We start from the raw sequence: 84,728 nt of genomic DNA, 5'->3' as shown, positions 1-84,728 counted from the left end.
GGTGCGGAGGTAATGCGTGGAGCGGAAGTACGTCGGGCGGAAGTACGGCCGTACGGGCCCGCGGCCCCTGGAGCGGGCCTCGGGCGGGCCCGCCCCGGGGGCATGACTAGCCGGTAACCTTACTGCGCGGTAAGGCTCAACGGGGAGACCAGCGCTCGTTTTTCATGAGATTCCCGAGCCCGGACCAGGCGAAGTTCATCAGCGTGGCCGCCGCCTCCCGGGCCGTCACCCCGGGCGTCTCGTTGGCCCAGGTCGCCAGCGACTCGGCGGAGCCCACCAGGGCCTGCGCCAGCGCCGCCACGTCCCGGTCACCGATCTCGACCGGCCCGTGCGCCGCCCGCGCCGCCTCCCCGATCAGTCCGGTCACGAAGTCGGCGATCTCCTCCCGCATCCGCGCCGCCTCGGTCGCGAAGGGTTCGCCCTGGGTCCGGGCGTGCCGGCTGAGCACCGCCCACGCGTCGGGGTGGTCGGCGGCGTGCCCGAAGAACGCCAGGAGCCCCGCCCACAGCCGCTCGTCCGGCGGCACGGACACGTCGGTGACGACCTCGGCCACGGCCGCGAGCAGCGCCTGCGCCTCGCGCCGGATGCAGGCGGTGAAGAGTTCTTCCTTGGAGTTCAGGTACAGATAGACGAGCGGCTTGGACACCCCCGCCAGCTCGGCGATCTCGTCCATCGAGGCCGCCTGGTAGCCGTGCCGCGCGAAGCACGCCACGGCGGCGTCCATCATCTGCCGCTCCCGCACGGCCCGCGGCAGCCTCTTGGTCCCCGCCACGCCCATCTCCGCCCTGCGTCCGTCTCGTTTCCATGATCGTCCGAACGCTCCGCAAAGCCTACGTGCCCCCCGCCCGGACGGGGGCGAGGGGCACGGAGGTGTGCGGGGCGTACGGGAGGGGGTCAGGCCGCGGCCACGACCGCCTTCTCCGGCGCGGCCTCGCGGGCGTCCTCGGGGCCGTCGATCGGGGACGCCGAGGCGTTCTCGTACGCGGTGTGGTCGAGGATCTTCTCGCGGGCGGAGACGATCACCGGGACGAGCGCCTGGCCGGCCACGTTGGTGGCGGTGCGGATCATGTCCAGGATCGGGTCGATCGCCATGAGCAGGCCGACGCCCTCCAGGGGGAGGCCCAGGGTGGAGAGGGTGAGGGTCAGCATGACCGTCGCGCCGGTCAGACCGGCGGTGGCCGCCGAGCCGATGACCGAGACGAAGGCGATGAGCAGGTACTCCTTGACGCCGAGCTGGACGTCGAAGATCTGCGCGATGAAGATCGCGGCGAGCGCCGGGTAGATCGCGGCGCAGCCGTCCATCTTGGTGGTGGCGCCGAACGGGACGGCGAAGGAGGCGTACTCCTTCGGGACGCCGAGGCGCTCGGTGACCTTCTGGGTGACCGGCATGGTGCCGACCGAGGAGCGGGAGACGAAGGCCAGCTGGATCGCGGGCCAGGCGCCCTTGAAGAACTGGAGCGGGTTCACCTTGGCGACGGTCGCGAGCAGCAGCGGGTAGACGCCGAAGAGGACCAGGGCGCAGCCGATGTAGACGTCGGCGGTGAAGGTCGCGTACTTGCCGAGGAGGTCCCAGCCGTAGTTGACGATGGCCTTGCCGATGAGGCCGGCGGTGCCGATCGGGGCGAGGCGGATGACCCACCACAGGGCCTTCTGGAGCAGCTCCAGGATCGACTCGGAGAGGGAGAGGATCGGCTGGGCCTTCTCGCCGAGCTGGAGGGCGGCGATGCCGGCGACGGCGGCCATGAAGACGATCTGGAGGACGTTCAGCTCGGTGAAGGGCGTGATGACGTCCGTCGGGATGATGCCGGTGAGGAAGTCGATCCAGCTGCCCTGGCCCTCGGGGGCCTTGCCGTCGGCCGGGGTGAGGCCGGTGCCGGCGCCGGGGTTGGTGAGCAGGCCGATCGTGATGCCGATGGCGACCGCGACGAGCGAGGTGATCATGAACCAGAGGAGGGTCTGCGCGGCGAGGCGGGCCGCGTTGTTGACCTTCCGGAGGTTGGTGATCGAGACGAGGATCGCGAAGAAGACGAGCGGGGCGACGGCCAGCTTCAGGAGCTGGACGAAGATGCCGCCGACCTGGATCAGGGTCTCCTTCAGCCAGTCGACGTCCTGGCTGCGGGCGATCCAGCCGAGCAGCACGCCGAGGACGAGACCGGCGACGATCTGGGCCCAGAACGGGACCTTGGGTATCCGGGACGAGGGCTTGGCCTCGGTGGCGGACGCGGACGCGGACACGGACACACTCCACAGATGCGTATCGGGGAATACGGGACGGGGGGTGCGGCACTCTCCCGCGCTCTCGCACGGGGGGCCGCTGCATGCTGCCGGGGAGGCCGGGGCCTCAGGACTCGCGGCGACAACAGGCCGCGGACATACAGCGGCAGAGATCGACGTGCAGGCGCGCCACGAGCGGGATGCCCGGGGCGTGAAGGAGGCGCACTGCTGTCGTCATGGCCGATACGTTAACACTTGAACTTTGAGAACCTCAAAGCTGTTCTTTGAGATCAAAAACCGGCCACCGCTGTCCCGAAACGAGAAAGCCCCTGATGGGAGCGGTAACGCTCACATCAGGGGCTCACGATCTGTGAGGAACCTTACGCTCCTCCTACACGACTCCCCCGCACCTACACCGAGGGAAGCCGGTACGTGAGGTGACGCCCGGCCGGCACGACCGTCAGGGACGCCACCCGGGAGGCGGCAGGGGCTTCGGGTCGCCTAGACCGCGTCCTCGCGGGTTCGGTTGTCCTGGAGGCGGCCCTTGGCGCGGTCCACCTTCTCGACGATCTCGACGCTCATGGAGTCGCGCTGCTTGCGGAGCAGGACGAAGCTCAGGGGGGCGGAGATGACGAGGGAGAGGAGGAGGACCCACAGGAGGTTGGAGTCACCGAGGCCGCGCGGCAGCGCGCCGACGTAGACGAGGCCCCACAGGGCGAGGAAGCACCCGGCGAAGATGCCGAGCCGCATCAGCGAGTAGCGGAGCATGACCCACTCTTTCGTTCCGAGGTTCCGAACCTTCCCCATACGGGACAAGCCTCCCCAGTGAAGCACGCGGGGGGAGGCCGGCCGACGGCGGGGCTCGGATCGGCCGGGGGGCGCGGGCCGGGCGTCCGAGGGGCGGAAGCCTCTTGAGGACAGGAAGAAGTAATAGTTAGACTCGATCTATGACCCTTACCTTCGAGGTCGATCCGACGGTCGACCCGTCCCTGACCGACGGCGTCCTCGCCCTCTGGGCCGACGTCTCCAACGCGGGCGGGGCCGTCGGCTTCGTCCCGCCCGTCACGCCCGAGGAGATCCGCCCCTCCCTCCTCAAGCACCTCACCGGCATGGCCCAGGGCACCCACCGCCTCCTGGTCGGCCGCGACGAGGACGGCGCGGTGGCCGCCACCGCCTTCTACAGCTTCAACTCCCACCGCCTGATGACCCACTGGGTGTGGCTCTACACGGTGATGGTCCACCCGAGGCACCAGGGCAAGGGGTACGGCCTCGATCTGATGGCCGCCGTCGAGCACGCCGCCCGCACCGCCCCGGGCTTCGAGGCGGTCGAGGCGATCCGGCTCACCTGCCGGGGCGGCACCGGAGTCGACTCCTTCTACGCCAGGGCCGGGTACAAGGAGGTCGGGCGCGTCCCGGGCGCCATCCGCGTGGCGCCCGGCGACGACCGCGACGACATCGTCATGCTGCTGCCCCTGACCTGATCCGGCCGGGCACCGATTGTCGGGTCCCGGGCCGGGTCGCGTTCCTACGGTGGGGACACAGGAAACAGGAAGGACACGCCCGTGCTGGAGGGCCTGAACCGCGCGCTCGACCACATCGAGGAGCGTCTCGACGGCGACCTCGACGTGGCGGAACTGGCCGGGATCGCCACCACCTCCGAGTACCACTTCCGACGGCTCTTCTCCGCGCTCGCGGGGATGCCGCTGTCGGAGTACGTGCGGCGCAGGCGGCTCACGCTCGCCGGCGCCGAGGTGCTGGCCGGGGAGCGGACGCTCCTGGAGGTCGCCGTCCGGTACGGCTACGGCTCCGGGGAGGCGTTCGCCCGGGCCTTCCGCGCCGTGCACGGCGTGGGGCCCGGCGAGGCCCGCCGCACCGGCGCCGCGCTCACCTCCCAGCCGCGCATGTCCTTCCGGCTCGTCGTCGAAGGGAACAGCAGCATGAAGTACCGCACCGTGGCCAGGGACGCCTTCCGGATCGTCGGGGACCGGGCCAGGGTCCCGCTCGTCCACGAGGGGGAGAACCCGGCGATCGCCACCCAGATCCGCGGGCTCGGCCAGGAGGCGCTGGGCCGGCTCGCCGCCCTGTCGACCGGGGAGCCCGCCGGGCTCGTCTCGGCGGTCGTGCACCTCGCCGAGAGCCGCGAGGAGGGCGTGGAGCTCGACCACTGGTACGGCGTGGTCACCGGAGCCGGGGCCGGGGCGCCGGAGCCGTACGAGGCCCTCGACGTCCCGGCCGGCACCTGGGCGGTCTTCGAGAACGAGGGCCCCTACCCGCAGGCGCTCCAGTACCTGTGGCGGGACGTCTTCACCGAGTGGTTCCCGTCCAACCCGTACGCGAGCCGCCCCGGGCCCGAGATCCTGTCGGTCCGCCCGTCGGAGGACTGGACGACGGCGCGGGCCGAGCTGTGGATCCCGGTGGAGCACACGGGGGGCTGACGCCCCGGACGCGCGGAAGGGCCGGCGGGGATCGCCCGCCGGCCCTTCCGTCACGAGGGGGTCAGAGCCGCATCGCCTGCGGCGTCTCCCGCCGGTCCGCGTCCGGGCCCGGGTACTCCCGGATGATCTCGTACCGGGTGTTCCGCTCCACCGGCCGGAAGCCCGCGTCGCGGATCAGCTCCAGCAGGTCCTCGCGGCCCAGCTTGTTCGGCGTGCCGTAGTTGTCGGCGTCGTGGGTGATCTTGTACTCGACCACCGAGCCGTCCATGTCGTCGGCGCCGTGCTGGAGCGCGAGCTGGGCGGTCTGGACGCCGTGCATGACCCAGAAGACCTTGACGTGCGGCACGTTGTCGAAGAGGAGCCGGGAGACCGCGAAGGTCTTGAGGGCCTCGGCGCCGGTCGCCATCGTCGTGCGGGCCTGGAGCTTGTTGCGGACCTTGCCGTCCTGCATGTCCACGAAGTCGTGCTGGTAGCGCAGCGGGATGAAGACCTGGAAGCCGCCGGTCTCGTCCTGGAGCTCCCGCAGCCGCAGCACGTGGTCGACGCGGTGGCGCGGCTCCTCGATGTGCCCGTACAGCATCGTCGAGGGGGTCTTCAGGCCCTTGGAGTGGGCGAGGCGGTGGATCCGGGACCAGTCCTCCCAGTGGGTGCGGTGGTCCACGATGTGCTGCCGGACCTCCCAGTCGAAGATCTCGGCGCCGCCGCCGGTCAGCGACTCCAGGCCGGCCTCGATGAGCTCGTCGAGGATGTCGGAGGCCGACATGCCCGAGATGGTCTCGAAGTGGTGGATCTCGGTGGCGGTGAAGGCCTTGAGGGAGACGTTCGGCAGGGCCTTCTTGAGCTCGGAGAGCGAGCGCGGGTAGTACCGCCAGGGCAGGTTGGGGTGCAGCCCGTTGACGATGTGCAGCTCGGTGAGGTTCTCGTTCTCCATCGCCTTGGCGAGGCGGACGGCCTCCTCGATGCGCATCGTGTACGCGTCCTTCTCGCCCGGCTTGCGCTGGAAGGAGCAGTAGGCGCAGGAGGCGGTGCAGACGTTGGTCATGTTCAGATGCCGGTTGACATTGAAGTGGACCACGTCGCCGTTCTTGCGGGTCCGGACCTCGTGGGCCAGCCCGCCGAGCCAGGCGAGGTCGTCGGAGTCGTAGAGGGCGATGCCGTCCTCACGGCTCAGCCGCTCCCCGGCGAGCACCTTCTGCTCCAGCTCCCGCTTGAGCCCAGCGTCCATCTCCGGCCGCCTCCCATATCTCCGAAATCAGGCTTCACCCACCGTACTCTCAGCCCTCTTCGGGCAGGTCCCCGACCCGGTTCTCCCACTTGGTGGAGAGCACGATCGTGGTGCGCGTGCGGGAGACGCCCTTGGTGCCGGAGAGCCGGCGGATCGTCTTCTCCAGGCCGTCGACGTCGTTGGCGCGGACCTTGAGCATGAAGGAGTCGTCGCCGGCGATGAACCAGCAGTCCTCGATCTCGGCGAGGTCCTTGAGCCGGCGGGCCACGTCCTCGTGGTCGGCGGCGTCGGAGAGGGAGATGCCGATGAGGGCGGTGACGCCCAGGCCGAGGGAGGCCGCGTCCACGGTGGCGCGGTAGCCGGTGATGACCCCGGCCGCCTCCAGGCGGTTGATGCGGTCCGTGACGGAGGGGCCGGAGAGCCCGACCAGCCGGCCCAGCTCGGCGTAGGAGGCGCGGCCGTTCTCGCGCAGGGCCTGGATGAGCTGCCTATCCACGGCGTCCATAGGTATACGACCTTCCATTGTCCAGCGATACCGCAAGTTTAGGTGTAGAATCTAAGGCATGCAGGGATGCAGCCCTGCGAATCTTTCAGTGGATCAAAGACGATCTTTCAGGAGTGAGGACACCGTGTACACGATCGAGATGGCCTACGCCCGTATGCGCGAGCTGCAGGACCTGGCCAACCGCTCGCGTGCCCACCAGACCGCAGCCGCCTCGAAGCGCGCCGCCAAGAAGGCCGCCAAGAAGCGCTAACCGGCACGGGAGGCTCCTCCGAGCTCTCCCCGCCACCGGCGGTACAGCTCGTGCGACACCCCTGCCGCGTCGAGCACCCGCCCCGCGACGAAGTCCACGAGATCCTGGATGTGCGTCGCCCCCGCGTAGAACGCCGGAGAGGCGGGCAGCACCACGGCGCCCGCCTCGTCCAGCGCCACCATCTGCTTCAGCGTCTGCCCGCTCAGCGGGGTCTCCCGCACCGCGACGACCAGCGGACGCCGCTCCTTGAGCGTCACGCTCGCCACCCGCTGGAGCAGGTCCTTCGACAGGCCGAGCGCCACTCCCGCCACCGAGGCGGTCGAGGCAGGCACGATCAGCATCCCCTTGGCCGGGTACGACCCCGAGGACGGTCCCGCCGCCAGGTCGCCGGCCGCCCAGTACCGCACGTCGTCCAGCGACTCCACCGGCACCTCGAAGGCGTCCGGCTTCCCGTCCGCCCCCCGGGCCAGCCAGGCCGCCAGGTCCTCGCGCCAGTGCGCGTCGCGGAAGCCGATCCCCGTCTCGTCGAGCAGGGTGAGCCGCGAGGCCCGCGACACCACCAGGTCGACGCTCTCCCCCGCGTCCAGCAGCCCCCTGAGCACGGAAGCCGCGTACGGCGTCCCCGACGCCCCGGAGACCCCCACGACCCAGGGCCGGCGACTCTTCTTCTCCTGCGACTCCACGACAGTGAGCCTATCCGGCCGGGGAAACCCAGGCCCGGTCAGGCGTCCCGGAATCGCAGCAGCCGCTTGGCCGCGGTCCGGGCCAGGCGGTCCGCCCGGGTCAGGGGCAGGCGCTCGCGGCGGTAGCGGAGCGAGGGGCGCCCCTCGGCCCCGAAACCCTCCTTGAAGTGCGCGAGCGAGGACCCCGGCCGGGAGTCGCCCATCACGTAGGCGGTCCGGCCCTCGGCGCACGCGTCCTCGATCGCGAGCCGCTGGAGCAGGAAGTTCGCCCGCACCGGATGCGCCAGGTCCCGGTCCATCGCGCCGCGCCAGTACTTGGCGCGGTCCCCGTGCGACACCACCACCACGCCCGCGGCCGGCTCCCCGCCGACCCGGGCCAGATAGACGGCGCACCCGTCGCCGAACCGTCCGGCGACCTCCTCCAGGTACCGCCGGGGGAACTCCCGGGACCTGCGCAGCCGGGCCAGCGCCCTCGGCTCGTGCTGGTGCGCGGCCCACCGCAGCATGGACGTCTCGTACAGCCCGTAGAACTCCGGCACCAGCCGGCCCCCGCGGCCGACCTCCACCTCGACGGCCGACCGCTCGCCCCGGCGCACGTCCCGCCTGATCCGGCCGTGGAAGCGGCGCTCCCACACGGTGCCGAAGCCTCCGTCCAGTTCCAGGACGTACGTGGTCAGGGCCTCGACGGCGAAGCCCGGCGGCGCGGCGGACGCCCACACCGGGTCGGCGTCCGGCCCGCACCGCACGCCGACCCGCAGCGCCGGGCGCCGGGCCAGGTCGCCGAGGACGACCGCGGCCTCCTCCGCGTCGGGCGGGCCCGGGGCGGACAGGGGGCCGCCGATCCCCCAGCCGGACGGCCAGGACTCCTCGGCGGTCAGGTACCGGGGCAGCCCCCGCCGCCGGACGAGCGGGACCACGACCCGGCGGCCGCCGCCGAAGACGTACAGCCGGCTGGCGTCCTCGAAGGGGGCCGTCGCGCAGAGGCTGTCGAGCCACGTCGGGGTCTGTGTGACCAGCGCGGCCGGGTCCTCCCCGGCCAGCCGCCACCAGACCTCGCGCGGCGCCGGCGAGGTGACCCGCACCGGGCCCGCCGCCGTGGTCCGGGTGAGCACCTCCACCGTGCTCACCGCCGCGCCACCTCGGTGAGGACCGGCACCACGTTGCCGTGCACCCAGCGGCGGCTGCGGCCGTAGCGGGCGGACTTGGCGGCGTTCCCGGCCACGTGCCACAGCCAGGTGAGCAGCGGCAGCAGGGCGCCGTCGGGCTCCTGGCCCGGCGGCGGCACGTCGGAGTGGGCGAGCAGGGCGCGGTCCTCGGGGAGCAGGCCGCCGCGGCGCACCGCGTCGGCCACGATCCGCCCCAGCTCCCGCCGCTCGCGCTGCTGCCGCAGGGTGAGGACGAACAGATAGGAGTCGACGGCGCACGGCCCGTCGGGGCGGGAGTCCGCCCAGTCGATCACGCCGGACAGCGCCCCGCTCTCCTCGTCGACCAGGATGTTCCCCGGGTGGTAGTCGCCGTGGGTCCTGGCGGCGGTCAGGGTGCGCCCGGCCAGACCGTCGTCGAGCCGCTCCCGCAGGGCCCGCACGGCGGCCGCGCCCCGGGGCGCGGCGCACCAGGGGACCTGCTCGGCGAGCACCGCGAGGCGGGCGTCCACCCAGTCGGCGGTACGGCGCCCGGCCCGCTCCGGGTGGCCGGTCGCGCGGTGCAGGGCGGCGACGGTGCCGAGCGCCGCGACGGCCAGCGGGCGGGTCCGGCCGAGGGCGCGGCGCAGCACGGCGTCGCCCTCGACGCCGGGCAGGCAGCGTTCGGCCACGAGCAGCAGCCGGCCGTGGTGGCGCAGCTCCTCGGCCGCGGGCAGCAGCCGCCGCCAGTCGCCGACCCGGTCGTCGCCGGTCAGCTCGCGCAGCGCGGCGCAGCCGTGGGTGAGGGAGCCGGCGGCGCGGACGCTGCGCGGGTGCTTGATGACGAGCGGTTCGGCGGCGCGGTCCTCCAGGCGGAAGACCAGCAGGTCGGAGACGGTCCGTTCCAGCCGGTGCAGATCGCGGAAGCGGACGCGTCCGCCGCGCAGCAGGACGGCGAGGCGGTGGGCGCGGACCAGGTCCGAGGGGCGGGTCAGCAGCGGGTTCGGGTCGAGCGGCAGGAGGCCGCTCAGGGCCGCCCCGCCGGTTCCGGGCCGCTCCCCCGGCACGGTCCGGGGGGCCGCGGTGTCCACGGGTCCTCCCGGCCAACCGATCGTATGAATCAGGACAATTCACCGGATGTTTCACTCTAGCAAGGGGGTGCCGCCCGGCGCCCGCCAAGGATCGCTCCCCGGCGCCGGCCAAGGGGTTGCTCCCCGGCGCCGGCCAAGGATTGCGCCCCGGTGCCCGCCCGGAGCGGAAGCCCCACCCGCCCCGCCGACGCGTTTCCGCCACCCGCCCGCCCCGCCGACGCGTTCCACCATCCACTCCACCCCGCCCCGCCCACGCGTCCCGCTACCCGTCCCGCCCCGCCCCCGGGCGCCGGTCCGTCCCGCCCCGCACCTCGCGGCCGAGCCTGCGGGCGACGGCGCCGAGGAAGCGGACCGCCTCGACGGCGGCGGGCAGCGGGTCCTCGCCGCTGAGCCAGGCGCGCTCGGTCCCGGGGACCGGCAGCAGGGCGGGCGGGAGCCGGTGTTCCTCGCGCAGCCAGGCCAGCACCGACGGCAGGTCGAGCTGGCCGGCCACGAACACCCGCCCCTCGGCCTGGGGGCGGGGCGGCACCGCACGGCCCGTCAGGTCGAGGTGCATGGCCCGGACGACGTCCACGCCGTCGGTGTTCTCGAACAGCCGGAACTGGGCGCCGGTCCGCGGGTTGAAGTCCACCAACTTGTAGCGCTCGTCGCGGCGGTCGTAGCGCCAGTCGAGGTCCGCCGCGCCGCTGTAGCCGACGCGGCGGACGAGGTCCTCGGCCAGCCGGGCGAGGACGGGGTTGGCCAGCGCCACGGCCCGGGTCGTCACCCCGGCGTGCGGCGGCCAGGACCGCAGCTTGAGACCGGTGAAGGCGACCCGGGGCTCGCCGCCGGCCCCGCAGTACAGGTGGGTGATCCAGTCCTCGGCCCACTCGCGCGGGATGTACTCCTGCACCAGGAGCGGGGGCAGGACGCCCGGCGCGAAGCGGTCCAGGAGCCCGCGCTCGTCGCGGACGGCCGTGGTGCCGCCCACCGCCGGGTCGCGCAGCCGGGTCCACGCGTCGCGGTTCTTCAGCACGACGGGGAAGCCCAGCTCCCGCCCGGCGTCGACGAGTTCGTCGCGGTCGACGGGCACCCTGGTGCGCGGCGCGGCGACCCCCAGTTCCTCGCAGAGGGCGTGCAGGCTCGCCTTCCCGGCGAGGAGGCGCGGCAGCCCCGGTTCGACCCGGGGCAGCAGGAAGCACTCCGAAAGGATCTCGGCGTGCTCGGCGAGGAGGATCGCGGCCTCGTCGTCGGTCGGCACGGGCACGCAGGGCGCGCCCACGGACCGGCCGACGTCGAGCAGGGCGGCGACGAGCGCGTCCTGCCGCTCCAGGCCGGTGGTCGGGCGGACGAAGGCGCGGGACAGGTGGCGGGAGAGGGCGACGGGGGTGAGCCGGTCCTCGACGAGGGCGTGGACGGTGACGCCCGCCCGGCCGAGGGTGCGCACCACGCCGAGCCCGCCGTGGTGCTGGGGGTACGTGCCGACCTTGGCGAGGAGCGCGGGCACCGCCGGGTCGAGGTGCGGGGCGTCCGGGGCGCTCGGCCTCACGGCTCTCCCTTCGGTGCCTTCCGGGCTCGACGTTCCCATCGGGCCCCACAGCAGGGGACGTTCTAGAATCACACCATAATGTCCATTTTGCGGCTTACCGGAAGATGGGGCCCCGCCGAACAGGTCACGGACGTGTTCCGGTGAGCGGGTACCACCGCCGGGCCCGCACCGAGGCCGCCGGACCGGGGAGCGGTCGGGACGCCCCGGACGGCGCCACCGCCCGCCCCGGAAGCCCGGGAAGCCCGGAGGATCCGGAAGGCCCCGGACCCGGCGACGGCCCGCACGGCCCCGCACGGTCCGACCCCGCACCGCCCCCCGCCCGGACCCGCGCGACCACCGTCCGCGTCTGGACCGCCCGCCTGATCCTGCCCCTCTCGGTCGCCCTCTGGCTGCTGTCGCTCCGCGCCGTCCCGCTCGACCGGATGCGCGACCTCGGGCTGCTCCAGGTGCTGCCCCCGCTCTTCTGGACCGCCGCCGCCCTGCTCACCCTGGGCTTCTGCCTGGCCCTCGGCGACCGCCGCACCCACAGCGCCTGGCTGACCGGCTACGTCCTCGCCCTGATCGCCCTGATCCACGCCACCCCCACGCTCCTGTACCCGACCCTGCGCTACTCCTGGGCCTGGAAACACCTCGCGGTCATCGACGCGATGATCCGGCACGGCGGCGAGGTGCCGGACGCGGGCAAGTTCTCCGTCTACAACGACTGGCCGGGCTTCTTCCAGCTCCACGCGCTGTTCCTGCGGACCACCGGACTGGACTCCGCGGTCGGCTACGCCTCCTGGACCCCGCCGTTCGCCAACGCCCTGCTGCTCGCCCCGCTGCTCCTGCTGTACCGCTCCGTCACCCGCGACCGGCGGATGGTGTGGGGCGCGGTCTGGATCTTCTACAGCTGCTCCTGGGTCGGCCAGGACTACTTCGCGCCGCAGTCCTTCGCCTTCCTGCTCTTCCTCACCGTGATGGCCCTCCTCTTCCGGCAGCTGCGGTCCTCGGCGCTGCCCCGCCCCGACCCGCGCCGCCGGGACGGCTGGCCACCCGGGCTCCTCGTCGGGGTCGTGCTGATCGTGGCCGCGATCGTGGTCTCCCACCCGCTCACACCGCTGATGCTCATCAGCGCCCTGGCCCTGCTGTCCCTGCCCCGCCGCAGCCGGCGGCTCGCCGTGCCCGTGCTGATCGCCGCCGTCGTCCTCACCGCCGTCTGGGACGCCACCGTCGCCCGGTCGTACATCTCCGTCAACATCACCAACCTCATCCAGTCCCTCACCGAACCCGACAAGAACGTCTCCTCCGGGCTGGCCGCCCTCGGCGACGCGGCGCCGGGCCAGATCCTGCTGTCCTGGGTCGACCGCGGCCTGTCCGCAGCGGTCGCCGTCCTGGCCCTGGCCGGCCTGCTCGCCCGGCGGTGGACCCGGCGCACCGGCCTCCCGCTGCTGGCCGCCGCCCCGCTGCCGCTGCTCGCCGTCAACGCCTACGGCGGCGAGATGCTCTTCCGGGCCTACCTCTTCGCGCTGCCCGCCGCCGCGTTCCTGGTGGCCGCGCTGCTGCTGCCGCCGGGCGCCCGGCGGCCCGTCCCGTACACCCTCGCCGTCTACCCGCTGATCCTCGCCATGACCGGCGCGCTGTTCTTCGGCTACTACGGCAAGGAGGCGGTGAACCACTACACGCTCGACGAGGTGGCCGCCGCCCGCTACGTGGTCGAGCACGCCCCGCCGGGCTCGACGATCGTCACCCTCACCGCCGACGTGCCCGACCTCGACCTCGACTACGAGGTGCACCGCAGGGTCCAGCTGGCCTACCAGGATCCGGACGACCAGCGGGTGCTGGTGCGCGACCCGCTGGAGGGGGTGACCGGCTTCGTCTTCGGCGCCACCGAGGAACGGCCCGCGTACGTCGTCCTCAGCCGGGCCCAGGACATGAACCTGTACGTCACCGGAGCCCTGCCGACGGAGGTGTCGGGGCGGCTGCGGACCGCGCTGGACGGCGCCCGGGGCTTCACCCTCGTCTACGAGAACGACGACGCGGCCGTCTACCGCTACGTGACCCCGCCACCGCGCTGAGGAGACCCGCCATGACGCCCCTACGGCCGGTGCTCGCCGTCTCCGGATGGCTCGCGCTGCTCGCCTCCGTGACGCTGCCGGACGCCGCCCCCGTCCGGGTCGCCGCCGTCACCGCCTTCCTGCTCGTCTGCCCGGGGCACGCGGCCCTCCTCGCCCTGCGGCCGGCCCGCACCCGGCGGTCCGGACACCCTGCCGACCGCCTGGAGACCGCTCTCCTCACCCTCGTGCTCGGCCTCGCCCTGGCGACGCTGGTGGCCGTGACGCTCTTCCTCTGCGGCGTCTTCACCGCCACCCGCTCCCTGCTCGTGCTCGCCGCCCTGACCTCGGTCCTCGCCCTGCTGCCGCACCGGTCCGGCGCGCGGAACCGGGACTCCCGGGTGCACGCTGGTTGAGGAGCCTCCCCGCCCCGCGGGACGCGCAGGAGAGGAGACGCGCCATGGCCCAGGAACCGCCCCCGCCCGCCGGGACCGCCCGCCGCCGGCTGCCCGTCGTGGTCGTCGGGGCCGGCCCCTTCGGACTCTCCACCGCCGCCTGGCTGGACGCGGCCGGCACACCGGTCCGCGTCTTCGGCACCCCGATGGGGACCTGGCGGACCCACATGCCCGAGGGCATGTTCCTCAAGTCGGTGCCGGCCGCCTCCTCGCTCTCCGCGCCCGGGGACGGGCACCGCTTCGCCGACTTCCGCGCCGCCCGGGGCCGCCGCCCGGTGGGCGACACCTATCCGATCCCGGTGGACGAGTTCATCGCGTACGGCCACTGGTTCCAGGAGCGGCTGGTGCCGGGCGTGGAGCCCACGACGGTGTGCGGGGTGCGGGCCGACGGCGACGCCTTCGGCGTCCTCCTGGACTCCGGCGAGGAGGTCGCGGCGCGGGCCGTGGTGGTCGCCACCGGCCTCGTGGCCTACGCCCACCGGCCCGCCGGACTGGCCCCGCTCGCCGAGGCGGGCCTCGCCTCCCACACCTGCGACCACCGCGACCTGGCCGCCTTCGCCGGGCGGAGCGTCGCCGTCCTCGGCGCCGGCCAGTCGGCCCTGGAGAGCGCCGCGCTGCTGCGCGAGGCGGGTGCCCGGCCCGTCGTCGTCGCCCGGACCGGCGCCCTGCTGTTCGGCGACCCGCCGCCGACCGCCCGGCCGTCCGCCCGGCCCTGGTACGACCGGCTGCGCAAGCCCGGCTCGGCGCTCGGCCCGGGCTGGTCCCTGTTCGCGGTCAGCCGCGGCCCCGCCGCCTACCGCCACCTGCCGCTCCCCGTCCGCGCCCACGTCCTGCGCACGGTGCTCGGGCCGTCCGGCGCCTGGTGGCTGCGGAGCCGGGTGAACGGACGCCTCCCGGTGCTGTGCGGGCGCAGGATCGTCTCGGCCCGGCAGCGGGACGGCGCCGTCCGCCTGGAGCTGGTGGACCGGACGGGCCGTCACGACGTCCTGGACGCCGACCACGTCCTGGCCGCCACCGGATACCGGGTCGACGTGCGGCGGGCCCCCGTCCTGGAGCCGGCGCTGCGGGAGGCGGTGCGCATCCTGCCGGGCGGCGCGCCCGTGCTGTCGGCGGGCTTCGAGTCCTCGGTCCCCGGCCTGTACTTCACCGGGCTCGCCGCGGCCCCCACCTTCGGCCCCGTGCTGCGCTTCGTGCACGGCACGGAGTTCTCCGCCCACCGGCTCGCGGCCTCGGCCGCGGGCGGGGACCGGTGACCGTGCGGGGCACCCGCGGACCCCTGAGGCGGGCGGCCCTGACGCTGGCCTCGGCCCTCCTGGTGACCGCCACCGCCACCGCCTGCGCCGAACCGGCCGGCGGGCCGGCGGCCGCCGAGGCCGTCACGACGTCCTCCACCGGCCCGCCCGCGCCCGGCACGTGGCGGCTCGTCCTGGACGACGGCTTCGACGGGACGGAGCTCGACGGGCGGACGTGGACCACCTGCTACGACTGGAACGACGACGGCTGCACCAACAGCGGCAACGACGAACTCCAGTGGTACCTGCCGGAACAGGTCGCGGTGCGGGACGGCGAACTGGTCCTCACCGCCGAGCGCCGCGAGACGCGCGGCAGCGACGACAAGAACTACCCCTGGACCTCCGGGATGATCTCCACCGGCCGCGACCACTGGGACGGCGACCCCCGGCGCACGTTCACCTACGGCTACTTCGAGGCGGCGATCAGGATCCCGGCCGAGGAGGGCATGTTCCCCGCCTTCTGGATGATGCCCGCCTCCCGCTACACCCCGCCCGAGCTCGACATCATGGAGTTCCTGGCCACCACCGAGCGGGTCAGCATGTACGTGCACTGGAACGAGCCCGACGGCGAGGAGGCGCGGCAGCGCGGCACGTACGGCCCGGTCGACTTCCCCGCCGGGTACCACGTCTTCGGCCTGCTGTGGGAGCCCGACGCCCTCGTCTGGTACGTGGACGGCGTCGAACGCCTCCGGGTGACGGACACCGAGCGGATCCCGGACGTGCCCATGGAGGTCCTGCTCAACCTGGCGGTCGGCGTGCCCCACCCCCCGCCGGAGACCGTGGACACGGCCCGGATGAGCGTCGACTGGGTACGGGTGTGGCAGCAGCCCTCCTGAGGGCTTCCGGTACGACCGGCCGAGCCGCCCTCACGAGACCGCGCGGTACGGCACGTTGAGCCGGGCCCGCATCCGGCGGTAGGCGCGCCAGCCCCTGGTCCTGGCCCCCTCGGGGAAGGGCGCCACCGGCGCGGCGGACCCCGTGGTCCACCGCCGGAAGGTGTCCCGGTCGGTGTCGGCGCGCACCATCAGCCGGGCGATGCGCAGCGGCTCGTCGTCCGCCGAGCTGAACGCGTCCCGCACCGCCGTGGCCGAGCTCCACCCGGCCGTCCTGACCTGCTCGCGCACGGCGGGGCTGGAGTACCCGTGCGGATAGGCGAACGACACGACCCGGTGCCCGAGGAGGTCCTCCAGCTCCCGCCCGCACCCCGCGACCTCGTCCCGCACCCGGTCGGCGGGCAGGGTGTCGAGCTGCGGGTGGGTCCGCGTGTGGCCGCCGATCTCGACGCCGTACCCGTCGAGCTCCACCAGCTGGCGCAGGCTCAGCATCCGCGAGCCCGGCGGGAAGACGGTGCCCGCCGTCCAGCCCGGGCGGCCGCGCAGCGCGCCGGTGGTGACGTACAGGGTGGCGGGCAGGCCGTGGAAGGCGAGCAGCGGCAGCACGGTCGAGTGGAAGTCGGCGAAGCCGTCGTCGAAGGTGAGGACCGCGGACCGGTCGGGGAGCGGCGGCCCGCCGCGCTGCGCCGCCACCAGCCGGCGCAGCGGCACGATCCGCAGACCGCTGTCGGCGATCGTCTCCAGCTGCTCGGCGAAGCGGCCGGGCCGGACCGTGAACGGCGCGATCCAGGACGGCGGGTCGGGCGACACCGAGTGGTAGAGGAAGACGGGCACGGCGGTCATGGCCGCCCCCCGCCCGCCCCTCCGGCCGGTCCCGCGACGGGTGCGGCGGAGGGTGCCGGGTCCCGTACGCCCGCGGCGGGCGCGGGGCGCCGCACCCGGCCCACCAGATAGCCGGCGACGGTCGCCGTGACGCCTCCCACCAGCGCCGCCGCCGTGCGCAGCCCGCCGGGCAGACCGGGCCGCAGCGCCCGTACGAAGGCCCGCGGGACGGTCGACCGCAGATAGGCGCGCTCGCTGGAGAGCGCCGCCCGGGAGGAACCGAGCCGGGCGACGTGTGCCTTGGACAGGCCCTCCGCGTAGCAGCGGGCGACGAAGTACGCCCAGGTGGCGCGGGCCGCGGGCACGTGGTGGCGGACGGCGGCGGCGGGTTCGTGGAGCAGCACGGCGTCCGGGCGCCGGTCCGCGATCCGCAGGCACAGCTCGGTCTCCTCGCAGCCGAGCGGCCGGGTCCCCACCCGCCCCAGGTCGGTGCGGAACCCGCCGGCACCGAGCAGCGCGGACCGGCGGAAGGACATGTTGGCGCCGATGAAGTTCCGCACCGGCGCCGGGTGCGTGGGCAGCCCCCGGTACGAGCAGCCGACGACCCAGTCGAACTCGCGCGGGAACCACGGCGGCCGGCGGGTCGCCCACCAGGGCCGGACCAGGCCGCCGACGCCGGCGACGGCGCGGTCGGCGTAGGGGGCCAGGAGCCGCGCGGACCAGTCGGGTTCGGCCGCCGCGTCGTCGTCGAGGAAGGCCACGACCTCGCAGCGGGCGGCCGCCACCCCGGTGTTGCGGGCGCCGGACAGGCCCCGGCGCCCGTCGTTCGCGAGCACCCGCACGCCGGGGAAGGCGGCGGTCGCCCGGGCGCGCAGCTCGGGGCAGTGGTCGACGACCAGGACGGTCTCCCGCACCGGCGGTCGCTGGTCCCGCAGCGACCCGATCGCCGCCCGCAGGTCGTCCCAGCGGTCGAGGGTGTAGGCACAGACCACGACGGTCAGGCTGGGGAAGGCGGTCGGGTCGGTGCCGGTGCCGGCGCGGGTGTCGGTGCGAGGAGGGGTGGGGGACGCGGTGTTCACGAGGACCTCCCGGATCCGTTCGTGAGCCAGCGCGCGCGCCAGACCAGCAGCGGCGCGGCGAGCAGGCACATGGTCACCAGCCAGGCGACGCCCGCCCCGGCGATCCCCAGCGTCGGCAGCAGGAGCTTGGTGAGACCCAGGACCAGCACGCACATCACGATCTGCACGCCGACCGCCCAGCGGAGCCGGCGGCGCGCCCGCCACACGTCGATGGCGAGGCTGACCACGATGTTCGGCAGGGCGGACAGGGCGAGCAGCCGCAGCAGGGTGGTGCCGTGCTCGGCGTACTCGGGGCCGAAGAAGGACAGGATCCTGGGCGCGAGCAGGACGACGAGGGCGACGGCGGTGCCGAGCAGCAGGCCGGTGTGGCGCAGCATCCGCACGGTGTGCTCGACCAGCCGCTCGGGGTTGCTCACGGCCTCCACCACGAGGGAGCTGCCCAGGTTGCGGGCGACCAGGTAGAGCACGTAGCCGACGATCCAGGCGAGCGAGAAGTAGGCGCTCTGGTCGGCGCCCAGGTTGTTCAGCACCATCAGCGGGACCACGGTGTACGCCGCCATCCGGAACAGCGAGCCCGCGTAGTCGGCGGCCGCGTACCGCAGCGCCCGGGCCGGCCGCCGCGCCTCGGTCGCCTCGCGCGCGTGCGCGGGCACGGCCCGTCGCAGCAGCACGAAGTTGGCGACGACGAGGGCGACCGCGAGCGCTCCGACCCAGGAGAGCAGGATGCCGGAGAACAGCGCGAGGGCCGCGCCCATGCCGAGCAGCCCGATCTTCACGCAGGCGAAGATCACGTTCTCGCCCACCACCCAGCCGGGCCGCCGCACCGCGGTCAGCGCGCCGTCCTGCATCACGAAGACGGCGTATCCGGCGGTGGCGGCGACGAAGCAGGCGGCGGTCACGGGCGTCAGCAGGAAGCCGAGGCCGGGGGCGACGACGGGCACGAGCAGCAGGAAGCCCATGGCCACCACGGCGCTCACGACGGCGCTGACCGTGTAGCAGACGAGGATCAGCCGGCGGGTGTGGTGGCCGGCGGAGGGCACGAACCGGACGAGGAAGTCGGAGAGGTTGAGCTGGCCGATGCTGGCCAGCAGCAGGGTCATGGAGAGCGCCGAGTAGCTGACGCCCACCACCTCGTCGTCGTACCAGTGCGTGGCCAGGACCCAGAAGACGGAGCCCAGCCCGGCGCTGACGAGGGAACTGATCGCGAGCAGGTGTCCGTTGCGCAGCAGCGGGTCGCGCGGGAACACGGCGGCGACACCGGCCCGGACCATCGCGCCGAGCGGGCCGAGCGGGCCGAGGGACGGCCGGCGCGGCACGGCCTCCGGAGGAGTGCCGACGGGGGCGGCGGCAGGGGTGGCGACAGGGGCGCCGACAGCCGGGGAGGCGGCGGCCGGAGGGGCGACCGCCGGAGACGCGGCGGCCGGAGCGACGACCGGAGGAGCCGCCGCCGGGGGCGCGTGCCCCGCGGCCGGCGCCGGCCTCGCGGTCCGTGGCGCGGTCATCGCCGGGTCCGCCGCTCGATCCGGCGCTCGATCCGGCGGCTGCGCCAGTAGCCGTACGGCCCGTAGAGCATGCCCCGCAGTTCGAGGCGGGCGAGCCGGGTCGGCGCGCCGCCGCCGGGGGCCGGGGTGGCGCGGGCGCGGTTCCGGGCGAGCGCGTACCGCACGCCGCCGGGCAGCCGGCGCAGCAGCGCGGGCAGCATGCGCGGTTCGTGGACGATCGCCCCGGCCAGGTAGGCGCCGAACCCGGCGCCGTAGCCGAACGCCTGGGCCTCCAGGGCCTCGGGGGTGCGGCGGTGCCGGTGCCAGACGATCGCGGCGGGCTCGTAGGCGAGGGAGCGGCCGCGGGCGAGCACCCGGAAGAAGGAGAGCAGGTCGTCGCCGCCGTGCGCGGGGGTGCCGACGCCGGTGGCGGGATCGAAGCCGCCGAGCTCGCGCAGCAGTCCGGTGCGGAAGGCCATGTTCGCGCCGGAGCCGAACCGGCCCGCGGTGAACGGGAAGAGCGGGTCGGCGGACGGGCTGCGCAGCGACCAGACGCGCGGGACGTACCCCTTCGCGAAGGCGCCGTGCCGCTCCAGGGCGACCTGCGCCTCGGTGTCCAGCTCGGCGGGGACGATGAGGCCGGTGACGCAGCCGGTGCGGGGGTCGGCCTGGAAGGGCGCGGCGAGCGCGGTCAGCCACAGCGGGTCGACGAGCGTGTCGTCGTCGGTGAAGGCGGTGATCTCGCCGCGGGCGACGGCGAGGCCCCGGTTGTGGGCGCGGGCGAGCCCGGGCACGGGCTCGCGGAGGTAGCGGACGGCGGGGCCGAGGTTCCGCAGCGGCCGGCCGCGGGTGCGGTCGGGGCGCCGGGGCCCGCCGTGGTCGCCGAGGGGCCCGCCGTCGTCCCGGGTGCCGCCGTACTCCCTGCGGACCAGGTCCTCCGTGGAGGTGTCCGAGGGGGCGTTGTCCACCACGACCACCTCGAACCGCGGGTACTTGAGGGCGAGCAGCGAGTCCAGGCAGTCGCGGAGCATCCCGGTGCGGTTCCTCGTCGCCACGATCACGCTGATCGCGGGCGCCTCGACGAAGGTCCGGTGCGGCTCGTCGAGGCCGGGGTCCCCGTCGGCGGCGGTGAACTCCCGCAGCGCCACGGCCGCGAGCGCCCGCCACAGCTCCTCGGGCCCGCCGCCGGCCGCCTCGGCCATGCCCAGCGGGCGGCCGTGGAACCGTACGAGACCGAGCGCGCGGCCGGACGGCCTGGCGCGGGTGCCGCCTCCGGGGCGCCGGAACGCTCCGGGCTCGGCGAGGTCGATGTCCACGACCGGCAGCGGTGCGGACGGACCGGCGGGCGGCAGGCGGGTCACGGCGCGCTCCCCTCCCGGGGGGCGGTCGCCGGGCGGGCGCCGGGGCGCTCGGAGAGCAGCGTCCGCAGGACCCGTCGTCCGTCGGAGATCGCGTGCAGGTTGGACCGGCCGTTGCGGCGGGGCAGTTCGAGGCTCGGGACCTCGGCGATGCGCAGTCCGGCGCGCAGGGCGTGCACGACCATCTCGGTCTCGATCTCGAAGCCGGTGGCGTGCAGGTCCAGTTGGTCGAGGAAGCTGCGGCGGAAGGCGCAGAAGCCGTAGCAGAGGTCGGTGAGGTGGGCGTCGTAGAGCCGGTTCACCAGGGCGAGCAGGGCGTGGTTGCCGAGCCGGCGGAAGCGGGTGATGTCGAGGGAGCCGCCGCCCTCGACGAAGCGGGAGCCCTTGACGAAGTCGTAGCCGTTCTCCAGGAAGTGCACGAAGTGCGGGATCTCCCCGGGGGACATGCTGCCGTCGGCGTCCAGCATGACGATGTAGTCGCCGCGCGCCGCGAGGAAGCCGGTGCGCAGCGCGTTCCCCTTGCCCTTGCCGTTCTGCGGGATGCTGCGGACCTCGGGCAGGATCTGGGTCGCCACGCGGACCGTGGCGTCGTGGGAGTCGCCGTCGATGAGGAGGACCTCGCCGACGCACTCCGGGATCTGCTCGAAGACCCAGGGGATGTTGCGCGCCTCGTTGAGGGCCGGGACGACCAGGCTCACCGCGAGCCGTGACGGCGTCCTGTCCCCGGCGCGCCGCATGGGGTGCGGGGCAGGGTCGGTGGAGCGGCGGAGCGGGTGGTCGACGGGCCGGGAGCCGTTGCTCCGGGACAGGGTCGGTTGCGTGGTCATGATGGCTCCGGGATCGAGTCGGTGCACGTGTCGCCCGTACTGCGGAGGCCGTCCACCGTTCCCGTGGCGTCCGGCGGGTCGCCCCGCGCATTCACCGTACGTTTACGACGTATATGTACACTTTATCCCTCGATGTCGTCGGGTCAAGGCGAGCGTCGGGTCGTACGGAAGGCCCCCGCGGCGGCACCGCGGACACCGCACGCGAGAGGTTGTGGGGAACACGGGGAACACGTACGCGGACGCGCGGAGGACACCGGGAACACGTACGGAAGGCGGCTCATGGCGAGCGAGAAGGACCCCGGGACGGGACGCCGGGCGCCGGGCCGGCGCGCCGGCGACCACGGCCGGTACGGCCGGCTGAGCCGGGAGCGGGTGCTGGCCACCGCCCTGGAGCTGGTCGACCGCGAGGGGCTGTCGGCCCTGAGCATGCGCCGGACGGGCGCGGAGCTCGGCGTGGAGGCCATGGCGCTGTACCGGTACGCGGCCGGGAAGGAAGCACTGCTCGACGGCCTGGTGGAGGCGCTCTACACGGAGCTGGAGGAGCGGCTGGCCGCCTCGCCGGAGGAGCCGGAGTGGCGGGCCGAACTGCACCGGATCGCCGCCGAGACCCACCGGGTCGCCCTCGCCCATCCGCACGTGGCGCCGCTCCTGGCCACCCGCATGCTGGCCGTCCCGCTCGCCCGCCGCCCGCTCCCCGTCCTCCGGGACCACGAGCGGATCCTGGCCCTGCTGGGCCGGGCGGGCCTGGACGAGGAGGCCACCGTCACGGCCTTCCGGGCCGTCACCGCCTGGGTCCTCGGCCATGTCCTCGACGATCTGCGGCCCATGGTCGACAACCCCGAGGAATCCGATCCCGCGTTCCGCCTCGGCCTGCACCGCATGCCGGTCCGCGAGCTGCCCCGCCTGCGCGCCGCCGCCCCGGCCCTGGCCAGGGGCGGCGCCCCGGAGTCCCTGGCCACCGGCCTCGACGCCCTCCTGGACCGGTTCGCGCCCGGCCCCTGAGGGGGCCGGGCGGGGACGGACGGGTTCAGAGCGACAGGCCCCGGACCAGCAGGTCGAGCAGGGCGCAGAGGAAGAGCGAGATCCCGATGAAGCCGTTCGTGGTGAAGAAGGCCCGGTTGAGCCGCGACAGGTCGTGCGGCTTCACGATCGAGTGCTCGTAGCAGAAGGCCGCCGCGACGATCACCAGGCCGACCCAGAAGAAGATGCCCGCGTCCGTGGCCAGCGCGTACCAGACGAGCAGCCCGGTGGTGACGACGGCGGAGGCGCGGGCGCCCCACAGCGCCGCCGGGATGCCGAAGCGGGCCGGCACCGACATGACGCCGTGCGCCCGGTCGGCCTGCACGTCCTGGCAGGCGAAGATCAGGTCGAAGCCGCCGATCCAGACGCCGACCGCGAGGCCCAGGATCACCGCGTCCCAGGACCACTCGCCGGTGACCGCGAGCCAGGCCCCGATCGGCCCTATGGCCTGGGCGAGGCCGAGGATGGCGTGCGGGAAGTTCGTGAACCGCTTGCCGTACGGGTACACCACCATCGGGATGACGGCGAGCGGCGCCAGCGCCAGGCACAGCGGGTTCAACAGCGCGGCCGCCCCGAGGAAGACGACGACCGCGATCCCGGCCCCGGTCCACGCCGACCGCACCGACACCGCGCCGGTGACCAGCTCCCGGTTGGCGGTGCGCGGGTTACGGGCGTCGATCTCCCGGTCGATGATCCGGTTGCAGGCCATCGCGAAGGTCCGCAGCCCCACCATGCACACGGTCACCAGGAACAGCGTCCACCAGTGGATCTCCCGGTCCAGCTGGAACATCGCGGTGAGCGAGGCGATGTAGGCGAAGGGCAGCGCGAAGACCGAGTGCTCGATCATCACGAGCCGCAGGAACGCCTTCGTACGGCCCGGCTCGGCGCCGGGGACCGCGGCCGTGGTCATCACAGCCCGTACTCCTTCCAGCGGCGGTCGACCTTCGCCGCCGTCGCCGGGTCCGACTCCACCATGTCCGGCCAGCCACCGTCCCGGGTGTAGCCCTCCTCCGGCAGCTTCTTCGTGGCGTCGATGCCCGCCTTGCCGCCCCAGAACTGCTGGTAGGAGGCGTGGTCGAGGTGGTCGACGGGGCCCTCGACGACCGTCAGGTCGCGGGCGTAGTCGGTGTTGCCGAGGGCCCGCCAGGACACCTCGTGCAGGTCGTGCACGTCGCAGTCCTTGTCGACCACGATGATCAGCTTGGTCAGCGACATCATGTGGGCGCCCCAGATGGCGTGCATGACCTTCTGCGCGTGCTTCGGGTACTTCTTGTCGATCGAGACGATCGCGCAGTTGTGGAAGCCGCCCGACTCCGGCAGGTGGTAGTCGACGATGTCCGGCACGATGATCTTGAGCAGCGGCAGGAAGAAGCGCTCCGTCGCCCGCCCCAGCGGCCCGTCCTCCGTCGGCGGCCGGCCGACGACGATCGACTGGAGCAGCGGGCGCTTCCGCATGGTGATGCAGTCGATCTTCAGCGCGGGGAACGGTTCCTGCGGGGTGTAGAAGCCGGTGTGGTCGCCGAAGGGACCCTCCGGGAGCATCTCGCCCGGCTCCAGCCAGCCCTCGACGACGACCTCGGCCTGCGCCGGGACCTGGAGCGGCACGGTCTTGCAGTCGACCATCTCGATCCGCTTGCCCTGCACGAAGCCGGCGAAGAGGTACTCGTCGATGTCGCCCGGCAGCGGCGCGGTGGAGGCGTACGTCACGGCCGGCGGGCAGCCGAAGGCGATCGCGACCGGCAGCCGCTCGCCGCGCTCGGCGGCGACCGCGTAGTGGTTCCGGCTGTCCTTGTGGATCTGCCAGTGCATGCCGATGGTGCGCTTGTCGTGCCGCTGGAGCCGGTACAGCCCCAGGTTCCGCACGCCGGTCTCCGGGTGCTTGGTGTGGGTGAGGCCCAGGTTGAAGAAGGAGCCGCCGTCCTTGGGCCAGGTGAAGAGCGCGGGCAGCAGGTCGAGGTCGACGTCGTCGCCGGTCAGGACCACCTCCTGCACGGGGGCGTCCTTCACCTTCTTCGGCGGCACGTGGACCATCGAGCCCAGCTTGCCGAAGGCCTCCCGGACGCCGACGAAGCCGTGCGGCAGCTCGGGCTTGAGCAGCCCGCCGATCTTCTCGCTGATCTCCTCGTACGACTTCAGGCCGAGGGCCTTGAGGAGCCGGCGGTCCGTGCCGAACACGTTCATCGCGAGGGGCATGGAGGAGCCCTTCACGTTCTCGAAGAGGAGCGCGGGCCCTCCCGCCTTGTTCACCCGGTCGACGATCTCCCCGACCTCCAGGTACGGATCGACTTCGGCCTTGATGCGCTTGAGGTCGCCTTCGCGCTCCAGCGCCCTGAGCAGCGAGCGGAGATCGTCGTAAGCCATACGGGCAAGTATCGGTCACCGGCTACGCTGGACTTGTCACCGGGGCCGACTCGACGCGCCCCCGCCACCGCTTCCAGGGGGCCGCACCACATGCTCAGGGCCTTGATGTTCATCCTGCCGCTGGCGCTGACGATCTATGCCTTCATCGACTGTCTGAACACCCCCGAGGACGAGGTCAAGCACCTGCCCAAGGTGGTCTGGGTGATCATCATCCTGCTGTTCTGGATCGTCGGACCGATCGTGTGGCTCTTCGCCGGCAAGACCCGGCGCGCCGCCGCCCGGGGCGGCCGGGCCGGGCGCGGCGGCTGGGTGGCCCCGGACGACAACCCCGAGTTCCTGAAGTCGCTCGGGAAGGAGGAGCCCGACGACGAGGCCCTCCTCAAGGACTGGGAGGCGGACCTCCGCCGCCGCGAGGACGAGATGAGGCGCCGCGAAGAGGGCGGCGAGGAGAAGGACGCCTGAGGCGGCACCGGCCGCCGCCGGGAGAGGACGCCCGAGGCGCCCCTCCCTCCCCGCCCCTCACTCGTCCCCGGGAAGGAACCCTGATGGAGCTGCGGCTCCTCGCCACCTTCGAGAAGGTCGCCGAAGTTCTCTCCTTCACCCGCGCCGCCGCCGAGCTGGGCTACGCCCAGTCCAGCGTCACCGGCCAGATCCGCACCCTGGAGACCTCGCTCGGCACCGAGCTGTTCGAGCGGCTGGGCGGCCGCATCCGGCTCACCGAGGCCGGCGAGCGGCTGCTGCCGTACGCGCGCCGCATGGCCGAGCTGGCCGAGGAGGCCCGGGCGGCGGTGGCCGCCGGGGAGCCCGCCGGGACGATCACCATCGGGACGATGGAGTCCCTCACCACCTACCGGCTCCCGCCGCTCCTGGAGTACGTCCACCACCGCCACCCGGCCGTCCGGCTCGCCCTGCGCCCCACCCTCGGCGACGCGACCCGGCAGGCGCTCCGGCAGGGCACGTACGACCTCGGTTTCCTCATGGAGGCCGGGACCGAGCACGAGGGCCTGGAGTCGGAGGTCCTGGCGCCCGAGCCGCTGGCCCTGATCGCCTCCCCCGGCCACCCCCTCGCGGGCCGCGAGGGCCTGGTCACCGCCGACCTCGCCGGCGGCGGACTGATCGGCACGGAGCCCGGCTGCGCCTACCGCGACCTCTTCGAGGCGGAACTGGCGGGCGCGGCGGCCGGCGGCCCGGGCTCCGCCCCCGGCCCCGACTTCCTGGAGTTCGGCACGATCGAGGCGAGCAAGCGGGCGGTGGCCTCCGGGCTCGGGATCGCGCTGCTGCCCCGGATCGCCGTCCAGGAGGAGCTGGCGTCCGGGGCACTGGTGGCGCTCGACTGGGAGGCGCCGTTCACGCTCTTCACGCAGCTCGCGTGGCGGCGGGGGAAGCGGCTTCCGGCGCACGTGCGGCTGTTCGTGGAGCAGGCGCGGCGGCTCGCCCGAGAGTGACCTTGAGGCTGGCGAGGACGATCAGCGGGACGCCGAGCGCCTGCACGAGCCCGATGTGGTGGCCGTACACCGCCCAGTCGACGACCATCGCGACCGCCGGGTAGGTGAAGGCGAGCACGGCGATCTTCGGGGTGGGCAGCTTGGCGTAGGCCGCGTACATGAGGACGTACATCAGCCCGGTGTGGATGATCCCCAGCCCGGCCAGCCACGCCCACCCGGCGCCCAGCCCGGAGACCGCGCCGAGGTCGGCGAAGGGCAGCAGCAGCGGGACGCCGGCGGTCACCTGCACGAGGGCGATCAGATGGGGCCGTACGCCGGTGATCCTCTTGGTCACGAAGGTGGCGAGGGCGTACAGCACGGCGGCGGCCAGCGCGTACCCGAGCCCCTTCAGGGAACCGGTGTCGCCCGGCCGCACCCCGGAGACCAGCACCAGCCCGGCGAAGGCGACCGCGAGCCAGCCCAGCTTCCCGGCCGGGATCCGCTCCCGCAGGAGGAGCGCGCTGAGCAGCACCAGGAAGAACGGCTGGGTGTGGTAGACGACGGTGGCGAGCGAGATCGAGGTGGCCGCGTACGCCTCGAAGAGGAAGACCCAGTTGAAGACGATGAAGACGCCGCCGAGGAGGGCGAGGCCGAACGACCGGGCGGTGAAGCCGTGCCCGGTGAAGTAGCCCCGCGCCAGGCTGTAGAGGCCGAGCGCGACGGCCCCGAAGAGGCACCGGAAGAACACCACCTCGAAGGGTGAGGCGCCCGACTCGACGACGAAGACGCCCAGCGTGCCCGACAGCACCATGGCGAGGGTCAGTTCAAGGGTTCCGCGGGTCTCGTTTCTCATGCCGACGACGCTACGAGCGGGGGCGGCGGGGGGTCCACGGGCCACTGGGGCGTCCTTCCGATGGGGCCCATCGGCACAAACGATCCGCTGGAGCGGAATACCCGCGAGCGAGGGCTAGTTGCCCGGGAAAGGCCCGCCCGCGCACCCACGAACCAGGAGCCCCCATGCCGCTCGACACGACCACCGGACCGGCCCGCTCGTTCCTCTTCGTCCTCGGCAGCTCCCGCCCCGGAGGCAACTCCGAGATCCTGGCCCGCGAGGCCGCCGCCCACCTCCCCGCCGGCGTGCCGCGCCGCTGGATCGACCTGAACGAGCTGGACCTCCCCGACTTCCGGGACGGCCGCCACGACACCGGCGACCGGGAGCCCGGGAAGGACGAGGAGCTGCTGCGCGAGGCGACGCTGGAGGCGACCGACCTCGTCGTCGTCTCGCCCCTGTACTGGTACAGCGTCTCCGCCCAGACCAAGCGCTACCTCGACCACTGGTCCGGCTGGCTGAACGCCCCGCACTCCGACTTCAAGGAGCGCATGGCGGGCGGCACCCTGTGGGGCGTCACGGCCCTGGGCCACGACGAGCACGAGGTCGCCGACGGCCTCACGACCACCCTCCACCACTCGGCCGCCTACCTCCGCATGCACTTCGGCGGCGTCCTCCTGGGCACCGCCAACCGCCCCGGCCGCATCCACGCCGACGAACGGGCCCTCACCCGGGCCAGGACCTTCTTCGACGAGTCCACCCCCCTCGCCCTGTTCCCGCACGAGGAGAAGGCGGGCGCGGTGGCGTAGGCCGCGCCGTCACCCCCCGTGGCACGGGCACCCGCACACCAGGTACCGCACCCCCGGTACGCCGCTGTCGCGGGGCGCGTGGTCGCGGCAGCGGGCGTGGCGGCCGATGACACAGCGCGGTGAGCGGAACTCGGGCTCCGGCTCGGGTTCCGGCACGAGGGCGCGGGTCAGCAGGGTCGCGCTCACCGCGTCGGCGATCTCCGGGGTCACCCACCAGCCGTCACCCGCGCGGTCGCGGTGCAGCCCGTCGTGCCCGACGGCGAGCACGCAGACCGAGCCGCCCCACACCGGCCGGACCGCCTCCGCGACGGCGTACACGGAGCGCCGGGCCCCGCAGCGGCTCATCGGGCGACCCCGGCGTGGATGTTCCGCCGGTCGACGTCGATCCCGACCGTGGCCAGCCACAACGTCCACCGCCGACGCCGTGGCGCCGCCGGCACGAGCAGGAGGAGGAGCAGAGGCAGGAAGGGGATCAGGGCGTGCGCGATAAGGTTCTGCACGTCATCAACTCCGTTGGTAGTTGGTGGCCATGCCCCGGGGCCGGTTGCAGCGGTCGCCGGGGTTTTCGTGTCCTCCAAGGCTATAAGCCATGTATAGCTCTGCATAGCTCATCGATGGTTCGCACAGGTCTTCGATGCTTACGTTGGTCGTGTGACCGAAAACAGCCCGATCCCCGAGTTCAACCCGCAGGGACCCCAGCTGGTCTACGTCGCGGTGGCCGACCACATCGCCGCCCGGATCGCCGCCGGCGAACTCGTCGCGGGCGCCCGGCTGCCCGCCGAGCGGGACCTGGCCACGGAGTACGGGGTCGCCTACCTCACGGTCCGCCGCGCGGCCGGAGTCCTGCGCGAGCGCGGCTTGATCCTCACCGTCCACGGCAAGGGCACCTTCGTCGTCGACCCCCTCCCGGAGGAGATCGCCCCGCACCGGGCGTGATCCTCCCCGCCCGCCGGGGAAGGCTCCCCGCATGAACTCCCCCCTGGACCACGAACAGGCGCGCCGATGGCTCCGCACCGCGCTCGACGAGGCGCGGGCCGGGCTCCGGGAGGGCGGGATCCCCATCGGGGCCGCGCTCTACGGGGCCGACGGGACGCCGCTCGGGCGGGGGCGGAACCGGCGGGTGCAGGACGGGGACCCGGCGACGCACGCGGAGACCGCCGCGTTCCGGGACGCCGGTCGGCAGCGCTCGTACCGGGGGACGACGATGGTGACGACGCTGTCGCCGTGCTGGTACTGCTCCGGCCTGGTGCGGCAGTTCGGGATCTCGCGGGTGGTCGTCGGGGAGGCCCGGACCTTCCACGGCGGGCACGACTGGCTGGCGGAGCACGGCGTCGAGGTGGTCGTGCTGGACGACCCCGAATGCGCCGCGCTGATGCGGGAGTTCATCGACGCCCACCCGGCCCTGTGGAACGAGGACATCGGCGATGAGTGAAGCGAGCCTGCCCACGATCGACCTGGCCCGCGACCCTGGCCCGCAGCTGCCCGCCGTCGACCGCGCCCTGCGCCAGGCCGGGTTCCTGCTGGTCACCGGGCACGGGGTGGATCCCGGCCTGCGCGGGGACATCCGCGCGGCGGCCCGCGCCTTCTTCCACCTGCCCGCCGCCGCCAAGGAGCGGTACGCCGTGCGGGTCGGCGGGCGCGGCTGGCTGGGGCCGGGCGCGGAGGCGAACGGGTACGCGGAGGGGACGGCGACGCCGCCGGACCTGAAGGAGTCGCTGTCCTTCGCGGCGGAGGAGCCGACCGGGGACCCGGCGGTGGACGCCGAGTGGTTCCTGCCCAACACCTGGCCCGCCGAGGTGCCGGAGCTGCGGCCGCTGGTGGAGGCGTACCTGGAGCGGATGAAGGCGCTGTCGGACCGGGTGCTGGACCTGCTCGGGGTGGCGCTCGGCGAGGAGCGGGACTTCTTCACCCGGCACACCGGGCACCCCACCTTCGGCTTCAACGTCAACTGGTACCCGGGGCGGGAGCGGACGGGCGTCCCGGAGCCCGGGCAGTTCCGGATCGGCCCGCACACGGACTTCGGCACGGTCACCGTGCTCGACCGGGAGGCGGGGAAGGGCGGGCTCCAGGTCTTCACGGACGCCGGCGGCTGGCAGGACGCGCCGTACGACCCCGCCGCCTTCACCGTCAACATCGGTGATCTGATGGCGAGTTGGACGGGAGGCCGGTGGCGCTCGGGCCGGCACCGGGTGCTGCCGCCGCCCGCCGACGCACCCGGGGAGGAGCTGATGTCGCTGGTGTACTTCTACGAGTGCACGCCCGGGACGACGATCCACGGCATCGAGTCCCACCGGTACCTGCGGGGCCGGCTCGACGCCATCGCCACGGACTGACAACGCCTCGGCAACAGACCCGAAAAGCCCCTCCAGTTCCCAACACGCGGTCGATATCCTTGAGTTGACTGCGACGGGGGTGGCGGGTGCACAGAGAGCTGTACGGCCGCGAGGCGGTCCTCGATCCGCGCGGGCTCGCCGCGCGGCTCGTCGGGCTCGGAGCGTACGGCCAGGGGCGGGTCCCCTTCGAGCACGGCGACGACCCGCCGGTCACCGTCTTCACCGGCGGGCGCGGCATGGGCAAGACCGTGCTGCTCAAGGAGGTCCGCAACCGCTACCGCGGCTTCACCCCGCTCGCGCTCCTCGACTGCTCCGCCGTCGAGGAGCCCGCCGACCACGGGGCCGGCTGGTCCCCCGTCACCGGGGCCCTGGCGGAGCTGGCCGTGCAGCTCGGCCTGCGCGGCGACGCCGTCCGGCCCGTCCCGTTCCCGCGGCTCTCGCTCGGGCTCGTCGCCGTCACCTCGGTCGGCTGGACCCGGGACGACGACGAGCGGGCCCGCCGCGACCTGCTGCGGCTCGGGCCGCTGCTGGCCACCGTGGACGCCGGGCGGGCCGCCGCCGCCTCCTGGGTCGGCAAGGTCCTCGCCAAGCTGGCGGGCACCGCCGCCGAGGCCGGCGCGCCCTTCGCCGGGCTGATCGCGGAGGCGACCGTCGAGACCGTCGTCGAGGAGTTCTTCAGCCGCTTCCGGAAGGCGCCGGAGGACTGGTTCGGCGGCTACCGCAACGCCGGCGGGCGCGGCCGTGCCGGGCTCCAGCAGCTCGCCGTCGACTTCGCGCAGGGCGGGCCGCGCCGCGAGGAGGCCGAGTCCTTCCTCGCCCTGACCCTCACCGAGGACCTGCTCCGCGCCTACACCGGACGGCACCTCGGCAGCCGCGTCGGCCGGCCGCTGCTCCTCCTCGACAACGCCCACGAACCCGTCGGCCGCGCCCTGGTCGAACCGATTCTGCGCGCCCGCTCCACCGGCCGCCGCGACCACACCGTGGTGCTCGCCGCCTCCCGCCCGCGCGAGGACGAGGCGCTGCGCCACGCCACCCGCCTCCGGCTGCCCGAGACCGCCCACCAGGCGCCCTGCCCCCGCACCGGGCGGGTCGGCTCCGGGCTCCTCGCCGTCGACCTCACCCCGCTCACGCCCACCCAGACCCGCGCCGCCTTCGACCGCCACGACCCGGAGGGCCGCGCGCCCGCCGCGCTCTCCCGGGCCGTCCACCGGCTCACCGGCGGCCGCCCGCTCGGCGTCGACCTGCTCGCCCGGGCCGCCGGCGCGACCCCGCCCGCCGCCCGCACCGCCCTGCCGGCCGGCGACCGGCTCGACCTCGCCGTGGAGCTCCGCGAGGACGCCGCGCCCGTGCCGGTCGCCCCCGCGCTCCTGACCGCCCTGCTGCCGGTCCCCCGGCCGGGCCCGTACGCGGTGCTCGCCGCCGCGCACGACGAGGAGTCCGCCCGCCGCCTCGCCCAGGCCCGGCTGCCCGCCGAGTCCCTCGACGGCGACGTCGCCCTCCGGGTCCGCGACCGGCTGCGCGCCGAGCACTGGCCCGAGCGGCCCGGCCACTTCGTCGGCGACCCGCTGCTGCGCGCCCTGCTACTGCACCGGCTCCGCTTCGAGGACGGCGACCACCCCGGCTACTCCGCCTGGCGGGCCGTCCACGAGACCCTCCGCCGGCACTACGGACCGCAGCCCGGCCCGTACCGGCTCCACCACGACCTGGCGCTCGGCGAGACCGCCGAGGCCGTCGCCCACCTGCGGCTCACCTTCCCCGGCCCCGACGTCCTCGGCTGGCTCGGGGTGCTGCGGTTCGTCGCCGCCGCCCCCTATCCGCGCGAGCGGGGCCGCACCGGGCCGGACCCGCGCCGGGCGATCGCCCTCGGCCAGGAGGCCGACCCCGCGCTCCCGGACGGGCTCGGCCCCGACGCCGCCGAACTGCACCTCTCCCTGCGGCGGCTGCTGCACGCCGCATGGCTGCTCACCGATCCGCTCACACTGCCCGACGAGGAGGTCGCCGACCGGCTGGCGTACGAACTGCGCCGGCTCTCCGGCCGCCACCTCACCGGCAGCGGTCCACTGTGGGACGCGGCCGGCCACTGGCCGCGCGACATCCGCGCCTGGCGGGAGCCCTCGCTGCCGCCCGGACGCGAGGACGGAGTCTGACGCCATGCTCGACCGGCTGCGCCGCCGCTTCTTCTGGACACCCCGGCAGAAGCTCCTCAGCACCCTCGTCGCGACCTCCCTCGTCGTCGGTCTCGGCGGCTGGGGCCTCTATGTGATCGCCAAACCGGAGGACCGTTCCTGCGCCCCCGGGGTGACCCGCCCCGCGAACAGCACCGAGTGCGTCGGCGTCGACGGGACCGGACACGACTTCCGCGTCCCCGCGCTCACCGCGATCACCGCCGCCATCGGGCGCGAGAACGCCACCCTCAAGGCCGGCGAGTACGCCACCGTCGCCGTCCTGCTCCCCCTCACCGCCACCGACCCCGGCACCCGCGAGAAGATCCTCCGCGAACTCCAGGGCGCCTACGCCTACCAGTACCGGGCCAACCACGAGTCCAACAGCGAGACCCCCAAGATCCGCCTGGTCCTCGCCAACACCGGCAACCGCAACGCCCACTGGCGCGAGGCCGTCGACCGGCTCCTGCCCATGACCGGCGCGCCCGACCGGCTCCGCGCCGTCTCCGGCGTCGCCACCTCCTCCACCGAGGTGCGGGAGGCGGTCACCGCACTCACCGGCGCCGGGATCGCCGTCGTCGGCACCACCATCACCGCCGACGACCTCGCCAACGGCCCCGGCCGCGACCGCTTCCCCGGGCTCGCCCGGGTCTCCCCCACCAACAGCGACGAGGCGAAGGCCCTCGCCCACTTCGGCGAGGTCGACGCGGCCCGCGCCATCCTCGTCCAGGACTCCCGCACCGGCGACCACTACATCGACACCCTGCGGACGGCCTTCGCCGCCTCCCTCAAGGGCGCCCCGTACGAGCCGCAGCTCTACACCTCGCCGAAGGACAACACCGAGGAGGGCACCACCGCCAACACCTTCCGCCAGATCACCCACCTGATCTGCGACACCCGCGCCGAGACCGTCTTCTTCGCCGGCCGCCACACCCAGCTGCGCCAGTTCGTCAACGCGCTCGGCTCCCGCGGCTGCGCCGACCGCGCCTTCACCGTCCTGACCGGCGACGAGGGCTCGTACCTCGGCGCCGACACCAAGCTCAACCGCGCCGCCCTCGGCAAGAAGCTGACCGTCCGGTACGCCGCCCTCGCCCACCCGGACGCCTGGAAGCCCGCGACGGGCCGGCCGGTGCCCCCGACCGGCGGCTCGGTCGTCGCCTTCGAGACCTTCCTGACCGACATCGCCCGCGCCGACCCGAAGCCGATACCGCTGCGCGACGGGCAGGCGATCATCGCGTACGACGCCATGGCGACGGCCGTCCACGCGATCCGCCAGGCCACCCCCGCCGACGCCCCCTACCCGGAACTCGCCGACGTCGGCACCCAGTGGCCGCAGGTCAAGGGCTCGCTGCGGGTCGAGGGCGCGAGCGGCTGGATCTGCCTCGACAACCACGGCAACCCGTACAACAAGGCCGTGCCGATCGTGGAGCTGGCCCCCGACGGCACCCAGCGCTTCGTCCGGACCGCCTGGCCCGAGGGCACACCCCCGTCGACCTCCTGCCTGCCGCCCAAGCGGGGGTGACCCCGCGTCCGCCCGGCCGTATCCGCGCATGAGCGCGGGGCCGTCCGGGCAGGCGGTCGTCCAGAGGGCCCCGCCGGGGCGGCCGACGGGACGAGGTGGGACGTGGCACGTGACGGAGGAGGGCACGACCGGGTCGGCGGGCTCCTGGCGCGCCTGCGCCGCGACCCCTTCGTCGTACAGACCGTCCGGTCCACGGCGGCGGCCACCCTCAGCTACGTCGTCGCGCTGCGGCTCAGCAGCGAGCCGGTCCCCCTCACGGCCCCCCTCACCGCCCTCCTGGTCGTCCAGGTCACGCTCTACTCCACCCTGACCACCAGCCTCCGCCGGGTGAACTCGGTCGTCGTCGGCGTCCTCATCGCCATCGCGTTCAGCGTCGTCGTCGGCCTCTCCTGGTGGAGCCTGGCCCTGGTCATCCTGGCCTCGCTGCTCGTCGGGCGGCTCGTCCGGGTCGAGGAGTTCGTCCCCGAGGTCGCCATCAGCGCCATGCTCGTCCTCGGCGTCACCCAGGTCTCCGACACCGCGTGGGACCGCGTCCTGGAGACCCTGATCGGCGCCGTCGTCGGCATGCTCTTCAACCTCTTCCTCGTCCCGCCCGTCTGGGTCGACACGGCCGGCGACTCCATCGAGGACCTCGCCCGGCGGATGCGCCTGCTGCTCCTCGACGTGGCGGACGAGTTCACCGGCGCGCCGCCCGTCGAGCAGGCCGCCGAGCGCCTCCACGAGGCCCGCCGCCTCGACAACGACGTCGCCGACGTCGACGGGGCCCTGCGCACCGCCGAGGACAGCCTGCGGCTGAACCCCCGCGTCAAGGAGGGCCTCCTCCACGGGGTCGTGCTGCGCACCGGCCTCGACACCCTGGAGATCTGCGCCGTCGTCCTCCGGGTCCTCGCCCGCACCCTCACCGACCTGGCCAAGCACCGCGCGGGCGACGCGCTGCTGCCGGACCGTGCCGCCCTCGCCTTCCGGGAGACCGCCCAGTACACCGCCGACGCCCTCGTCAGCTTCGGCGTCCTCGTCACCGCGCGGGACAGCGAGGACGCCGAGGCCGCGGAGACCCGCCTGGCGGGCGAGCTGCGGGCCGCCCGCGTCTGCCGGGACGACGCCGCCGAACGGCTCCTCGCCCTCGCCCTCGCCGACCCCGGCCGCTGGCAGCTGTACGGCGCGCTGCTCGCCGAGGTCGACCGGATCCTGGACGAGCTCGATCCCGAGCACCGGGGACGGCGGCTGATGGAGGAGCTGGACCGACGCGTCCGCGAGCGCCGCGACCGGCGCCGCCGCCTCACCCTGCGCGACCGGATGGACACCCTCCGCCGGAGCCGCGCCGACGGATGACGCCCCGCGGCGGGGGTACCCGCCCCGACGACGAGAGGAGCACCATGAGCGCGCCGTCTTCTTCCGTGCCCGCCGGGACGGACACGGTCACCACCGCCGTACCGGCCAGACTCGACCGCCTTCCCTGGTCCCGCTGGCACTGGATGATCGTCATCGGCCTCGGCACCGTCTGGATCCTCGACGGCCTGGAGGTCACCATCGTCGGCAACGTCGCCGGCCGGCTGGCCGAGGAGGGCAGCGGCCTCGACATCACCGCGGCCCAGGTCACCGGCGTGGCCGCCGCCCTCTACGTGGCGGGCGCCTGCTCGGGCGCGCTGTTCTTCGGATGGCTGACCGACCGCTACGGCCGCAAGAAGCTGTTCATGATCACCCTGGTCGTCTATCTCGGCGCCACGGCGATGACCGCCCTGTCCTTCGAGTCCTGGTGGTTCTTCCTCTTCCGCTTCCTCACCGGCTTCGGCATCGGCGGCGAGTACGCGGCCATCAACTCGGCGATCGACGAGCTGATCCCGTCCCTCTACCGGGGACGCGTCGACCTGATCATCAACGGCAGCTACTGGCTGGGCGCCATCGGCGGCGCCCTGCTGTCGATCGTCATGCTGGACACCGACATCTTCCCGAAGGACCTCGGCTGGCGGCTCAGCTTCGCCCTCGGCGTCGTCCTCGGCCTGGTCATCCTGCTGGTGCGGCGGCACGTGCCGGAGAGTCCACGCTGGCAGTTCATCCACGGGCACGGCGAGGAGGCCGACGCCCTGGTCACCTCGGTGGAGAAGGAGATCGAGGCGGAGAAGGGCGAGAAGCTGCCGCCGCCGGCCGGTGAGATCACCATCCACCAGCGCAGGAGCATCGGCTTCGGCACGATCGCCAGGACCGTCTTCGGCCGCTACCCGCGCCGCGCCGTCCTCGGCCTGTCGCTCTTCATCGGCCAGGCGTTCCTCTACAACGCCATCACCTTCGGCTTCGGCACCATCCTCATCACCTTCTTCGACGTGCCGACCGGCAGCACCGGCTACTACTTCGCGGTGATCGCGGCGGGCAACTTCCTGGGGCCGCTGCTGCTCGGCCGGCTCTTCGACACCGTCGGCCGCCGGATCATGATCTCCGGCACCTATCTGCTGTCGGGCCTGCTGCTCTTCGGCACCGCCTGGCTCTTCGACCGCGGCTCGCTGTCCGCGACGACCATGACGGCCTGCTGGTGCGTGGTGCTGTTCTTCGCCTCGACGGGCGCCTCCAGCGCCTATCTGACCGTCTCCGAGATCTTCCCGATGGAGACCCGCGCGATGGCCATCGCCTTCTTCTACGCGCTGGGCACGGCGGCGGGCGGCATCAGCGGCCCGCTGATCTTCGCCGAGCTGACGGAGTCGGGCGTGGTCGGCGACACGGTGCTGGCCTTCCAGATCGGCGCCGCGCTGATGTGCGCGGCGGGAATCGTGGCGGCCTTCCTGGCGGTGAACGCCGAGCGCCGCTCGCTGGAGGACATCGCCGAACCCCTCTCAGTCGCCCGCGAGGCGACGGACCCGGCCCGGCGCTGACGCCCGGGCCGGGGGGAGTACGCACCGAAGCCCGGACGGGGTCACCCGTCCGGGCCGGTGCGGGTACGGGCCGGGGGCGGTGGGAGCGAGCCGGGGGCGGTGCGGGCCTGGGCCGGTGGCGGTGGGAACGAGCGGGGGGCGGTGCGGGCCTGGGCCGGGGGCGGCCCGAGGGCCGCTAGGGCACCCACTTCGGCCAGGGCGCCGCGTCCTGGGCGTACAGCTCCCGCAGCTCGTTCCAGCGGCCCGTCGTCCACTGCCGCCAGTCCGTCGGATGCCCGTCCAGCGCGTCCCGCAGCCGTTCGAAGTGGTCGTGCCAGCCGGCCAGGCAGTCCAGGAGCAGGTCCCGGTCGCCGCGGAACTCGTTGGTGAAACGCAGCACGGTCGACGCCCCGCCGGCGGCCGGTTCCAGATGGAACCGGATCCGTCCGTGCGGGGCGCCGACCGTGTACTCGGCCACGTGGTCCGGGTCCCAGGCGGTCACCCGCCCCGAGACCTCGGTGTCGCCGTTCAGCCAGCGGAGGACGACCTTCCCGCCGAGCCGCGGCTCCAGCGGGTCCGCCTCGCAGAGCCAGGACGGCAGTCCCTCCGGCGAGGCGACCGCCGCCCAGACCACCGCCTGCGGGTGCGGCAGCTCGAACGCGTACCGCGACAGGTGCGTGTCGCCGTCGTGGGTCTCGCTCCTGCCCCGGGGTATCTCGGTCATACCTCCAGCGTGGCCCCCCGACGGGGGCCCTGCCAGCTCAGACGCCCGCGTAGGAGTGCTTGCTGCTGACGAAGATGTTCACGCCGTAGTAGTTGAAGAGGAAGCAGCCGAAGGCGATGAGCGCGATGTACGCGGCCTTGCGGCCCTTCCAGCCGGCGGTGGCGCGGGCGTGCAGGTAGGCGGCGTAACCGACCCACGTGATGAAGGACCAGACCTCCTTGGCGTCCCAGCCCCAGTAGCGGCCCCACGCGTCGCCGGCCCAGATGGCGCCCGCGATGATCGTGAAGGTCCACAGCGGGAAGACGGCGGCGTTGACCCGGTAGGAGAACTTGTCGAGCGAGGCCGCGGAGGGCAGCCGCTCCAGGACGGAGCGGGCGAAGGACCCGGGCTCGCCGCCGTTCGCGAGCTTGTTCTCGTACGAGTCGCGGAAGAGGTACAGCAGGGTGGCGACCGCGCCGAGGTAGAAGACGGCGCCGCAGAAGATCGCGGTGGAGACGTGGATCCACAGCCAGTACGAGTCGAGCGCCGGGACCAGCTGGTCGCTCTCGGTGTACAGCCAGGTGGTGGCGACGCCCAGGTCGAGCAGGACCGTGGTCACCAGCGGGAGGCCGATCCAGCGGACGTTCTTCTTCGCCAGCAGGAAGCCGAGGTAGGTGCCGACCGCCACCGTGGAGAAGGTGGTGGAGAACTCGTACATGTTGCCCCAGGGGGCGCGCTGCACGGAGATCGCGCGGGTGACCACGCCGACCGCCTCCAGGGCGAAGGCGAGGACGGTGAGCGAGATGGCGATCCGGCCGTACAGGTCGCCCTTGACGGTGCCGCCGGCGGCACCGGGGCCGTCGGGGACGTCACGGGCGCCGGCGGCGGCCCGGGTGACGACCTTGGGCCGGTCCAGGACGGTGGTGCCGCCGGCCCCCTTGACCTGGACGGTCACCTTCGCCGCCGCGGCGGCCGGCTGCGTCAGCGCGGCGGCCGTGCGGCCGACCTTGCTGCGACTGCCGAACACCCACTCGGCGATGTGGGCGAGGAAGGCCAGGGTGTAGACGGCCATCGAGGAGTAGACGAGCGTGTTGCTCATCTGCGCCAGGCTCTCGTTGGTCTCGGCGGCGAGGATCACTTCTCGACCCCTTCTGAGGCTTCTGCTTCGGCTTCGGCAGGTTCCGGCGCCTGGGGCGCCTGGGCGGTGAGCGCGACCGCGAGATCGGCGAGCTCCTCGGGCAGCTTGGCGGACTCGCTGCGGCCGAGGCCCGCCATCTCGACGACGGTCGTGCCGTCCTCGCCGCGGACGGCGCGGACCCAGATCCGGCGCCGCTGGATGAAGAGGGAGCCGGTGAGTCCGGCGATCGCGGCGACCGCGCCGGAGAGGGCGAGGCCGTTGCCCGGCTGCTGCGAGACCTGGAAGCTCGCCCACTCCTTGATGTCCTTCTCGAAGGTGATCGAGCCGGCGCCGTCGGGCAGGGTCATGGTCTCGCCGGGCACCATCCGCTGGGCGACTCCGGTGCCTCCGTCGACCTTGAACTGGGTCATCTTGGAGGTGTCGAGCTGGTACACGTTCTGCGGCAGACCGGAGTCCACCCGCAGGCTGCCGTGGTAGCCGGTGAGGGCCATCACGGGGAAGTCGAGCGCGGGGAACTGCGAGAACATGCTGCCCTTGCCCGCTCCGGCGAAGGTCGGCACGAAGAACGCCTTGAAGCCCAGCTGTTCCTTGTCGCCGTTCTTGTCGCGGTAGCCGTCCATCACCTTGATCGCGCCGGTGGAGGTGATGTTGTTGTCGATGGGCAGCAGCGGGACGGCGCCGTTGAAGACGACCTTGCCCTGGCGGTCCTTGACGGTGACGACCGGCGCGTAGCCGTGGGCGATCAGGTAGACCTTGGAGTCGCCGAGCTTCAGCGGCTCGTTGACCCGGATGACCGCCTTCTTGTCCGCGCCGTCGCCCTGGGTGTACGTGACGGCGGCCTCGAAGGTGCGGGGGGTGCCGCGCTGCGGGCCGCTCTTCTCGTACGTGCCGGTGAAGCTGTCCAGGGTGAAGTTGAACGGTTCCAGCTCGTCGACGGCGAACTGGGAGCCGGACTTGAAGTCGTCGTACTGGGTGAGCGTGTTGGAGAAGCCGTCGCCCTCGACGACGAGCTTGCCGCCCTCGGACTTGAAGAGCTGGCCCCAGGCGAAGGCCACCAGCATCACGATCAGCGCGAGGTGGAAGAGCAGGTTGCCGGCCTCGCGGAGGTAGCCCTTCTCGGCGGCGACGGCGTCACCGGCCGTACGGGCCCGGAAGCGGCGGCCCTTGAGGACGGCGAGGGCCGCCTCGTGGACCTCCTCGGGGGCGGCCTCGGTGCGCCAGGTCGTGTAGGCGGGCAGGCGGGTGAGCCGCTTGGGAGCGCCCGGCGGCAGGCCGCGGAGCTGGCCGACGAACTGCCAGGTGCGCGGGACGATGCAGCCGATGAGCGAGACGAACAGCAGGATGTAGATCGCGGAGAACCACACCGAGCTGTAGACGTCGAAGAGCTGGAGCTTCTCGTAGAGCGGGGTGAGGGCCTCGTGCGCCTTCTTGAAGTCGGCGACCTTCATCTCGTCCGCGCTGGACTGCGGGATGAGGGAGCCGGGGACGGCGCCCAGCGAGAGCAGGAAGAGCAGGATCAGCGCCACCCGCATGGAGGTGAGCTGGCGCCAGAACCAGCGGACCCAGCCGACGACCCCGAGGGTGGGGCCGCCGAGGGTCTCCTCCTTGGGCGCGGTGGAGAGGTCCGCGCCCGCGGCCTCGTCACCGGGCGCGGAGGACGCGTCGGGCGCGTCGGTCGTGTCCGTCGTGTCGGTCTTGCTCATGGATCAGATTCCCACCGTGAAACCGCTGGACCAGCCCTGCATCGTGGAGACCATGCTGTCCCAGACGCCTGTGAGGAGCAGGACACCGGTGACGATCATCATGCCGCCGCCGACCCGCATGACCCACACGTAGTGCTTCTTGACCCAGCCGAACGCTCCGAGGGCCTTGCGGAACGCGACGGCGGCGAGGACGAAGGGGACGCCGAGGCCGAGGCAGTACGCGAGGGCCAGTATGGCCCCGCGTCCGGCGCTGGCCTGTTCGAGGGCGAGCGCGTTGACCGAGGCGAGGGTCGGACCGATGCACGGGGTCCAGCCGATGCCGAAGAGCGCGCCGAGGACGGGGGCGCCGAGGAGGCCGGCGACGGGCTTCCGGTGGAAGCGGAACTCGCGCTGGGTGAACCACGGCATCAGCCCGGCGAAGAAGAGCCCCATGAGGATCATGAAGACGCCGAGGATCGTGCTCAGCGTCCCGCTGTACTCCTGGAGCGTGGCGCCGAAGTAGCCGAAGAGGGCGCCGCCGGAGACGAAGACGGCGGTGAACCCGGCGACGAAGAGGAGGGCGCCGGCGGTCATCCGGCCGCGGCGGCTGTCGGCGAGGTCGGTGCCGGAGACGCCGGTGACGTACGACAGGTAGCCGGGGACGAGCGGGAGCACGCAGGGCGAGAAGAAGGAGACCAGGCCGGCCAGGAGGGCGACGGGGACGGCGAGCAGCAGGGCTCCGCTGGTGACGGTCTCGTTCACCGGCTCACTTCTCCTTGAGAAGCGGGTCGATCATGGAGCGGAGCTTGGCCTCGTCGACGGCCATGAGCGCGCGGGCGGCGATCTTGCCCTCCTTGTCGAGGACGACGGTGGAGGGGATGCCCTTGGGGCTGAGGGTGCCCTTGGGGAAGCCGAAGAGGATCAGCTTGCCGTCCCGGTCGTAGAGGCTCGGGTAGGGCACCTTGTAGTCGGCCTCGAAGGCGAGCGCCTGCTGCTTGTTGGCGTCGCGGGTGTTGAGGCCGACGAAGGCCACGTCCTGGCCCTTGAGGTCGTTGGCCGCCTTGACGAAGTGGGGGGCCTCGGCGCGGCACGGGCCGCACCAGGAACCCCAGACGTTGAGGACGACGACCTTGCCCTTGAGGTCGGCGACGTCGAGCTTCTCGCCCTCCAGCGTCTCGCCGGCGATCGTGTTGATGCCGGCGCGCTCGCCCTTGGGGACGGTGGAGATGCCGCCCTTGCTGGTGACGAAGTTGGTGTTGCCGCCGCCGGAGGTGCCGTTGTCGTCGCCGCCGCAGGCGGAGAGCACGAGGGCGGCGGACAGCACGCCGACGGCGGCGAGGGCGCGTCGGGGGGCAGGACGGAGGCCACGGCTAAGGCTCATGTGAAAAGTTTCGCATGGGCGTTTGGGGGATCTTGGGCACCCCCCTACGTGCCCGTAACGCCCCTTGTCAAGATCGCCTAAGCGGCTTTGAGATAGCCGGCCCAGCCGCCGGCCGGCTTCTGGCCCACGTCGAGGGTACGCAGGCGGGCGAGGATCGCCGGGTCCTGGACGTCCATCCAGTCCGTGAACTGGCGGAACGAGACGAGCCGGACGTCCTTCTTCCCGGCCATCGCCTTGATCGCCTCCTCGACGGCGTCCATGTAGATGCCGCCGTTCCACTGCTCGAAGTGGTTGCCGACGAAGAAGGGGGCGCGGTTGGACTCGTAGGCGCGCGTGAAGCCGGAGACCAGCGCGTCGGTGGCCTGCTTGCGCCAGCCGGGATAGCGGGAGGGCATGCCCTGGGTGCTGTTCTTGGACTGGTTCGCCAGCATGTTGTAGTCCATGGACAGCACTTCGAAGGAGTGCCCGGGGAAGGGCACGGCCTGGAGCGGGAAGTCCCAGATCCCCTTGCGCTTGACGGGCCAGGTCTGGCGGCCGCCGGGGGAGCTGGCGTCGTAGCGCCAGCCGAGGCGCTTGGCGGTGGGCAGCAGGTTGTCCTGGCCGAGGAGGCAGGGGGTGCGGCCGCCGACGAGCTCCTTCGTGTAGTCGAAGGGCAGCGGGTCGAGGTCGGTCCAGCCGCTGTTGGTCTTCCACTCGGTGACGAACTTCACGGCCTGGTCGATCTCGCTCTGCCACTGGGCCGGGGTCCAGTTGCCGACCGAGCCGGAGCCGCCGCAGAAGTGCCCGTTGAAGTGGGTGCCGATCTCGTGCCCGTCGAGCCACGCCTGCCGGACGTTCTTGAGGGTGTCCTTGATGTGCGCGTCGGTGAGGTAGCCGATGTCGGAGGCGCCGACGCGGTTGTTCGGCGGCCGGTAGAGGTCCTTCTTGGACTCGGGCAGCAGGTAGATGCCGGAGAGGAAGAAGGTCATGGCCGCGTCGTGGTTGCGGGCCAGTTCGAGGAAGCGGGGGAAGAGGCCGTTGCCGACCTCGCCGGCGCCATCCCAGGAGAAGACCACGAACTGCGGCGGGGTCTGGCCGGGTTCGAGCGGGACCGGGGTGTCGGGCTGGTGCGGCTGCTTGCCGGTGTCGGCGGTGGAACCGTCGCCGATGAGGCGGACGTCGTCCTTGGTCGGGGCCGGGGTGGTGGGCTCGGTGCCGCCCGAGGGCGAGCCTCCCTTGCCCGGTCCGGAACTGCCCGTTTCGCCCTTGCCGTTGTCGCTGCACCCGGCGATGCCGAGCGCTGCCGCCGCTCCGACACCCGCCCCGAGAAGGCCCCTTCGACTGATCCCGCGCATGTCATCCCCATTCGCGCTGTGATATGACCCGAAACATCATCCAAACCGACAATGAGTGAGATGCAGGGAGGAACACGGAGGTTCCGGCCACTCGCACAAAAATTTCAGGGCGCCCGGAGAGGAACCGCTCTCCGACCGCCCTGACCATGTCGCTTTGACGATGCCCCGTCAAGCGCGCTCCGCCCCGGGTCCGGGGCGGGAGCCCGCGCGGGGGGCGCGGGCTCCCGGGGGCTACGCCCCGAAGGCCTTCTGCTTGCCCTTCACCGGCTTGGCACCGGCCCGCAGGTGCACCGGCACCAGATCGATCGCCGGCTCGCTGTACCCGACCGAGACGATCTTGTCGCCCTTGTACGTGAACGAGGTCAGCGAGGCCAGCGTGCACTGCCGGCGCCGCGGGTCGTGCCACAGCCGGCGCCGCTCCACGAAGGACCGCACGATCCAGATCGGCAGCTGGTGGCTGACCAGCACCGCCTCGTGGCCGCGCGCCGCGTCCTTCGCCGCGTCCAGCGCGCCCATCATCCGCACGACCTGCTCGATGTACGGCTCGCCCCAGGACGGCTGGAACGGGTTGGTGAGGTGCTTCCAGTTCGCCGGACGCCGCAGCGCCCCGTCGCCGACGCCGAAGGTCTTGCCCTCGAAGACGTTCGCCGCCTCGATCAGCCGCTCGTCGGTGGCCAGGTCCAGGCCGTGCGTCTTCGCGATCGGGGTGGCCGTCTCCTGCGCCCGCTCCAGCGGGGAGGCGACGACGTGGGTGACGTCCCGCTCGGCCAGCGACTCGGCCACCCGGTCGGCCATCTTCCGGCCCAGCTCGGAGAGGTGGTAACCGGCCCGGCGCCCGTACAGCACGCCGTCCGGGTTGTGCACCTCGCCGTGGCGCATCAGGTGGACGACGGTGATGTCCTCCGGGTTCCGCGCGTCGTCGCTCATGCCGTGGCCTCCGCGGCGGCGCGGGCGGCGGCGGGCAGCGCGGCGGCGATCCGCTCGATCGCGCGCTCGTCGTGGGCGGCCGAGACGAACCACGACTCGAAGGCCGAGGGCGGCAGGTAGACGCCGTCCGCGAGCATCGAGTGGAAGAAGGCGTTGAAGCGGAAGGCTTCCTGCTGCTTCGCCTCGTCGTAGTTCCGCACCTCGTCGGCGGTGAAGAAGACCGAGAACATGTTGGACGCCGTCTGCAGCCGGTGCGCCACGCCCTCCTTGGCGAGCGCGCCGGTGACCAGGCCCTGGATCTCCTTCGAGACCGCGTTCACCTTCTCGTACGCGGCCCCGTCGAGCAGCCGCAGCTGCGCGAGCCCGGCGGCGGTGGCGATCGGGTTTCCGGAGAGGGTGCCCGCCTGGTAGACGGGGCCGGCCGGGGCGAGGTGCGCCATGACGTCGGCGCGGCCGCCGAAGGCCGCGGCCGGGAAGCCGCCGCCCATGACCTTGCCGAAGGTCAGCAGGTCGGCCTTGACGCCGTCCACGCCGTACCAGCCGGCCCGGCTGGTACGGAAGCCGGTCATGACCTCGTCGGAGATGTAGAGCGCGCCGTTCTCCCGGCACAGGTCCGCGAGCCCCTGGTTGAAGCCCGGCAGCGGCGGCACGACGCCCATGTTGCCCGGCGACGCCTCGGTGATCACACAGGCGATCTCGCCCGGGTGCGCGGCGAACGCGGCCCGCACGGCCTCCAGGTCGTTGTACGGCAGCACGACGGTGTCGCCCGCCTGCGCGCCGGTCACGCCGGGCGTGTCGGGCAGGCCGAGGGTGGCGACGCCGGAGCCGGCGGCGGCCAGCAGCGCGTCCACGTGCCCGTGGTAGCAGCCGGCGAACTTGACGACCTTCGCGCGTCCGGTGAATCCGCGGGCGAGCCGGATCGCGGACATCGTCGCCTCGGTGCCGGAGGAGACCAGGCGCACCTGCTCGACCGGCTCCACGCGGGCCACGATCTCCTCGGCGAGCGCGACCTCGCCCTCGCCGGGCGTGCCGAAGGAGGTGCCGCGGGCCACCGCGGCCTGCACGGCGGCGGTCACCTCGGGGTGGGCGTGGCCGAGAATCATCGGCCCCCACGAGCAGACGAGGTCGACGTACTCGCGACCGTCCGCATCCGTGAGGTACGGACCGGTGCCGGACACCATGAACCGGGGCGTACCGCCCACGGCTCGGAAGGCCCGCACCGGTGAGTTCACGCCGCCGGGCGTCACAAGGGAAGCGCGGTCGAAAAGCGTCTGTGAGACTGGGGCTTCGTATGAATACGACACAGTGATCCTGACCTGCGAGTACGACGTCGGGTACGGAGGGACGGTGTGGGCACCCTGTGCATCACGCCGGGGCGTCCTGCCTCCGCGTCTGCGAAACTGTGGCGGCAGGGACCTCATGGGGTTGGCTCACGCGATCCATGGTGTCAGAGGCCGCGGCGTTTCTTGCGGACAGGTGTTTCACCGCAGGAACGCGGGGGAGGTCACTGACACGATGATCGGGTTGCGCGGCGGGGTCGTGTTGCCGAGAAAAAGCAGTCGGGTGGAGATATGCATCGCGGTGGCGGACCGGGCGAGGGGACGGACGACCTGGGTCCTGAGCCTGTCCGGCGGGGGAGGCACCGGCGGCGGCGGGCCGAGGACCCGACCGCGCCGGACAATCGCGCGTCCCCGGAACAGTCCCCGACCGACCCACCCCTCGGGAGCCGCAGCTTGGCGGTGACGTACAAGTACTTCGGCGCGCCCGACGGCGCCACGGCGGCCCGCGTCCCGATCTCGATGCGCCCGGAGGAGCTCGGCGGAGACGAGCTGGGCATGGGCGGCATGTTCTCCAAGATCAAGCCCGAGACGATAGCGGCGATGGTCCTCACCGGCATCCAGGGCCTGCCTCTCCACAAGGTCCCCCCGCTGGAACTGGTCGTCCTGCACCCCGACTACGCCGTGGTGAAGCTCCCCACGACCGTGGTCGACCCGCTGCGCGCGATCGGCGAGGAGTCGGTCGGCGCCGCCGCCTTCATCTGGTCCACGGTCCCCGACCGCGGCGGCCCGCGCGACGCCTTCGACGTCTATCAGCTGCTCCACGAGTGGCAGGACTTCTCCGTCCGCCTCCACGAGGCCGGCCACCAGCCGTACTGCCTGGTCTGGCCCTGACGGCTGGCTCTCTCCGCGTTTCCGACCGTCATAGCGCATGAAATTAGGACGAATCGGATGTAATGCACGGAGCTAGGTTCACAGAGGCGCCGTCCGCCGCCGCACCGAGGAGGACCCTGTCGTGACCGGAGTACGAACGTCCGCGCCCCGCATGCCCGGAGCCCGCGCCGCCGGCGGAGAACCCATGCAGATCTCCGAGGTCGCCGCCCGCACCGAACTCCCCCTGCGCACCATCCGGCAGTACGAGGACTGCGGCCTCGTCGTCCCCTCGGCCGCCTCGCCGGGCGGTTTCCCCCTCTACACGGACGCCGACGTGGCCCGCCTGATGGTGGTCCGCCGCATGCAGCCGCTCGGCTTCGGCCTCGACGAGACCCGCGAGCTCCTCACCTCGGTCGACCGCCTCGCCGCCGACCTCCCCGGCACGGACGGCGAACTCGACCCGGCCGAACGCGAACTGCTGCACACCCGAGTCCGCCGCTACGAGCAGGCCGCCGCCGCCCGCGTCGCCGACCTCCGCCTCCAACTCGCCCGAGCCGAGGAATTCGCCACCTCCCTCCGCTCCCACCTCCCGGTCTGACACCGCCCTCGGGAGGGGCGGGGGCTGCGACGGCCGGGATCCGGTGGTCGGGAGGCGGTGGTCGGGATCCGGTGGTCGGGAGGCGGAAAGCCGAGTACCGGGAGTCGGGGAGCCGGGCGAGACAACCGGTAGCCGGAAGCCGGAAGCCGGGAAGCGACGTGTCGGGGCCGTCGGCCGACAGCCGGGAACGCCAGGCCGGGGCCGTCGGCCGACAGCCGGGATCCGCCGATCGCCGGCCGCCGACCGGGGCGCGTGTTCAGTCGCCCAGGGCCTCGGCCAGGGCGTGGAAGAAGCGGGCGTAGGCGGCCGGGCTCGGCGGGATCTCGGGGTTCCACGGCACCAGCCGCGCCCCGGCCGGCAGCCGCTCGGGGCCCTCGGGCCGGCTCGCGTGGGCCCGGCTGTCGTAGAGGACCAGCGCCGGGGCGAGGTCAAGGGCCCCCTCCCAGCCGGTCGTCAGCCAGTTCGCGCCGGGCCCCGGCCCCGGGTCGAGCAGCCGCACCCCCAGCTCGGCCAGGCGCGCCAGCTCCGGCCAGGCCCCGGGGCGCGCCAGGTACACCTGCTCGGCGCCGCCCCCGGAGAGCGCCAGCACCCCGCACCCGGCCCCCGCGCCGGCGGCCGCCGCGCGCACCGCCTCCTCCGCCTCGGCAGGCACCCCCGCGGGCGCCCCCGCTCCCGTCCCGCCGTCCGGTGCCCCGAGCGCCGCCCCCAGCTCCCCGAAGCGGCCGATGATCACCGGCAGGCTCAGGTCGTTGCCGACGGACAGGGTCACCAGCGGCACCCCGAGCCCCGTGACGAGCTCCTCGTCCACGGCGTACGGGCTCTTCCCGTCGTACGTGACGTCCACCACCAGCTCCGGCCGCAGCTCCCGCAGCCGCTCCTCGTCCAGCGCCCGCCCCGGCCCGAGGTACGGCACCCCCGCCGCCGCCAGCCCGCCGTCCTTCGCCGGATCCGGCTCCACCCCGTCGTGCCCGGAGCCGTACACCGCCACCGGCGTCACCCCCAGATCGAGCAGGGCGGCCCCGGCCCGTACGTAGGCGACCACCCGCGCCGGTCTCGCCGGCGCTCCCGCCTCCACCCCTCTGTCGTCCGTGAAACCCCATCCGTACGCACCCGTTCCGGACATGCGGCTGCTCCCTCCCCGGCCGGAATCTGCCTCCGCCGCCACCTTCGAACGGTTCCCCGTCCGGCACAAGAGGGCCTCCCCGGGTCGCCCCCTCCCGCGTCCCTCCCGCCTCCCGCCCCCTGCGCGGGCCCGGGACCTTGGTCCCGGCCCCCCCCTGCCGAAAGTCCCCCATGGTGGTGTTAACTGAACGGGTCGGGAGGAAGCAGTAGGAATCGTCTGCGCCGCCGTGCCCGCACGCCCCCTGCCGGTGCGTGCGCCGCGCGCCGGCCCTTTCGCCCTGGAGTGAACGTCATGTCCGTGCCCGGCCAGTTCTCCGACCCCCGTGTCCTCACCCTCTTCGCCGTGCTCGCGGTCGCGACGGGTGCGTGGCTGGCGGCGGGCCTGCGCGCCCGCGCCCGCCGGATCCGCTCCCTGACGCCGATGGACCGGGTCTGGCACCCGCAGGAGTCGGTGCCGCTGACCCCGGCGGAGGAGCTGGCCTTCGGCCAGGTCGTCTCCCGGCTCTCGCTCACCTCCGCCGGCCGTCTGCGCTGACGGCCGGTCCCGCCGGACCGCCCGGGCGCCTCAGGCCGCGGGCCGGGCCCGCGGGTCGCGGCCGGTCGTCGCCAGCAGCCGCTCGAAAGCCGTCGCGCCGTCCGGCAGGTCGACGGCGTCCCCGAACACGTTCATCTTCCGGGCCATCGGCGCCATCCGCTCCACCTCGTCCGTCAGCCCCGCCACCACCTCCGGCGCGGGCTCGAACTCCCGCCCGGTCGCCCGTGCCAGGTCCCACGCGTGCACGGTGAGGTCGAGCAGCACCATCGCCCCGACCGTCCTGGCCGGCAGCCCCATCGCCCCCGAGGTCCCCTCCTCGGCCCCCGGCGCCGCCCACGCCTCGACCAGCCTCCCGGTCTCCACCGCGAAGCCCTCCCGCCAACCGGGCGCCGCCGTCCGGTCCGGGATCTCGGAGAAGTCGGCCGACTCCTTCGCCGCCAGCGCCTGGAAGTTCACGACGACCGCGTACAGGTGGTTCAGCAGGGCGCGGACGTCGTACTCCGCGCAGGGCGTGGGCATGCCGAGCGAGTCGTCCGCCGTGCCCTCGACCAGGGGCACGGCCCGCTCGGCCGCCGCGCGGAGCAGATCGCTCACGCGCGCTTCACTGTTCTCGAAGTCAAGGTGCGGCCCGTCGACGCGGGTGCGAGTGCCGTCGGTGCCGGAGTGCGTGTCGTCGTACGTCATGGCCCCGACGCTAGGAGAACTCCCCGCCGCGGTCTTGAAGAAACGCGCCACGTCCCCGACCTGCCCCGGACTCCGACCCCTAGGGGCAGCACGGGCCACAGCTCGTCGGGCCGGTCCCGGACCCCCGCGCCTAGGATCGGGACCATGGCCGACCCCGCCCCGCGCCGGGACACCCGGGGCATCGTCGCCCCCGCCGAACTGTTCTCCCGCGTCCGCTTCCGCCGGCACGTCCCGGCGCCGGAGCTGCGTCCGTACCTGGAGCACTACTGGCTGATCGACTGGGCGCTGCCGGAGCCGTACCCGACCCATGTCGTCCCGCACCCGTCGGTGAACGTCGTCTTCCAGCGTTACGGACCGCTCGGCGGTCCCGCCCGCCCGGAGGCCGAGGTGTCCGGGATCGGGCTCGGCCTCTTCACCCAGCGCCTCGACGGCGAGGGCCGGGTCTGCGGGGCGCAGTTCCGGCCGGGCGGCTTCCGGCCCTTCGCCGCCGCGCGGCCGGTCTCGGCCTGGACGGGCCGGCGGGTCCCGCTGCACGAGGCGTTCCCGGACACGGCGGCGCTTCCCGGCGTCCGGGGCACCGACGAGGCGGTCCTGTCGGCCGTCCTCTCCCCCGACGACGACCACGCGCGCGTGGCGGCGCTCGACGCCTTCCTCCTGGCCCGCGGCCCCGTCCCCGACCCCGCCGCCGAGCAGGCGATGGAGCTGGTGGAACTGGTCCGCTCCGACCGGACGGTCCGCCGGGTGGCCCGGCTCGCGCGACTGTCCGGGCTGTCGGCCCGCTCGCTCCAGCGGCTGTTCGCCTCGCACGTCGGCGTCGGCCCGAAGTGGGTCATCCTCCGCTACCGCCTGCACGAGGCCCTGGAGCGGGCCGAGGCGCACGCCGCACCGGACTGGGCCGGTCTCGCGGCCGAACTCGGCTACAGCGACCAGGCCCATCTCGTCCGGGACTTCACCGCCACCGTCGGCCTCTCCCCGACCGCGTACGCCCGGGGGCTGTCGGTGCCGTGACGTACGGTGCGCGCATGAGCGAGCAGCCCCGTGGGACCGGCCCGACGTCCGTCCGCCTCGAAGCCTGGTCCGAGGGGGACGCGGAACTGCTGCGCGCGCTGAACGCGCCGGAGCTGATGGGACACCTGGGCGGCCCCGAGACCGAGGAGCAGCTGGCCCGCCGCCACCGGCGGTACGTCGACCTGAGCGCCGACACCGCGGCCGCGGGCCGGATGTTCCGGGTCGTGCTGCTGCCCGACGAGCGGGTCGCGGGCAGCATCGGCTTCTGGACGTCCACGTGGCACGACGAGCCGGTGTACGAGACGGGCTGGGCGGTCCTGCCGGGCTTCCAGGGCCGCGGCGTCGCGACCCTGGCCACGCGCGCGGTGGCGGAGCGGGCCCGGGCCGCGGGCCTCCACCGCCACCTGCACGCCTTCCCCTCGGTCGAGAACGCCGCGTCGAACGCGGTGTGCCGCAAGGCCGGCTTCGAACTGCTCGGGGAAGAGGACTTCGAGTACCCGCCGGGCCGCCCGATGCGCTGCAACGACTGGCGGCTCGACCTGTGGGCTACCGCGGATCGGTGAGCGGCCGGACGAAGTGGAAGGCCGCGATGTCGAAGCGCTCGCGCAGGTAGAAGCGGTGGGCGCCGGTGCGGTGGGTGCCGGAGTCGAGGTTGAGCTCGTGGCAGCCGGCCGCGCGGGCGTGGCCCTCCAGGTGGGCGATGAGCGCGTGGCCGACGCCGGTGGAGCGGACGGCGGAGGCGGTCACCAGGTCGTCGACGTACAGCTTGCTGAGCGAGCTGGTGTTGTAAACGAGCCGCCAGCCGGCCACGCCGGCACAGCGCCCGTCGTCCCCGTAGGCGGCCGTGAAGCGCAGGCCCTGCGCGTGGCCGCGCGCGTACACGTCCCGGAAGAGGTCGGGGGTGAGGTGCGGGCGCAGCTCGACGAGGACCGGCAGGAGATCGCTCTCCAGACGGGGGTCACCGGGCTCAAGGTCGATGATCTTCATGCGGGGACGGTAACCCAGCCCCGCGGTGGACCCCGCCGGTCGGCCCGGACGACGCGGACAGCAGCGGCCGGCCCCCACCGCGCCGACACCGACGGTCGGCCCGCACGACGCGGACCCGGCGTTCGGCCCGCCTGACGCGGACACCGGCGTTCGGCCCCATCGCACGGACACCGGCGATCGTTTCCCGTCGCCCAGCCACCGACGGCCGGCCCCGCCACCCGGACACCGACGACCGCACCGCGCCGGGTGGGGTGGGGAAATGCCTGGCCCGCCGTCAGGGCCCGATGCGATCCTGTCCCCGTGAACGGACCGGAGATCCAGATCAGTTTCGCCCCCGGCCTCGCCGTCTTCGTCGCCGCCGAGCGGCGCTCGGGCCGCACGGCCGTGGCCACCGACGGCGTGTCCTCGCTGGGGCATGTCGTCGAGTCCCTCGGCGTGCCGCTCACCGAGGCCGGCCGGCTCCTGGTCGACGGCCGTCCGGTGGCGCCCGCGCACGTGCCGTCGGCCGGCGAGACCGTCGAGGTCGAGGACGTCGCCCGTCCCCAGCCCGTGCCGGGCGCGCCCCTCCGGTTCCTGCTCGACGTGCACCTGGGCACCCTGGCCCGGCGGCTGAGGCTGCTGGGCGTCGACGCCGCGTACGAGAACGAGGACATCGGCGACCCGGCGCTCGCCGCGCTCTCCGCCCGGGAGCGGCGGGTCATGCTCTCCCGCGACCGCGGGCTGCTGCGCCGCCGCGAGCTGTGGGCCGGGGCGTACGTGTACAGCGACCGGCCCGACGACCAGCTCCGCGACATCCTGGAGCGGTTCGCGCCGCGGCTGGCGCCCTGGACCCGCTGCACCGCCTGCAACGGCCTCCTCACGGACACCGGCAAGGACGAGGTGCGCGAGCGGCTGGAGCGGGGCACGGAGAAGACGTACGACGTCTTCGCGCGGTGCGAGGAGTGCGAGCGGGTCTACTGGCGGGGCGCGCACCACGCCCGTCTGGAAGCGATCGTCGACGAGGCGGTACGCGAGTTCGGCGCCGCCGCCTCGTAGCGGTCCGGCCCGTCCGGGACGGCTCTCGGCGAGCCCGTCGCGGGCGCCCCGCGGCGCCGTCGGGGCCCGGACCGCCCCCTCCCGTCAGGGCGTCTCGGCGGTCAGATAGCGCTGCACGGTCGGGGCCAGCCAGGCGACCACCTCGTCGCGGCTCATCTCGACGGCCGGCGGCAGACGGAGCACGTAGCGGGCGAGGGCCATGCCGAGGATCTGGGACGCGACGAGCGCGGCCCGGGCCGGGGCCTCCTCGGGTCTGGGGCAGACGCCGAGGGTGACGGGGCCGAGCTGTGCCCCGAAGATCGCCTGCATGCGGGCGGCCCCGGCCTCGTTGGTGACGCCGACCCTGAGCAGGCCGGTGAGCACGTCGTCGCGCTCCCAGCGGTCGAGGAAGTGGTTCACGAGCACGGCCCCGATGTGTTTCGAGGGCAGGGCGCCCAGGGTGGGCAGGGCCAGGTCGATCTCGGAGGCGGCGGCGAACAGCCCCTCCTTGTTGCCGTAGTAGCGCATGACCATCGAGGGGTCGATCCCGGCGTCGCGGGCGATGGCCCGGATCGTGGCGCGCTCGTACCCGTCGGCGGCGAAGCGCTCGCGTGCGGCCTCCAGGATCGCGGCCCGGGTGGTGTCGGAGCGGCGTGCGGTCGTCATGCCCACAACTGTAGGCCAACGGGTGTTGACACGTCACGCGGGGTGACCCTATGGTTGCCAACAAGCGTAGGCCAACAAGCGTTGACCGATCGGAGGCAGCCATGCGCACCACCGACTCCCACCAGGGCGACAGCACCGCCGCCACCCCCTTCGACACCGACGTCGTCGTCATCGGCGCCGGCCCCACCGGGCTCCTGCTCGCCGGCGACCTCGCCGCCGCCGGCCTCGACGTCACCCTCGTCGAGCGCCGCCCCGCCGGCCACTCCAACCTCACCCGCGCCTTCGGCGTGCACGCCCGCACCCTGGAGCTGCTCGACACCCGCGGGCTCGCCGACGCCCTGGAGGCCACCGGGACCCCGCTCACCCGGATGCGGCTCTTCGGCCGCCTCTCCCTCGACCTCGGCCGGCTCCCCTCCCGCTTCGACCACCTCCTGATCACCCCGCAGTACGAGGTGGAGCGCCTGCTCGAACGGCGCGCGGCCGACAACGGCGTCACCTTCCGCCACGACACCGCCCTGCACGCCCTCCACCAGGACGCCGACGGCGTCACCGCCGAGCTCACCGGCCCCGGAGACGCCCCGCTCACCCTCCGCGCCCGCCACCTCGTGGGCACCGACGGCCACCGCAGCACCGTCCGCGCCGCCCTGGACCTGCCCTTCCCCGGCACCAGCGTCATCCGCTCGATCGTCCTCGCCGACGTCCGGCTCACCGACGAGCCCGCCGAATCCCTCACCGTCAACGGCTCCGGCGACACCTTCGTCTTCATCGCCCCCTTCGGCGACGGCTGGTACCGCGTCATGGGCTGGGACCGCACCCGCCAGGTCCCCGACAGCGAACCCGTCGACCTCGACGAGGTCCGTGACCTCGCCCGCCGCGCCCTCGGCACCGACCACGGCATGCACGACGCCCGCTGGATCTCCCGCTTCCACAGCGACGAGCGACAGGTCCCCGCCTATCGCGTCGGCCGCGTCTTCCTCGCCGGCGACGCCGCCCACGTCCACTCCCCCGCCGGCGGCCAGGGCATGAACACCGGACTCCAGGACGCCGCCAACCTCTCCTGGAAGCTCGCCGCCGTCCTCCGCGGCGAGGCCCCCGACCCCGAGGCCCTCCTCGACAGCTACCAGAGCGAGCGGCACCCCGTCGGCGCGATGGTCCTGCGCAGCAGCGGCGCCCTCGTCCGCCTGGCCATGGCCCACACCCCCCTCACCCGCGCCCTGCGCGCCGTCGCCGCCACCGCCCTCGGCGCGCTGCGCCCCGCGTCCGCCAAGGCCCTCGGCATGATCAGCGGCCTCGGCATCGCCTACGCCCCCACCCCCGGCGGCGGCCGCGCCTCCGGCCGCCGCGCCCCCGACGTACCGCTCCGCGAGGGCCGGCTCCACGAACTGCTCCGCGCGGGCGAGTTCGTGCTCATCGCCCCCGAGGGCGCCACGCAGGCCCTGCCGCCCTTCGCCCCGACCACCGCCGCCCGCGTCGTCCGGGCCACCTGGACGGACCCCGCCCGCCGCACCACGGCCCTGGTCCGCCCCGACGGGTACGTGCTCTGGAGCGCCCGGTGACCGACCCGGCCCCGTCAGAAGACGTACGGGTCCCCGGTGGCGAGCACCAGCACCCGGTGCCGGTCGTTGACGGAGTTCCGGTCGACCCCGCCGGACCGCCAGGCCGTGCTCACGTCCACCGTCAGCTCCTGCGGCCGGCCCACCGCCCTCAGGTCCAGCGCCAGCTCGCCCGCCGCCCCGCCGTCGGGCAGCGCGCCCGTCCGGCAGGACACCACCCGGGAGCTGCTCCACAGGCAGCCCGGCGGCAGCTCCTGGCCGCCCGCCATGGGAGCGGAGAAGGCCAGTCGGACGGTGGCGTCGACGACGTCGGAGGGGCCGTGGTTCTCCGTCACCAGCCACACCCCGACCCGCCCGTCCCAGAGGGAGACATGACCGTGGTGGGCCAGATCCGCCTCGGCGGCCCCCACCACCTCACCGGCCACGAGACCGGCCACCTGGCCGGCCGCCTCACCGACCGCGTCCCCGGCCGTCCCGCCGCCCGTCTCACCGACCGCCCCGGCGGTCGTCCCGGCACCCAGCACCACGAGCACCGTGAGCACGGCCCCGAGCACACCCTTCGACATCACAGACATCGCACGCATAGGCAGAAAATACCCAGAGATCATCCCATCTTCTGACAATCCTTCAGTCCGCGTGTCCCCATGACACCCTGCTGCCATGCAGATCGCCCGCTCCGTCGCCCTCTTCGTCGTCGCCGCGCTCTTCGAGATCGGCGGGGCCTGGCTCGTCTGGCAGGGCGTGCGCGAGCACCGCGGCTGGATCTGGATCGGGGGCGGCGTCCTCGCCCTCGGCCTCTACGGCTTCGTCGCCACCCTCCAGCCCGACGCCGAGTTCGGCCGCATCCTCGCTGCCTACGGAGGCGTCTTCGTCGCCGGCTCCCTCGTCTGGGGCATGGTCGCCGACGGCTACCGGCCCGACCGCTGGGACGTCATCGGCGCCCTCGTCTGCCTCGCCGGCATGGCCGTGATCATGTACGCCCCGCGCGGCCGCTGACCCGCCGCCTATCCTGGCCACCACACCGACCGACCACCTGTGCGAGGAGCCTCCGCCATGTCCGCCCCCATCGCCGTCATCACCGGAGCGAGCAGCGGCATCGGCGCCGCCACGGCCCGGCAGCTGGCCGCCGCCGGCTACCGCGTGGTCCTCACCGCCCGCCGCAAGGACCGCATCGAGGCGCTGGCCGCCGAGATCACCGAGGCCGGGCACCAGGCCACCGCGTACGCCCTCGACGTCACGGACCGCGCCGCCGTCGACGAGTTCGCCACCGCCTTCCGCTCCCTCGCCGTCCTCGTCAACAACGCCGGCGGCGCCCTCGGCCTCGACCCCGTCGCCACCGGTGACCCCGAGGACTGGCGCCGCATGTACGACGTCAACGTCCTCGGCACCCTCCACATGACCCAGGCGCTGCTGCCCGCGCTCACCGCGAGCGGCGACGGCACCGTCGTCGTCCTCTCCTCCACCGCGGGCCACGCCACCTACGAGGGCGGCGCCGGCTACGTCGCCGCCAAGAACGGCGCCCGCGTCATCGCCGAGACCCTCCGCCTGGAGATCGTCGGCACCCCGGTCCGCGTCATCGAGATCGCCCCCGGCCTGGTCAAGACCGAGGAGTTCGCCACCACCCGCTTCGGCGGCGACACCGAACGCGCCGCCAAGGTCTACGACGGCGTGGCCGCCCCCCTCACCGCCGACGACGTCGCCGACACCATCACCTGGGCCTGCACCCGCCCCCCGCACGTCAACATCGACCTCCTGGTCGTCCGCCCCCGGGCCCAGGCGTCCAACACCAAGCTCCACCGCGAGCCGTAGCCCCGCGGACGCGCGACGCGAGGAGGGGCCGGTGCTCACCGCACCGACCCCTCCCCGTCCGGACACCCGCCCGGACCCGTCCGGGCACACCCGCCCGGGCCCCTCAGCCCTTCACGCACACGACCTGCTTGAGCTTGGCGACGACCTCCACCAGGTCCGTCTGCTGCTCGATCACCTTCTCGATCGGCTTGTACGCGCCCGGGATCTCGTCCACGACGCCGGAGTCCTTCCGGCACTCCACGCCCTTCGTCTGCTCCTCGAGGTCCCGCGTCGAGAAGCGCTTCTTCGCAGCGGTACGGCTCATCTTCCGGCCGGCGCCGTGCGAGGCCGAGTTGAACGAGGCCGCGTTCCCGAGGCCCTTCACGATGTACGAGCCGGTGCCCATCGAGCCCGGGATGATGCCGAACTCACCGGAGCCGGCCCGGATCGCGCCCTTGCGGGTCACGAGCAGGTCCATCCCGTCGTACCGCTCCTCCGCCACGTAGTTGTGGTGGCAGGAGATCACCGGCTCGAAGGTCACCTTCGCCTTCCGGAACTCCCCGCGGACGACCTCCTGGAAGAGCGCCATCATGATCGCGCGGTTGTACTTCGCGTACTCCTGCGCCCAGAAGAGGTCGTGCCGGTAGGCCGCCATCTGCGGGGTCTGGGCGACGAAGACCGCGAGGTCCCGGTCGACCAGCCCCTGGTTGTGCGGCAGCTTCTGCGCCACGCCGATGTGGTGCTCGGCGAGCTCCTTGCCGATGTTCCGGGAGCCGGAGTGCAGCATCAGCCACACCGCGCCCGTCGTGTCGACGCAGACCTCCACGAAGTGGTTGCCCCCGCCGAGCGTTCCCATCTGCAGCGTCGCCCGGTCCCGCCGGAACTTCACCGCGTCCGCGACCCCGTCGAAGCGCGACCAGAAGTCGTCCCACCCGGCTGTCGGGAACTGGTAGAGCCGCTTCGGCTCGACCTCCTCGCGGTGCATGCCGCGACCCACCGGGATCACCTGCTCGATCTTCGAGCGGAGGCGGGAGAGATCGGCCGGCAGGTCGTTCGCCGTCAGGGAGGTCTTCACCGCGGACATGCCGCAGCCGATGTCGACGCCGACCGCCGCCGGGCAGACCGCGTCCTTCATGGCGATCACCGAACCGACCGTCGCGCCCTTGCCGTAGTGCACGTCCGGCATGACCGCGAGGCCCTTGATCCACGGCAGCGTCGCCACGTTCCGGAGCTGCTGCATCGCGCCGCCCTCGACCGTGGAAGGATCGGTCCACATCCGGATGGGCACCTGCGCACCCGGTACCTCTACGTACGACATACTTCCTCGATTCCCCCGAAAAGTCTGATAACGCAAAAACCGGAGCCAAAGCCCGTACAGGTGACGGCGGACCGGCATCAACGGCTGCGTGTGCGATAGACATTGTGTCCATCCGCCGTCACGGGGCGGCAAACGGTTTTCGGGAAAGACTTTCGGGAGAAGGGAGCCTGGGACGGTGCAGCGAAAGAGGTACTCACCCGGCCGCGTCCCCGGCACCCTCCTCGGCCTCGGTGCCGGTCTCGCCGTCGTGGCCGGCGCGCTGACCGGTTGCTCCGCGGCCGACACCGCCGAGGACGTCACCGTCGACGCGAAGGCGGGCGCCGCGGCCGCGCCCGTCGCACCGCCCGGCCGCTACCGCACCCTCTTCGAGCCGTGCGGCGCCGTCCCCCAGGCCACCCTGCGCGACCTGCTGCCCGGGACCGCCGCCCTGACCGACGTCGAACGGGCCGCGGTGCTCCGCGGCACGGCCGCCGTCACCTACGACACCGACCGGCGCGTCGGCTGCGCGTGGACCGCGGACAGCGGGAACGGCACCCACCGCCTGGTGCTCGACGTGGAGCGGGTGGTCTCCTACGACCCGACGGTGAGCGACGCCGCGCGGGCGCAGGAGGTCTACACCCGCAAGCAGCTCGCGGCCGGGATCGCCGTACCGGAGACCCCGGCGCCCACGCCCACCGCCCCGACCACCGCGGCCACGGCGTCCGGCGCCACCAAGGTCTCGGCGACGGGCGCCGCCACCCCCACCGGCGCCCCGTCCTCGCCCACCGCCTCCGGCGGCGCCACGCCCCCCGGCACCGGCGCCCCGTCGACCGGCACCCCCTCCGCGCCGGCGACGACCGGCCTGGAGCCCCGGCTGCTGGGCGGTCTCGGCGACATCGCCTTCGTCGGCGACACGCTCGGCACGACCGGCGGGAGCGGCACGCAGCGGGTCGTGAGCGTGGTGTTCCGCACATCGAACGTCATCGTGACCGTCGAGTACCGGCAGCGCACGACGGGTGCGGCGGCGGCCCCGGACAGCAAGGAACTGCAGGACAGAGCACAGAACCTGGCCCGCCTGCTGGCCGACCGCCTGGAGGAGTAGCCGGCCGTCCGGTGCCCCGCGCGACCCCCCGGGCGGCAGGGGGACCACGTAACGTGTCGGCGTACCCAGGGCCGCCAGGGCCGCCGACCGGCGCCGGCCGTACGACAAGCGACTGAAGGAACCATGCAGCGATCAGCTCCGCGACTCACCCGCATTCTCGCCGCCGCAGCCGTCCCGGTGATGCTCGTCGTCGCCGGCTGCTCCTCGGACTCGGGCAGCGGCGGTGGGGACGGGGCCGGTGAGGCCGGCGGAGCGAAGGCGACCGCGAGCGCGACCGCGTCGGCGACCCCCTCCCCGACGCCGACGGTCGAGCCGGCGAAGTTCGCGAAGCTGCCCACGGCGTGCAAGGCGATCGCGGCGAAGACCACCGCCTCGCTGGTGCCGAAGGCGAAGAACGAGAACGGCACGGCGGCGGCCTCCACGGACCTCTCCCACCGCAGCGGCTGCTCCTGGAACGGCCTGGACGACAAGGGCGTCAAGGGCTCGCAGTACCGCTGGCTCGACGTGTCGTTCTACCGGTACGACTCCGAGGTGTCCCTCGGCAGCGGCCAGGCGCGCGCCCAGGAGAACTTCGCCAAGGAGCTCGGCAAGATCCAGGCCACCGCGGGCGCGAAGACGCTGAGCACCGCGCCGGTGGCCGGCGTCGGCGACGAGGCGAAGATCGTCACCTACACCGTCAACAAGACCGGCGAGGACTTCCCCTACGCCTCGGTCGTGGCCCGCTCCGGCAACGTGCTGGTGCTGCTGTCCTACAACGGCGCCGGGTACGCGGGCGCGCCCGTGCCGCGGGCGAAGACGATCGTCGAGGGTGCGACCAAGGCGGCGAAGGAAGCGGTCGCCTCGGTGGCCGCCGCGAACAAGTAGGCGTACCCGTCGAGCGGTCCGGCCAACCCCCGTCGACCGCACGGGTAGTGACACAAATCAACACAGACAGGCATGTCCGAGCGGAGCCCGTCCCTCCCCAGGGGGCCGGGCTTCGCTCACGTGTGCCACTCTGGGGCCCGCGAGACGTCGAATCACGGGAGGGGATCGCGGGTGGCCGCGATGGAGCTGACACGCACACACCGCATACTCATCGGGCTCGTCATCGGCGGCGCGGTGATCATCGCGGGGATCGGTTTCGCGGGTTCGTACGCGGCCGTGCGCGAGCTTGCCGTACACAAGGGCTTCGGTACGTTCTCGTACTTCTTCCCGATCGGCATCGACGCGGGCATCTGTGTGCTGCTCGCACTGGACCTGCTGCTGACGTGGCTGCGGATCCCGTTCCCGCTGCTGCGGCAGACGGCGTGGATCCTGACGGCGGCGACCATCGCGTTCAACGGCGCGGCCGCGTGGCCGGACCCGCTGGGCGTGGGCATGCACGCGGTCATCCCGGTGCTGTTCGTGGTGGCGGTCGAGGCGGCGCGGCACGCGGTGGGCCGGATCGCGGACATCACCGCGGACAAGCACATGGAGGGCGTGCGGCTGACCCGCTGGCTGCTGTCGCCGGTGCCGACGTTCCGGCTGTGGCGACGGATGAAGCTGTGGGAGCTGCGCTCGTACGACCAGGTGATCAAGCTGGAGCAGGAGCGGCTGATCTACCAGGCCCGGCTCCAGGCCCGCTTCGGGCGCGGCTGGCGGCGCAAGGCCCCCGTGGAGGCGCTGATGCCGCTCCGTCTCGCCCGGTACGGCGTCCCGCTCGCGGAGACGGCCCCGGCGGGCCTGGCGGCGGCGGGCATCGACCCGGTGCTGCTCCCGCCGAACCCGGTCCCGGTCCCGGTCGTGACCCCGCTCAGGAACCCGGCCCTGGTGTCCGGCCCGGCCCCGCACGCGGTCGCCCCCCAGGTCCCGGCCCAGACGCAGGAGCTGGTCCAGGCACAGGCCCAGGCACAGCCCCAGGAACAGGCCCAGGAGCCCGCCCCGGCCCCGCCGGCCCAGGCGCAGGCCCAAGCGCAGGCCCAGGAGCCCTCTCAGGCCCCACAGACCGCGCAGGCCCCTCAGCCCGCTCAGGCCCCCCAGGACCCGGCCCCCGTCCCCCAGCAGGCCCAGCCGAACCACGAGAGCCCCTGGTTCGACACCCCGCACCTCGCCCCGGACGGGTACGGCGGCACGTACACCGCGCAGGCGGAGGAGAACGCCGCGGAGGCCATCCCCGGGGACGCCCACCCGGTGGAGCCCGAGCAGTCGGGTCCCGAGCTGTTCGGCGTGCTCCAGCAGCCCGACCCCAGCCAGGAGCCGGACCCGCAGATGGAGGAGTTCCGGGAGATCGCCTACAAGATGACGTACGGCTTCGTGCAGGAGTACGGGCGCTTCCCGACCCCGTTCGAGCTGGACCAGCTGGTGGCGGAGGCGTACGGCCTCCAGCAGCTCCCGGAGCCCCAGTCGGACCTCCTCCAGCTGGTCACCCCCGAGGTGCAGGAGCGCGTCCGCGAGGAGATGCAGGAGTACGACCCCTCCTGACGGCTCGTCCCGACGGACCCTCCTGACGGACCGTTCCGACCCGCCCGCACCGCACACACACGCCGAAGGGCCGCCCCCGGTCACGGGAGCGGCCCTTCGCGCGTCGGTCAGGCGCCGAGCAGCTTGCGCACCCGGTCCGCGCCCACGGCGAGGAGCAGGGTGGGCAGGCGGGGGCCCGTCTCGCGGCTCACCAGGAGCTTGTAGAGGAGGGCGAAGAAGGAGCGCTGGGCGACCTTCAGCTCGGGCGTGGGCTTCGCCTCGGGGGTGAGCCCGGCCATGACCTTCGGGACGCCGTAGACCAGCGTGGTCAGGCCGTCGAGGGACCAGTGGCTGTCCAGGCCCTCCAGGAGGAGGCGCAGGGACTCGCGGCCCTCGTCGTCCAGGGTGCCGAGGAGCTCGGTGTCGGGCTCCTCGCGGACGATGGTGCGCTGGTCGGCCGGGACCTGGGTGGTGATCCAGTTCTCGGCGCGGTCGAGGCGCGGCCGGACCTCGTCCAGCGAGGTGACCGGGGACTCCGGGTCGAGGTCGGTGAGGATCCGGAGGGTCTGCTCGTCGTGGCCGGCGGTGATGTCGGCGACCGAGGCCAGCGTGCGGTACGGCAGCGGGCGCGGGGTGCGCGGCAGCTCGCCGGCCGCGGTACGGGCGGCACGCGCGTGGGCGGCGGCGTCGGCGGGCAGCACGGTGCCGTCGGCGACCTTGGCCTCCAGCTTGTCCCACTCGTCGTACAGCCGCTGGATCTCCTGGTCGAAGGCGATCTTGAAGGACTGGTTGGGCTTGCGGCGGGCGTAGAGCCAGCGGAGCAGCTGCGGCTCCATGATCTCCAGCGCGTCGGCCGCGGTGGGCACGCCGCCCTTCGAGGAGGACATCTTGGCCATGCCGCTGATGCCGACGAAGGCGTACATGGGGCCGATGGGCTGGACGCCGTCGAAGAGCGTGACGATCTGGCCGCCGACCTGGAAGGACGAGCCCGGGGAGGAGTGGTCGACGCCGGAGGGCTCGAAGATGACGCCCTCGTAGGCCCAGCGCATGGGCCAGTCGACCTTCCACACCAGCTTGCCGCGGTTGAACTCGCTGAGCTTGACGGTCTCGGCGAAGCCGCAGGCGGAGCAGGTGTAGCTCAGCTCGGTGGTCTCGTCGTCATAGGAGGTGACGGTGGTCAGGTCCTTCTCGCACTGCCCGCAGTAGGGCTTGTACGGGAAGTACCCGGCGCCGCCGCCGGAGCCGTCGTCCTCACCGGCCGCGCCGGAGCCCTCGGCGGCCTCCAGCTCGGCCTCGTCGACCGGCTTCTGGGACTGCTTCTTGGGGGCCTTCTTCGTCCGGTACTGGTCGAGGATGGCGTCGATGTCACCGCGGCGGCGCATGGCGTGCAGGATCTGCTCGCGGTAGACGCCGGAGGTGTACTGCTCGGTCTGGCTGATCGGGTCGTACTCGACGCCCAGCTCGGCCAGCGCCTCGACCATGGCGGCCTTGAAGTGCTCGGCCCAGTTGGCGTGGGGCGAGCCGGCCGGGGCGGGGACGGAGGTCAGGGGCTTGCCGATGTGCTCGGCCCAGGACTCGTCGATGCCCTCGATGCCGTTCGGCACCTTGCGGTAGCGGTCGTAGTCGTCCCACGAGATGAGGTGGCGGACGGTGTGTCCGCGGCGGCGGATCTCGTCGGCGACCAGGTGCGGGGTCATGACCTCGCGGAGGTTGCCGAGGTGGATCGGGCCGGAGGGGGAGAGGCCGGAGGCGACGACCACCGGTTTGCCAGGCGCACGTCGCTCCGACTCGGTGATGACCTCGTCCGCGAAACGGGAGACCCAGTCGGTCTCGGTGCTGCTCTGAGCCACGGTCGGTACGTCCTTCTTTCCAGATCCTTGCGGGAAATCCCCCGGAGCCTTCAAAGCCCTACGCCAGTCATTGTCCCAGACGGAACCGGGCGCTCCGAGGTTGTCCACAGGCGGGATTCTCCTCGGCCACCCTCGGCGACGGCTTGTCCACAGGCGGGGAAAACACGTTGCCCACCCATGGGACACTTGACAAGCGAAATAGACCACCGGAACGCCCGGACACGACACAACAGGAACGGAAGCTCATGGCCTCGGTCCCTTCCCTCGCCTCGACCGTGCAGCAGCGCCTCGCGGAAGGTCTCTCGGCAGCCCTGCCGGAGGCCGGATCCGCCGACCCGCTGCTCCGACGAAGCGACCGGGCCGACTTCCAGGCCAACGGCATCCTGGCGCTGGCCAAGCGGCTCAAGGGCAATCCGCGCGAGCTGGCCACGAAGGTCGTCGAGTCCATCCCGGCGAACGACGTGCTGAAGGAGATCGAGGTCTCCGGCCCCGGCTTCCTCAACATCACCGTGTCGGACGCGGCCATCGTGGAGACGCTGGCGGCCCGTGCCGCCGACGCGCGCCTCGGCGTGCCGCTGAACGAGGCGGCGGGCACCACGGTCATCGACTACGCGCAGCCGAACGTGGCGAAGGAGATGCACGTCGGCCACCTCCGCTCCGCGGTGATCGGCGCGGCGATGGTGGAGATCCTGGAGTTCACGGGCGAGACCGTGGTCCGCCGGCACCACATCGGCGACTGGGGCACCCAGTTCGGCATGCTCATCCAGTACCTGATCGAGCACCCGCACGAGCTGGACCACAAGGCCGAGGGCGCGGAGGTCTCCGGCGAGGAGGCCATGTCGAACCTGAACCGGCTGTACAAGGCGTCCCGCGCGCTCTTCGACGCCGACGAGGAGTTCAAGACCCGGGCACGCGCCCGCGTGGTGGACCTCCAGGCCGGTGACGAGGAGACCCTCGCCCTGTGGCAGCGGTTCGTGGACGAGTCGAAGATCTACTTCTACTCGGTCTTCGACAAGCTCGACATGGACATCCGCGACCCCGACGTCGTCGGGGAGTCCGGCTACAACGACATGCTCCTGGAGACGTGCCGGATCCTGGAGGAGTCGGGCGTCGCGGTCCGCTCCGAGGGCGCGCTGTGCGTCTTCTTCGACGACGTCAAGGGCCCGGACGGCAACCCGGTCCCGCTGATCGTCCAGAAGTCCGACGGCGGCTTCGGCTACGCGGCGACGGACCTGTCCGCCATCCGCGACCGGGTGGGCAACCTGAAGGCGTCGACGCTGCTGTACGTGGTGGACGCCCGCCAGTCGCTGCACTTCAAGATGGTCTTCGAGACGGCCCGCCGGGCCGGCTGGCTGAACGACGAGGTGAAGGCCGTCCAGCTGGCCTTCGGCACGGTCCTCGGCAAGGACGGCAAGCCCTTCAAGACCCGTGAGGGCGAGACGGTCCGGCTGGTGGACCTGCTGGACGAGGCGATCGACCGTGCCTCGGCCGTGGTCCGCGAGAAGGCCCAGGACCTCACGGAGCAGGAGATCGCCGAGCGGGGCGCCCAGGTGGGCATCGGCGCGGTGAAGTACGCGGACCTGTCGACGTCGGCGGCCCGTGACTACAAGTTCGACCTGGACCAGATGGTCTCGCTCAACGGCGACACGTCCGTGTACCTCCAGTACGCGTACGCCCGTATCCAGTCGATCCTGCGGAAGGCCGGGGACGCGAAGCCGGTCGCCCACCCGGAGCTGGAGCTGGCGCCGTCCGAGCGGGCCCTCGGCCTGCACCTGGACGGCTTCGGCGAGGCCGTCGAGGAGACCGCCGCGGAGTACGCGCCGCACAAGCTGGCCGCGTACCTGTACCAGGTGGCCTCGCTGTACACGACGTTCTACTCGGAGTGCCCCGTCCTCAAGGCGGACACCCCGGCGCAGGTGGAGAACCGCCTCTTCCTGTGCGACCTGACGGCCCGCACGCTCCAGCAGGGCATGGCGCTGCTGGGCATCCGGACGCCCGAGCGTCTCTGACGCCGCCGGGGCGGGTGGTTCACTGCGCGACCCACTCGCCCTTGTCGGGCCAGTAGCCGTAGACCGGGCGCCCCTCGATGGCGTGGACGCGGAACGGCTGCCCGCCGTCGTCGATCCGAAGGGTCCCCTTCCGGTCCCCGGTGCTCCACTCCAGCTCCAGGTACCAGGCGACGGCGTGCTCCTCGGTGTGGACGTCGAGGTTGAGGACCTCCGCGTCGCCGGTGGCGACCTGGTACGGGAAGTCCTTCGCCGGCACGACCCGGTCCCCGTCCTGTCCGGCGACCGCCTTCACGTAGGGCCGGGGCGCGTCGAGGTCGACGTCGAAGGTCTGCGGGGTGATCCCGCTGCCGCAGCCGTCGCCCATCGAGTACGCGTACCGGGTCGGCGGCCGGTCCCGCTCGACGACCCGGACCCGCAGCCGCGACAGCACGACCGGTTCCCGGGTCCGGCCGGTGACGGTGACCTGGAGCTGCATGTGCCCGCCGTCGATCCCGCCGAGCGCGCGGGCCCACGGCCGGGAGTCCTGCGGCGGGGGCGGCGGCACGTGCTGCGGCTTCTGGTCGAGGACGTAGTACTGCCCGCAGGGTTCGGCCCAGTTGTACGAGCTGATGCCGGCGTTCAGCGGAGCGGGCGCCGCGGCCCCGCCGGAGCCTTCGCGCGGCGGTTCCTTCTCGCCGTCCCGCCCCACGAGATAGGCCACGGGCACGGCGAGCGCCACGACGGCCACGGCGGCGAGCGCCCATCGGAACCGCCCCCACGAGCTCCGGGCGGCCGCCGGGACGTCCGGGCCCCTCACCACGACGACGGGCTCGCCGACCTCCTCGGAACCGGAACCGTCGAACGCGCCCGACCCGACGAACCCGACAGCCCCCGCCGACTCCTCCGCGGACGACCCCGCGGCGCTTCCCACCGCCGCCCCAGCCGCCTCCCCCACGGACTCCCGGGCAGGCTCCGGCCCGGTCCCCCGCACGGGTTCCCGCACGGACTCCCCCGCCGACGCGCCGGCCGCCTCGCCGCTCCGCCCCCGGGTCTCGTCCGCGACGATCCAGGCGCGGTGCAGCTCGACGAGCTCCTCGCGGGTGGCCCCGCACAGACGGCCGAGCCGTTCCACGGGGGCGAAGTCGGTCGGGACGGCGTCGCCGTTGCAGTACCGGTGGAGGGTGGAGGTGCTGACGTGGAGCCGCTTGGCGAGCGCCCCGTAACTCAGCCCCGAGCGCTCCTTCAGCCCCCGCAGCAGCCCGGCGAGCCGGTCCCCCGTGTCCATCCGTCGCTCCCCATCACTGGCCGGCGTCCCAGGAACGCGTTCCGGGCGACATACGTCTCCCCAGGTCACAGGGGGTGGAAGCGTTCCAGCGTTTCTCATTGTCCCGTGTCGATCGACACCGGGTCACACCGGCTCGCAGCATGGAGTCATGCCGAACAGCCGCGTCACCGACGCCCTGGCACTGATGGTGCTGATCGTCTGCACCGCGATCGTCCTCGCCCTGCTCGACGGCCGCTGACCGCCGCCGCCCGCTCTCACACCCACGGGGGAACCACCATGCGCCTGTCCGTCCGCACCCTGGCCCTGCCCGCCGCCGCCCTGGCCGCGGCCCTCTCCCTCACGGCCTGCCAGTCGTCGTCCGACCCGGACGCGGCGCCGGCCCCGACGTCCGCGTCGCCCCGGCAGACCACCGCCGCCACGCCGGCCACGCCGGCCACGCCGGCCACACCGACGACGACCGCCCCGGACCCGGCGCCGACCACCGCCCCGGCGACGACACCGGCCACGAAGCCCCCGAAGAAGACCACGGCCCCGACCCCCGCCGACAACGGCGGCAACGGCGGCAACGGCGACGACCCCGCCCCCGCCCTCACCCCCTGCACCGCCAAGGACGTGAAGGTCGTGGCCAGCAAGGTCAGCCGCCCGATCAACCACCTGGCACTGACCGTCACGAACGTCGGCGACCGCCCCTGCGACGCCGTGGGCGCGCCCCTCGTCGGCTTCGACCAGAGCCAGGCGCCCATCAGGATCGTGGAGGAGAGCAAGCCGCAGGCCGTGGTGACGCTGACGCCCGGCGAGTCGGCCTACGCGTCCCTGATCCTGACGGGAGAGCCCGGCGGGGACACCCACGGCATGACCGTCCGCACGGTCAAGGTGAACCTGACCACGGACAGCATGGTGACGGTGCCGGCGCCGACGGGCACGTACGTGGACGACGGCGCCGCCGTCTCGTACTGGCAGCGGGAGCTGGCGGACGCCCTCCAGTACTAGCCCGGGCACCAGGCCCGGCGCGGGCCCCCGCGGGGCCCGGTGGTGCCCGGTCGACCGCTGGTCGACCGCTACCGGTTGATCGGGTACGACGTCCGCCCCGACGCCTCGTCGATCTGCGCGTGCGCCTTCTGCAGGAGCTGCGAGGCCAGGTCCATCAGGGCGCGGGCGCCGGCGATCTCCTCGCCGACCCTCAGCTGTTCCGGATCGGAGGGGTGCCGGTGGGCGGTGCCGTGGGCCCGGAACTCGGAGCCGTCCGAGAGCCGGACCATGGCCGCCGCCCGCGTCCGGTCGCCCTCCTCCTTGAACTCCATGTCGACGTGCCATCCGACGAGCGTGTTCATCATGAGGACCACCTCCGGGAGGTACCTGTCGGGTACCTCTCCAGGGTGCGCCGCCGGGCGGTCAGCGGCGAGCCGACCCGAGCTTCCGCGCCGCCTCGGTGGCCCAGTAGGTGAGGATCATCTGGGCCCCGGCCCGGCGGATGCCGGTGAGGGTTTCCATGATCGCCTTGTCGCGATCGATCCAGCCCTTCTCGGCGGCGGCCTCGACCATCGCGTACTCACCGCTGATCTGGTACGCGGCGACCGGCACGTCCACGGCCTCGGCGACCTTCGCGAGCACGTCCAGGTAGGGCCCGGCCGGCTTCACCATCACCATGTCCGCGCCCTCCTCCAGGTCCAGCGCCAGCTCGCGCATCGACTCGCGGAGGTTGGCGGGGTCCTGCTGGTAGGTCTTGCGGTCGCCCTTGAGCGACGAGCCCACGGCCTCGCGGAAGGGGCCGTAGAAGGCGGAGGAGTACTTCGCGGTGTACGCGAGGATCGCCACGTCCTCCTTGCCGATGGTGTCCAGGGCGTCCCGGACGACGCCGACCTGGCCGTCCATCATCCCGGAGGGGCCGACGACGTGGACGCCGGCGTCGGCCTGGACCTGGGCCATCTCGGCGTAGCGCTCCAGCGTGGCGTCGTTGTCGACGCGCCCGTCCTCGTCGAGGACGCCGCAGTGGCCGTGGTCGGTGTACTCGTCGAGGCAGAGGTCGGACATGATCACGAGCTCGTCGCCGACCTCGGCCCGCACGTCGCGGATGGCGACCTGGAGGATGCCGTCCGGGTCGGTCCCGGCCGTACCGAGCCCGTCCTTCTTCGCGTCCTCCGGCACACCGAAGAGCATGATCCCGGAGACCCCGGCCTCCAGCGCCTCCACCGCGGCGCGGCGCAGCGTGTCCCGCGTGTGCTGGACCACGCCGGGCATCGCGCCGATCGGCACGGGCTCGCTGACGCCCTCGCGGACGAAGGCGGGCAGGATCAGGTCGGCCGGGTCCAGCCGGGTCTCGGCGACCATACGCCGCATGGCGGGCGTCGTCCGCAGCCGCCGCGGCCGCGCCCCCGGAAAGCTTCCGTACGAGTTCATACGTGCGAGGCTACGCCCGCCCCGCACCCCCACTTACCGACACCCTGTTGCCGCCGTACGACACGACGGCGCGGGCCCCCGGGTGGGGGCCCGCGCCGTCGGGAAGCGGACGGGGTGCCGCGTCAGGTGGTCCGGCGGCGCCGCGCGCCCGGACGCCGCTCGCTCGGCCGCGTCACGGGATCGCCCGCCTCCAGCGCCGCCTCGCGACGCCGCAGGCCGAACTCCGCCAGCGCCTCGGCCAGCTTGTGCACGGACGGCTCGGGCGACAGGACGTCGACCCGCAGCCCGTGCTCCTCCGCCGTCTTGGCCGTCGCCGGCCCGATACAGGCGATGACGGTCACGTTGTGCGGCTTGCCGGCGATGCCGACCAGGTTCCGCACGGTCGACGAGGAGGTGAAGAGCACCGCGTCGAAGCCGCCGCCCTTGATCGCCTCGCGGGTGTCCGCCGGCGGCGGCGAGGCGCGCACGGTCCGGTAGGCGGTGACGTCGTCGACCTCCCAGCCCAGCTCGATGAGGCCCGCGACCAGCGTCTCGGTCGCGATGTCGGCCCGCGGCAGGAAGACGCGGTCGATCGGGTCGAAGACCGGGTCGTACGGCGGCCAGTCCTCCAGGAGACCCGCGGCCGACTGCTCGCCGCTCGGCACCAGGTCCGGCTTCACGCCGAAGTCGACCAGCGCCGCGGCGGTCTGCTCGCCCACCGCGGCGACCTTGATCCCGGCGAAGGCGCGGGCGTCGAGCCCGTACTCCTCGAACTTCTCGCGCACGGCCTTGACCGCGTTGACCGAGGTGAAGGCGATCCACTCGTACCGTCCGGTGACGAGCCCCTTCACCGCCCGCTCCATCTGCTGCGGGGTCCGGGGCGGCTCGACCGCGATGGTCGGCACCTCGTGCGGCACGGCGCCGTACGAGCGCAGCTGGTCGGAGAGCGACGCGGCCTGCTCCTTGGTGCGCGGCACGAGCACCCGCCAGCCGAAGAGCGGCTTGGACTCGAACCACGAGAGCTGGTCGCGCTGCGCCGGGGCGCTGCGCTCGCCGACCACGGCTATCACCGGCCGGTGGCCCTCGGGAGAGGGGAGCACCTTGCCCTGCTTGAAGACCTGGGCGATGGTGCCGAGCGTCGCGTTCCACGTCCGCTGGCGCGTCGTGGTGCCCGCGATGGTGACGGTGAGCGGGGTGTCCGGCTTGCGGCCCGCCGCCACCAGTTCACCGGCGGCCGCGGCCACCGAGTCGAGCGAGGTGGACACGACGACGGTGCCGTCGGAGGCGCCGACCTCGGCCCAGCAGCGGTCGTCGGCGGTCCGCGCGTCGACGAAGCGGACGTCGGTGCCCTGCTCGTCGCGGAGCGGCACACCGGCGTACGCGGGAACGCCGACCACGTTCGCGACGCCGGGGACGACCTCGAAGGGGATGCCCTCGGCGGCGCAGGCGAGCATCTCGGCGCCCGCGTTCCCGTCGAGGCCGGGGTCGCCGGTCACCGCACGGACGACCCGCCTGCCGCCGCGCGCGGCCTCCATGACAAGATTGACCGCATCCCTCAACACGGGGACACCGGCGGCTGTTGACGCCTCGTCAACAACCGTCAGCTCAGGCGTGCTCACGCCCGCGCGCGCATGACCGCGGACGACCTCGAGGACCTCCGGCTCGGCGATCAGGACGTCCGCTCCCGCGAGGGCCTCGACGGCCCGGAGGGTCAGGAGTCCGGGGTCGCCTGGGCCTGCGCCGAGGAAGGTGACGTGGCCGTGACCCGCGAAGACGGGGGACACGGGGCTGGTGGTCGGGCTGGTGGGGCTCAAGGTCGCTCCCCCATAAGACCGGCCGCACCCTTGGCGAGCATCTCGGCCGCGAGTTCGCGTCCGAGCGCCGCCGCCTCGTCGTACGAGGTGGGTACGGGACCGGTGGTGGACAGCTGCACCAGCGTCGAGCCGTCGGTGGTGCCGACGACGCCGCGCAGGCGCATTTCGGTGACAACCTGCCCGTGACCGGGACCGTCGGCGAGGATGTCGGCGAGCGCGCCCACGGGTGCGCTGCAGCCGGCCTCGAGGGCGGCGAGCAGGGATCGCTCAGCGGTCACGGCGGCCCGCGTGCGCGGGTCGTCGAGAGCGGAGAGCGCGGCGACGAGGTCGGTGTTCGACGCCGGGCATTCGACGGCCAGGGCACCCTGGCCGGGGGCGGGCAGGACGGAGTCGACCGGCAGGTGCTCGGCCGACAGTCCGCCGAGGAGTTCCTCGGTGCCGCCGATGCGGTTGAGTCCGGCCGCGGCGAGGACGACGGCGTCGAGCTCGCCCTTGCGGACGTAGCCGACGCGGGTGTCGACGTTGCCGCGGATCGGGACGCAGGTCAGGTCGAGGCCGTGGCTGCGGGCGTACGCGTGCAGCTGGGCCATGCGGCGCGGCGAGCCGGTACCGACGCGGGCGCCCGCGGGCAGCCGGTCGAGGGAGAGCCCCTCGCCGGTGATGAGGACGTCGCGCGGGTCCTCGCGCGGCGGGATCGCGGCCAGCACCAGCTCGGGGTGGCGCGCGGTCGGCAGGTCCTTCAGGGAGTGGACGGCGAAGTCGACCTCGCCGTCGAGCAGCGCGTCGCGCAGCGCGGCGACGAAGACGCCGGTGCCGCCGATCTGCGCGAGGTGCTCACGGGAGGTGTCCCCGTACGTGGTGATCTCCACGAGCTCGACGGGCCGGCCGGTCAGCTGCCGGACCGCGTCGGCCACGTGCCCGGACTGGGCCATGGCGAGCTTGCTGCGCCTGGTCCCGAGCCTCAGTGCCCTCTCGGTCATACTCGCCCTCGGTTCTTGACGTCGGCGTCATTCAGGTCGGCCCGGGAGACGGAAGCCACCGTCTCCGGGTCGAGGTCGAAGAGTGTCCGCAGCGCGTCGGCGTACCCGGCGCCGCCGGGCTCGCTGGCCAGCTGCTTGACCCGCACGGTCGGCGCGTGCAGGAGCTTGTCGACGACGCGGCGCACGGTCTGGGTGATCTCGGCGCGCTGCTTGTCGTCGAGGCCGGGGAGGCGGCCTTCCAGGCGGGCGACCTCGCTGGCCACCACGTCGGCGGCCATGGTGCGCAGGGCGACCACGGTCGGGGTGATGTGGGCGGCGCGCTGGGCGGCGCCGAAGGCGGCGACCTCGTCGGCGACGAGTCCGCGGACCTGGTCGACGTCGGCGGCCATGGGGGCGTCGGCGGAGGCGTCGGCCAGCGACTCGATGTCGACGAGCCGGACGCCGGGGATCCGGTGGGCGGCGGCGTCGATGTCGCGGGGCATCGCGAGGTCGAGCAGGTGGAGGGGCTCGTCGCGGCCCTCGGCGGCGGCCTCGACGGCGTCGCCGGTGAGGACGAGTCCGGTGGCGCCGGTGCAGGAGACGACGATGTCCGCCCGGCCGAGTTCGTCGCCGACGGCAACCATCTCGGCCGAGCGCGCGGCCACGCCCGTGCCGCCGGGCTCGGTGAGGATCTCGGCGAGCCGCTCGGCGCGGGCGAGGGTCCGGTTGGCGATGACGATCTCGGCGACCCCGGCGCGGGCGAGGGTCGCGGCCGCCAGGGACGACATGGAGCCGGCGCCGATGACGAGGGCGCGCTTGCCCCGCGCCCAGCCGTCGACGTCGGTGCCCTGGGCGAGCTGCTCCAGGCCGAAGGTGACGAGCGACTGCCCGGCCCGGTCGATGCCGGTCTCGCTGTGGGCGCGCTTGCCGACCCGCAGGGCCTGCTGGAAGAGGTCGTTGAGGAGCCGGCCCGCGGTGTGCAGGTCCTGGCCGAGGGCGAGGGCGTCCTTGATCTGGCCGAGGATCTGGCCCTCGCCGACGACCATGGAGTCCAGGCCGCAGGCCACCGAGAAGAGGTGGTGGACGGCCCGGTCCTCGTAGTGCACGTAGAGGTAGGGGGTGAGCTCGTCCAGGCCGACGCCGCTGTGCTGGGCGAGCAGCGTGGACAGCTCGGCGACGCCGGCGTGGAACTTGTCCACGTCGGCGTAGAGCTCGATGCGGTTGCAGGTGGCGAGGACGGTGGCCTCGGCGGCCGGTTCGGCGGCGAGGCTGTCCTGGAGGAGCTTGGCCTGGGTGTCCGCCGGCAGCGAGGCCCGCTCCAGGATGGAGACGGGGGCGCTGCGGTGGCTCAGCCCGACGACGAGGAGGCTCATGCCGGCATCACGGCGGGGACGTCCCCGTCGGGTCCCTTGCGACCGCCCTCGGCGGTGGTACGGGTGGCGGCGGGCGGCGCCGCGGGGGCGGCGGCCTGCGGGGCTGCCTCCTCGCCGAGCTCCTCGCCGGCCTTGCGCTGCTCGTGGAAGGCGAGGATCTGCAGCTCGATGGAGAGGTCCACCTTGCGCACGTCGACGCCGTCGGGCACGGAGAGCACGGTCGGGGCGAAGTTGAGGATGGAGGTGACGCCCGCGGCGACGAGGCGGTCGCAGACCGCCTGGGCGACGCCGGCCGGGGTCGCGATGACGCCGATGGAGACGCCGTCCTCGGCGATGATCTTCTCCAGGTCGTCGCTGTGCTGGACGGGGATCCCGGCGACCGGCTTGCCGGTCATGGCGGGGTCGGCGTCGATCAGCGCGGCGACGCGGAAGCCGCGGGAGGCGAAGCCGCCGTAGCCGGCGAGGGCGGCGCCGAGGTTGCCGATGCCGACGATCACGACGGGCCAGTCCTGCGTCAGGCCGAGCTCGCGGGAGATCTGGTAGACGAGGTACTCGACGTCGTAGCCGACACCGCGGGTGCCGTACGAGCCGAGGTAGCTGAAGTCCTTGCGCAGCTTCGCGGAGTTGACGCCGGCCGCGGCCGCGAGCTCCTCGGAGGAGACCGTGGGTACGGAGCGCTCCGACAGCGTGGTCAGGGCGCGCAGATACAGCGGAAGGCGGGCGACGGTGGCCTCGGGAATTCCTCGGCTACGGGTCGCCGGTCGGTGAGTTCGGCCAGTTGCCACGGTGCTCCTGCGGGATGAGCGGGGCTGCAGGCGGCCATATGTCCCAAGACCGCCCCGTCGAATGCAGGCTATGTCTTTGTGAACGCGTGCACAAAGATGGTGTCCGTTTTGTCCGGCCAAAGTGACCGGGGTCACGCGACCGGTTCTCGTCGCCGTGGAACCGCCGCACCGTGCGACGCGTTGAGATCCCGAAGGGGGCAAAGCCGCACACACTCCTCACGACGTGGCCCCCGAATGCCAACAAAACGTCCATGATGGTAACCGGCTTTCGGTCACGCACCCAGTTCGCGCCGCAGCCGCTCCGCGTCCACCCGCCAGAAGGTGTGCTGTTCGCCGTCGACCAGGACGACGGGAATCTGCTCCCAGTACTCCTTGTACAGCGCCTCGTCCTGGAGGATGTCCCGCTCCTCCCAGCGCGCCCCGGTCTCGGCGCACACGGCCTCGATCACCGCCCGGGCGTCGTCGCAGAGATGACACCCCGGCTTCCCGATCAGCGTCACGGTCCGCGCGGCCGGGTCCTTGGCCGCGTCCTTCTTCTTCGCACGTCCGAACATGCCGTCCATTGTCCCGCCCGGCAACGGTGGGGACCCGCACTGTTCACACCACGGCATCCCCACAAGTCGGGAAGTACCGAACAGACTGGCTATGCTCCAGACATGGCCGCTCTGGGATGGCTCACCCCCCGTAGGCGCTCCGCCACCGCGCGCAGCGTCCTGGCAGGCGAGGCCGCCGCCGAGGCGGCCCGCAAGACCTCGCTCCAGCTGGAACAGGAGAGAGAGGAGGAGGCCGCCGCCCTGGAGGCGGCACGCGCCTCCGAAGCCGAGCCCGAGGAGCCCGAGTTCCCCGTCGCCGGCGACGTGAGGGCCGCCGCCTTCTTCGACCTCGACAACACCGTGATGCAGGGCGCCGCGATCTTCCACTTCGGCCGCGGCCTGTACAAGCGGAAGTTCTTCCAGCGTCGTGAACTCGCCCGCTTCGCCTGGGCGCAGATCTGGTTCCGGCTCGCCGGCGTCGAGGACCCGGCCCACATGCAGGAGGCCCGCGACAGCGCGCTCTCCATCGTCAAGGGCCACCGCGTCTCCGAACTGATGTCGATCGGCGAGGAGATCTACGACGAGTACATGGCCGACCGGATCTGGCCGGGCACCCGCGCCCTGGCCCAGGCCCACCTCGACGCGGGCCAGAAGGTCTGGCTGGTGACGGCCGCCCCGGTCGAGACCGCCACGATCATCGCCCGCCGGCTCGGCCTCACCGGCGCCCTCGGCACGGTCGCCGAGTCGGTCGAGGGCGTCTACACCGGCCGACTGGTCGGCGAACTGCTGCACGGCCCGGCCAAGGCCGAGGCGGTACGGGCGCTGGCCGCCGCCGAGGGCCTGGACCTCGCCCGCTGCGCCGCCTACAGCGACTCGCACAACGACATCCCGATGCTGTCGCTCGTCGGCCACCCGTACGCGATCAACCCCGACACCAAGCTGCGCCGCCACGCCCGGGACCGCGAGTGGCGGCTGCGCGACTACCGGACCGGCCGCAAGGCCGCCAAGATCGGCATCCCGGCCGCCGCGGGTCTCGGCGCCGTCGCCGTCGGCACCGCCGCCGCCGTCGCCCTCCACCGGCGCCGCCGCTGACCCGGCCCCGCCGACCCGGGTCCGCCGCTCCGGGCCCGGTCAACGCGGGCCCCCGGAGCGGCGGGAGACCGCCCCCGTATCCGAACTTCCCGGCGTTCCGGGCGCGCCACGCCCGTGGCGATACGTTTCGGCTGCGATCACGTACGACAACCGCGGACCAGAGGGGCTCACCCGTCCGTGATCGAACAGCCCGGCACGCCTCGACTCCCGGGCATTCCCGCGCCCTTACCCAGGAGCGGCCCGGATCACTCTCCCCTACCGCACATGAGCACAACGCAACGCCGACGCAATCACACTCGGAAGTCAATCGATCAATAACCGGTCACGAACTGCGACTTGATCCGCCCGCAAGCGGTAACAGAAGCGACGTAATCGATGATTTGAGCAACTGGGTGTAGCGCTGCCTGTACGAAGCGTTATTCTCCTCAGACGCACAGCGGAACCCTCACGTCGTCACGACGAGTGAATGGATCCGCACTGCACGTGATGGAAGCTCTGCCTCTGGGAGTCCCGTGTACCCACACGTCGGGGTTGACGCCTCGGGCCTGGCTACGCTGCGCGCAACGGTCCTCGACCACTTGCGTGGCTTCGTCCCCACCGCGTACGTCGGTCCTGCGCCCGCCTTCGCCTTCGCCGCACCGGCACCGGCCGGCCCTTGCTATGCCCTGGCCGACGGCGGTGCCGCCGTCGGCAGAAGGGGCGCGCGCGGCGGCTCGGGCAATTCGACCGCCGCCCGACGCCCCACCGCCGACAGCGACAGCGCGCGCATGATGGACCTGGTCGAGCGCGCCCAGGCGGGCGAGGCCGAGGCCTTCGGCCGGCTGTACGACCAGTACAGCGACACCGTCTACCGCTACATCTACTACCGCGTCGGCGGGAAGGCCACGGCGGAGGACCTCACCAGCGAGACCTTCCTGCGCGCCCTCCGCCGCATCTCCACCTTCACCTGGCAGGGACGCGACTTCGGCGCCTGGCTCGTCACCATCGCGCGCAACCTGGTGGCCGACCACTTCAAGTCCAGCCGCTTCCGGCTGGAGGTCACCACCGGCGAGATGCTCGACGCCAACGAGGTCGAGCGCAGCCCGGAGGACTCCGTCCTGGAGTCCCTCTCCAACGCCGCGCTGCTCGACGCCGTCCGCCGCCTCAATCCCCAGCAGCAGGAGTGCGTCACCCTCCGCTTCCTCCAGGGCCTCTCGGTCGCCGAGACCGCGCGGGTCATGGGGAAGAACGAGGGCGCCATCAAGACCCTCCAGTACCGCGCCGTCCGCACCCTGGCCCGGCTCCTGCCCGAGGACGCCCGCTAGCGCGGGCCGCCGACCGCCGCCGTTCCCCTCCCTCCCCCTGTCCCCTCCCCCCGTGAAGTCACTTGTCCCCCTCACCCATATCTCTCCCCCCACGCCACCACTGCCCGTCTCACATCACAGTCGGTGACGCTTCGATGACGCACTGGTCCGATCATCTTTCGCGCGTAACCCAAGTGCCGCGCCGCTCGTTGTGCGAAATGCAGGCTCCCTGTGGTCACGCCCTGCTCGCTGCTCCTCACTCGTTCGTGTGGATCAGCTCAAGGAGGGCAACCTTCCGGACCCCCCGGGGAGTCGAACGTCATGACGAGAGGAGGTGCCGCCAGTGATCGCGAACGTGCACCGGCGGGCGAACGCCTTCGCCCAGGCCCTGGAGGACCGGACGCCCGAGGGCGAGGCGGCCGAACGGCCAGACGCCCCGGCCGACACGGGCGACCAGGGACGGCTTTTGGCCTTGGCGAGCGGACTCGGCGATCTGCCGAAACCAGAGCTCGACCCCGAGGTCAAGGTGGTGCAGCGAGCGCAGCTCGTGGCCGCCATGGAGGCGATGTTCGCCCAGGGGACGGCCGGCGCGGGCCCTACCGTCCCGGAGCAGCGGAGCACGCGGGGCGCCCACCGGGCCTCCCCGCTGCGGAAGCTCCGCCCACGGTCCCGCTGGACCAAGGGGCTCGCCGCCGGCGGCCTCACCGTCGGCGTCGCGGCCGGAGCCTTCGGCGGCGTCGCAGCCGCCAGCTCCGACGCCCTCCCCGGTGACTCCCTCTACGGGCTCAAGCGGGGCATGGAAGACCTCAAGCTGGGCATGGCCGACGACGACGCCGACCGCGGGGGCATCTACCTCGACCAGGCGTCCACCCGGCTCAGCGAGGCCCGCCGGCTCATGGAGCGAGCCCGCTCCGGCGACCTCGACCACGAGTCCCTCAGCGAGATCCGCCGCGCCCTCGGCGGCATGAAGCACGACGCCGAGGAAGGCCACCGGCTGCTCCGCCAGGCCTACGACCGGGACGGCCAGATCGCCCCCATGGCCCGGCTGAACTCCTTCGCCCAGGCCCACCGCGACACCTGGAACGGCCTGCGCGACCGCCTCCCCGTCCAGCTCACGGACGTGGGCGAAGAGGTCAGCGGCGTCTTCGACGCCATAGACCAGGAGGTCGAGCCGCTCCAGTCGGTGCTGCCCCGCACCCTCGAGAAGGGCGCGGTCGCCCCCGGCGGCTCCAGCAGCAGCCCCACCGCCCGGCAGAACCAGCAGGGCACGGACACCCAGCAGCCCCCGGCCACCCAGGGCACCCCCACCCAGGACGGCCACTCCGCCACCCCCCGCCCCTCGGGCACCACCCAGGGCGGCGGCACGGGCGGCACCACCGGCACCGGCACCACCCCGAGCCCGGGCGCCGAAAGCGGCACCACCTCCCCCGAGGACGACGGACTCCTCGGCGGCAACACCGGCGGCCTCCTGCCGTCCCCGACGGGCACACCCCCCGCCCCCGAGGACAGCCAGGTGACCCCCACGCCACCGGACGTCACCATCCCACCCCTCTTGCCGGGCCTCCTTCCGGGCCTCGGCATCGACAGCGAGGACGCTCGCTGACAAGGAGAAGGGGCGCCCCCACGGACGGGGGGCGCCCCTTCGTCCATCCTCCGGCCCGCGCAGCACCGCGGATCAGAAGAAGACCGACCTCCGCTGCACCAGCAGCTTGTACAGCGTGTGCTGGATCTGCTCCCGCACCTGGTCCGTCAGGTTGAACATCAGCATCGGATCCTCCGCCGCCTCCGGCGGATAGGAGTCCGTCGGAATCGGCTCGCCGAACTGGATCGTCCACTTCGTCGGCAGCGGCAGCATCCCCAGCGGCCCCAGCCACGGAAAGGTCGGCGTGACCGGCACGTACGGCAGGCCGAGCAGCCGCGCCAGCGTCTTCGCGTTCCCGATCATCGGGTAGATCTCCTCGGCGCCCACGATCGAGCAGGGCACGATCGGCACCCCCGCCCGCAGCGCCGTCGAGACGAAACCGCCCCGGCCGAACCGCTGGAGCTTGTACCGCTCCGAGAACGGCTTCCCGATGCCCTTGAAGCCCTCCGGCATCACGCCGACGACCTCCCCGGCCCGCAGCAGCCGCTCCGCGTCCTCCGCGCACGCCAGGGTGTGCCCCGCCTTCCGGGCCAGCTCGTTGACCACCGGCAGCACGAAGACCAGGTCCGCCGCGAGCAGCCGCAGATGCCGGCCCGCCGGATGATGGTCGTGCACCGCGACCTGCATCATCAGCCCGTCCAGCGGCAGCGTCCCGGAATGGTTCGCGACGATCAGCGCCCCGCCCTTCTCCGGGATGTTCTCGACGCCCTTCACCTCGACCCGGAAGTACTTCTCGTACAGCGGGCGCAGCAGCGACATCAGCACCTGGTCGGTCAGCTCGGCGTCGTACCCGAACTCGTCCACCTCGTACTCGCCGGTGACCCGCCGCCGCAGGAACGCCAGCCCGCCCGCGAGCCGCCGCTCCCAGTCCGTCCGGCCGGCCCCCGCGCCCTCCGGCGCCCGCTCCGCCTCCGGTACCGGCTCCGCCACGGGCTCCGGGTCCGGGGCGGCGGGCACCTCCCGCGCGCCCGGCAGCGCCCGTACCGCCGCCGGCCCCTTCTCGGGACCGGACGGCTCCTCGGGCCGACCCGGCCGCCGCCGGGCCCGCGAACGGTCGTCGTCGAAAGGAATCACCTTGGCGTCCGCCATCGCTGTCGCTGCTCCTCAGGCACCGTCGTGAGAGTCGTGAGAAGGGACCGGAGCGGCGTCCGGGGCGAGCCGGCCGGCCAGCCGGTCCACCGCCCCCGCCAGCCGCTCCGGCGGCAGGAGGCCCGGCCCCCGGCTCGCCGCGAAGTCCGCGAACGCCTCCGCCGTCGAGTACCGCGGCCGGAAACCCAGGACCTCCCGCATCTGCGTGGTCGAGACGACCCGCCCGTGCGTGAGGAGCCGGATCTGCTCGGGCGCGAAGTCCGTCAGCCCCACCGTCCGCAGCGCCGAGCCCACCCAGGTCACCGCCGGCAGCAGCACCGGCACCGTCGGCCGTCCGAGCCGCCGCGCGCACTGCGAGAGCAGCAGCACCCCGGCGCCCGCCACGTTGAAGGTCCCGCTGTTCAGCGACGCCCGGCGCGGCTCCTGCGCCACGAGGCGCAGCACGTCGATCACGTCGTCCTCGTGGACGAACTGCAGCCGCGGGTCGTAGCCCAGGACCGTCGGCATCACCGGCAGCGACAGGTACTCGGTCAGCGGGGACTCCACCCGCGGTCCCAGGATGTTCGCGAACCGCAGCACGCAGACCGCCACGTCCGGCCGCCGTCGGGCGAAGCCCCGTACGTACCCCTCGACCTCGACCGCGTCCTTCGCGAACCCACCGCTCGGCAGCGACTTCGCCGGGGTCGTCTCGGTGAAGACCGCCGGATCGCGGGGCGCGGAGCCGTACACGTTCGTACTGGACTTCACCACCAGCCGGCCGACCCGCGGTGACTTCTGGCAGGCCCCGAGGAGCTGCATGGTGCCGATGACGTTGGTCTCCTTGACCGACGTCCGGCCGCCGGCGCCCAGCGCCGTCCCCGTCACGTCGAGGTGCACCACCGTGTCCACCTCGTGCTCGGCGAGCACCTTGGCGATGGCCGGCCTGCGGATGTCCGCGCGGACGAACTCGGCGGCCCCCAGCTCATGCCCGGGCTCGACCGCGTCCACGGCCACCACCCGTTCCACCTCGGGGTCCCGCTGGATCCGCCGCACGAAACGGCCCCCCAGATACCGGGCCGCACCGGTGACGAGCACGACCTTGCCCAAGATCAGCGCCTTCCGTCCGATTTCCCTGGAGTCACTCCGTAGCCGCCACCGTAGCGCCTGAGCATTTCGGCGCAATGAAAACGTGGCCCCTCACCGATGACGGTGAGGGGCCACGCCTTTTCACGCACGGGAAACCGCTCGCGCGGCCGCCGCTTACTTCTTGTTGCGACGCTGAACGCGCGTGCGCTTGAGCAGCTTGCGGTGCTTCTTCTTGGCCATCCGCTTGCGCCGCTTCTTGATAACAGAGCCCACGACTACCCTCGCTCACTTCTTCTCACTGGTGCGGGGCGTCTGGGCCCACACGACCTACGTCGGCCTAGCCTACCGGCATGAGCGCCGCACTCGTAATCCGAGGGGCGGACCCGGCTCACCGGCCGTTCGGCCGCGGGTCGACCGCGCGCCCGTTACGCGGTCCCCACCCCCACGTACGACTCCCTCAGGTACGCGTGAACCGCCTGTTCCGGGACCCGGAAGGACCTGCCCACCCGGATCGCCGGCAGATGACCGCTGTGCACCAAGCGGTACACGGTCATCTTCGACACGCGCATCACCGCGGCGACTTCCGCCACGGTCAGGAACTTGACCTCGTTGAGAGGCCGATCGCCAGCAGCCATGACCCACCTGTACCTTCCGCCGCGACGCCCACCGGCTTCCCCTCCGGTGACTCTTCGTCGTCGAACGCTCACGAATCAGACTAGGGGCGGGTGGTACGAGTGGGGAAGAGGAGCCCCTATCGCCCGTTTACCGTGACAGACACGCTCGATTGAGTACATAGCGCGTGAGGGGACGGTAGTACGCCGAGCGCACCCCGTCATCCAGCGGGACGGCCACCGCCACCTGCCCCTCGGCCTCCCCCACGAAGAGCGCGGGATCGTCCGTGTCGGCCAGCCCGATCGCCTCGATACCCAGCTGACCAGCACCGCAGACCCAGCCGTGGTCCCCGACGACCAGCTCCGGCAGCGGCCCGCCGGCCTGCGCCGCGCTCTCCAGCACGGCCCGCACCGGCAGCGCCGAGTGGGAGTGCGCCCCCTGCTCGCGCCCGCCCTCCGGCGGCCCCGCCTCCCGCACGAACGCGACACCGCGTACGTAGTCGAGGACGTACGTGCGTAGACCGAACCGGGTCGTTATGTCGACACATCTCCCCTGCGCCGGGGTGAGTACGTCACATCCCGCCGCCGACAGAGCGTCTGCGAGAGCGACGTAGAAACCGAGCAGCCGGTGCGGATGCCCCGTCCCGAACAGCACCGGAGCCCGCCGGGCGGCGGCCACCGCGAGCCGGCCCGCGAAGGCGTCGAGACCGCGCAGGGTCCGCTCCGGATCGATCACGTCCGGCCCCGAGCGGTGGGCAGGGTCCCCGGACACCCCGCACTTCTCCGCCATGAGCCGCAGCAGCGCGGCCTCGTCCCAGCCCCCGGCCGGCGTCAGCCCCAGGGTCACCCGGGGGTCCCGCGCGGCGAAGAGCCGGTAGCTCCGCAGGCTCTCCTCCCGCGACGTCGCCACCGTCCCCGCCAACCCCGCCGCCAACAGATGCGCCCGCAGCGCCCCGGTACTCAACACCCTTCCGATGCTGCCGGAACACTTCTGCCGGAACGTCAAAATCCGCCGTACACCGCACAGTTGGCGTAACAGACCGGCAGTTCAGGCCAGCAGCCCGCGCAGCGGGAAGGCAGCCTTCCGGGTCGCGATCACCGCCTGGTCGAGCCGGTCCGCGGGGTCGTACCCCGCCGACCAGTCGCGGAAGTCGACGGGCCACCGCCCGTCCGTCATCCGCCCGGGCCCCAGCTGCCGCGTCCGCGCGTACACCTCGTCCCGCCACGAGGACGGGATCACGGTCTCGGGCGCGACGGGCGCGTGCGCCGCGATCCCCACGAGGTGGGTCCACGACCGCGGGACGACGTCGACGACCGCGTACCCGCCGCCGCCCAGCGCCACCCACCGCCCGTCCGCGTACGCGTGCGCCAGCTCGTGGCACGCCTCCTGCACGGCCCGCTGCGCGTCGAGCGAGACGGCCAGGTGGGCCAGCGGGTCGTCGAAGTGCGTGTCCGCCCCGTGCTGGGTCACGAGCACCTGCGGCCGGAAGTCGGCGAGGAGCTCCGGCACCACCGCGTGGAAGGCCCGCAGCCAGCCCGCGTCCCCGGTCCCGGCCGGCAGCGCCACGTTCACCGCGCCGCCCTCGCCGGGCCCGGGCGCCCCGGTCTCCTCCGGCCAGCCGGTCTGCGGGAACAGCGTCCGCGGGTGCTCGTGCAGGGAGACCGTCAGGACCCGCGGGTCCTCCCAGAAGGCCGCCTGCACCCCGTCCCCGTGGTGGACGTCGACGTCCACGTACGCGACCCGCTCGACGCCCAGCTCCAGGAGCCGGGCGATGGCGAGCGAGGCGTCGTTGTAGACGCAGAACCCGGCGGCCCCGCCGGGCATCGCGTGGTGCAGGCCGCCGGAGAAGTTCACGGCGTGCTCGGCCTCGCCCCGCCACACGGCCTCCGCCGCCGCCACCGACTGGCCGGCGATCAGCGCGGACGCCTCGTGCATGCCCTCGAAGGCCGGGTCGTCGACCGTGCCGAGCCCGTACGCCTGGTCGGCGTGGCGCGGATCCGCCGAGGCGGCCTTCACGGCGGCCACGTAGTCCTCGCGGTGCACGAGCCGCAGCGTCGACTCCCCGGCCGGCTTGGCGGCGACGACGTCGACCTCCCGGTCGAGCCCGAAGGCCCGGACCAGCCCCATGGTCAGCGCGAGCCGCACCGGGTCCATCGGGTGCTGGGGCCCGAAGTCGTACCCCGTGACAGCTTCATCCCACATCAACAGTGCGCGGCCGCTCATGCCCGCCACCGTATCGGGCCTCCCGCGCGCCGAACGACGTGGCATACACCACCGTCACCAGGACGAGCACCATCGGCACCACCATGGCCCCGCGGTAGCTCCAGGCGTCCCCGAGCGCCCCCACGAGCGGCGAGCCGACGAGGAAGCCGACGTAGTTGAAGACGTTGAGCCGGGCGACGGCCGCGTCGCTGTTCTCCGGGAAGAGCCGCCCGGCCGCGGCGAAGGTCTGCGGCACGATCACGCTCAGCCCGAGGCCCAGCACGGTGAAGGCCGCGATCCCCACCCACGCCGACTGCGCGACCGCCACCAGCGCGAACCCGCACGCCGCGAGCACCGCCCCGGCCCGCACCACCACGGACGCCCCGAGGTGCCGCACCCCGAAGTCGCCCACGGCCCGCCCGAGCAGCGTCGTCACCATGTACGCGTTGTACGGGACGGTCGCCGCCTCCTCCGAGCTGCCGAGCACGTCCTGGAGGTACTTCGCCGACCAGTTGGAGACCGTCGAGTCCCCGATGTACGCGAAGGTCATCACCAGGCACAGCGGCAGCAGCAGCCGGAAGGACAGCACCCCGCCCTTCCCGGCCGCGGCACCGTCCCGGACGGCCTCGCCGTCGACGTATCGACGGCTGCCGAGGAAGGCCAGCGGCGCCAGCACCACGACGACCGGGAGGTAGGACCAGAACAGCGACAGGTGCCAGTGGGCCCCCACCCAGGCCAGCGAGGCCCCGGCGATCCCGCCGAGGCTGTACGCGGCGTGGAAGCCGAGCATGATGCTCCGGCCGTACGCCCGCTGGAGGCTCACGCCCAGCATGTTCATGGAGGCGTCGAGCGCGCCGACGGAGAGCCCGAACGCCCCGAGCGCCACGGCGGCCATCCACAGCGCGTCGCCGGCGCCGACGCCCAACAGGGCCAGCAGCACGACGGGCTGCGACCACCGCAGCACCCGGGAGGGCGCCACGCGGGCGACGACCTTCTCCGTCGCGACGCTCGCCACGCCGGCGAGGATCGGCACGGCGGCCAGGAAGAGGGGCAGCAACCCGTCGGAGATCCCGTAGCGGTCCTGGATCCCGGGTATGCGGGTCACGAGGAGGGCGAAGGCCACGCCCTGCACGAAGAAACTGAAGGCCAGGGAAGCCCGCCCCCGCCGCAGCCGTACATCGGTCATGGCGGCTCAGCGTAGGGCCGTCACCTACCGATGGGTAGATGGATCACAGACCCAATATCGCGGGCAGCTCCTCCATCCGCGAGAAGAACCCCTTCGCCCCGGTCAGGCGGTCTTCCGGGGTCATCGCCGTGAACCCGTACACGTCCATCCTGGCGGCCACGGCGGCCTGGACGCCGAGTCGGCTGTCCTCGACGACGACGCACCGCTCGGGCGCCACTCCCCTGCGCGCGGCGGCGTGGAGGAAGAGGTCGGGCGCCGGCTTGCCCCGCCCGACGTCCTCGGCGCTGTAGACGATCTCCTCGGGGAACCATGCATCGAGCCCGGTCTTCCGGTGCCCGACCCGGATCCGCTCGTGGCTCCCGGAGGAGGCCACGCAGTACGGCACCCCGGCGGCCGTCAGCCGCTTCAGCACCTCCACGGCACCGTCGACCGGCTCCAGTTCCTCCTGGAACGCGGCGAAGACCCGCGCGTGGAAGGCGGTGTCGAAGTCCTCGGGAAGCCGCTGTCCGGTCCGTTCGAGGATGACGTCGTGAACCCGGTGCATGGCGGCACCCATGTAGTCACGAAGGGAGTCCTCGTAGGTGGTGGGGTGCCCGAGTTCGGTGAGATGGCCGGCGAGCAGCCGGTTGGAGAGCGGCTCACTGTCGACGAGCACGCCGTCGTTGTCGAAGATGACCAGGTCGTAGCGCATGTGCCAAGCCTAGAACGCAAAAATGCCTCAGCCCCAGGACAAAAGTCCTGGGGCTGAGGCTAAAAATTGTTCGGCGGCGTCCTACTCTCCCACAGGGTCCCCCCTGCAGTACCATCGGCGCTGAAAGGCTTAGCTTCCGGGTTCGGAATGTAACCGGGCGTTTCCCTAACGCTATGACCACCGAAACACTATGAAGTTGAACTCAACCAACCGGATTGGGAGTTCGTTACTTCAGAACTAACACAGTGGACGCGAGCAACTGAGGACAAGCCCTCGGCCTATTA

At 73.0% G+C, this 84,728-nt stretch carries 84 protein-coding genes and 1 rRNA gene; 34 read left to right on the top strand and 51 right to left on the bottom strand.

Annotated features, from left to right (window positions below; translation table 11 throughout):
* Nucleotides 1-136: 136 nt before the first annotated feature.
* The 3 genes from IE321_RS05495 to IE321_RS05485 form a co-directional block, all read right to left on the bottom strand.
* Entirely contained in the window at nt 137-778 is a 642-nt protein-coding gene (locus IE321_RS05495; protein ID WP_190221967.1) for a TetR/AcrR family transcriptional regulator, read from the bottom strand.
* A gap of 116 nt (nt 779-894) precedes the next feature.
* Nucleotides 895-2,235, bottom strand: coding sequence for a dicarboxylate/amino acid:cation symporter (locus IE321_RS05490; protein WP_043228766.1), 1,341 nt, complete (start codon nt 2,233-2,235; stop codon nt 895-897).
* A 480-nt stretch (nt 2,236-2,715) separates the two neighbouring features.
* Nucleotides 2,716-2,982, bottom strand: coding sequence for a DUF4229 domain-containing protein (locus IE321_RS05485; RefSeq protein ID WP_043228768.1), 267 nt, complete (start codon nt 2,980-2,982; stop codon nt 2,716-2,718).
* A gap of 179 nt (nt 2,983-3,161) precedes the next feature.
* On the opposite strand from IE321_RS05485, the gene IE321_RS05480 reads away from it, so the two are divergent.
* Together IE321_RS05480 and IE321_RS05475 are read left to right on the top strand one after the other, a co-directional pair.
* Entirely contained in the window at nt 3,162-3,695 is a 534-nt protein-coding gene (locus tag IE321_RS05480; RefSeq protein WP_043228771.1) for a GNAT family N-acetyltransferase, read from the top strand.
* 81 nt (nt 3,696-3,776) lie between these two features.
* Nucleotides 3,777-4,649 carry an AraC family transcriptional regulator gene (locus IE321_RS05475; RefSeq protein WP_190221966.1) on the top strand — a complete coding sequence of 291 codons (873 nt, stop codon included), beginning with the start codon at nt 3,777-3,779 and terminating at the stop codon, nt 4,647-4,649.
* A gap of 61 nt (nt 4,650-4,710) precedes the next feature.
* Here the strand turns inward: IE321_RS05475 and mqnE are convergent, their stop codons facing one another.
* From mqnE to IE321_RS05445, 6 genes are all read right to left on the bottom strand, one after another.
* A complete protein-coding gene (gene mqnE / locus IE321_RS05470; RefSeq protein WP_043228774.1) occupies nt 4,711-5,874 on the bottom strand; it encodes an aminofutalosine synthase MqnE in 1,164 nt (387 codons plus the stop codon).
* 49 nt (nt 5,875-5,923) lie between these two features.
* Nucleotides 5,924-6,379, bottom strand: coding sequence for an Lrp/AsnC family transcriptional regulator (locus IE321_RS05465; protein ID WP_031013392.1), 456 nt, complete (start codon nt 6,377-6,379; stop codon nt 5,924-5,926).
* 246 nt (nt 6,380-6,625) lie between these two features.
* Entirely contained in the window at nt 6,626-7,312 is a 687-nt protein-coding gene (locus IE321_RS05460) for a UbiX family flavin prenyltransferase (protein ID WP_190221965.1), read from the bottom strand.
* 38 nt (nt 7,313-7,350) lie between these two features.
* The gene (locus IE321_RS05455; protein WP_190221964.1) at nt 7,351-8,439 is read right to left on the bottom strand and encodes a GNAT family N-acetyltransferase; all 1,089 of its coding nucleotides are present in this window, start codon (nt 8,437-8,439) and stop codon (nt 7,351-7,353) included.
* Entirely contained in the window at nt 8,436-9,524 is a 1,089-nt protein-coding gene (locus IE321_RS05450; RefSeq protein WP_190221963.1) for a phosphotransferase, read from the bottom strand. Before IE321_RS05450 ends, IE321_RS05455 begins: the two co-directional genes overlap by 4 nt.
* Before the next feature lie 262 nt (nt 9,525-9,786).
* A complete protein-coding gene (locus IE321_RS05445) occupies nt 9,787-11,052 on the bottom strand; it encodes a carboxylate--amine ligase (protein WP_190221962.1) in 1,266 nt (421 codons plus the stop codon).
* A gap of 140 nt (nt 11,053-11,192) precedes the next feature.
* On the opposite strand from IE321_RS05445, the gene IE321_RS05440 reads away from it, so the two are divergent.
* The 4 genes from IE321_RS05440 to IE321_RS05425 are packed head-to-tail and all read left to right on the top strand — an operon-like array spanning nt 11,193 to nt 15,665.
* Nucleotides 11,193-13,106: a glycosyltransferase gene (locus tag IE321_RS05440; RefSeq protein WP_190221961.1), complete on the top strand. Its 1,914-nt coding sequence runs from the start codon at nt 11,193-11,195 to the stop codon at nt 13,104-13,106.
* Between the two features lie 11 nt (nt 13,107-13,117).
* Nucleotides 13,118-13,498, top strand: a complete 381-nt coding sequence (locus IE321_RS05435; protein ID WP_190221960.1) for a hypothetical protein — start codon at nt 13,118-13,120, stop codon at nt 13,496-13,498.
* Nucleotides 13,499-13,542: 44 nt separating this feature from the next.
* On the top strand, nt 13,543-14,790 hold the full coding sequence (locus tag IE321_RS05430; RefSeq protein WP_190221959.1) for an FAD-dependent oxidoreductase: 1,248 nt from the start codon (nt 13,543-13,545) through the stop codon (nt 14,788-14,790).
* 2 nt (nt 14,791-14,792) lie between these two features.
* Nucleotides 14,793-15,665 carry a glycoside hydrolase family 16 protein gene (locus IE321_RS05425; RefSeq protein WP_190221958.1) on the top strand — a complete coding sequence of 291 codons (873 nt, stop codon included), beginning with the start codon at nt 14,793-14,795 and terminating at the stop codon, nt 15,663-15,665.
* A gap of 30 nt (nt 15,666-15,695) precedes the next feature.
* On the opposite strand, the gene IE321_RS05420 is transcribed toward IE321_RS05425, so the two are convergent.
* The 5 genes from IE321_RS05420 to IE321_RS05400 all read right to left on the bottom strand — a co-directional run bounded on the left by IE321_RS05420 (nt 15,696) and on the right by IE321_RS05400 (nt 21,229).
* Nucleotides 15,696-16,505 carry a polysaccharide deacetylase family protein gene (locus IE321_RS05420; protein ID WP_043226905.1) on the bottom strand — a complete coding sequence of 270 codons (810 nt, stop codon included), beginning with the start codon at nt 16,503-16,505 and terminating at the stop codon, nt 15,696-15,698.
* The gene (locus tag IE321_RS05415) at nt 16,502-17,485 is read right to left on the bottom strand and encodes a glycosyltransferase family 2 protein (RefSeq protein WP_190221998.1); all 984 of its coding nucleotides are present in this window, start codon (nt 17,483-17,485) and stop codon (nt 16,502-16,504) included. The genes IE321_RS05420 and IE321_RS05415 overlap by 4 nt, the downstream gene beginning before the upstream one ends.
* A gap of 74 nt (nt 17,486-17,559) precedes the next feature.
* A complete protein-coding gene (locus tag IE321_RS05410) occupies nt 17,560-19,065 on the bottom strand; it encodes a lipopolysaccharide biosynthesis protein (protein WP_190221957.1) in 1,506 nt (501 codons plus the stop codon).
* Nucleotides 19,062-20,405: a glycosyltransferase family 2 protein gene (locus IE321_RS05405; protein WP_226652110.1), complete on the bottom strand. Its 1,344-nt coding sequence runs from the start codon at nt 20,403-20,405 to the stop codon at nt 19,062-19,064. The genes IE321_RS05410 and IE321_RS05405 overlap by 4 nt, the downstream gene beginning before the upstream one ends.
* Complete coding sequence (locus IE321_RS05400) at nt 20,402-21,229, bottom strand: glycosyltransferase family 2 protein (RefSeq protein WP_190221956.1); 828 nt, start codon at nt 21,227-21,229, stop codon at nt 20,402-20,404. Before IE321_RS05400 ends, IE321_RS05405 begins: the two co-directional genes overlap by 4 nt.
* Nucleotides 21,230-21,508: 279 nt before the next feature.
* On the opposite strand from IE321_RS05400, the gene IE321_RS05395 reads away from it, so the two are divergent.
* Nucleotides 21,509-22,231 (top strand): TetR/AcrR family transcriptional regulator, encoded by a 723-nt coding sequence (locus IE321_RS05395; RefSeq protein ID WP_190221955.1) that lies wholly within the window; start codon nt 21,509-21,511, stop codon nt 22,229-22,231.
* Between the two features lie 25 nt (nt 22,232-22,256).
* On the opposite strand, the gene mqnP is transcribed toward IE321_RS05395, so the two are convergent.
* Both mqnP and IE321_RS05385 read right to left on the bottom strand, forming a co-directional pair.
* A complete protein-coding gene (mqnP, locus tag IE321_RS05390) occupies nt 22,257-23,159 on the bottom strand; it encodes a menaquinone biosynthesis prenyltransferase MqnP (RefSeq protein ID WP_190221954.1) in 903 nt (300 codons plus the stop codon).
* Nucleotides 23,159-24,610: a menaquinone biosynthesis decarboxylase gene (locus tag IE321_RS05385; protein WP_190221953.1), complete on the bottom strand. Its 1,452-nt coding sequence runs from the start codon at nt 24,608-24,610 to the stop codon at nt 23,159-23,161. The genes mqnP and IE321_RS05385 overlap by 1 nt, the downstream gene beginning before the upstream one ends.
* A gap of 90 nt (nt 24,611-24,700) precedes the next feature.
* Between IE321_RS05385 and IE321_RS05380 the strand changes: the two genes are divergently transcribed.
* The gene (locus IE321_RS05380) at nt 24,701-25,072 is read left to right on the top strand and encodes a PLD nuclease N-terminal domain-containing protein (protein WP_043226898.1); all 372 of its coding nucleotides are present in this window, start codon (nt 24,701-24,703) and stop codon (nt 25,070-25,072) included.
* An 83-nt stretch (nt 25,073-25,155) separates the two neighbouring features.
* Complete coding sequence (locus IE321_RS05375) at nt 25,156-26,055, top strand: LysR family transcriptional regulator (protein ID WP_190221952.1); 900 nt, start codon at nt 25,156-25,158, stop codon at nt 26,053-26,055.
* On the opposite strand, the gene IE321_RS05370 is transcribed toward IE321_RS05375, so the two are convergent.
* Entirely contained in the window at nt 25,967-26,887 is a 921-nt protein-coding gene (locus tag IE321_RS05370) for a DMT family transporter (protein WP_190221951.1), read from the bottom strand. The two genes, IE321_RS05375 and IE321_RS05370, sit on opposite strands and share 89 nt — an antisense overlap.
* A 164-nt stretch (nt 26,888-27,051) precedes the next feature.
* Here IE321_RS05370 and IE321_RS05365 point away from each other — a divergent pair, with 164 nt between their 5' ends.
* Nucleotides 27,052-27,672: a flavodoxin family protein gene (locus tag IE321_RS05365; RefSeq protein WP_190221950.1), complete on the top strand. Its 621-nt coding sequence runs from the start codon at nt 27,052-27,054 to the stop codon at nt 27,670-27,672.
* Between the two features lie 9 nt (nt 27,673-27,681).
* Here the strand turns inward: IE321_RS05365 and IE321_RS05360 are convergent, their stop codons facing one another.
* On the bottom strand, nt 27,682-28,017 hold the full coding sequence (locus IE321_RS05360) for a hypothetical protein (RefSeq protein WP_190221949.1): 336 nt from the start codon (nt 28,015-28,017) through the stop codon (nt 27,682-27,684).
* Nucleotides 28,014-28,172, bottom strand: coding sequence for a hypothetical protein (locus tag IE321_RS05355; RefSeq protein WP_190222005.1), 159 nt, complete (start codon nt 28,170-28,172; stop codon nt 28,014-28,016). The genes IE321_RS05360 and IE321_RS05355 overlap by 4 nt, the downstream gene beginning before the upstream one ends.
* Before the next feature lie 151 nt (nt 28,173-28,323).
* Here IE321_RS05355 and IE321_RS05350 point away from each other — a divergent pair, with 151 nt between their 5' ends.
* The 7 genes from IE321_RS05350 (at nt 28,324) to IE321_RS05320 (ending at nt 36,553) form a co-directional block, all read left to right on the top strand.
* The gene (locus IE321_RS05350) at nt 28,324-28,608 is read left to right on the top strand and encodes a GntR family transcriptional regulator (RefSeq protein ID WP_190221948.1); all 285 of its coding nucleotides are present in this window, start codon (nt 28,324-28,326) and stop codon (nt 28,606-28,608) included.
* A 31-nt stretch (nt 28,609-28,639) separates the two neighbouring features.
* Nucleotides 28,640-29,104 carry a nucleoside deaminase gene (locus IE321_RS05345; protein ID WP_190221947.1) on the top strand — a complete coding sequence of 155 codons (465 nt, stop codon included), beginning with the start codon at nt 28,640-28,642 and terminating at the stop codon, nt 29,102-29,104.
* The gene (locus tag IE321_RS05340; protein WP_043226890.1) at nt 29,097-30,005 is read left to right on the top strand and encodes an isopenicillin N synthase family dioxygenase; all 909 of its coding nucleotides are present in this window, start codon (nt 29,097-29,099) and stop codon (nt 30,003-30,005) included. The genes IE321_RS05345 and IE321_RS05340 overlap by 8 nt, the downstream gene beginning before the upstream one ends.
* Nucleotides 30,006-30,091: 86 nt before the next feature.
* Entirely contained in the window at nt 30,092-32,152 is a 2,061-nt protein-coding gene (locus tag IE321_RS05335) for a hypothetical protein (RefSeq protein ID WP_190221946.1), read from the top strand.
* A gap of 4 nt (nt 32,153-32,156) precedes the next feature.
* Nucleotides 32,157-33,689, top strand: a complete 1,533-nt coding sequence (locus IE321_RS05330; RefSeq protein ID WP_190221945.1) for a hypothetical protein — start codon at nt 32,157-32,159, stop codon at nt 33,687-33,689.
* Between the two features lie 102 nt (nt 33,690-33,791).
* The gene (locus IE321_RS05325) at nt 33,792-35,021 is read left to right on the top strand and encodes an FUSC family protein (protein WP_226652112.1); all 1,230 of its coding nucleotides are present in this window, start codon (nt 33,792-33,794) and stop codon (nt 35,019-35,021) included.
* 44 nt (nt 35,022-35,065) lie between these two features.
* Complete coding sequence (locus IE321_RS05320; RefSeq protein ID WP_190221944.1) at nt 35,066-36,553, top strand: MFS transporter; 1,488 nt, start codon at nt 35,066-35,068, stop codon at nt 36,551-36,553.
* Nucleotides 36,554-36,728: 175 nt separating this feature from the next.
* Here the strand turns inward: IE321_RS05320 and IE321_RS05315 are convergent, their stop codons facing one another.
* From IE321_RS05315 to hemL, 8 genes are all read right to left on the bottom strand, one after another.
* Complete coding sequence (locus IE321_RS05315) at nt 36,729-37,256, bottom strand: SRPBCC domain-containing protein (protein ID WP_043226886.1); 528 nt, start codon at nt 37,254-37,256, stop codon at nt 36,729-36,731.
* 37 nt (nt 37,257-37,293) lie between these two features.
* On the bottom strand, nt 37,294-38,373 hold the full coding sequence (ccsB, locus tag IE321_RS05310) for a c-type cytochrome biogenesis protein CcsB (RefSeq protein ID WP_043226885.1): 1,080 nt from the start codon (nt 38,371-38,373) through the stop codon (nt 37,294-37,296).
* On the bottom strand, nt 38,370-40,076 hold the full coding sequence (resB, locus tag IE321_RS05305) for a cytochrome c biogenesis protein ResB (RefSeq protein WP_043226883.1): 1,707 nt from the start codon (nt 40,074-40,076) through the stop codon (nt 38,370-38,372). Before resB ends, ccsB begins: the two co-directional genes overlap by 4 nt.
* Nucleotides 40,077-40,079: 3 nt before the next feature.
* Entirely contained in the window at nt 40,080-40,817 is a 738-nt protein-coding gene (locus tag IE321_RS05300) for a cytochrome c biogenesis CcdA family protein (protein ID WP_190221943.1), read from the bottom strand.
* Nucleotides 40,818-40,821: 4 nt separating this feature from the next.
* Entirely contained in the window at nt 40,822-41,436 is a 615-nt protein-coding gene (locus tag IE321_RS05295; RefSeq protein WP_043226881.1) for a TlpA family protein disulfide reductase, read from the bottom strand.
* A 77-nt stretch (nt 41,437-41,513) separates the two neighbouring features.
* On the bottom strand, nt 41,514-42,770 hold the full coding sequence (locus IE321_RS05290) for a polysaccharide deacetylase family protein (protein ID WP_043226880.1): 1,257 nt from the start codon (nt 42,768-42,770) through the stop codon (nt 41,514-41,516).
* A gap of 231 nt (nt 42,771-43,001) precedes the next feature.
* On the bottom strand, nt 43,002-43,697 hold the full coding sequence (locus IE321_RS05285) for a histidine phosphatase family protein (RefSeq protein WP_190221942.1): 696 nt from the start codon (nt 43,695-43,697) through the stop codon (nt 43,002-43,004).
* Nucleotides 43,694-45,001 carry a glutamate-1-semialdehyde 2,1-aminomutase gene (gene hemL, locus IE321_RS05280; protein WP_079022227.1) on the bottom strand — a complete coding sequence of 436 codons (1,308 nt, stop codon included), beginning with the start codon at nt 44,999-45,001 and terminating at the stop codon, nt 43,694-43,696. Before hemL ends, IE321_RS05285 begins: the two co-directional genes overlap by 4 nt.
* 267 nt (nt 45,002-45,268) lie before the next feature.
* On the opposite strand from hemL, the gene IE321_RS05275 reads away from it, so the two are divergent.
* Both IE321_RS05275 and IE321_RS05270 read left to right on the top strand, forming a co-directional pair.
* Nucleotides 45,269-45,868, top strand: coding sequence for a hypothetical protein (locus tag IE321_RS05275; RefSeq protein WP_079022226.1), 600 nt, complete (start codon nt 45,269-45,271; stop codon nt 45,866-45,868).
* Between the two features lie 184 nt (nt 45,869-46,052).
* Entirely contained in the window at nt 46,053-46,445 is a 393-nt protein-coding gene (locus tag IE321_RS05270) for a MerR family transcriptional regulator (RefSeq protein WP_190221996.1), read from the top strand.
* 256 nt (nt 46,446-46,701) lie between these two features.
* Here the strand turns inward: IE321_RS05270 and IE321_RS05265 are convergent, their stop codons facing one another.
* Nucleotides 46,702-47,568, bottom strand: coding sequence for a substrate-binding domain-containing protein (locus tag IE321_RS05265; RefSeq protein ID WP_190221941.1), 867 nt, complete (start codon nt 47,566-47,568; stop codon nt 46,702-46,704).
* A 291-nt stretch (nt 47,569-47,859) separates the two neighbouring features.
* Here IE321_RS05265 and IE321_RS05260 point away from each other — a divergent pair, with 291 nt between their 5' ends.
* Nucleotides 47,860-48,102: a hypothetical protein gene (locus IE321_RS05260; RefSeq protein ID WP_043226875.1), complete on the top strand. Its 243-nt coding sequence runs from the start codon at nt 47,860-47,862 to the stop codon at nt 48,100-48,102.
* 30 nt (nt 48,103-48,132) lie between these two features.
* Here the strand turns inward: IE321_RS05260 and IE321_RS05255 are convergent, their stop codons facing one another.
* The gene (locus IE321_RS05255; RefSeq protein WP_190221940.1) at nt 48,133-48,786 is read right to left on the bottom strand and encodes a TIGR03086 family metal-binding protein; all 654 of its coding nucleotides are present in this window, start codon (nt 48,784-48,786) and stop codon (nt 48,133-48,135) included.
* A gap of 144 nt (nt 48,787-48,930) precedes the next feature.
* On the opposite strand from IE321_RS05255, the gene IE321_RS05250 reads away from it, so the two are divergent.
* Nucleotides 48,931-49,794 carry a helix-turn-helix domain-containing protein gene (locus tag IE321_RS05250; protein WP_043226874.1) on the top strand — a complete coding sequence of 288 codons (864 nt, stop codon included), beginning with the start codon at nt 48,931-48,933 and terminating at the stop codon, nt 49,792-49,794.
* Between the two features lie 14 nt (nt 49,795-49,808).
* Nucleotides 49,809-50,357 (top strand): GNAT family N-acetyltransferase, encoded by a 549-nt coding sequence (locus IE321_RS05245; RefSeq protein ID WP_190221939.1) that lies wholly within the window; start codon nt 49,809-49,811, stop codon nt 50,355-50,357.
* Here IE321_RS05245 and IE321_RS05240 read toward each other — a convergent pair.
* Entirely contained in the window at nt 50,341-50,781 is a 441-nt protein-coding gene (locus tag IE321_RS05240) for a GNAT family N-acetyltransferase (RefSeq protein WP_190221938.1), read from the bottom strand. The two genes, IE321_RS05245 and IE321_RS05240, sit on opposite strands and share 17 nt — an antisense overlap.
* 300 nt (nt 50,782-51,081) lie before the next feature.
* Between IE321_RS05240 and IE321_RS05235 the strand changes: the two genes are divergently transcribed.
* A complete protein-coding gene (locus tag IE321_RS05235; RefSeq protein WP_043226870.1) occupies nt 51,082-51,816 on the top strand; it encodes a Mut7-C RNAse domain-containing protein in 735 nt (244 codons plus the stop codon).
* Nucleotides 51,817-51,900: 84 nt separating this feature from the next.
* Here IE321_RS05235 and IE321_RS05230 read toward each other — a convergent pair whose 3' ends face one another.
* Nucleotides 51,901-52,461, bottom strand: a complete 561-nt coding sequence (locus tag IE321_RS05230; protein WP_190221937.1) for a TetR/AcrR family transcriptional regulator — start codon at nt 52,459-52,461, stop codon at nt 51,901-51,903.
* Nucleotides 52,462-52,562: 101 nt separating this feature from the next.
* Between IE321_RS05230 and IE321_RS05225 the strand changes: the two genes are divergently transcribed.
* Entirely contained in the window at nt 52,563-54,017 is a 1,455-nt protein-coding gene (locus IE321_RS05225; protein ID WP_190221936.1) for an FAD-dependent oxidoreductase, read from the top strand.
* A 14-nt stretch (nt 54,018-54,031) separates the two neighbouring features.
* Here the strand turns inward: IE321_RS05225 and IE321_RS05220 are convergent, their stop codons facing one another.
* A complete protein-coding gene (locus IE321_RS05220; RefSeq protein WP_229916313.1) occupies nt 54,032-54,598 on the bottom strand; it encodes a hypothetical protein in 567 nt (188 codons plus the stop codon).
* A gap of 76 nt (nt 54,599-54,674) precedes the next feature.
* Between IE321_RS05220 and IE321_RS05215 the strand changes: the two genes are divergently transcribed.
* Both IE321_RS05215 and IE321_RS05210 read left to right on the top strand, forming a co-directional pair.
* On the top strand, nt 54,675-55,010 hold the full coding sequence (locus IE321_RS05215; protein ID WP_043226864.1) for a YnfA family protein: 336 nt from the start codon (nt 54,675-54,677) through the stop codon (nt 55,008-55,010).
* 57 nt (nt 55,011-55,067) lie between these two features.
* Nucleotides 55,068-55,823 carry an SDR family NAD(P)-dependent oxidoreductase gene (locus tag IE321_RS05210; protein ID WP_190221934.1) on the top strand — a complete coding sequence of 252 codons (756 nt, stop codon included), beginning with the start codon at nt 55,068-55,070 and terminating at the stop codon, nt 55,821-55,823.
* Between the two features lie 103 nt (nt 55,824-55,926).
* Here the strand turns inward: IE321_RS05210 and IE321_RS05205 are convergent, their stop codons facing one another.
* Nucleotides 55,927-57,120: an RtcB family protein gene (locus IE321_RS05205; protein ID WP_190221933.1), complete on the bottom strand. Its 1,194-nt coding sequence runs from the start codon at nt 57,118-57,120 to the stop codon at nt 55,927-55,929.
* A 175-nt stretch (nt 57,121-57,295) separates the two neighbouring features.
* Between IE321_RS05205 and IE321_RS05200 the strand changes: the two genes are divergently transcribed.
* The 3 genes from IE321_RS05200 (at nt 57,296) to IE321_RS05190 (ending at nt 60,640) form a co-directional block, all read left to right on the top strand.
* On the top strand, nt 57,296-58,201 hold the full coding sequence (locus tag IE321_RS05200) for a DUF3558 domain-containing protein (protein WP_190221932.1): 906 nt from the start codon (nt 57,296-57,298) through the stop codon (nt 58,199-58,201).
* Between the two features lie 123 nt (nt 58,202-58,324).
* Complete coding sequence (locus IE321_RS05195) at nt 58,325-59,065, top strand: hypothetical protein (protein WP_043226860.1); 741 nt, start codon at nt 58,325-58,327, stop codon at nt 59,063-59,065.
* A 171-nt stretch (nt 59,066-59,236) separates the two neighbouring features.
* Nucleotides 59,237-60,640, top strand: coding sequence for a DUF2637 domain-containing protein (locus IE321_RS05190; RefSeq protein ID WP_190221931.1), 1,404 nt, complete (start codon nt 59,237-59,239; stop codon nt 60,638-60,640).
* Between the two features lie 107 nt (nt 60,641-60,747).
* On the opposite strand, the gene lysS is transcribed toward IE321_RS05190, so the two are convergent.
* Nucleotides 60,748-62,469: a lysine--tRNA ligase gene (lysS, locus tag IE321_RS05185; RefSeq protein WP_043226858.1), complete on the bottom strand. Its 1,722-nt coding sequence runs from the start codon at nt 62,467-62,469 to the stop codon at nt 60,748-60,750.
* A 245-nt stretch (nt 62,470-62,714) separates the two neighbouring features.
* Here lysS and argS point away from each other — a divergent pair, with 245 nt between their 5' ends.
* Entirely contained in the window at nt 62,715-64,478 is a 1,764-nt protein-coding gene (gene argS / locus IE321_RS05180; RefSeq protein ID WP_190221930.1) for an arginine--tRNA ligase, read from the top strand.
* A gap of 19 nt (nt 64,479-64,497) precedes the next feature.
* On the opposite strand, the gene IE321_RS05175 is transcribed toward argS, so the two are convergent.
* Entirely contained in the window at nt 64,498-65,742 is a 1,245-nt protein-coding gene (locus tag IE321_RS05175; RefSeq protein ID WP_190221929.1) for a helix-turn-helix domain-containing protein, read from the bottom strand.
* Nucleotides 65,743-66,018: 276 nt separating this feature from the next.
* Between IE321_RS05175 and IE321_RS05170 the strand changes: the two genes are divergently transcribed.
* The gene (locus IE321_RS05170) at nt 66,019-66,732 is read left to right on the top strand and encodes a DUF4232 domain-containing protein (protein ID WP_190221928.1); all 714 of its coding nucleotides are present in this window, start codon (nt 66,019-66,021) and stop codon (nt 66,730-66,732) included.
* 68 nt (nt 66,733-66,800) lie between these two features.
* Here IE321_RS05170 and IE321_RS05165 read toward each other — a convergent pair whose 3' ends face one another.
* The 7 genes from IE321_RS05165 to IE321_RS05135 form a co-directional block, all read right to left on the bottom strand.
* On the bottom strand, nt 66,801-67,073 hold the full coding sequence (locus IE321_RS05165; RefSeq protein ID WP_043226908.1) for a DUF1876 domain-containing protein: 273 nt from the start codon (nt 67,071-67,073) through the stop codon (nt 66,801-66,803).
* Between the two features lie 61 nt (nt 67,074-67,134).
* Nucleotides 67,135-68,139 carry a porphobilinogen synthase gene (hemB, locus tag IE321_RS05160; RefSeq protein ID WP_079022223.1) on the bottom strand — a complete coding sequence of 335 codons (1,005 nt, stop codon included), beginning with the start codon at nt 68,137-68,139 and terminating at the stop codon, nt 67,135-67,137.
* A gap of 122 nt (nt 68,140-68,261) precedes the next feature.
* Nucleotides 68,262-69,932, bottom strand: a complete 1,671-nt coding sequence (locus tag IE321_RS05155) for a bifunctional uroporphyrinogen-III C-methyltransferase/uroporphyrinogen-III synthase (protein WP_043226853.1) — start codon at nt 69,930-69,932, stop codon at nt 68,262-68,264.
* Nucleotides 69,929-70,912, bottom strand: coding sequence for a hydroxymethylbilane synthase (gene hemC / locus IE321_RS05150; RefSeq protein WP_043226852.1), 984 nt, complete (start codon nt 70,910-70,912; stop codon nt 69,929-69,931). The genes IE321_RS05155 and hemC overlap by 4 nt, the downstream gene beginning before the upstream one ends.
* Entirely contained in the window at nt 70,909-72,264 is a 1,356-nt protein-coding gene (locus IE321_RS05145; RefSeq protein WP_043226851.1) for a glutamyl-tRNA reductase, read from the bottom strand. The genes hemC and IE321_RS05145 overlap by 4 nt, the downstream gene beginning before the upstream one ends.
* Complete coding sequence (locus IE321_RS05140; RefSeq protein WP_043226850.1) at nt 72,261-73,049, bottom strand: redox-sensing transcriptional repressor Rex; 789 nt, start codon at nt 73,047-73,049, stop codon at nt 72,261-72,263. The genes IE321_RS05145 and IE321_RS05140 overlap by 4 nt, the downstream gene beginning before the upstream one ends.
* 272 nt (nt 73,050-73,321) lie before the next feature.
* Nucleotides 73,322-73,612: a glutaredoxin family protein gene (locus IE321_RS05135; protein WP_043226849.1), complete on the bottom strand. Its 291-nt coding sequence runs from the start codon at nt 73,610-73,612 to the stop codon at nt 73,322-73,324.
* A 93-nt stretch (nt 73,613-73,705) separates the two neighbouring features.
* Between IE321_RS05135 and IE321_RS05130 the strand changes: the two genes are divergently transcribed.
* From IE321_RS05130 to IE321_RS05120, 3 genes are all read left to right on the top strand, one after another.
* Nucleotides 73,706-74,674, top strand: a complete 969-nt coding sequence (locus IE321_RS05130; RefSeq protein WP_190221927.1) for an HAD family hydrolase — start codon at nt 73,706-73,708, stop codon at nt 74,672-74,674.
* A 512-nt stretch (nt 74,675-75,186) separates the two neighbouring features.
* Nucleotides 75,187-75,978: an ECF subfamily RNA polymerase sigma factor, BldN family gene (locus IE321_RS05125; protein WP_063766070.1), complete on the top strand. Its 792-nt coding sequence runs from the start codon at nt 75,187-75,189 to the stop codon at nt 75,976-75,978.
* A gap of 322 nt (nt 75,979-76,300) precedes the next feature.
* A complete protein-coding gene (locus tag IE321_RS05120) occupies nt 76,301-77,560 on the top strand; it encodes a DUF5667 domain-containing protein (protein WP_043226845.1) in 1,260 nt (419 codons plus the stop codon).
* 72 nt (nt 77,561-77,632) lie between these two features.
* Here the strand turns inward: IE321_RS05120 and IE321_RS05115 are convergent, their stop codons facing one another.
* The 9 genes from IE321_RS05115 to rrf all read right to left on the bottom strand — a co-directional run bounded on the left by IE321_RS05115 (nt 77,633) and on the right by rrf (nt 84,629).
* Entirely contained in the window at nt 77,633-78,688 is a 1,056-nt protein-coding gene (locus IE321_RS05115) for a lysophospholipid acyltransferase family protein (RefSeq protein ID WP_043226844.1), read from the bottom strand.
* Nucleotides 78,689-78,703: 15 nt separating this feature from the next.
* Entirely contained in the window at nt 78,704-79,774 is a 1,071-nt protein-coding gene (locus IE321_RS05110) for an NAD-dependent epimerase/dehydratase family protein (protein WP_051842413.1), read from the bottom strand.
* A 153-nt stretch (nt 79,775-79,927) separates the two neighbouring features.
* Nucleotides 79,928-80,026, bottom strand: coding sequence for a 30S ribosomal protein bS22 (locus tag IE321_RS05105; RefSeq protein WP_003948845.1), 99 nt, complete (start codon nt 80,024-80,026; stop codon nt 79,928-79,930).
* Between the two features lie 152 nt (nt 80,027-80,178).
* A complete protein-coding gene (locus IE321_RS05100) occupies nt 80,179-80,388 on the bottom strand; it encodes a helix-turn-helix domain-containing protein (protein ID WP_030495139.1) in 210 nt (69 codons plus the stop codon).
* 127 nt (nt 80,389-80,515) lie between these two features.
* Nucleotides 80,516-81,331, bottom strand: a complete 816-nt coding sequence (locus IE321_RS05095; protein WP_190221926.1) for a phosphatase — start codon at nt 81,329-81,331, stop codon at nt 80,516-80,518.
* Nucleotides 81,332-81,412: 81 nt separating this feature from the next.
* The gene (locus IE321_RS05090) at nt 81,413-82,588 is read right to left on the bottom strand and encodes an acetoin utilization protein AcuC (protein ID WP_043226842.1); all 1,176 of its coding nucleotides are present in this window, start codon (nt 82,586-82,588) and stop codon (nt 81,413-81,415) included.
* Nucleotides 82,557-83,753: an MFS transporter gene (locus IE321_RS05085; protein WP_043226840.1), complete on the bottom strand. Its 1,197-nt coding sequence runs from the start codon at nt 83,751-83,753 to the stop codon at nt 82,557-82,559. The genes IE321_RS05090 and IE321_RS05085 overlap by 32 nt, the downstream gene beginning before the upstream one ends.
* A gap of 43 nt (nt 83,754-83,796) precedes the next feature.
* Nucleotides 83,797-84,444, bottom strand: coding sequence for an HAD family hydrolase (locus IE321_RS05080; protein WP_190221925.1), 648 nt, complete (start codon nt 84,442-84,444; stop codon nt 83,797-83,799).
* A gap of 68 nt (nt 84,445-84,512) precedes the next feature.
* A 5S ribosomal RNA gene (gene rrf / locus IE321_RS05075) occupies nt 84,513-84,629 on the bottom strand.
* Between the last annotated feature and the right edge of the window lie 99 nt (nt 84,630-84,728).

It is taken from the genome of Streptomyces hydrogenans (assembly GCF_014656075.1).
GTDB classification, from domain to species: Bacteria; Actinomycetota; Actinomycetes; order Streptomycetales; family Streptomycetaceae; genus Streptomyces; species Streptomyces hydrogenans.
The sequence above is the reverse complement of the archived record's forward strand: the minus strand, read 5'-3'. Positions and strand labels throughout refer to the sequence as shown.

What these genes read in the sequence shown, in the direction of transcription:
- IE321_RS05495 (WP_190221967.1), bottom strand. Translation starts at nt 778, where the DNA reads ATGGGCGTGGCGGGGACCAAGAGGCTGCCGCGGGCCGTGCGGGAGCGG.
- IE321_RS05485 (WP_043228768.1), bottom strand. Translation starts at nt 2,982, where the DNA reads ATGCTCCGCTACTCGCTGATGCGGCTCGGCATCTTCGCCGGGTGCTTC.
- IE321_RS05480 (WP_043228771.1), top strand. Translation starts at nt 3,162, where the DNA reads ATGACCCTTACCTTCGAGGTCGATCCGACGGTCGACCCGTCCCTGACC.
- mqnE (WP_043228774.1), bottom strand. Translation starts at nt 5,874, where the DNA reads ATGGACGCTGGGCTCAAGCGGGAGCTGGAGCAGAAGGTGCTCGCCGGG.
- IE321_RS05465 (WP_031013392.1), bottom strand. Translation starts at nt 6,379, where the DNA reads ATGGACGCCGTGGATAGGCAGCTCATCCAGGCCCTGCGCGAGAACGGC.
- IE321_RS05435 (WP_190221960.1), top strand. Translation starts at nt 13,118, where the DNA reads ATGACGCCCCTACGGCCGGTGCTCGCCGTCTCCGGATGGCTCGCGCTG.
- IE321_RS05430 (WP_190221959.1), top strand. Translation starts at nt 13,543, where the DNA reads ATGGCCCAGGAACCGCCCCCGCCCGCCGGGACCGCCCGCCGCCGGCTG.
- IE321_RS05420 (WP_043226905.1), bottom strand. Translation starts at nt 16,505, where the DNA reads ATGACCGCCGTGCCCGTCTTCCTCTACCACTCGGTGTCGCCCGACCCG.
- IE321_RS05410 (WP_190221957.1), bottom strand. Translation starts at nt 19,065, where the DNA reads ATGACCGCGCCACGGACCGCGAGGCCGGCGCCGGCCGCGGGGCACGCG.
- IE321_RS05400 (WP_190221956.1), bottom strand. Translation starts at nt 21,229, where the DNA reads ATGACCACGCAACCGACCCTGTCCCGGAGCAACGGCTCCCGGCCCGTC.
- IE321_RS05395 (WP_190221955.1), top strand. Translation starts at nt 21,509, where the DNA reads ATGGCGAGCGAGAAGGACCCCGGGACGGGACGCCGGGCGCCGGGCCGG.
- mqnP (WP_190221954.1), bottom strand. Translation starts at nt 23,159, where the DNA reads ATGACCACGGCCGCGGTCCCCGGCGCCGAGCCGGGCCGTACGAAGGCG.
- IE321_RS05385 (WP_190221953.1), bottom strand. Translation starts at nt 24,610, where the DNA reads ATGGCTTACGACGATCTCCGCTCGCTGCTCAGGGCGCTGGAGCGCGAA.
- IE321_RS05380 (WP_043226898.1), top strand. Translation starts at nt 24,701, where the DNA reads ATGCTCAGGGCCTTGATGTTCATCCTGCCGCTGGCGCTGACGATCTAT.
- IE321_RS05375 (WP_190221952.1), top strand. Translation starts at nt 25,156, where the DNA reads ATGGAGCTGCGGCTCCTCGCCACCTTCGAGAAGGTCGCCGAAGTTCTC.
- IE321_RS05370 (WP_190221951.1), bottom strand. Translation starts at nt 26,887, where the DNA reads ATGAGAAACGAGACCCGCGGAACCCTTGAACTGACCCTCGCCATGGTG.
- IE321_RS05365 (WP_190221950.1), top strand. Translation starts at nt 27,052, where the DNA reads ATGCCGCTCGACACGACCACCGGACCGGCCCGCTCGTTCCTCTTCGTC.
- IE321_RS05360 (WP_190221949.1), bottom strand. Translation starts at nt 28,017, where the DNA reads ATGAGCCGCTGCGGGGCCCGGCGCTCCGTGTACGCCGTCGCGGAGGCG.
- IE321_RS05345 (WP_190221947.1), top strand. Translation starts at nt 28,640, where the DNA reads ATGAACTCCCCCCTGGACCACGAACAGGCGCGCCGATGGCTCCGCACC.
- IE321_RS05340 (WP_043226890.1), top strand. Translation starts at nt 29,097, where the DNA reads ATGAGTGAAGCGAGCCTGCCCACGATCGACCTGGCCCGCGACCCTGGC.
- IE321_RS05330 (WP_190221945.1), top strand. Translation starts at nt 32,157, where the DNA reads ATGCTCGACCGGCTGCGCCGCCGCTTCTTCTGGACACCCCGGCAGAAG.
- IE321_RS05320 (WP_190221944.1), top strand. Translation starts at nt 35,066, where the DNA reads ATGAGCGCGCCGTCTTCTTCCGTGCCCGCCGGGACGGACACGGTCACC.
- IE321_RS05315 (WP_043226886.1), bottom strand. Translation starts at nt 37,256, where the DNA reads ATGACCGAGATACCCCGGGGCAGGAGCGAGACCCACGACGGCGACACG.
- resB (WP_043226883.1), bottom strand. Translation starts at nt 40,076, where the DNA reads ATGAGCAAGACCGACACGACGGACACGACCGACGCGCCCGACGCGTCC.
- IE321_RS05295 (WP_043226881.1), bottom strand. Translation starts at nt 41,436, where the DNA reads ATGAGCCTTAGCCGTGGCCTCCGTCCTGCCCCCCGACGCGCCCTCGCC.
- IE321_RS05290 (WP_043226880.1), bottom strand. Translation starts at nt 42,770, where the DNA reads ATGCGCGGGATCAGTCGAAGGGGCCTTCTCGGGGCGGGTGTCGGAGCG.
- IE321_RS05285 (WP_190221942.1), bottom strand. Translation starts at nt 43,697, where the DNA reads ATGAGCGACGACGCGCGGAACCCGGAGGACATCACCGTCGTCCACCTG.
- IE321_RS05275 (WP_079022226.1), top strand. Translation starts at nt 45,269, where the DNA reads ATGCATCGCGGTGGCGGACCGGGCGAGGGGACGGACGACCTGGGTCCT.
- IE321_RS05270 (WP_190221996.1), top strand. Translation starts at nt 46,053, where the DNA reads ATGCAGATCTCCGAGGTCGCCGCCCGCACCGAACTCCCCCTGCGCACC.
- IE321_RS05265 (WP_190221941.1), bottom strand. Translation starts at nt 47,568, where the DNA reads ATGTCCGGAACGGGTGCGTACGGATGGGGTTTCACGGACGACAGAGGG.
- IE321_RS05260 (WP_043226875.1), top strand. Translation starts at nt 47,860, where the DNA reads ATGTCCGTGCCCGGCCAGTTCTCCGACCCCCGTGTCCTCACCCTCTTC.
- IE321_RS05255 (WP_190221940.1), bottom strand. Translation starts at nt 48,786, where the DNA reads ATGACGTACGACGACACGCACTCCGGCACCGACGGCACTCGCACCCGC.
- IE321_RS05250 (WP_043226874.1), top strand. Translation starts at nt 48,931, where the DNA reads ATGGCCGACCCCGCCCCGCGCCGGGACACCCGGGGCATCGTCGCCCCC.
- IE321_RS05245 (WP_190221939.1), top strand. Translation starts at nt 49,809, where the DNA reads ATGAGCGAGCAGCCCCGTGGGACCGGCCCGACGTCCGTCCGCCTCGAA.
- IE321_RS05240 (WP_190221938.1), bottom strand. Translation starts at nt 50,781, where the DNA reads ATGAAGATCATCGACCTTGAGCCCGGTGACCCCCGTCTGGAGAGCGAT.
- IE321_RS05230 (WP_190221937.1), bottom strand. Translation starts at nt 52,461, where the DNA reads ATGACGACCGCACGCCGCTCCGACACCACCCGGGCCGCGATCCTGGAG.
- IE321_RS05225 (WP_190221936.1), top strand. Translation starts at nt 52,563, where the DNA reads ATGCGCACCACCGACTCCCACCAGGGCGACAGCACCGCCGCCACCCCC.
- IE321_RS05220 (WP_229916313.1), bottom strand. Translation starts at nt 54,598, where the DNA reads ATGCGTGCGATGTCTGTGATGTCGAAGGGTGTGCTCGGGGCCGTGCTC.
- IE321_RS05215 (WP_043226864.1), top strand. Translation starts at nt 54,675, where the DNA reads ATGCAGATCGCCCGCTCCGTCGCCCTCTTCGTCGTCGCCGCGCTCTTC.
- IE321_RS05210 (WP_190221934.1), top strand. Translation starts at nt 55,068, where the DNA reads ATGTCCGCCCCCATCGCCGTCATCACCGGAGCGAGCAGCGGCATCGGC.
- IE321_RS05205 (WP_190221933.1), bottom strand. Translation starts at nt 57,120, where the DNA reads ATGTCGTACGTAGAGGTACCGGGTGCGCAGGTGCCCATCCGGATGTGG.
- IE321_RS05195 (WP_043226860.1), top strand. Translation starts at nt 58,325, where the DNA reads ATGCAGCGATCAGCTCCGCGACTCACCCGCATTCTCGCCGCCGCAGCC.
- argS (WP_190221930.1), top strand. Translation starts at nt 62,715, where the DNA reads ATGGCCTCGGTCCCTTCCCTCGCCTCGACCGTGCAGCAGCGCCTCGCG.
- IE321_RS05175 (WP_190221929.1), bottom strand. Translation starts at nt 65,742, where the DNA reads ATGGACACGGGGGACCGGCTCGCCGGGCTGCTGCGGGGGCTGAAGGAG.
- IE321_RS05170 (WP_190221928.1), top strand. Translation starts at nt 66,019, where the DNA reads ATGCGCCTGTCCGTCCGCACCCTGGCCCTGCCCGCCGCCGCCCTGGCC.
- IE321_RS05165 (WP_043226908.1), bottom strand. Translation starts at nt 67,073, where the DNA reads ATGAACACGCTCGTCGGATGGCACGTCGACATGGAGTTCAAGGAGGAG.
- hemB (WP_079022223.1), bottom strand. Translation starts at nt 68,139, where the DNA reads ATGAACTCGTACGGAAGCTTTCCGGGGGCGCGGCCGCGGCGGCTGCGG.
- hemC (WP_043226852.1), bottom strand. Translation starts at nt 70,912, where the DNA reads ATGACCGAGAGGGCACTGAGGCTCGGGACCAGGCGCAGCAAGCTCGCC.
- IE321_RS05145 (WP_043226851.1), bottom strand. Translation starts at nt 72,264, where the DNA reads ATGAGCCTCCTCGTCGTCGGGCTGAGCCACCGCAGCGCCCCCGTCTCC.
- IE321_RS05135 (WP_043226849.1), bottom strand. Translation starts at nt 73,612, where the DNA reads ATGGACGGCATGTTCGGACGTGCGAAGAAGAAGGACGCGGCCAAGGAC.
- IE321_RS05130 (WP_190221927.1), top strand. Translation starts at nt 73,706, where the DNA reads ATGGCCGCTCTGGGATGGCTCACCCCCCGTAGGCGCTCCGCCACCGCG.
- IE321_RS05115 (WP_043226844.1), bottom strand. Translation starts at nt 78,688, where the DNA reads ATGGCGGACGCCAAGGTGATTCCTTTCGACGACGACCGTTCGCGGGCC.
- IE321_RS05100 (WP_030495139.1), bottom strand. Translation starts at nt 80,388, where the DNA reads ATGGCTGCTGGCGATCGGCCTCTCAACGAGGTCAAGTTCCTGACCGTG.
- IE321_RS05090 (WP_043226842.1), bottom strand. Translation starts at nt 82,588, where the DNA reads ATGAGCGGCCGCGCACTGTTGATGTGGGATGAAGCTGTCACGGGGTAC.
- IE321_RS05085 (WP_043226840.1), bottom strand. Translation starts at nt 83,753, where the DNA reads ATGACCGATGTACGGCTGCGGCGGGGGCGGGCTTCCCTGGCCTTCAGT.
- IE321_RS05080 (WP_190221925.1), bottom strand. Translation starts at nt 84,444, where the DNA reads ATGCGCTACGACCTGGTCATCTTCGACAACGACGGCGTGCTCGTCGAC.